The organism is Hungatella sp. L36 (assembly GCF_014288035.1).
Window position 1 is genome coordinate 230,686 of sequence record NZ_JACOPC010000007.1, and the last position, 91,750, is coordinate 322,435.

The following is a 91,750-nucleotide window of genomic DNA, read 5'->3' on the forward strand; positions in this document are numbered from 1 at the left end:
CCGTTCCGGATCTTGGATACGGGAAAATCAAATGTTCCTTCAAACTTCAGTCTTCCGGACATATTATAAACCCTGCAAGAATCTTCATTATACAAAATTACATGCTCTCCGTCAATATCGGCCTGGGTGTACTGATAATGAAACGCCTCCGAAAATACGAGGGTCCCGTCGGGATTGTAGACGTTCATCCGGTCCGGGTTCTCGCCATCCGTGTTATTTACAATGATCCCCACATACTTGTCCGAGTAAAAGACGGATCTGATCTCCTCCTCCACCACAACCTGCTTAAGCAGCTCCGGCGACAGCGCGTTCTTTGTCGAATAGAAGGATACGCTGTTATCTGCAAATGCACAGGAATACGTGTCGTCGAGGAAATGTACCCGCGCCACAAGGGACGACTCATAGGGCTCGTCAAATCCGCCCACCACCCGGTCTGGTACGCTCTTTCCGATTTCCGCAAAATTGTGGAATGCGACACGGCCATTAAGCGCCCCGTTCTTCAAGTAAGCATACGCGCCTATCAGCTGTGTTCCGTCAGGGGAAAGGCTGATATCCACCGGGTATCCGGTTTCGCCGTTTAACAGCGCCTTAATCTTTACGTCCAGGACATTGCCGTCGTTCTTATAAAAATAGATATAGTTCGAGGTGGAATCTTCCAGAACCGCGGCGACAACGCCGTGGGCCGAGATTGTGGCTTTGATGATCGGAAGCAGTGTGGTTGCCGTCCCTGTAGGACCCGACTTGTCAAATATATAGATGCTGTTGCCCTGCTGGTCCGCCACTGCCGCGTAATTGCCGTTCACACAGGCCGTGGGGGACTTCATCTCAAAGCTCTGCACCCAGATTTCTTTTCCCTGATTATCGATGTAGGAAGCGCCATCCTTGCTGTATTTCAAGACGTTTCCGCCAAAATCCATATAGCCGACGAAGCTGCCTTCCTTCATCTCTTTTTCCCACACGACGTCATAGCTCGTATACTGGTAATACCGGAAATACTGAAACAGGCCAATACCGGCCGCAATTAAGATCACACCAATAATCAGGAAAATCCTGAGCCGTTTCAGTTTGACACGTTTTCGGGCCTTCCGGACGATTTCCTCACTGTCTTCTTCCTGAGGGGCAGGTGATGGAACGATCTGCCGTCTCAGCTGTCTTTTTTTAATTTCTCTGTTCATAGAGTCTAAATCACTCATTATGTTTTCTCCTAAAAAATGCCGTAAGTGGTTTGATTGTAGTATACATCATTTCCAGGAGAAACGCATTATTTTTTTCTTTCCGCGAGACCGCAAATTTTAAGGAAGCAGAAGCTGCTGGCCGGATACGATCTTATTTTCGTCCTCCAGTCCGTTTAACTCGCAGATTTCCTTTAATTTATTTACATCGTGATATTCTGAAATACAGATCCCATACAGTGTCTCTCCATCCTGAACTACGTGCACTCTCTGGGTACCTCCGGCCGCCGCCTGGGAGGTGCCGCCATTCTCCGCCGGCTTGCTTCCCGTATCGCTTCCGCTCTTTTGGCCGTCCCCGGTCTGCCCGCTTGCCGTGTTTCCGGCTGAACTCTGGCCGTCAGAACTGTTCTCCTGAGACGCGCCCTTATTTCCACCCGGCGTCTGTGCATTCTCCTGGCCGCCGTTGCCAGCCGCGTTTCCGGATGCATTTTCTGCGGCGCCGTTCTGGCTGTCGCCAGCATTTTGGCCGCTTCCGCCCGCTTGATTATCGCCGCCGTTCTGTCCATTTCCGGCCGCCTGGCCATCGCCGCCGTTCTGGCTGACCGGCTGCGTCTCCGACATGGTTTCCTTTGTCACGGCAGCCGTCGTCGGATAGACTCCGCCCTCCGCTTCTTCCACCACCACATGGGACTCTGGCTTATCCTTCCCCGCCGCATTATCCTTCCCCATCAGGGCAGACTCCACCCGTTCCGGTATGGCCGACGCAATGACGCTCTCCATCTCCTGCATCCGCTCATAATTATTAAACATGACGATTCCGCCTGCCAGAATCACGATGGACATTGCCATGCACATACCACGTAAAAGCCCAAGAGTCTGGTGCCTGTCCGTCACCTCGTCCTTGTGCTCATCCATCCGCTTTCTGAATTCCTGAATAACCTTCTCATCCGATCCGGACTCAATTCTCTTTACATCCTTCCGGAGAACCATATAGTCCTGCATCATCTGGTTTCTTTCATAGTAAATACTGTAGCCGCAAAGCTTATAGAATCCGTCCTCTGACGTTATGTAAACCGATTCATCTCCTTCCGCACCACTGCTCAAATACATCAGCTTATTGGGTCCCTGAAAATACTGGACATGCTGCTTCCAGTAATTGAGAGGACTTAAATCATTTCCGGGCGCTCCGCACAGAAACCAGCCCTGGATGGACCGTTTCGGAAACAGCTGCTCCACACTCTGATACGCCTTTTTCCACGCGAGCTCTGAAAAGACCACTTTCTGGCCCTGTTCCGTCACATCTTCCATTTCCATGGCGCCGTCGATAAAGATATACGGCGTCCCATCATTCATTTCCACGCTTCCGAGCAGTAGGCCGACCCGTAGGTCCTGTCCACCCGCCGGATACAGACGTCTCAAATACGTATTCACGTAGTCTTCCACATACAATTTTACGATCTGGTCACGCTCCCCGATCTGCCGTATATTCTTCGGCAGCTTCGGGAACGGATTGTACAATTCTCCCATAGGCTCACCCCGCTATTCATTTTAATCCAATGAATCATAGCACAGGATGAGCGCAAAACCTGTCAAAGGAGGGAAGCGTTTTCCCATAACTTTTCGACAAGATAAATGCTTCTGCTGATACAGTCCGCCATCCGCATGACGACAGACAGCCGGATGCTCTGAAGCATTAAAGGATCGAAGCTGCCGCAGCTTCCGACAATACCCGTAATAAAAATGTCGCCTACCGCCTTCAGCTCCTTGCTGACTCCAAGCCCGGGCTTCAGCGATCCCTTCCCAAGGGTCACATAACCGATGTGCTCGATGTTCCCCACCGAGGCATCCACCGCCACTACCACATGATCCGGATACTGAAATTTCAAAATAGCCTGGTAGGTCTCTAAATTCATGGCATGGACGGGGCGTTCCAGCGTTCCCAGAATCTCCACCCGCTCAAGTCGCTTTTCCTTCAGCTTGTACCCAATTAACGGTCCCAGACTGTCTCCCGTGGAGCGGTCGGTGCCGATACAAAGGAACACAACCCCCGCCGTCTTTCCGTTTTCCTGTTCCGTACATATCAAATCATAAAGCCTCGAAGCAAACTCTTCCGCCTCGAAGGACTGTTTTGTATCATAATAATAAACTTCCCGATTGCCGCGGATTGCGATGCGTTCCCATAATCTCATAATATCCTGCCTTGCTGTCCTTCTTGTTCTCTGTTCTATTATAAGCCGCGATTTCAGGAATTATTCACGATACGAAAGAAGCGTTCACACCCTTTTTATTCAGGGCGTGAACGCTTCCTCCTTGAAATGCACACTGCGCGCCAGTTTCAGCGCATCTTCTTTTTTATACAGGTCTCCATTTAAATAAATGGCGTACATTACATCGCTGTCCGGGCGGGCAAAAAATACATACCACATGCGGGAGGTCTGATTTTCCTCCGGAATCGGTCCATACCGTTTTTCTGCTTCTTCAAGGGATGAGGGCGTATAAAGATCATGACACAGGGGTTCCAGCAGCGCTGGCACCTCACAGTCTTCCACGGAAACCAGCTCTCCCCAGTAGGTTGTGTGATTCCACGGAATTGCCGTCTCCATCAGGCTTCCGGTATCGAAGCGCCTATACAGGTAATCGGCATTCCACCGGATTATTCCGCCGGCAGCCAGCCACGCATCGGGCACCGAATCCCGGTCCACGTACCGTCCCAGTTCTTCCAGACGCGCCTTCTGGTCCTCGTCCTCCGTCAGGAACAGGCTGCCGCCGCCCCCATCTCCCAGATCCGCTTGGTAGCCGCTGTCCGTCAGTCCCTCCTGGAGCCGGTACGTCACATAATCGGCCATGGAGGCATGTGTTTCGAAAAATACTTTCGTTTCTTCTCCCCCGGCAAGAACCATGCCATAGTGCTCCACCGCCTCCGGCGTCTGATAAATGTTCAGCCATTCCCCGGTAGGTTCCCGTATGACAGAGGCGTAATCCAGGCTGCCATCCTCCTTTAAGACACTCACCAGAAGCCGGTACGTCTCACCACGATACGAAAATGTATATTGGTTGACATAATTCAATTCCGCCTCAGTTTCATTCTCCTTATCCTCAGAAGGGATTTCCGGCCACCATTTGCGGATCGCCTCCAACAGATTCTGATCCTTTGGCAGCTCAGACAGCGCCACAATTTCGGCCATACCCGGAACAGAGTCCACGGTCGCCTCTGTACGTTCTTCCCGGATCCCATCCTTTCGAACCTCATCCGGAACCCAGATTCCGTCCGCGCCATACGGCTGAACCATGGTGAGTTCCACGCTGTCTCCCTTTTCGAAGGTATAGGTCACTACCGTCTCTCCATCAGCTGCAGCCGCCGTTCCCATGCCGGAATGCAGATTCAGGAGTATTTCCGCCGCCGTCTCCGGTTTCAATAAGCCCTCATAAAATGGATCGCCCTGCGCGTTTCTGTTCAGGCCTTCCCCCAGGCCATTAGTCCTGTAGTCCATGCCTCCGCCGGTCAATGCCTCCCCGTATGCCTCACGGAATTCCTGAGCCGTAGTAACCTGATCGTACGTGTGGAATTCCTGCTGGTCTGCGTACCAGCTATCGCCATTCTTCACCCATGTAAGCTTCTCTTTCCAGACCCAGCGGTGGGGATCGGAGGTCATGGCGTAATAGGTGACTTCCGCATTTCTGCCGTCCACCTCTATATCGTAGACGCTGTCCATAGGCCAGGGGCTGGACATACCAAAGCTGATAACAGCATCGTCTTTCTCTGACTGCACCATCTCCATGTCGTAGAAATCGTCACGGTGGTCTGGATTGTACATGGCATACAGCTCTTTTCCGTTCCGTCCGCAAAATGCTTCCGCCCACAGAACCGTCTGTTCCCGAATCTCAGGGTTCTCAGCGCCCTTCGCACCGCCGCCATTCCCCATTTTCCCGGTAAAAGTACAGACGATCAGAACTATGGCCGCCGCCGCGATCACCAAAGCGGTGACCGGCCCCGTCTTCGGATGGTGAGCCAGCGTCCAGATCCGCTCCTTCATGGACTTCTTGCCATTTCCGATATCGGAGGCTGTGCTCAGAAAATTCCACGGCGTCCTTCTGCCTGCTGCCATGGCGATCAGCGTCCTCCCATAGGCGAACCGCTCTGCCTCTCCCAGCCGCCGGACAGCCGCCTCGTCGCAGGAAAGCTCACAGTCCCGCTTCGATAAATAGCCTGCCAGCCAGACGAAGGGATTGATCCAGTAACAGCACAGCAGGACACAGCGGAGCCACCCCCAAATATGGTCGCGGTGGCCGGCATGACACGCCTCATGAACCACCACATGACGGGCGGCCTCCGGATCATTCTGAAGCCGTTCCGGCAGATAGATCCCCTTCTTCCCAAAATACACAAAATAACAGGGTGTCGGAATGTCCCCAGCCCAGTATACCGGCACGGCCGACCACGCCGGAACCGGGCCTTCGTACGGCGTCCTCTGCTTCATGAGACGCTTCCCCATATGGATATGTACGACGGAAAGCCATAGAAACAGCAGGATGCTTCCTGCAATCCAGATACCGAGAAAGAGAACAATCCATCCGGACAGCCCCGCCTGCTCCGCCCCGGATATGAGAGATGTACCGGGATTGGCCGCGGCATTCTCCAGTCCGGCGTGCACGGCGCCTAACTGACCGGGATTAACCGGAACCGCGCCGGAAGGCACTGTGACAGCGTGAGCCCGGACCGCCAGACGGTCGGCCAGCGGCGCCGCCGCATTCATGATACTCCACGGACTCTGCAGGCTTCCAAACCACCGGATCACCGGGTAGAAACACGGCAGAGCCAGACGCGCCGCTGCGATTCCCCAAAGGCCGTACTGCACGGTCGGCCTGATTCTCCCTTTGAACAGGATGCGGATCGCGCACAGCATGAGGATGATGACAGATGAGGTAATCAGAGTCTCAGCCATTCGTCTCCTCCTCCGCCTTCTGTAATATATCATAGAGCTCCTCAATATCCGACTTCGAGAGGGAACCGGAATTCACCATGGCGTCCACCATCATGGTCACACTCCCCTCGTAAACGCGTTCCAGAAACCCTTTCGTCTCCTCCAGCACCGTATCTTCCCGGTCGACTGCCGGATAAAACTGCTTCGCACGTCCTCCAGCCTCATGGATCACGGCTCCCTTTGCCTCCAATCGGTTCAACATGGTGATAATTACGTTTTTTCCCCAGTCCGTTTCCTCCTTCAGTTCCTTTGTAAGCTGCATGATGGTCTTGGGCGGCTGCTTCCACAGCGCATTCATGACCTTCCATTCTCCGTCTGACAGAGCGATTCTTCCCATATCCGTTCCTTCTTTCCGTTGCCATGTATTGGTATACATTTGTATACCTTTATTGTATACTGGAAGGGCGCCATACGTCAAGAGGATACTTCTTAACAATTCTTACATTTCTAAATCTTATCAAAAAAGAAAGAGCCCGGCAGAAACCGGACTCCCATACTCTCTTATTCTATTTTCCCCACGCTTCCACGCGTCACCAGCGTCACCTGGTATTCCACCTTTTTAATCAGCTTCCGCTTTCCTTCGATCCGTTCCTCCAGAATCTCCACCGCTTCCCGCCCCATGGCATCCGTATGGACATCGACCGTGGTCAGGGCCGGGAACGAAAATTCGCCGGAGCTGTCCCCGTTTATGGAAATCACCGATACGCTGTCCGGCACGGAGATTCCTTCCTCATTCAGCGCCTTGATCACTCCGATGGCAATCGGATCATTGGATACGAAAAATGCATCCGGAACCGCCTTCTTCTCGCGGAGCCAGCGTTTCATCATCTGGTAACCGCTCTCCACGCCGTGTTCCCCGACCATGGAACCGGCAAAATGAAGCTGCTTCTGCTCGGCCATGAACTTCTTAAAATAAGAAAACTTGCTGAACTCCTCCGGTGTATCCTCGCTGTCATACCCGCCGAGATAGGCAATATCCTTAAGTCCCATGGCAGCCAGATGCCCCATGGCCTTATAAACACAGTCCTTAATGCTGTAAGAGATCCAGTCCATGCGGTCCGGGTAGTAATTCACCTTGCCCACAAACACCATACAGCCGGTCCTCACCGCGGTACAGATTGTATCCACCTCTTTCCGGTCGAAATTCCCCACGACCAGCGCTCCGTCGATCTGTCGGTCAAACGAATCCAGGAAGGAATAAGGGACAAATGTGAACCCGATATTCTTCTGATAGCACGTTTCCTCGACGGCACTCCTGATCGAGAAATAGAACGCGTTATCAATCTGGTTCATGAAATGTGTGTCCTTATGAACGATCGCAATGTTCCGGCATCGTTTTAATTTCTTCTCCTGTTTCATCTTATACTGGAGTTCTTCCGCTACGGAAAAGATCTTTTCCTTCGTCTCCTCTGTAATAGAAAGCGTCGGATCTTCCCTCAGCGCTCTGGAAACCGTAGACTTGGCCACGCCGGCCTTCTCCGCAATATCCAATAATGTTGCCACACACATCACCCCTTCCTTCACCTGTTTTTACTATTTTTTATCATATCAGAATCATCACTATACGTCAATCACGCGGTCTCCTGTGGTTTGCTGTTTTATGCGTATTTTTGTTACAGCTCACAGCCTTCGCTGTTCCGTCCGCTCTGTCGTCCTGCACTTCCCAGTCTGCGCGCCATTTCCGGATAATCGGCTTCAAACATGGTTACGCCGCATGCGTATGCCCGTTCCATCCATTTTTCTTCCCTTAATATAGCGCCGCTCACATAATATCCGTGTGCCTTGAGTCCGTCTATCATGTCCGGTGTTATATTATAGATATACGTTAAATAGACCATCGCATCCATGGACTTCATAAGCTCCACAGGGTCCTCCGGGATAAAGGGAACGATCAGGCCGATCTCCACCTCCGGATCCAGCTGCTTCATCCGTTTAAGGACCTGATAATCCGGACCGAATACGAATACACGCTTCTTCATGCCTGTTTTCTCCAGAACAGGAACCATGGCCTCCAGCAGACGGAAGTTTACTTCCTGCATATCCAGGGGAACTGTCTTAATCTCCAGCGCGAACCACGCTTCTCTTTCGCTGCCCCATCTCATGGCCTCCTCAAAGGTGCAGAGGCCCGGACAGTTCTCCCGCAGCCTGTCCAGCGTATGCTCGTGAACGTATCCGTGCAAAGCGGTCCGTTTCTCCAGAGCGGTATCGTGATAGACCACGGGCACACCGTCCCTCGTCAGCTGAATATCAATTTCCAGGTAATCCGCGCCCGACAGCAGGCCGTGCTCCATGGCTTCTATGGAATTTTCCGGGTAACGGCAGGCACTGCCTCTGTGCCCGCCAATCAGCACCCGGTCCGCATGTTCTAATAATTCTCTCATAATACAAGGTTCACCTTCGTCTCAGAGTCAAACACATTTATAAAATCCGCAAACCGCAGATATACACATTTTTCACCGTCGCCCACCAGCGCCTTCATTCGCCCGAAGGCAGACGTATCATCCACGGATACCCGCACGTGACAGCCGTGGACATCCCCGCTTAAGAGCAGTTCCTTGCCTAAGTTCTCCACCATCTGGACCTCCATCGGCAAGGTATTGGCTGCCGGCTCCGCCCCTACCCTGATCTGATGGGAGCGAACTCCCAGCTTAACCGGCCTGCCGGTGTGGGGTCTCAGCTTTTCGAGAAGCTGCCCGGATACCTCCACGGAAGACTCCCCAATGGTAAACATAAGCTTCTCCCCGGCCATCTCCAGCTTGGCATCGATAAAATTCATGGGCGGATTCCCCATAAAATTAGCCACAAATAAGTTGGCGGGATACTGATAAAGCATCTCAGGAGTATCGTACTGCTGGATTCTTCCGTTGTCAAGAATGGCAATCTTGTCCGCAATCGCCATGGCCTCTTCCTGATCATGGGTCACGATGATTGATGTAACCTTTAACTCCTGCTGAATCTTCTTAATTACTTCGCGGATCTCGATCTTTAATCGGGCATCCAGGTTAGACATCGGCTCGTCCAGGAGCAGGATCTTCGGTTCCTTCACGAGGGCGCGGCACATGGCCACTCTCTGCTGCTGGCCGCCGGAGAGCTGGGTCGGCTTCCGGTCCAGAAGATGCTCAATCTGAAGCTTTACCGCCATTTCCCTCGCCTTTTTATGGCGTTCTTCCTTCGATACACCCTTTTGCTTTAAGGGGAACGCAATGTTATCAATTACCTTTAAATGGGGATACAGGGCGTAAGACTGGAATACCATACCGATATTCCGGTCCTTTGGCGCCTTGTTCGTCACATCCGCATCATCAAACATCACCTGTCCGCTGGTCACATCCAAAAGGCCGGCGATGCAGTTTAAGGTTGTGGATTTCCCGCAGCCCGACGGCCCCAGCAGTGCGACAAATTCCGTGTCCCGGATCTCCAGATCGATACTGTCCAGCGCCACGACGCCCTGGTCAAATTCCTTACGCAGTTTATTGATTGAAATCATAATTATACTCCCTTTCCGCCTCCGATATTGCCTTCCATCAACTGTTTCTGAGATATAACGAAAAATACGAATACCGGCAGCATGTATACGATTGCCATTGCCGCAAATACACCGTAATCCGCGATCATCTGCTCACTCCGCGACAGGGAATGGAGGTACGTGGCGATAACCGGCGTCTTGGAATTGAAAATCAGCGTGTTAAACAAGATATAGTTGGACCATGCGCTGAGGAATGAGAAAATCGAGATCGAGGCGATGCCTGGCTTAACCAGATAGATAATAACCTGGAAGAAACCGCTCAGCCTGCTGCATCCGTCCACCAGCGTGGAATTCTCGATATCCCTCGGTATCCCATCAAAAAAGTTTTTAATAATAAAGGTGGACCCCGGAATCCGGAATGCGATGGCGACCAGAATGACGCCCACCATGGTATTGACGATATTCAGTGCAATCAGAACATAGAGCACGGCAATGAGTAAGAGCAGGTTTGGGAACATCCTCAGAATCAGAAGTGAATACTGAATCGTCTTCCTTCCCCGGAACTGAAGTCTCGACAGCGCATACCCGGCCAGACAGCTGATGACCACTTCACTCAGAGTGACTATGATTGTAAAATAAACCGTATTTACAAATGATTTTCCAATGGGCTGAATCGTTGTCTGCTTCAGCTTCATGGGCTTATACAGGAAATCGAAATTGCTTAATGTAAACGCGCCATCCGCGCCAAAAAAAGCAAGGCTGAAAAAGCTGATATACAGATACAGGATCGGTGCGCAGAGCAGAACCAGTACCGCGATCGCGATATTCTGTTTCTTTTTCTCCGTCTTGCTTAACGTAACCTTTGCCATTTGTTCTCCCCCCTATCTTTCATTCTGCTTCTGCATGACTTTGTTCATCAGGATCATAAGAACCAGTACCACCAGGATCAGCATCAGGGAAATAGCCGCGCCGTATCCGTACTGCTGGTCGTTAAATGCCTTATGGTAGGCTGACAGCGACCAGACCTCGGTCTGTATTCCCGGTCCGCCGTTGGTGATGAGGAGAATCGTCACGTAGTTCGTGAGAAGCCCCAGCGCCTCCCACAGGGCGATAAACTGGATGTGGTAGCGGATATTGGGGATGATAATGCTTTTGATAATCTCCCATTCTCCCGCCCCATCCACATGGGCCGCCTTAAACTGGTTTTCCGGAATGCTCTTGATCGCGCTGGAAAATATAATGGTTCCATACGCAATATTGACGAGAATCGTCGCGCAGAGGACGATCTGCATCGGGTACTTAGCAATCCAGTTAATCGGCTGGGAGTCCACAAAGGATAAATAGACCCGGTTGACCATTCCTCCCTCGCCGGCTTCCAACAGCCAGATCCAGAGTACGGAATACACAACCGCCGGTGTGATCATGGGGATCATCAGAATCGCCTTAAATATGCTGGAGTACCGCTCTGTCTTAACGAAATATGTAGTGAGCACGGCAAACAGGAGATTTAAGAAAACCGTCGTCACAATCGCCACCCCGACAAAGATCAGGGTATTTCTTACAATGACCAGCGTATTGGGATCTTTAAATATCTTAATAAAATTTTTGAAATGGTTAAATTCCCACACAAACGAGGAATCGAGATTCGTAAATGACATCACCACAGTCAGTACGGCCGGGATTACATAGAAAATCGTCACCAAAATCAAAAAAGGCGTTAAAAACATATATGCCTGTCCATTTTTATTTTTCATGAGGAACCGCCTTCCTAAATGCTGCTGCGCCGGGATCTTTCACACCCCCTGGCGCAGCAGCGGCAAACCTTACTGTTTTTATTTGAAAATTACATTGTCAACATTCAGTTCGATCTGAGTCTTCAAGTCGGCAACCGCCTGTTCCGGAGTCGTCTGTCCCAGTTCGAGGGAGACAATCTGTGTGAACATCTCGCTCTTTAAGGAAGATAAATTGTTGATTGCCGGAACGGACCTTGCGTAATCTGCCATGTAAGTTACATTCTTAAGGATCGGATTCTCCGTCACTTCCGGGTTCTTATTGGCTTCTTTGATACAGGACAGCGTGTAGATGGTGCCTGCATGTTTTGCTAACAGAGAGTTGGAATCGCCGGCCAGTTCGCGGAAAATATCCTTACAGACATCCGGATACTTTGTATCGGCGCTGATCGCCATCATCTGAGGCGCTACCGTTGCAAATGGGGCATCCGTATATTCGGATTTCGGGAATAACACAAACGTCTCATTCTTCGCAAACTCTTCTGTCTCCAGTCCTGCCGCCTGCGCCACATACGTCGCGGAGAACATCGGACCGTAGTAGGCGAAGGCTTCTCCCGTACCTACCATCTTATTGATTGTATCCCAACCCAGCTGGTTTAAGTTAGGAGGTGTGATCTTCGTCGTGTTGGCATTTTCGTAGATGCTCTCAAAAAATCTCGTTATTCCGGCCTCGTCAAACACCAGGCTGCCGTTTTCATCGTAATACTGACCGCCAAACGCGTTTAACATATCGAAAAAGTCATTGCCGGCTCCTGGTCTGTGAACCAGACCGTACTTCGCTCCGCCTTTTTCTACCACTTCACTGCAGAGATCCATAAACTGTTCCAGAGTAAATTCCCCGTCCCGGATCTTTTCCGGCAACGCGTCGATCTCGTCCTGGCTCCATCCGATATCCGCCAGGTCCTTGTTGGAGTAATAGATTACACGAAGCGGCAGGTCGAAAGGCATGGCGTAGGCTTTTCCATCCACCATAGTCGGTGTGAATACGCCGTCTACGAATGCATCACTCATCACATCCGTGATATCCAGAACACATCCGGCCTTTACGAATCCGGCCACATCGGCGTCACAGATGAAGATATCCGGTGCGTCCCCACTCTTATGTGCAAACACGATGTTGTTATGGTATTCACTGTTGTCGATGGTCTGATAATCCGTCTCAAACTCGATCCGGATATTCTTTCCTTCCTGCTCGTACTTCTTATTTAAATTCTCCGCGGCTCCCAGTACCGCTTCCGGCATTGTGAGGAAATCTCCGTTAAAGCCCAGCTTTAAGGTAATTGTCTCCATCTCCGCAGACGTGCTCTTTTCTCCCGTACTTTCCTCCGTCTTAGCCGCCTCGCTGCCCGCCGCTGCCGTATCGGCTGTGCTCTCCTTCTTCTGACCGCATCCAGCCAGGCTCATAACCATGGTCAGTCCCAGTAATACTGCCGTCAATGCTCTGCCTTTTTTCTTCATAATGTCTTCCCTCCATAATTTTTCTGATTGGTTTTATCGTGCTCTATTAACCGCTTCATGGCCTCCACGGCCAGTTCTGCCACTTTTCCGGTGTCATGGCACTGGATATCCTCAAGTCCCATCTCCCGCCTCGTCTGGTTTCCTATGACAAGGAGCACCGTACCCATGCGAAGCCTGCGGACCTGTCCGACCGTAAACAGCGCCGCGGACTCCATCTCGCTTGCCAGCGCGCCGCACCGGACCCAGGCCTTCCATTTTGAATTTAATGCATCTGCTACCGGCATGGTATCCGGATCATGCTGACCGTAAAAGGAATCCTTACACTGCACGACGCCCAGATGGCAGCGCTGTCCGGCCGCGTCTGCCGCTTCCTTGAGAGCCATAACCACCTGATAATCCGCAACTGCCGGATATTCGATGGGGGCGTACTCCCTGCTCGTGCCTTCCATGCGCACAGCTCCTGTGGCGATTACCGCATCTCCCCCCAGTACTTCCGGCTGCATACCTCCCGAGGTTCCAACGCGGATAAAGGTACTGGCCCCGCAGTGCGCCAGCTCCTCCAGGGCTATGGCCGCCGACGGCCCGCCGATTCCGGTGGACACCACGCTGACCTTCTCCCCATTTAAATATCCGGTACAGGTAACATACTCCCGGTTTGCCGCCCTTTTCTCCGGACGGTCAAGCAGCCCTGCAATGGTCTCACATCTTCCCGGATCACCGGTCAGAATTACATACCGGCCGACATCTCCCTCCTTAATCTGCAGGTGATACTCCTGCCCTTCTGCATATACGCTTCCCATTGTTTCCTCCTTTTGTCTTTTACCTTTGTCTTTGCTTTTGCTTTTGTCTTTTGCTTTTGTCTTTTGTCTTTTGCCTTTTGCCTTTTGCCTTTTGCCTTTTGCCTTTTGCCTTTTGCCTTTTGCCTTTTGCCTTTTGCCTTTTGCCTTTTGCCTTTTACCTTTTGCCTTTTGCCTTTTGCCTTTTACCTTTCGCTTCCGTTTAGTAAACTTTTCCTCTTCCCGTTTCTATTAGTTTCCTAGTCCCAGTTTGTGCTAAATCACTTTTTTCATCGTATTTATTGATGTTTTATAGTTAGATTATAGCATGTTGACTAATTTTGTCAATAAAATTATAAGTAAATGTTTTGTAAAGTTTATATTATTTTTTAGTTTTTTCGTATTTTTTTCAGATTGTATTGATTTTTTGTTTACTAAACATTATAATAAGTTTATCTTACTACAAAATTATATAAGAAGAAAAGAGGGGTGTGTTTGAAAACAATCGCGGATTTACATATGCATACCAGCGTCAGCCAGCACGCTTACAGCACTCTGGATGAGATGGCAATGGCCGCAAAGTTTAAAGGTTTTAAAGCCTTTGGCATTACCAATCACGGTCCCGGGATGTTGGACGGCGCCATGGAGCTTCACTTCCTGTGTTTACGAAACCTTCCGGACGAGCTCTACGGTATTCGTTTTTACAAGGGCGCCGAAGTGAATATTAAGTCGTATGACGGTCAGCTGGATCTGCCTGAATCCATTTTAAAAAACCTGGATATTGTCATTGCTTCCTATCACGCGGAGGCCATTGCCCCGGCCTCACCGGCGGATCACACGCGGGGGCTTATCGAGGTCTTGAAAAATCCCGATGTGGACTGTCTGGGGCACATTGGGAATCCGGTTTTTCAATGCGACTATGAGGCCGTCATCAAGGCATGCGCCCAGGAGGAAAAGTTAATCGAGATCAACTCCAACTCCTTTATAGTCCGCCCCGGAAGCGATAAGAACTGCAAAACCGTCGCCCGGCTCTGCATGGAATATGGTGTCTCCGTACTGGTCAGCTCCGACGCCCACTCCAAGTACGCGGTCGGCAGCCACGACGCGGCCTTAAAGATGTTAAAAAGCATCTCCTTTCCGGAGAAACTGATCGTAAACTCGGACTGGGATCTGCTTCAGAGGCGTCTGCCGTAGCCGGAAGTGAAAAAACAGCAATAAGAAAGACGCAGTGCAGAACTTCTATCTGCTGCAATAGAAGTTCTGCACTGCGTCTTTCTCTTATTATATATTCGTTATCCCTTTACACTCTTATAAAGTGCTTCCGCCTCACTGATCGTAGCAGCTTTCCCCAGCCGTATAAAATCAGCCAGCTCATCCAGCTTCTCAGGCACCATGAATTCCGTTCCGAGATAGGATTCATAATTATCCGTGATAAAGAGCGTCTGCTCCTTCACTTTCACCTCGGCTTCCTTGGCCTCATCCGAGGCACGGCGCAGATCAGCCTCCAGCCGTTCGATCTTCTCCCTGCTTCCACCGGCAATCTCATCAGAAATGATGGTCTTCGTCACCTTCTCAAATGTATTTAACGCCTCTTTCTTCTTGCTGGTGATATCCGCCAGGTCCTGCTCGATCTGAGCGATCTCATCGTCATACTTTTCCAGATCATACACAGCCTCGTCCCGGTCGCGCCGGATCGCGCTGGTAATGACACGGATCTTCTTATCGTTCGTCCTCATTAAATCGCGGATTTTCCGTCCCTGCTTTAGCGTCTCCTGATGACGCACCTTTGTCTTATTATTAATCAGAATATAGAGTCCTCCGAAGACAACGACAGCCACGAAATAGATCCCCGCCAGATAGTAGTTGGACTTCTGCGGAAGCAGCATGTAGATTCCCCACGGAACCGCAAGAAAGCAAATCAGAATCGTCACCAGTAAAATCAGAAATTCTGAGAATCCTCTGGTAAAATACAGGGAGTAGTACCATGTGGATTTACAGAAACGCGGCACACGGTCCTGCTGGAACGCCGTCTTCATCTGCAGCTTCAGTTCCCGGTTGTCATCCCGCAGTTCCTTCGTCTCTTCCTCAATCCGTTCCTTCACGCCCTGGCTCTTCGCCTTCTCCCGTTTGCTCCGAACCCGCTTTAACCGGTCCTGTCCTTTTGCTATCTCCTTGTCGTAGGAACCGTTAATTTCTTCCATACGCTTCTTCACAGTCAGACTGATCGCATCCGTCACTGCCTTCTTTTCCGCCTCCAGTTCTTTCTCCAGACGCTTCTCATCCAGGCGTATTTTATCCAGTGAATTTTTGCTCGCAGACAGCTCCTGTACGGCTCTGCATGCCTCTGACAGGAATCCGACCTGGTCTGTTATCGGTTGTGCCATTCGTCGTCGTCCTCCTTCGGTTTTATCCGATTTTATTCCACAAAAAACGCTAACTTGATTCTATCATATTCTATTCATTTTTACAAATTTTTAATCTCAAGTTTTTTCCCTTGCACTGCTTCCCGCCAGGATGATATAATCAACTGCATACACTTTTTATAAAAACCACAGATATACGGGAGGAGGAAGATTCTATGTTTCGCATGTGGGGAAAGATTATAAAAGACACGAGACTCGTCCGGGATACCGTTATCTGCATCTCCGATTACTCGATGTCCAGAACCGCCATGGTATTCCAGGCTCTTGATGATATCTGCTATGAATTTGATTTGGGTAAGCCGATCTGGCTGGACGCCACCATTCACGAGTTTAAGGTTCATGACAAGGCGCGTTTTTATCAGGACAACTTTATCGAACACATTGATTTCGATTTTCTGGAAATCCAGGTCATCGAAGAATAAAGAGGGATTACGATGTTACGGAAAAGTAAATGGCTTTTGGTTCCGGCCGCCGCTCTGGCCGCCGCTTCCCTGATGGTCTCCGGCTGTTTCGGGAAAACCGGGGAACACGAACTGCAGGAAGCGGCAGACGCCATCAATGCCGCGATTGAACACGATCTGGCCCTGGACCGCTATGAATTTACGGTCTCCAGAGGTGCATTTTTCGATGAGAAAAGCTATGAAGGCCAGAAGACCACGTATATCTGCGTCTCCGGGGACGGAGGCCGTGACTACTATATTACCACCACCTCCAGTGACAAAAGCTCCACTCTGACCGTAGAGCATGAGCTTCTTGGCAATGATCATTATTACCGGATATTTGACAAGGAGAAAGACGAGTACCATATCCCCTCCGATGCCGGCAGTGATACGGGCAGTCATCCCGGGCTGCTGGAGAAAGGCTGGGTTTACGACACCACCGACAGCCCCTCCGGAAACGAAGACTATAAAAAGCGCCTGTGGATCTACGGGCACCGCATCGCTCCGGAAGACTTTGCAGAAGCTTCCATCGATAAGGATGGCGACTGGACCACGATTTCGCTCAGCCGCAGCCCCGAACAGCTTAAGGAATCTTCCCTTCCCTCTAAGGTCATGTACGACGAAGCGATGGACTGGTATCAGCGGGAACTGGCAAAAGGTGATCTGAAGCAGTATGAAAGAAGCTCTCTGGAGGCAAAGCAGAAGGAACTGGAGGAGACCGGCGCCGAGGCCATCGACCGGAATTATACCGCCGAGACACTGAAAGCCGTCATCGATTCATCGGGACGCCTGCTGACGATCGAATACCGCCTCTCTTACGATTATGGACAGGAAATCGACGGCGAGACAGTCAAGACCATCACGCAGTACAGCAATGCGACACTCGAACGCTCCAATGACGATTCCATCGTTCTTCCAGAATAAAGCATGACTAGATAAAACAGCGCTGCACATTCTCCTCATAAGAATGTGCAGCGCTGTCTGCTTACTGCTGGGTTCCCAGAGCCGCAGGATCGATTTCCTGATAGCCCTCCAGGTCTGGCGCAGTCAATGTGACCGCCTGGCCCGGATTATGATAAATGGCGTCGGTATCCATCTCCACTCCAACTGTTTCTCCCTGGACCGTCATATCCATGCTCATCTTGATATTCATGCTTGAGAAATAGCCGTCTTTATTCACAACCGCTTCTCCGCTGGCCGATTTGATCTTATAAGCAACGTCTTCCGCTCCGGCGATCGCTCCGCTCATACTGCCCATGATATCCTGTACATAGGAATCCATCTTTTCCGCGTCAGCCGTAAATGTGAGGATCTGGTTATCTCCGTCCTTCTTCGCCTTGATTTCCTTCATATAAGAAGATTCCATGTTGGCGCCTTCCGTGCTCTGCTTAACCTGCTCCATGAGCTGGTTTAAATCCATGGCGTACTTGATCTTCTGTCCCATGGTCTCCATGTAGTAATAGCCGCCCTCATAGTACATCGTCACATCGATGTCCTGACCCGCCATCGTGGTCTTTCCGGCTGCCAGATACTTCATATCATCCGTATTCGCGCCGGTCATCTGAATATCCATGGTTGTCGATAAGTCGATGGTCTGATCCCCCTGAGTCATCGTCATGGCAGCCGTCGTCTCGATATCCATTTCCTGCAGTTCAGAAGTCTTCTTGGAAGCTTCATCATAAATCGTCCTGGCGTCTTTTCCGCCGCCGCATCCTGCCAGGGATAATACCATGGCCGCGCTCAAAAGAAGTGCTAAATATTTTTTCATAGTTTCCTCCTTGTAATAAGAAATGTAATACAATACAGTATACTATATACACCTTACCAATACCAGAACTATATTCTTAAATAAAGCTGACAATAAGTGGAAGAAAGGGCTTTCACCGGCATGGTCCCCATAGGATTCTTACTTTTTATATATCTTGCTCCTGTAATAATAAAAAGCTTTCTTTTCATGGCCAAATCACCTATAATAGACAGTATAAAAGGACTTTATTTGGTGTTTTTACGTATGAGTAACAGCTTATTTATTATCATTTTGCGATTTCATAGCAAGATAATTAAAAAGCCTGTAAAATTTAAAGAGGTAGCCCTATGAGTAACGAACGATTAAATTTTGATAAAAATCTTGAAACACTCCAAAAACTGAATTTCCAGCTCCTGTACGCCTCCACCTCCAAATACGAAGGCGACTGGCAGAGTCTTCCCCATACCCATCATTTTACCGAGCTGTTCTATGTCATCAGCGGCCTGGGAAAATTCCTGGTGGAAGACCGGCTGATCACGGTTAAGGAAAATGATATGGTCATCGTCAATCCCAATGTGGAACACACGGAGAAGTCTATGGATTCCAAACCATTAGAGTATATTGTATTCGGTGTTGAGGGCCTGACCTTCTCTTTCGGCACTCCGGATGTCCCGGAAAACTATGGTTACTATAACTATTCCGCCGAAAAAAAGAACCTGCTGAACTTCTCCCAGCTGATGCTTCGTGAGATCAAGGAAAAAAAGAACGGTTACGAGCAGGTATGTCACGACCTTCTGGAAGTTATTCTCATCTATATTACGAGAAATGACCAGTTCGGCATCATCTCCACGGATGCCTCCCGGATGCCAAAGGAGTGCGCCAGCGCCAAACGGTATCTGGATGCAAACTACGCACAGCCGATCACCCTGGATTCTCTGGCGGATGCCACCCATATCAACAAGTTTTACTTATCGCACACCTTTTCCAAGTATCTGGGAATGTCGCCCATCACCTATCTGATCCAGCGCCGTCTTCAGATAAGTAAGGATCTGCTCACGCAGACGGATTATTCGATTGCCGAGATTGCAGCCAGTACGGGATTTGCCTCGCAGTCGTATTTTTCGCAGATATTTAAGAAGTTTACGGGGATAAGTCCGAATCAGTACAGGAAGCAGAATGCGGTGCATCAATAGATGGAAACACAGCAAGACTAATCTCAGAAAACCTAAGCTAAATCTTGAAAAAAGCCCATGCCTGCAATCCTCATCCGATTACAGCCATGGGCCTCTTACTTCAAGATTTATCTATGTTCTTCATCTGTTTCTTCATCTCATACATATTATGATCCGCGCGGGACAACAGATCACCGAATGCCTCCGCACTGTCCGGAGCGGATATCGCATATCCCCAGGCGATCCCCGCTTCAAACCCATTCTCTTTACCATACGCCTTTACCCGGCCGGCTGACAGGCGGCAGCATTCCTCAATCGAGTTCTCAGGCATTCCCTCAAGCACTGCTGCGAATTCATCCCCGCCGATGCGGTAGATCCACGCATCCTTTAAGGCTCCGGAGATCGCTCTGGCAGCAAAGCGTATGTACTTATCGCCCGTCTCGTGTCCAAACTGGTCATTTACCCCCTTGAGACAGTTCAAATCGAACATCAGGACCGCCAGCGGCTTTCCGAGCCGCAGCATTCCATCCCATTTCTGCTGCCGGCGCTCGAAGGCCTTTCTGTTCAGCACCCGGGTGAGGCCGTCCAGATCATTTTCCGCTCTGAGTGACTGCGTCTTGAGCGTCTCCTCTGTCACATCTTCCACGACTCCGCTCTTCTTCCCGTCGTCCTCACGAAAGGTCAGACGGATCCAGCGTTTTCCCTCCGGCCGTTCCAGACAGAATACATTTTCATCCTCTGTCGGCTTCTCGCAGATCTTCTTTAAGAATGCCTGAAATTCATCCTGGCTCCTGCAAAAAGCCCGTTCCTGCTCTTTCGATAATCCCAGCAGCCGGGGAACCTGGTTCGTCATGTAGACCTTATTCCCCTTAGAGCCCATCTCATAGACTCCCACCGGAACCTCCGAGAGCTCCAGAAGCCTTGAATAACGGGTAAACCACCGGCTGATCAGCACCGCAATCCCTGCGCCTGCGCAGAGTGAAATGAGAAATGAATAGACCAGAATCTCCTGGATTCGGTGCGGATACCGCAGCAGTACATCTTCATCCATCAGGCCGATCAGATACCACTCTTCTCCCGAAAAAGGAGTATTGTTATAATACATGCCCATCTGTTTCAGACACGCATAGATTACCTCATTTCCATTGTGGTTTTCCAATTGGAAAATACCGTTCTCTGCATCTTTTGCCTTAAACTCCATAGGACTGGCGCTCTGCAGAATACGCTTCTGGAGAGCTCCGTGGGTGACGAGAGGGCGGATCTCACCGTTCTCTCCGGTATGTATTCCGACCACATAGCCGTAGGAGTCCACAGCCATCAGATCGGATGGCGGCAGATATTTATACAGGTAATTCAGCGAGATCTCAACACCAAATACACCGACTGTCCTTCCCCGCTGGTCCACCAGAGGAATCGAATACGTTACCACCTCTTCCCCTCCGTCATAGAGCCGGAACGGCGGACACCAATAGCCCAGCAGTTTCTCATCGCCTGCCAGCCCTATACTGCTGAATGGTTTTTCATAAAACGCACGGTTCGCATCTGTCAGCTCCAGCTGGTACTTCCATGCGGCATCTGTCACCACCTGCGTCTCCTGTGCCACATCCCAGGGGCCGGCCAGAAGATAGGTATTGGAATTGCGCTCATCGACCCGGTTCGGATTGGCATTCCTGAAATAAAGCGCCGGGTAGCTGCCGTTTCCATCGTCTCCCCTGTCTAATATTAAAAATGCCCCCGTGGTTTTCGTGTAGTACAGCGCATTCAGCACAGTCGGGGCGGCCGCCTTAAGCAGCTCTTCCTTTTCCAGCAGTTCCCCGTTCTCATCTCTCTCTGCATCCGCGAAATACCGGCTCAGCTCATCGGTATAGAGTTCAAAATTCGTCCAGACATTCTTCATCTCCCCTTCGATTGTCACCGCGCGGTTCTTCACTTTCTCTGAAAAAATCTGGTACGCATTCTCCCGGGACTGCCCGATCACACCGCCCAGACTCAGAAGGGCCGTCATCAACAGACTCTGAATCACAACCGACACCACAAACGTAAGCGCCAGTTTAAAGGCGATCGAATCACTTCTCACCTTTTTATTCATTTACCTCTCCAACCATTTCTCCCATTAAATCCTGATACCATTTATCAAAGTTCTCATCTTCCATAAAACCGGAAATCACTGTCTGCCTGTCTTCGCCGTTCTCCACCCTGTTATGAAGCTCATTCAGATCAAGCTCCACCTTCCGCTCCAGGGAACGGGAAAACCGTTCATTTGCTTCATACGAATTCTCAAACGGCCTTCTGACGAAGAACTTCCCTTCCTGCATCGCCTCAAGGGCCGCTGTCACGCTCTTTTTTACCGCATCCGTATTATCGCTCATCTGTATGAAATTTTCCAGCGCCTCGATAGACGACAGCGCCTCATTTTCCACCGGTATATATCCGATCGACGCAGTAAATTCAATGTTCCGCTCAGGATCCGTAAACCATTTCAGAAATTCCGCGGCGGCGTACTCGGAAGTTTCGCTGGAACGGAATATTCCCATGTCCGCTCCTCTCTGAGCCATATAGCCGCGCCCTCCCTCAAAGGTCGGATAGGGCCTCACCCTGCATTCGATGGGATACTGGTTCTTCCCATCCACGATCACCTCTTTAGGAAAGTATCCGGCGCCGGCCGACGAACCGATGTAGGCCAGCAGACTGCCGCTCTTCAGCCCATCCTGATTATACACACTGCTCTTATACCAGCCGTTTATATGAGGGACGTAATAGGCATTCCACGCCTTTCTCGCGGTCTCCCTGGAATAGACAAATGAGTGATTTTCCCCATCGGCGGGAAATGGATCCGCTCCATCCTGGACCGCTGTCAGCACCGCAAAGTCGTTAAAGCTGTTCATTCCCAGTAATGGCTGCCCGCCGGACCATCTATAATATTCCTCTGCCGCCGAGACAAGTCCTTCCCATGTGTTAAGTACATCATCAGAAAGACCTGTAGCCGAGCGAAACTGCTTCCAGCCCGTCTCGTTCACAAATAAAAGCTCTGTCGATTTCGCCACAGGAATCAGTTTATGACGGCCATCTTTTCCCCAGACACCCTCGCTGAGAAACTCTGCGCGGTACCGCCCCAGCTCCTCAGCACTGTAATACTCTTCCATTTCCACCAGGGGCGCCAGTTGATCCAGGCGGTATGCGCTGTCCGGATACGCCGTAAACACATTGGGAAGCGGGTCAGATCCGATAATCTCATTGGCGGAGTTAAACAAAGCGTCATCCAGTTCCCCGCTCGAACCAAAGCCGTAGGCATCCACGACGATTCCCAGCTCCAGCCCTTTCGTCTCATTAAATTCTGTCACCTTTTCATCAAATATCGTCTTTGCAAAAGCATTATATGCATGCCAGACCGTAATAACAGTCGGTTTTTTCGGATCCAGCACACGCCTGCTTTCCCGGGCGCAGCCAGATACTGCGCAAACCAGCGACAGGGACAGCACCGCTATCTTCCATGTTCTTTTCCCTTTCATAGTGTCCGTCTCTCCATTTCTATTCACTTATGCCCGGAAACGCCAGCCAACCCCTGTGAATCCATCGATTCAGCAGGCTGCACCGGATTCATAGGGTTCGATGGTCTGCAGTTACCCTAACGGTTTTGATGTATGTTTATATTATATCATACACTTATTTATTGAACATATTAATTTTTTTGTATAGTCTGGGAAATTTATGGATTGGAACCTATTACCACCTTAACAATCAAACGGGATATTGCGAAAATGGATAAAAAAACAGCCCGCACCCCACAACTGCTCACCCAGTCATGGAATACGGGCCTTTTATTCTATTTTACAATCTCTTTAACAGCTCTTCTCTTTCTTTCTCATATCCAGGCTTACCCAGAAGCGCAAACATATTCTTCTTATAGCTCTCCACACCTGGCTGGTTGAACGGATTGACACCCAGAATATAACCGCTGACACCGCATGCATACTCGAAGAAATAGAATAACTGTCCTAAGCAGTATTCGTCCTGTTCCGGGATCTTTACCATCAGGTTCGGTACATCGCCGTCTGTATGGGCTAAGATCGTGCCGTTCATGGCACTCTTGTTGACGAAATCCACATTTTTGCCTGCTAAGTAGTTCATACCGTCCGTATCCACTTCTTCCTTCTGAAGCAGGATCTCGGCCGGGGATTCTTCGACATTCAGCACGGTCTCAAACATCACACGGGAACCGTCCTGGATGAACTGGCCCATGGAATGTAAATCCGTGGTTAAATCCACAGCTGCCGGGAAAATACCTCTGCGGTCTTTTCCTTCGCTCTCACCAAATAACTGTTTCCACCACTCGGAAACGTAATGAAGGCTTGGCTCATAGTTGGCCACAATCTCAACGGCCTTGCCTTTTCTATGTAAGATGTTGCGCACGGCTGCATACTGTAATGCGGAGTTGGACTCATATGGAGTCTCAAGAGCCGCCTTTCTTCCTGCCGCAGCACCTTCCATTAATTTATCGATATCAGCGCCTGATACTGCAATCGGAAGCAGGCCGACCGCTGTCAGGACTGAGAAACGTCCACCTACGTCATCCGGCACGACAAAGGACTCATAACCCTCTTCCGTCGCCAGATTCTTAAGTGCACCCCTTGACTTGTCCGTCGTAGCGTAAATTCTCTTGTTCGCCTCTTCACGGCCATACTTTTGGATCAGCATCTCCTTGAAGACACGGAATGCAATCGCCGGTTCTGTCGTTGTACCGGACTTGGATATGATATTAACGGAGAAATCCTTTCCTTCCAGCACATCCTTTAAGTCATGGATGTATTTGCTGCTGATGCTGTTGCCTAAGAAATAAATCTCCGGAGTTTTGCGTTTTCCCTTCGGCAATACATTATAGAAACTGTGGGATAAGAACTCAATGGCCGCTCTGGCGCCTAAATAGGAACCGCCAATACCAACTACAAGAAGTACATCAGAATCGTTCTGAATCTTGGCCGCCGCTTTTTTTATTCTCTCAAATTCTTCCTTATCATAGTCTACCGGAAGATCAATCCAACCTAAAAAATCATTCCCTGCGCCGGACTTGTCCATCAGCACATCTCTTGCACACAACGTTGTGGCTTTCATATTTTCCATCTCTTCTGCTGAGACGAAGCCTGCTGCTCTGGAATAATCAAATACTACTTCTTTTCCCATTTCTATCATTCTCCTTTTCCTTTTGTTTCAGGTTATAGAATGCCTGTTCAGGAACAGTATATCATAAATCCCCTCCAATTGCGATACAATTTTCCTTTCTCTCCCAAATGTTCAAGTCAGATATTCATGCAGAATTTCCCCAATAAGCTTCAATTCATCGGGGTTCAAATCCTTCAGCCAGTCCTCCTGCTGTTTTACGGTTCTTCCTCGTTCGCGGCTCGCCGCTATCTGTTCCAGACTCTTCTTTAAATAGTCCACATCCCGGATGGATCCTTCCATTTCTGACGGCCCGCTGCCGCTTCGCGCCATTTCCTGCGCCATATTCTGATTACCGGCAATTCCTGACGCCTCGTCAGATGCCATTCCCATACCGGTTTCTGCCATAATATTTTCCTGTATAATACCGCCCTGCCTTCCATCTCTCTGTCTTCCGTCGGACCGGCCGCTGTTCTGTCTGCGAGCCTGCGATTCCGCCTTCAGCTGATTTTTCATGCGCTCCGTCCTGTTTCTCTGCTTTCCCCGCACGTTTTCCTGTTTCTCCGGCTCTTCTGCCTGTCCTGCCGCAGTACCTGCTGCCGCGGGATAGATCGACCGGATATTTTCACGGGTTTCCATATGAGGCCCCGATATTGCCTGTGTTTCATCTCGTTCCTGATCCAATCGGTAGATCAGCGTATTTTCCAGATAATTATCGAGCGCGGTGAACAGCTGTTGTTTCTTATCCCCGACGCCTGCTCCGTGGTCTACAAGGATCGTAAAGAGCCCTGCCAGAATTCCCATGGAGCCGTACAGCACTATGTAATAAGGATCGGTACGATACCAGTATGCGCCAAACGCCGCCGCACCTCCTGCGAGGAAACAAAGAAGCGTCATCTGATTGGAAAATGTGTTCCACCCGTTAAGCGTCATGCCCATAAATCTGAAATCATACATTTGCCTCTCTAAATAAGGCTTTATTTTCGGAATCCCCTGATTCATCTGATAGTTGTTTTCTGTCTTCTGCTTAAATGTGCGAAGATTCTTGTTCTTCGTCAGTGACATGTTGTCCGTTTCTTTAATTAATCTTTTGTAGAGGTTACGTGTCAGCCATCTGGTCACGACCCCAAGGCCGCATACGGCTGCAAGCACGTACAGCGCTTTGCCTGTCTGTAAAAATTCCAGCATAATAATAGCTCCCCTTTCTTCCCGGTTGTTCCGGTGATAGGATTATTATAACCACCGAAACTTCCTTTGGGAAGATGAGAGAGCCTAGAATCGTTCGTCAAATCCCGTCAGGATTCGATTCTTAACTTAACATGAATACCTTTCTGCAATGGCTAAAATCAGGTTTACGGAATGGCGCACCGCCTTTACCTCAAACTCGCTGTAGTCCATGGTTGCGCTGTTATCAGCCTTATCTGAGATCGCCCTGATAATCAAAAATGGGACGTGGTTTAAGTATGCCGCCTGAGCGATCGCCGCCCCCTCCATTTCCGTGCAGAAGCCTCCAAAATTTTTCGCAATCCAGTCTTTTTTAACCCGGTCGGAAATAAACTGATCCCCAGAAACGATCCTTCCGGTAAAAACTCCAATGTCAGGATTCACTTCCTTACAGCACTTCAGAGCCAGATTCCGAAGCGTTTCATCGGCCGGAAATGAGAATTCCTCCATCTGCGGAATCTGCCCCACCGGGTATCCAAACCCCGTCGCATCCATATCATGCTGCGCCGTATCGGTGGAAAGCACCACGTCTCCGATCTCGATCTCATTTCTCAAAGAACCGGCGATTCCCGTGTTGATGACCGCATCCACTCCGTAATGGTCCACCAGAATCTGTGTGCACACCGCCGCGTTCACCTTGCCGATTCCGGAACGGACCACCACTGCCTCTTTTCCCCTCAGCGTTCCTTTATAAAAATCCATGCCGGCCATGGTCTTTACTTCCACATCCTGCATTGCCTCTTTTACTTCCGCCACTTCCACATCCATGGCTCCGATAATTCCTAACATACAGCGCCTCCTTTTCGGGTTCCCTTCCGGGTTAATTTGCATATATTGATTATTATAACTGTTTTCGTCCTGTTTGCAAGAGGGTTTCAGTAACCGCCGCTATTGACAATTCCTTCCCTTGTTCGGTATAATTGTAAAAATGCAGGGTCAAAAATAAGGCAGAAAACAAATAAAGCATAGAAGAAATATGGAGGAATGATTCATGATTTATAAAACACACGGCGTATGTTCACAGGAAATTAATTTTGACGTACAGGACAACAAACTCACCAATGTCCGCTTCATCGGCGGATGTTCCGGTAATACACAGGGCCTTGGCCGTCTGATCGAGGGGATGGACGTAGACGAAGCGATCAAACGTCTCGACGGAATTCACTGCGGTCCCAGACCTACCTCCTGCCCGGACCAGCTGGCAAAAGCACTGAAGCAGTATAAGGAATCCCTTTCCTGATGCGAATCCGGATCTGACGCCGTATACAGTTTTACATACGCAACCAGAAATACCAAAAAAACAGAGAAATCACACAGAGAATCAGCACTGTATGCAGCAGGCCGCGGCTTCCGTCATCCGTATAATGGATGACCGCCGCGGCCTGCTTCTTTTCCATCATTATCCAGATCTTCATAAATATTTAAGAAATGGGACGTTCTTGCACTGCCGTTTTTTCTGTGCTACGATATACTTTCGAAAGAAAGGAGTTTTATCTATGGCAATACCCCAAAAAAGTTCCATCCTGCCGGCGGCTCAGGAGAGTATACGCAAAAATCTGAAATTCGCCACTCTGTCATTTCTGTTTATTATTGCTTACGTCAACGTGTTCCAGAAAGTATTCGGAGCAGAAAATTCCATTGTCGGAGTTATCTTCACCATTATGATGTCGGCCTCTATGGCCCGCGACTTAACCTCCACACCATTTAAGCATCTGCTTGCGCAGTCCGCGGTCCTGGTGCTGATGGCAGCTGCCGCCTGTCTGGTTGTCACTTTAAATCCATGGATCGCTCTTCCGATCAACTTTATCATGATTTTTTTAATCCTGTATCTCTATACCTATGAATACTCCGGACATCTGTATTTTCCTTATATTCTGTCCTACCTGTTCCTGATTTTCATATCCCCCTCCAGCCCGGAACAGCTTCCAAGGCGGATTATGGCCATGGTGACGGGAGCCGTCTGCATCATCCTCTATCAGCTGGTCATGGGACGGAACCGGGCCGCGGAGACGGTTTCCGACGTACTTCTTACGCTGATCGGGGAGGCAAAGCAGTACATATTCTGTCTCTTATCCGGCAGCGGAACACCGGAAAGTCTGGAAGATGTCCGAAAGAATATCCGCCGTCTCAGCCGCATGGTCTATGACAGGAGGCGTAAGGAGCTGTGTATATCCGATGCCAACTTCGCCGTGGTCGATTCCGGGCGCGGCCTGGAACACCTGCTTATTCTGCTGTCTCAGACCGAACATCCGGAAAAATACCAGGATATGCTGGAAAAGACGCTGGTCCAGCTGGACCACTTTGAGGCCTATGTAAATATGAAGACCACGGCTCCTCACCTCATTGCGCGGGATGATTTTATTACGGATGTGAAAGACCTGCATCAGACAGAATTTTACAACAGCCTGGAGTACATCAGAAATCACCTGGTCCATATGGCGGATCCCGAAAAGAAATCCAATTTCCGTCCGACCCTGCTCTCCCTTTCCATCCGGATTCAGGCCGCATTAAAAATCAGTAAAGTGCGCGTCGTCTACGCCCTGCGGGTTGCTCTTCTGCTGTCACTCGCAACACTGCTGGTTGAAAGCCTGAATCTTCCTCACGGAAAATGGCTTCTGTTTACCCTTGCCTCAGTCTCTCTCCCTTATGCCGATGATGTGGGGCAGAAGGCCGGGAAACGTTTCTTCGCTACTGTGGCAGGAGGCGTATTCAGTGTGATTCTCTATTCCCTGGTTCCGTCTCCAGCCGGCAGGACTGTTATTATGATGCTGTCCGGCTATTTAAGTTTTTATTTCTCAGATTACACGGGAACATTTACCTGTTCCACCATCGGAGCGCTGGGCGGCGCGGTGTTTATGAACGCATTTGGCTGGGCGCCTGTGGGGCAGATGCTGCTCATCCGTCTGGCCTACGTACTGGCCGGAATCGTGATCGCCTACGCCGCTAACTGCCTCGTCTTCCCCTACCACCGCAGCACGGCCACTGAGACACTGCTGAAAAAATACGATTTCGCCTCCAAGCTGCTGTCAAAGATCTGCCGCCAGGGCGTAACCGACACGCAGTTTTACTACCATCTGGTTATCCAGTCCCAGCTGATCGAGGAAAAACTGTACCAGAATACCTCCGGCGAGGAACGGGAGCTGCTGCATGACAAAATCTCGGAATGCCGGGCGCTGGTGCGGGCGGCTCACCGGAGTTATCCGCAGAGAGAAGGCTTGATTTCACAATAAATCAAAAAAGTATTTGACTAAGTCAACTATTAAGAATATAATTTGACTTAGTCAAATACTTTTTATTTGCTTATTTTTAAATTAAAATTGAAAGGAGCGCTTCCCATGCCAGATTCTCTCGCTTATTATATTACTGCCCTAAGAAAAGATCTGAATGCCTATTCCGATGCCAGACTCAAGCAGTACGGTCTTACGGATGGCCTGTTTTATTATATTATTTACATTGGTAAAAATCCCGGTTGTTCACTCAGTGATGCCGCCCATTTTCTCAGGGCAGACAACGGGCATGTGACCCGGTGCATTGGCAAACTGGAACAGTTAGGCTACGCGGTCCGCACCCGCGATACCGTAGATCACCGGCATTACCATTTAACGCTTACAGCGCAGGGGGAAGCCATTTTCAAGGAACTTCATACTCTTCTTCATGACTGGGATGAGATCGTCTGCCGGAACTTGAACGACGGGCAGAGAGAACAGCTTTTGGAATTGCTCCGGCGCGTCTGCACCCGGGAAGGCGGTAAAGGGGGGCAGAGCCATGTATGAGACTATTAACAGCCCATTCAAGCTGGGTCATGTAACCCTGAAAAATAGAATTATCTTTGCCCCTACCTCCATGGGCCTTAAGGAAGAGGAGTACTTGGAAAAACTGGGCGCCATCGCCCGGGGCGGAACAGCCATGATCATCATCGGGGATGTTCCTGTACTGAAGAGTCCATTTCTGTCCCTGTACAGCAGGAAAGGATTTCTCCGTTACCGCCGGATCACGGAAACGATTCACGAAAACGGCGCCCTGGCGGCCGCCCAGCTGCACATGTCAGACTCGCAGTTCCGTAGTCTGATTAAATATCTTCCGGGCATGATCACCGGAAAGATCAAACCGGATGAGATGAGAGTCCTTTTAAACGATACGGTATCCGGCTATATAACCGGCCTGACCGACAAGAGAATCACAGAGATCACACAGGGCTTCGGCAAAGCGGCCGTTTTAGCAAAGGAAGCCGGATTTGATGTCATTCAAATCCATGGCGACCGGATGTGCGGAAGTTTTTCTTCCTCCATTTACAATCAGCGCACAGACCGGTATGGAGGGAGTGCGGAGAACCGGGCTCGTTTTGCCTGTGAAGCAGTCGCCGCCGTCCGGAAATCACTTCCCGATATGACCATCGATTATAAGCTGGCAGTCCGTCAGGAAGATCCCCATTATGGGAATGCCGGGGTGCTGAAGGAAGAGCTTCCGGTCTTTGTTCCGCTCTTAGAGCAGGCTGGCGTGAACAGCTTTCACGTCACCCTGGCCAACCATTCCGACTTAAGCGATACCATACCGCCGGCCTCACATCCCTATTTTCACGGGCAGGGCTGCTTTTTACCCTTCTGTGATGAGGTCAGCCGTCTGACCGATTTACCGGTCTGCGGAGTAGGACGGCTCTGTTCTCCTGATTTCGTGGAAGAACAGTTGAAATCAGGACGAATCCAACTGGCCGCCATGAGCCGTCAGCTGATCGCAGATCCCGTATGGGTTAAAAAAACCGCCTCCGGCGCCGGTTCCCAGATTTTCACCTGCACAGGATGCAACCGGGAATGCCTGGGAGGTATGCAGGCCCATAAAGGAGTGCATTGTATTCGGGATCGTATAAAAACTACTAATTGAATCACTCAGCCATGAAAGGAAGGTCTTACCATGAAACATTCAAAACTCTATGCCTGTCTCTCTTACTTAAGTATTTTAATCATCATCCCCGCGCTTGTCCCCGGGAAAGACTCATTCGTGCGCTTCCATTTAAACCAGGGGCTGCTTCTCCTGATTGCCAACATTCTGTTCGGATGCATCTCTTTTATTCCGCACATGACTTTGGCCGGCGATCTTTTAAACTGTATCGTGCTGATTCTGGCTGTTATGGGGATCGTATCCGCCATTCAGGGACAGAAGAAAAAGCTGCCTGTTATTGGCAGGATTCAGTTGATTCGGTGATGGCAAGTATAAAATAAAAAAAGGCCGGTACCCATATGGATACCGGCCCCATGCCTACAGATTCTCCGCAAACGTCCTGACCTGTGCAAGCGCCGCGGACTGATAGATACTTCCCTTCTCCACCATACCAGGCGCCGTAAAAGCTCCTTTATTCTCCCACTTTAAGTAATCGCAGATGTCCTTTAACTGGGCCTGGGCCGCGTTATAGACTCCCGGCGAGCCGGAATCCAGCAGCATGGCCGCCGAAGTGATGTGAAATCCCGTTTTGGCGCACGCATACATCCGGTCGATAAAACACTTGATCTGCGCCGAAATATCGAACCAGTAGATGGGCGATGCCAGCACAAGCATATCCGCCTTATGTACATCCAGCAAAATCTCGTTCATATCATCATTCTGCACACAGACGCCGTCATGGGTAAAACAGTACTCGCAGGCCAGACAGGGGCCTACCTTCAGCCGGCTTAACTTCCGCACGGTCACCTCGTGGCCGCTCTCCTTCGCGGCCTGAGCAAATGCATCCGCCAGTATCTCTGTGTTACCGCCTTTTCTCGGGCTTCCCGTTACTACTAAAATGTTCATATTAAAGCCTCCTTCTCCGCTGACCTGCCATGATGCTTCTATGATTAGTATAGGTGGATTGGGGCTGTTTTTCAAGTGTTTTCGGGTGTCTTATTTATTCATTTCCCGACACAGCCTAAAGCGTCTTATGCCGTCAAAATCTCCACCAGCGCCCCCTTAATCTCCCCATCAATCTCCATCGCCTGCAGCTCCGAAAGAAAGACCTTCAAACTCTTCCCTTCCCGGATCCGCCTAAACAACATTTCCTTTGTCTCAAACGTGGTCTCCGCCTGATTCAGAAACTCAAAGGCAAGTTTCTCCACCGGGTTTTCAGAAAGCTTCATGTTTGTCTCAAAGCTTACAACCAGCGTTTCTGCAGTACTAACCTGATCCATCTCCAGGGTCAGTGTTCTGCGGTCCTCATCATAAGACTTTCTGCATGCGGTTTCCCCGCCATTCAGTCTCACACGGCACTCCGCATCCGTCACCGCGGCAAACTCCAGAACGTAATTTCTCTTCTCAGGTATCAGTTCCAGCGCTCCCCTGGCCGAATCAATGGTAAAGGTCTGTTTCTCCCCCTCCCAGTCAAGCTTCATCTCCGTCGTCACGCATACGCCCTGTTCGTAATCACACGTCTCATTGTCATCCTCATACAGCGTAAATGCGCCATCCGCGCCTCCGAAGATCCGGATTCGCAGAGTCTCCGGGTTTTTCGTCACATCGGCGGCCCCGGTGCTGTCCGTCATGGGAATCACACCTCCGGCCTTCACCAGTACCGGAATCGTCTCCAGAGGCCGGTAGAGTTCCATGACTCTTCCGCCTTCATACACCATATGGCTGAAGAAATCGATATAAGTCCCTTCCGGAATCCATGCGCACACCTTTGCCTCGTTGATCTTCCGAATCCTCGGCGCAGAGATGGGAGCCACGATCATCTCGCTTCCGAAATAATACTGATTGGCCGCCTCGTAGGCCTCCGCCGATTCCGGATGCTTATAATACATCGGCATGATCATCGGCTCAGCCGACTCACTCGCCCGGTAGTTCATGGTATAAAGGTAAGGCATCAGACGGTGGCGCAGGCGCAGGAACTCACCCATCACAGCCTCCGACTCCTTCTTAAAGCGCCACGGTTCTTTTCCATTAAACTCGCTGCAGGAACTGTGAAGCCGCATAATCGGAGAAAATACGCCGAACTGCGCCCACCGCGCCTCCATCTCGTCGTCCTTATAGCCCCTCATGTGGCCTCCGATATCATGACTCCACCAGCCATAGCCGATATTGGAAGCGTTCGCCGTAAAATACGGCTGGAAATCGAGGGATTCCCATGTGGTGATGGTATCGCCGGAAAATCCTACCGGATACCTGTGGCTTCCCGGACCCGCATACCGGGAAAATGTCATCGGGCGTTTTCCATCCCTCTTACTGTCCAGAAAATGGTAGTGATTCAGCATCCAAAGCGGATCCAGTCCCGGAATTTTGCTGTTATTCCCCTGCTGCCAGTCCACCCACCAGAAATCCACGCCCATTTCCTCATAAGGATGGTGCGCATACTCAAGATAAGCCTCCAGAAAAGCCGGATCCGCAATATCAAAGTTAATCGGATCTTCCTTCTCCCAGTCAACGCCCAGCGCTCTTGCCATATCCGGATACATTTCCTCAAAGCCCCGGACGCCTTCCGCCGGATGGACATTCAGAGTCGTCCGCATCCCGCGTTTATGAAGCGTCTGAAGAAAACGCTTCGGATCGGGAAACAAGCTGCGATTCCACGTATACCCGGTCCATCCGCTGCCGTATTTCGGATCGATATCCACCAGATGCCAGTCCATATCGATGACAGCCACCGTAAATGGGATATCTTCACGCTCGAACCGGTCCATTAAAGCCAGATACGATTCCTCCGTATACTTGTAGTACCTGCTCCACCAGTTCCCGAGGGCAAAACGAGGAAGCATGGGGGATCGGCCGCTGAGATAGTAAAAGTCCTTCAGGCATTCCAGATAGTCATGGCCGTAACCGAAGAAATAGATGTCCTCGCCCCCGCCGCATCTCGGCTCAACCCAGCCTTCCTCTGTCAGTAGCATGCTTTTTCCATCATCAAGAACAGAATATCCAAACCGGGAAAGGACTCCGTGCTCCAGCTCCGTAGAGCCATCCACCTCGTCAAGCGTTCTTGCGGTTCCCTTCAGATCATGAATTTCCTCAGAGTAATGCCAGATGCTGTGGTATGCGCTTAAGTTCCCGATCACCTGGATGCTCAATCCGTTTTTAGAGAATTTCTTCTCATCATAGATCAGATGAATCCGTTTTGTCAGAATCTCAATCCCGTCTTCCGTCTTAATGACCCGGTACTGGGTTGGTTTAAAATCACGGTTCCACGCCATCTGTGAGGGACGGTCTTCAAAATGGCCGTTTTCCTGATATTCCAGCCGGATCAGTCCGTCCGTCAGCACGCTGATGCGGTAGCAATCGCCCAGCACTATATTTTCCCCGCAGGCTGCAGGGTTTGTCCTTACCTTAAATATCTCTCTCATCACCGTATTCTCCTTCTGTCTTTAACCCTTCACTGCCGATGCGGCGATTCCTGCGATAAACTGTTTCTGGAAGAATAGATAAACCGCCAGAACCGGTATGATCGAAATCGTAGTAGCTGCAAACAGTGCGCCGTAATCTGTGGAATACTGCCCGTTAAACATCTTAAGACCCACGGACAGAAGCTGTTTCCTGCTGTCATCAATAACCAGATAAGGCCAGAGGAAATCTTCCCACGCCCATAAAAACTGGAATATCGCAATACTGGAAATCCCGTTCTTTGACATGGGGATCACAATCTTATGGAAAATATAAAACTCATTTGCCCCGTCAATTCTGGCGGCCTCCAGTATTTCATTGGGCACGGATGCAATATGCTGTTTCATCATAAAGATACCGAAGCCGGAAAATGACGCAGGCACGATCAGCGCGGCATAGGAGTTCATCCAGCCAAAGGCCTTAATCATGGAGTATCTTGGAATGATGGTAACACACCATGGAATCATCATGGTCGCCAGCACAAGGCCGAAGAGCGCGTCTCTTCCTTTAAATTTATATTTGCTGAGTACGAATCCGCACAGGGTGCTGGTATAGATCACGATCACCGTGATAGCCAGCGTAATAAAAATACTGTTTGCAAAAAATCTCATGAAGTTAAAATGAGCATTCATGGACACGTAATTTCCCGCCGTAAACAGCTTTGGCAGGAAGGTCTGATGCAGGGCCACAATTTCACTGTTTTTCTTAAAAGAGGAGGCCAGCATCCATAAAAATGGATACACGGTCACGACTCCCAGTACCAGTAAAACAAGATTCAGTACGATACTGCTTACCTTCTTTTTCATGACATTTCCTCCTTATTCCGAATCCCCGGATACCCGGAATGACAGCCAGGTAAATACCGCGGTGATGACAAACAGTACAAAGGACATCGCGGACGCATATCCGAAATTGTATTTCACGAATGCCTCATTATAAATAATATAAGAGGAGAGGTAGGTGGCTGTTCCCGGACCGCCTTCCGTCAGGATCAGCACCTGTACATACGCCTGGATATAGGAAATGATGGACGTAATCACCACAAACAGCGTCATGGGCTTCAGCAGCGGAAGTGTTAAATACTTGAAGGTCTGCCAGGAAGACGCGCCATCCACTCTCGCCGCCTCCATGGCATCGCTGGGAAGGGAGTAGAGGCCTGCCATAAACATAACGACCGCATAGCCGAAATCCTTCCAGATCGTCATAATCATAATGGCAAGCAGCGCCGTCTTCGGATTCATCAGCCAGTTGATATCAAGTCCCAGGATCTGATTGATCGCACCAATCTGCGGATTATACAGGAATTTCCACACAAATGCCACCGCCACCATCGGCGTAACCACCGGCATGTAATAAATTGCGCGGAAAAAGCTTTTATGCTTAATCAGGTTTGAGTAGATCGCTATAGCAATAGCAAGGCCCAGCCCTACCCGGAAGAAGATAACTACAACTGAAAATATCAGGGTATTGAGCATGGATTTGCCAAAAAGCGCGCTGGTAAATACACTAACATAATTTTCAATACCATTGAACCGGTAAATGCCGCTCAGCGGATTCCATTCGTGAAAGCTGCCTGCAAATGCGATCCCAATCGGCACCAGCAAAAATACCGTGTAGAACAGAATCATTCCGGTTACTGTGATATTGCGGAGCAGGATCTCACTTTTGCTCTGCAGGGGACTTGTTTTTCGGAACATGATTTTTCCTCCTCTACTCCGCGTATTTATAAAGGCTTTCTACTGATTCAAAACTGCTGTTCTTCATATCGTTATGTATGGTCTCTTCAGCCTCGGCCAGCGCATCGTCAATGGACATTCCGTTAAAGAATACATTTTCACCGGCGGTCTTTAAAGATGTCTCCATGGTCGCCGGCATCGGGCCCGGCCAGATGTAACGGTCGATATGATCCGCCAGAACCGCCATGGACGGATTGGCCAGAATCTCCGCATCCTCAGCCAGTGATTTCTTCGCCGGGAAGGTGCTCATGGCAATGTTGAATTTCTTCTGAATGTCATTGTTTGCCAGGAAATACTTCACAATATCCTGTGCAACGGCCTGCTGATCCGCCGGAGCATTCTTATTGATACCAAATGTAGACTCGCCGTTATACCGGTTATAAGCATATGGATTTTCCTCAAATACCGGGATCTCAAAGACGCCAAAGTTGATATCCGGGAAGTTTGTCTTTAACGTATTGTTAAAATGGCCCCACTGGATTGTCATGGCTGACTGTCCCTGTCCAAAGCTGTCCGCGCCCTCTGCTCCGAAATCCTTGGAACCGACTCCGTCAACCTCATATAAATCCACCAGAAGCTGCATAACCGCCTTCATGGCGTCATTATTGACAGTAGCTGTCTTTTTGTCATCTTCGAATAAATCCTGGCCCAGCTGGTAATTCAAGCCCAGTAGGTAATTCTGATGGAAGGTTCCATTAAAGTTTAACCCGGCCTGTACAAAGCTGTTTCCCTCTTTGATTGTCAGCTTCCTCGCCACTTCCCGCATCTCATCCCAGGTCTTTGGATAATCCGCGTCTGTGAGCCCCGCGGCCTCCCACATGTCCTTGTTATAGTAAACAGAGCCCGTCATAATGCCGTAGTCAATATAGTAAACCTTGCCGTCAATGACATGGGCGCTTACGCCGTTAAAATCCGCATCCAAATCGTCTGATGATACCTCATACGGGGCCATATAGTTAATCAGGTTTTCATGCTGGCTGTTATGTACGTTAAAAATTGCAGGTCCGTTTGCACCGCCAAGCGAAAGAGGAAGTTTAGTCCAGTAGTCGTCCCATGGATTGTTGACCAGTTTGATGGAAACATTGGGGTGAATCGCTGTATAACCGTCGATCAGCTCCTGAAACAGATTGTCACTGCCCCATTCCCAGAATTCAACGGAAATGTCTTTTCCATCGTTAATTGGCTGCGACGGATCATACTTTACCGTATCGCCAAACGGTTCTGTCGGCACGTTTACCGCTGCGCTCTCCACAGCCTTTTTCCCGTCCGAGCTGCCGCATCCCGTAAGACTTGTCACCATCATCGCCGCAGCCAGGCCGGCTGCTATCCAGCATTTCTTCATTTTAAACTCCTCCTTGTTCTTTTCGCGTGGTCACCGTTACAGTCTCTGTTTTCTGAAAACGGTAATCGCTGCAATTGGTTTCGTTAAGGTTTAGCGTTAAATCTAACATGAGAATACCACTCGAACGAGACACTGTCAATATCATTTTTATATTTTGTCATTTTTAAATAGTTTAAACCCATTTAAACTATGCACTTATACCAAAGCTTATTAAAATGCAATTGCGTTTTTCAACTTCATAGTGTATAATATATTTAGCGCTAAATATGATTTAAGAAAAGGGGGATAAAAACATGACATTAAAAGATATTGCAGAAAAAGCCGGCGTCAGCATGATGACCGTGTCCAACGTAATCAATGGAAAGCACAGCCGCGTTTCTGCCGCAACCATAGAAAAAGTAAATTCCATTATAAAAGAGTACAATTACGTTCCGAACCTGTCTGCAAGGAGCCTGACGGTCAAATCCTCTCATATTATAGGAGTTATCGTCCCCCTGGATGACAAGGAGAACAACGGAACTTCGGTTAGCTACTTTGACAATCCGTACGTCAGTTCCATGATCGGCGTGATTGAAAGAGAGCTGCGTGACAACGGATACTTCGTCATGATACGCGCAGTCCGGTCTCAGGATGATTTATCTATATTGATGCGCAACTGGAACGTTGACGGCGCAATCTTTCTCTATCCCCGCCTGGGAGACCGTTTTGAGGATTCCATTAACGCGATTGTTGCAGAGACTCATCTTCCCGTAGTCCTTTTCGACGCGAGAACAGACAATCCGGAGGTCATCAATGTCTGTTCCGACGACCGAAAGGGCTGTTACCTCTCGACTCGCTATCTCATTAACCGCGGACATAAAAAAATTGCCTTCGTGGCAAATTACGAAGGCAATCCTCTTTTAACAGACCGATTTGAGGGCTACCGGGCCGCCATGGAAGAAAGCGGACTCGGATGTGATCCCGACTGCATCTTTTCCTATTCCCCCTCATACGAGGAAGGGATCGCCGCCGGCAAGGCCATCGCCGCCAGCGCCCTTAAGATCACCGGGCTTGTCACCACGGCCGATATCTGCGCCATCGGCATCATGGAGGGCGCCAGACTGGGGGGCTTACGGATTCCCACGGATCTCTCCGTCATCGGCTACGATAACCTGGCAGTCTCCACCTACACGACGCCGAAGCTGACGACAATCTCACAGAATGTCATCAAGAAGGCAGAAACAGCCATGGAACTGCTGCTGGAGAAACTCCGCACCGGACATGTGGAACAGCCGCACATTCAGCTGGATGTGGAGCTGGTGGAGCGGCAGTCTACGCTGTCGCTGCTGTAATGCCTGAGGACAGCGGGCCATCAGCCGGGCCTAAAAAAACGGAGAGCCTTATGCTCCCCGTTTTCTGTCCATTACTTTACAATATACAACTGCCACGATCGTACTGGCCAGCGTAGCCACAATTGCCGGTCCTACCACTGCCGCCGGATTCGTGCTCCCATACTGACTCCGGTACGCAATCATGTTGACCGGAATCAGCTGAAGGGATGAGATATTAATAATTAAAAACGTACACATTTCATTGCTGGCTGTTCCCAGTGGTACGGCGCGCGGTGACTTCTGCATCTGGCGCTTCTTAGAGCTATCCAGGCTATTTTTCCCTGATTCTGTCTGCTCTTCCTCCCGCCGCTCCTCCTCCAGCTCCTGGAGGGATTCCATGGCCTTTAACCCGGCCGGCGTAGCGGCCCAGCCCAGGCCCAGGATGTTGGCAATGATATTCGTGGCGATGTGATCCATGGCGGGATGATCCTTCGGTATTCTGGGAAAAAGGAAACGAAGCACCGGCCCCATCCTCCGGGACAACCGTTCTATCAGGCCGGACTTCTGCCCGATCTCCATGATCCCGGTCCAGAAGGACATCACTCCCAACATTGTGATACACAGCATGACGGCTTCCTTTGCCGACGAGAGCGCCCCGTCGGTAACCGCGCTTAAATTTCCATGGAACGCCGCCCATAAAACGCCTACCACCATCATAAACGCCCAGAGATAATTTAACATACTAATTCAACCGCCGTGATGATTTTATTACTATTTTATGATCTCTCAGACGATTTATAACTAATTCTCACGGTTTTCACTTCAAAGGCTTTGAAATCCAGTATTATTTCATTGCCGTTTACCATGATTTCCTCTTCTTCATTCTCCAGCATATTACACAGGTAGGCCCTGCGCCCTTCCAGTAAAGGCATTGCTATGGCTGCCTTGACTGCTGCCTTTTTGGACTCATACAGACGTAAGATCCAGTCGCCGCTGCCATCCTCGGCAAGTTTGACCGTCTCCAGCATGATATTATCCTGATCTGTTCTGAAATTTCCGGCCATTTCCGACAAACCGTCACACAGAACCGGCTCCACATTCAGTTCATAGGCCTGTTTTACCACATCACAGTCCATAAAATCGCCTTCCCAGGCAGTGAATGCATAGGTAAACTGGTGTATGCCATTGTCTGCACGCATTTCCGGAGAACATGCCGCTTTCAGGAGAGAGAGCTCCAGCCTGTTTTCATTCATGCTGATACCATATTTGGAATCGTTGAGCACGGCGGCGCCATGAGCACCATCGCACAGTGCACTGTAACGGTGATTGCAGACTTCAAACCGGTCCTTATCATAAGCCTTTGAACGATGGGTCGGACGCTTCACATAACCAAACTGTATTTCATTGATTCCCTCTTCCGCATACACGGACACAGGAAATGCTGTTTTTAAAAGACGGTGCTGCTCTTTCCAGTCAATCGTCATGGAAATCTCCACTCTCCTGCTTTCCGCAGTCATGCTGATCACCTGGCTGTAGGATGAGCTGCCGATTTTTCCAGTTACCTTCAGCGCGGCTTTCAGACCGCTTTCACAGAGCACCTCTATCGACACGTCAAATGCCCCATCTGTCTCCTGTTTGATATAATTGGAGTCAATATCCCAGGCATCAAACAACCTTGCAACATCTTTATACATCTGTAAATGGTTCATAGGGCCTGCCGCAAACTCCCGCCCGGAGGATTTTAACAGGAATGACGGTATTTCACCATTTTCACTTATGAAGGCCTGCACCTGACCGTTCTCCAGACAGTATCCGCCGGCTGTCTTTGTAATGCGGGCTGCGGCCGCATGGGTCAAATCCTTTCCAGCAAGATTCGCGCCAGCGTGCAGAACCGTAACCGCACCATACGCCGGCAGCGTTACGAGCGCCTGTACCTCATCCCCGCTTACCGCTGTAGATACTTCTTTTCCGTCCGCCGTGACGGCGCCGCCTTTAAAGCTTTCCGGCAGTGTAATCAGCGCTTTTCTTTCAAATCCCAGGGAGTTGAACACAGATATGCCGTCCCCTTCTTTTGCCAGCGCCTTCTGCGCCCGTTCAACGTACTTCTCACAGCCTGCCAGCGTCTCCTCAAAAACAGGTTCCGCCTCCTTATAAACTCTTCCAATGCAGGAGCCTGGTAGAATATCATGGAACTGAAGCAGCAAGAGCTTCTTCCACAGCTCCTCCAGCTCTTCCTTCGGATATGCCGCGCCCTTTTCGACGGCCAGTGCACTCCACATCTCAGCTTCCCGCAGTGCCAGCTCACATCTTCTATTGTTTTTCTTCACCATGGCCTGTGAGGTGTAGGTGCCTCTGTGAGCCGAAAAGTAAAGTTCTCCCACGTAGGTGTGCTTCGGTCCCCCGAGCGCCTCCATATCTTCAAAAAACTCCGCCGGCCCCGCCATCTTCACCTTGGCGCCGCCCTCCAGATCCTTTTGACGCAGTGCGTACTCCACATGATCTCTCGTGGGACCGCCGCCGCCATCCCCATAACCGTAGGGAAGCAGAAATGCCTCCAGATCCCTGGTCTGTGTTCTGTTCTTCCAGGTATTGTTGATCGTCACCGGGTCTGTGTCGTAGGTATAGCTTGTAGGCAGAAATGAGACGATTCTCGTTCCGTCCATTCCTTCCCAGTTAAAATAATGGTAGGGGAACTGCTCTCCCTCATTATAGCTCCAGAATATTTTCTGGGTCACCAGATATTTGACATTACAGCCCTTTAAGATCTGAGGCAGCGCAGCGGAATATCCAAAGGTATCCGGCAGCCACAGCGTCTGGCTGTCCACGTCAAAATATTCCTTGTAGTAGCGTTTTCCGTAGAGAAGCTGCCGGATCAGCGCTTCACCGCCGGCCATATTCGTATCCGGCTCCACCCACATGGCGCCGTCCGCGATCCACTGTCCCTCTTTCACCGCTTCCTGAATCCTTTTAAACAAATCCGGATAATGCTCACGGCACATCTCATAGGCCGCAGGCTGGCTCTGTATGTATTTGTATTCCGGGTATTCTTCAATCAGCCTGAGCTGCGCTGCAAAGGTTCTCTCCGTCTTCCTCCGGGTTTCCGCCATCGGCCACAGCCATGCCAGGTCCAGATGTGAATTACCGACCGCATAGAACGTCGGTGCTGTACTTCCATTTACCGCAGTCAGCGCCGGTTTCACCACTTCTCTCGCTCTTTTATAGTCCGCAGTCCGTTCTCTTCTATCCTGTTCAAAATCCACAGTCAGGGTAAACTGTTCCAGTATGTCGGCAATATGTGCGGCCCGGAGAGAGGACTCATCCAGAACCTCCAGAAGTCCGGATAAAGTATTTACATCCATAAACAGCTGATATGCCGCCTCATTCCAGATGCCATAGGTGCAGCTGCCAAGCCTGCGCCGCTCTCCCTCTGCTGCCGGGTCTTCATACGTCCCCGGCAGTACCGGTCCGGTTGCGCATCCGCCTATATCCGGGAAAAAATGGCCCGCATACGTCTCCATAAGTATGTCAAAGTGCTCATTCCCCTTTGCTTCCCTTACCAGTGTATTATCTTCAAAATAATGGTGAGGCTGCTTCACCCAGTCTGCACGGTACGTGCCGAAGGCCTCGCCATTTACAAACAGACAGGATTCCCCGCCAGGAGCCAGATTAAGCACAATCCGTTCCCCTTTTGCCTCTTCAGGCAATGTAAAATCTCCCGAAAACCAGCAGTACTCGTACTCCTTCCCCCAGATAAATCCGGGTTCTACCGGAACGAACGCTTCCCGCAGCACCTCTTTCCTGTCCATCTGCTCCATGGTACGATACGCGGTCCACCGGATCTCTCCCAGCGGCTGATAAAAATCAGCCTTCAGTGTGCGCATCCAATGCTGCAGTCTGTCTCTCCATTCCGAATGCATGACGCCCATTGCATGTTCTCCCTTCTCTAACAGAAAAATATTATTTTGGCATTTCAATCGTATAAGGAATATTTTCCCGGCCTGTAACGGCGTCTCCCCTGAGTCTGTGTGTCAGAAGCCGGACCGCCTCGACGCCCATCTGATACTGATCCTGCATCACATGAGGGAAGATTGGCAGCGGATCGATATTTTCTTCGAATCCGTCAAAATAAGCGATGGTTTTTTCCTTATCTACACCGAGGTTTTTCGTAATCTGGTAAATAAGCATGCCAAGTTCATGATCAACGGCATAATAAGCCGTTATATCCGTATTCTTTTGTATGTATTCCATAAGTTTAAAATTGTTTCTGCCGTCTTCCCGATCGTCTTCTTCTCCATTTGGAAGATATATATCAATATCCGTAATACACGCACTCTCATCTGCAGGCAGTTGATTACTTAACATGGTATCACGATATCCATTAAAGCGTTCCTTTACCGTAGTTGTGCTTAGTGATGAATGTGAAACAAAGCATATTTTTTTGTGGCCTGATTCAATAAGCTTTGTTACCAGTTCACAACTTGCTTTATAATTATCTGTTGTCACTACCGGCAGTGATATGCCAGCCATCCCCCTGTCTAATAAAATTAACGGATATTTGTTCATATAGAGTTCAAGAACAGTCTCATTATAAACTTCACCTTGGGAACACATTAATATAAGTCCTTTGGCGCCATTTTGAATCATGTCCCGTATCGCACAGTTTTCAGCTTCTTTAGAACCGTATGTACAGCGGAAAAGCATCAAAAGACCTCTTTTTCTGCATTCATATTCTACTCCTCTGATTAATTCACAGCCAAAAGATACACTGAAAGAATCTAATATTACGCCAATAATCCTGTCCGTAGAATTACCTGCTTCTCCATCTTCGGCTATCTCCTCATCCTTCAATACATCCTCACTTTGCAAAGCCTTTTCAAGATTACTTTCAAATACTACAAATGAGCCTTTTCCCGGTTTACGCAGGATACACCCCCGATATGCCAGAATTTCCAATGCCTTTTTTACGGTTATCCGGCTGACGTTATAGATATCAATCAGTTCTTTTTCAGAAGGCAATCTGCACCCTGGCGGGTACTTTCCTTCCTTAATACCATTCAACAAATCATCGTATATTTTTTTATACATTGGTTCACTAGCCATAATCTTCTGTCCCTGCTTTCCTTTCAGTCTCCTATACTATATTTTACTACATTTTTCCAAAAGCAGGGCGAAAAATTATCGTTACTTTTGGTACTTTAACGATGATACATTTTTGTTATAACTGATCCGCTCTCAAAGTATTTAAACTCAAGACCTGGATACTTATCCTCACAGAGATCTTTCATATACATCATTCCTGCCCGTTCAGAGGTCTCGTGTCCCAACGCAAGAATAGCCTTATGTAAACCAATTGCAGCAGCGTCTCTGGCCATTTCAGCATCCCGCCATTCACTGACTTCTCCCGCAATAATAAAATCATGGTCTTCGTATAATTCAAACAGATCACCCGGAGAGCCAAAGCAACAGGCAATACTGTTTCCTTTTTTATTTATACTGCCCGACACACGAATTTGATCTAAGTTCAAATTTCTAATTAGTTTTTCCGCCAGTTCTTCTGCCGTCAGCGGTTCTTTCAATATAAAAGTGGTTACGCCGAATTTTTTTCTTTCTTTTATAACTCCTTCCAGACACGCATATTTTATCTCTCCTGCACAAATCATATCAGGATTCATTGCATGTGCGTAATCATGGAATCGAAAAATTGTTAAACCACTGTCATAAATAATTCGCTGTTTTTCTTTAACAATAGCTAAATCATGTATATCATCCATATGGTCATAAAAAAGTGGTTCATGGACGATCAGAAAATCCGCCCCCCAGTCAACCACCTGTTTTATCACCTCAATAGTGCCAAACATTGCAATTGCTACCTTATGAACCTCTTTGTCAACACTTCCAGATTTTACAGTATCACAAGTATTGTCCTCATCCACAGGTATATCATTCCATGTCTTCAAATCATTTATTAAACTGCTTATTTTCATAGACCTGCTCCATAAATTCTATTTAGTAGTATATGCATACCCGACAACAAGCTGATCTCTTAACAGGAAAAATAATATAATCGCTGGTAAAGATACAAAAATGCATGCAAGAAACATAAGCGGAACATTTGCATTTCCAAGAAGTGACAAACTCGCCATAACCGGTCTGATATTTGCCGATTTTACAAAGGTCAGGCCAAACAGCAAATTATTCCAACATGCCGTAAATTGCTGAAGCAGAACAATTGCCAGCGGGGCTTTCGCCATAGGCAGCATAATTTTCATTAAGGTCTGCCAGCTGTTCGCTCCATCTATTTTTGCAGCTTCACATATTTCATTATCCACTCCAAGAAAAAAATTACGAAAAACAAACATCGCGAACGGGATACACAAAGCCATAAAGAATAAAGTCATACCTGTTCTGGTATTATAAAGTCCTGTATTATAGTAAGCCTTATAAACAGGTATTAAATATGATTCAAACGGAAATACTGTTCCACTGTAAATAAGCATAAACCAGAAATTTTTATGTTTTACACTTGTATGTGTCAATCCATATCCTGCCAGCAGAGCTATAAAGACACCCGCTGCTGCTCCAACGCCACAATATAAAAAAGTAGATCCAAAAGATAAAAACAGTTTATTCGCTATTAGACTTTTAAAATTGCTGAAAATGATTCCAGCATTAAAGCTTACAGGCAGCTCCCATAATGAACCCAGATTGTATTCCTGCTTTGTTTTAAAAAGGTTTAAAATCACAAATAGCAGCGGCATAACCCATAATATTCCAAACACTGTAAGAATGATATTTATAACCGTTTGTATTTTTTTACTTGTCTTAATCATACGCGCCCTCAAATATCTTTGTAGGAATTTTTTATATTAAAGTAAGATATTACAAGAATTATAAGCGATAATACAACGGCAACTGCAGATCCTCTTCCATATTTGCCATGGCCAAAGGACTCCTGATACATGGTAAACGCCAGTGTTTCAGACGTACGGTAGGGGCCTCCCTTTGTCGTAACCCATATAATATCAAATACTTTAAAACTGTTTACAATTGTCATAAGCATGACCACAAGAATCGTAGGTTTAATGATTGGAATCACAACGTTCGTATAGAGTTTTAATCCTTTGGCTCCATCAATCATTGCCGATTCTATAGGTGATGCATCCATATTTCTGATTCCGGCTATAAAAAGCAGCATGTTCAGTCCAACTCCCTGCCATACTCCTGCACAAATCATTAGAAACGTATTAAAGTATGGAGTATTAAGCCAGTTAGACCTTGCAGTGTTTCCTGTTAACTCTCCCAAAAGAGCAGGAAGGCCATAGGTTGAAAGCAGCGAGGATATGATAAGGCCTCCTACCGTACCGGAAAGTGTAGCCGGGAAATAGAATACGCTGCGAAACAGCTTTGTTCCCGAACTCCTGGTAATTAGAGCGGCTAACGTAAACGGTATGATCAAAGAGGTAACCATAGAAGCCGCTACCCAGATTACTGTATTAAGTAATGAAATAAGAAAATTACTATCTTTAAATAAAGAGATATAGTTTTGAAATCCAACAAATATTTTACTTCCAATTCCATTCCAGTCAAAGAAGCTTATATAAGTTGTATAGATGATGGATGAAATAAAAAAAGTTACTACTAAAATTACAGCAGGTAATATATAAAGATAATCCAACCAATTACTTTTAATTCTTATTTTTACTTTACCGGTTTTGCTCATTTTATCCCTCATTTATTTTTACCGGAAGAGTGTAAAACACTCTCCCGGTTGTCTTATGTCAATCGGCATATCCCTCTCCTAATACCTCATCCGCTTTTGCCTGAATCGTATTAAGAGCTTCCTCAACAGTAGCATCACCCAGCTCAAATTTCAGAAGCTGATCAATAGCCACATCACGTATTTCCGTATTTGCTACGTTCTCATAATATCTGAGCATCAAATTATAGTTATCCGCATCCATAGCGAAATCTGTCATTTCCTTAGCACAGTTATTACTGATTTCTACATTAGAAGAGCAGTTAAATTTTGTGACTTCATTGAAAACTGTCTGGTTGTCTTTTTCATACCACGCCTTGAGAACTTCCATAGCGGATCCTTTATCAGCACTGTTCTTTGCTACACAAACAGGAGCTATTTCAAAAAAGACCGTTCTCTTAATATCTGAACTGACCGTCGGCATCACAAATGTACCATAGTTACCTGCTCCAAAATTATCATTGAGATTAACTGCTTCATAATCAGCTGCCTCCTGCATGGCAATCTCACCTGTCGCCTCTGCCTTATGAAGATCCGTTGGGTCCATTGGAATAGAAAAGAATCCTTTATCGTACATTTCTTTCCACTTATTCATTACCTCGACAACGCGTTCATCTGTATATTTTATCTTATTTTCACAAATATCCAGATAAAGCTGCGGATCATATGCGGCCAGAAGGCATTCGAACCACTTAAAGCCCCATAAACCATTGCCTGCGTCCACCCCCATTGGTGTAACCCCATTGTCCACCAATGTCTGACACACCTTTTCAAACTCCTCAAAAGTCTCCGGTTCCTTCAAGTTATACTTGTCAAAAACATCTTTATTGTACACAAGTGCACTATAGATAATGCTGTATGGAGCAGCATAGATTTTTCCGTTGAATGTAAGGGAATCCGTTACATTTTCCGGAACACCGTTTGGTATAATATATTGATTCCACACATCAGTCAGATCTTCAATTACTCCAGCCTCTGCAAGAGTTTTTAAATCAACTCCGCTCCACCATGTAAAAAGCCCTGGTGCATCCTCTGAATTAATCGACTGTTCCACCGCCGTCCTCATGGATGCAACGTCCGTATACGAAATAAATTCAATGTCAATTCCACTGGCTGCGGAAGCACTCTGCGCCAGTTTATCCAAATCAGTCTGCTCCGTTCCGGAAAGCTTATCATTCCAAAATTCTACTTTACCAGTACTGGCCGGATCTCCCTCTCCTTCTGTCTCATCGTCTTTTACTGCCTGTGTAACTGCTTTTTCTGTTGAACCCGTCTCTTTCTCAGGCGCTGTATGATTGCCGGAACAGCCCATAAGATTACCTGCAGCTAATGCAACGGTTAATAATACTGCTAAAACTCTTCTTCTCATACCCATTCTCCTTTTTTGTAACTTACCAGTTTCTCAGTTATCTTAGTATATTATTATGTCGATATATCGACCTATGTATAATAACATATCATTTTAATTAGGCAAAGTCAATATAAAATTTAGCATATTATGCATTTTTTTATCCGAAATGTAAAAAAGACATGCAACCCAAGTCAGGTTACATGTCTTTTTACAAACTCTTCGCTTTTATTCCCCCATCAAATCCCTCATTACCTCATCCACCGTTTCAATCCGCTCCGCTCGGAATGCATTGCTTCCGCAGAACACAAGCCCTTCATCCGTATTCCCTTCCGCGGAATTCACTAGTGCCTTGGTGATACAGTAGGGAATCGTCTTCTTATCGCATTTCTCGAGACACTGGTAGCAATGTTCCAGCTTAAACGGAGTCTGCCCGACACCGCTTAAGAATGCGTTATTGATCGCCCGTCCGGGCATGCCTACGGGACTCTTTGTGATTACGATATTTTCCTTTGACGCGTGAAGATACGCCTGCTTAAATTCGTCCGGAGCGTCACATTCCTCTGTGGTCACAAAACGCGTCGCCACCTGGACGCCGTCGGCCCCCAGCTCCATCTGATGCATCACATCCTCATGGCTGTAGATTCCTCCCGCCGTCACGACAGGAATCTCTGTCTGGTACTTCTCGGCATACTCTCCTACCAGGCGGATAATTCCTCTGACCTCTTCGTCGTAGGCAGCCTGATCATACGTGTGTTCCACATCCGCAGTATCCACGCCCAGTGTCTCCAGGGATTCACGTGAAAAGCCCAGGTGTCCTCCCGCAAGCGGCCCCTCTACCACGACCAGATCGGGAACGCGGTGAAACTTGCGGTCCCACATCTTTAGGATTACCATGGCAGACTTGACAGAGGATACGATCGGGGCGATCTTCGTCTTTACCTTTTCCCCGGCCGCGCCCATCTCTGCCGCAGCCTCGGCCAGATATGCCGGAAGGCTGGCGGGAAGACCGGCTCCGGAGATAATAATGTCCGCTCCTGCCTTAACCGCTTCCTTCACATACAGTGCGTAGCTTTTCGTCGCCACCATAATATTAAATCCAATCACGCCTTCCGGGGATATCTCCCTGGCCTTCTTAAATTCTTTTCCGATCGCCCGGAGATTCGCCTCCAGCGGATGGTCTGCAAAATCCGGTTCCCGGAAACCGATCTGCGCGGTAGAAATGATCCCCATACCGCCAGCCCTGGCCACAGCGCCCGCCAGGGAAGAAAGGCTGATTCCAACTCCCATTCCGCCCTGTATAACCGGCTTCGGAACCACGAGTTCTCCTATTACCAATGGTCTTAAATTTCCCATCACATTCTCCTAAATCTGTCATATCGCCCGGAGGCAATTTCTTCTTTCGGCACAGCGGCATATTTTATGAAAAATGCCTCCATGGCGCTGTCCATTTCCTTCGCCAGTTCCGCTAAATTCTCCGCTGCAGCCGGTTCTTCCTCAGCTATGATTCTTTCGATCAGGCCCAGTTCCATCAGATCCCTGGCGGTGATCTTCATGACTCGTGCCGCGTCGCTGGCCTTCTTGCTGTCCTTGTAAAGGATTGAGGCAAAGCCCTCCGGCGACAGAATCGAATAGATTGCATTTTCCAGCATCCAGACCTCATTGGCGACTGCCATCGCCAGCGCGCCGCCGCTTCCGCCTTCTCCAATGACGATGGAGAGAATCGGAACGGTTATGTCTGCCATTTCAAATAAGTTTCTGGCAATCGCCTCGCCCTGTCCCCGCTCTTCCGCTTCCAGCCCGCAGAACGCGCCCGGCGTATCCACGAAACAGATAATGGGACGGCCGAAGGTTTCCGCCTGCTTCATCAGACGAAGCGCCTTCCTATAGCCCTCCGGAGAAGGCATGCCAAAGTTGCGTTTGATATTGTCCTTCGTATTCTTTCCCTTTTCCTGGCCGATCACTGTCACTGGCATACCGTGGAAAGAGGCGATACCGCCCACAATTGCGCCGTCGTCGCCAAAGTAACGGTCCCCATGGAGTTCCATGAAATCGTCAAATACCGCGTTTATATAATCGCTGGCCACGGGACGTTCGGAGCTTCTGGAAAGCTGAACGGTATCCCATGGGCTCTTTTTATTTCTGCGAAACTTCGTCTTTTTCTCTTTTCCACTGGCTGCTTCGGATTTTCCGCAGTTATCCACATGGAAAAATGAGTTTTCACCGTTCTGCTCCTGATTCTGTGAGCGGTGAAGCTTTAAGATCGCAGAAATGGCATCTTTCATCTCTTCCCGCTTCACGATCTTATCCACAAAGCCGTGATCCTGCAAAAATTCAGAACGCTGGAATCCCTCCGGCAGCTTCTGTCCGATGGTCTGCTCGATGACTCTGGGGCCTGCGAAGCCGATTAATGCGCCCGGTTCTGCCAGAATGATATCTCCCAGCATGGCAAAGCTGGCCGTCACGCCTCCGGTAGTCGGATCGGTCAGAACGCTGACAAACAGCTGTCCTGCCTTGTGATGGCGCTTTAAAGCCGCGGAGGTCTTTGCCATCTGCATCAGGGATACGATTCCCTCCTGCATTCTGGCGCCTCCGGAACAGGCGAAAATGACAACAGGGAGCTGCTCCTTAGTGGCTCTCTCCACTGCTCTCGCTATCTTTTCACCCACCACATGGCCCATGCTGCTCATGATAAATCTGGCGTCACAGACACCGATTACCGCAGGCTCTCCGCCTATGGTGCATTTTCCGGTTACGATCGCTTCGTTTAACTTTGTCTTCTCCCTGGCCGCCTCGATTTTCTTTTCATATCCCGGAAAATCCAGCGGGTTCGCAAATTCCATCTCCTTATCCCATTCCTCAAAGCTTCCTGCATCCGCAGTCATCTCGATTCTGCGATAAGCGTGGACCCGGAAATAGCCTTTGCATTTGGGACAGATATAGAAATTACTTCTCACATCTTCCGCGTAAATGGGCTGACCGCATTTGTTGCACTTTCTCCACAGACCAGCCGGGATATTCGGTTCGTCTGCTTTGTCTGGCGTCTTGTATTTGCTGTCGATCAGTGTGTATGTTTTTTTAAACATGTCTCTTAACATGGGTTTTGCTCCTTATGAAAATAAAATGAGGACTGGTGGGATGATTCAGCTGCTTCAGCCGCAGTGGACAGACATGGAACACCTTTGGCGTCCCATGTCTGTCGGGCATTCGCCCCATACCCAGATGAAACTCCGCATTTCCAGATACAAGCGAGCTTGCATCTGAAAACACGAAATTTCATCTGGGTGCACTGCTCATTGCTTACGCAAAGTACTTTGGTATGAAATCTGTGTCAATGTCTCCGGACTGATACGCTTCATGACTTAAAATATCAAACTGGAAGTCCACGTTTGTCTCGATTCCCTCTATAATCAATTCGCCCAGCGCACTCCGCATCTTGGCAATCGCCTCGGTGCGGTCTTTTCCATGGACGATCAGTTTCATCAGCATGGAATCGTAGTTTGCCGGTACTTTGTAGTCGTTGTAAATATGTGTGTCCACACGGACGCCGTTGCCGCCTGGGACGTGGACATTGGTGATCAGTCCTGGACATGGCATGAAATTCTTTTCCGGATTTTCCGCGTTGATTCTGCACTCAATGGCGTGGCCCGTGATCTTTACGTCTTTCTGGGTTACGCTTAAGGGTTCTCCCGCGGCCACACGAATCTGTTCCTTGATTAAATCCAGCCCGGATACCAGCTCTGTTACCGGATGCTCTACCTGAATTCTGGTGTTCATCTCCATGAAATAGAAATTTTTATGCTTATCTAAAAGGAATTCTATGGTTCCGGCGTTTTCGTAGCCGACGGATTTCGCCGCCAGTACCGCGGTCTCCCCCATCTTCCTCCGAAGCTCTTCTGATATAGCCGCAGAGGGGGATTCCTCCAGTACCTTCTGGTGGCGCCTCTGAATAGAACAGTCACGCTCACCTAAATGCACCACATTGCCAAACTTATCCGCCATGATCTGGAACTCGATGTGCCTCGGCTTCTCAATGTATTTCTCAATATACATGGTGTCATCGGAAAATCCCTTGATGGACTCCATCTGTGCATTCTGGAAATTAGCATTGAAATCTTCCGATCCACGGGAGATACGCATGCCCTTTCCGCCGCCGCCCGACGATGCCTTAATCATCACCGGATATCCGATCTTTTCCGCTACGAGGCGAGCTTCTTCCACTTCGTGGACTGCCTCCTTGCCGCCCGGTACCACCGGCACGCCGGCGTCCATCATGGTCTTTCTGGCTTCGGATTTATTCCCCATCCGGTTGATAATATCCGCGGATGGGCCGATAAATGTGATGTTGCATTTCTCACATAATTCTGCAAATCTGGCGTTCTCCGAGAGAAAACCAAAGCCCGGATGGATCGCATCCGCCTTCATGGCCACTGTGGCCGTCAGGATCCGTTCCATGTTTAAGTAACTCTGGGTGGAAGGAGCCGGTCCGATGCAGATGGCCTCGTCTGCCAGAAGTGTATGCAGACAGTCGCGATCCGCCTCAGAATAGACCGCCACGGTCTTGATTCCCATTTCCCGGCACGCCCGGATTATACGCACCGCGATCTCGCCGCGGTTTGCAATCAATATTTTATCAAACATATGACGACCACCTATCCAATCATAAATGTCAGTTCCGCGGAAGCGGCGATTTTTCCGTCAACCGTTGCTACAGCCCTGCCGATGCCTACCGGACCCTTGCGCTTGATGATTTCACATTCCAGACGCATACGGTCGCCGGGAACTACCTTATATTTGAACTTTGCCTTGTCGATTCCGCCAAAGAATACCAGCTTTCCCTTATTGGCCTCTTCGCTTAAGATCGCAACGGCTCCGACCTGTGCCAGCGCCTCAATTCTCAGCACGCCCGGCATAACCGGTTCCTGCGGGAAATGTCCCTGGAAATACGGCTCATTAAACGTAACGCATTTATATCCTACGGCGCGGACGCCCGGTTCCAGCTCTTCAATGCAGTCTACCAGCAGAAACGGATGCCTGTGCGGAATAATTTCTTCAATTTCCTTAATACCTAACATGACTCTATCTCCTCTTTATGAAAAAAGAGCCTCAACCAATTTAAAACCCTGTCATTCCTTAAAAATCGGCTGAACCTCTTTTCAACTTTTTCTTTCCTGTCAATCACAGCCCTGTATCGCTTCTTACCGGATTCTGAACAGGGGCTGGCCATACTCCACCACGTTTTCGTTGCCGACGAGAACGGCTTCCACGATGCCGTCAAACTCGCTCTCAATCTCATTCATCAGCTTCATGGCTTCGATGATTCCAAGGGTCTGGCCCTTCTTTACCGCATCCCCCACCTTGACGAACGGTTCGGCATCCGGTGAAGAGGAATTATAGAAGGTTCCCACTAACGGTGACGCCACGATCTTATCGGAGTCAATGGCTGCGGCCGTGTTTTCCGCGGTCTGCGCGCCTTCGCCGCTGCCGGCCGGCGCGGTATATTCCGCTGCCGGAAGCGCTGCCATCTCTGCCGCCACGCCTGCCGCCGGTATCATCTGCTGCACCGCGCTGTTTCCCGCTACGGTTATAATCTGTTCTTTTTCCTTTTTGATGGAAAGCTTCAAGTTGCCTTCCTCTATCTTAAAGCTGGTCAGGCCATTCTCTGAAACCGCCTGCATCAGTCTGATGATATCATTGATCTCCATATCCGGCCTCCTACTGTTCGAACTTTTTCACTAAAATACTGGCATTATGACCGCCGAAGCCAAGAGAGTTGCTGATTGCCACATTGACATCACAGGAAACGCCCTCACCCTTCGTGTAGTCTAAATCGCATCCTTCTCCCTCAGTCTCAAGACCCGCTGTCGCATGCACAAATCCTTCCTGGATTGATTTCACACAGGTGATGAATTCCACGCCGCCTGCGGCCCCCAGAAGATGGCCGATCATGGACTTGGTAGAATTGATCTTAACCTCCCCCGCATGGTCGCCGAGCGCTGATTTGATCGCCATGGTCTCGAATAAATCGTTGTGATGCGTGCTGGTTCCGTGTGCGTTGACGTAATCCACGTCTTTCGGTCTGATACCGCCGTCCTGGATGGCATTCGTCATCGCTCTGGCCGCACCGCTTCCGTCCTCGGCCGGAGATGTGATATGGTACGCGTCACAGGTTGAGCCGTATCCGATCACCTCGGCGTATATCGTCGCATTTCTTGCGACTGCATGCTCCAGGGACTCCAGAACCACAACACCGGCGCCTTCGCCCATCACGAAACCGCTTCTGTCCTGATCGAACGGGATAGACGCGCGCATCGGATCCGTCACAGTGGTAAGCGCTGTCAGGGATGTAAATCCGGCCACACCGATCGGCGCTATGCTGGCTTCCGTTCCACCGGCAACCATTACGTCCGCCTCACCGTACTGGATGGAACGGAACGCTTCACCGATCGAATGAGTACCTGTCGCACAGGCAGTTACCACGTTAAAGCATTTTCCCTTTAATCCGAACTGGATCGCCACATTTCCGGCAGCCATGTTGCAGATCATCATCGGTACCAGCAGCGGATTTACGCGGCCCGGTCCCTTTTCCAGGAGCTTACTGTGTTCCCGCTCCATAGCCTGAAGGCTTCCGATTCCGGATCCCAGACATACGCCTACACGGTACGGGTCCTCCTGTTCCATATCAATGCCGGAATTCTCCAGTGCTTCCTTCGAAGCGGCTACGGCGAACTGGGAGAAACGCTCCATACGCTTAGCAGCCTTCGGATCCATATAATTCTTAGGATCAAAATCCTTTACCTCGGCCGCAAGCTTTGCCTTATATTCGGTTGTATCAAACTGGGTAATCGGTCCGATTCCCACCTTTTTCTCTTTCAGTCCGTTCCAGAAACTCTCTACGTCATTTCCGATCGGTGTAATTGCTCCCATACCTGTTACTACAACTCTTGTCTTCATGTCGCTCTCTCCTTATTACATTATAACTCTTGCCCAACCGTGCATCTGCTGAATAGTTACGTTACATCGCCATTCCGCCGTCCACGCAGATCACCTGGCCAGTTATGTAGCCTGCCGCGCCGGAGGCCAGAAATGTCACTGCACCAGCAATATCTTCGGTGGTTCCAAAATGTTTCATCGGGATCTGTTCTGTCGCTCCCGCCTTTACGGCATCGGACAGCACCTCCGTCATCTCCGTCTCAATAAATCCAGGCGCTACCGCGTTCACGGTGACTCCCCTGCTGGCCACTTCTCTGGCAAAGGATTTTGTCAGTCCGATCACACCAGCCTTGGCCGCGCAGTAATTGGCCTGCCCCGCATTGCCGAGCACACCGGAAACGGAAGAAATATTGATGATTCTGCCGCCTCTCTGTTTGATCATCTGGCGGGCTACATGCTTCATGCAGTTAAATACGCCCTTTAAGTTGGTATCGATAACTGCGTCGAAATCGCCCTCGGACATCTTCATCAGCAGATTATCCTTCGTGATTCCGGCGTTATTTACCAGAATATCGATAGAGCCATACTTCTTTATGACGCCGTCCATCATAGCCGCAACGCTCTCAAAATCAGACACGCTGCACTGGATGGCCTCCGCATGGCCTCCGCCTGCCGTAATCTCATTTACCACTTCTTCCGCACGTTTCGCGGAACCATTATAATTGACAATGACGGTCGCGCCTTCCGCGGCCAGACGGAGCGCGATCGCCCGCCCGATTCCTCTTCCGGCTCCGGTCACAACAGCTGTTTTTCCTTCTAACATTCCGGCATCCTCCTCGCTATAGCTTTTCAATATCTTCCAGTTTTTCTATATTAATGACTTTTACATCTCTTGTTATCTTTCTCATGAATCCGGCCAGAGTCTTTCCCGGCCCGATTTCTATAAATGTATCCACTCCATCCTGCAGCATGGTTTCCACACTCTGCTGCCATCTGACGGAAGAAGACACCTGTCTCTCTAAAAGCGGTCTCACATCCTCTGCTTTCGTCACATACTGAGCCGTGACATTAGCCACATACGGGATAACCGGGGTGTTGATGCGGGCATCGGCCAGAACCTCGCCCAGCTTCCGTCCGGCTTCCGCAAGCATGGCAGAATGGAACGGTCCGCTGACATTTAACAGAACGGCACGCTTTGCACCAGCTTCCAGGAGCTTCTCATTGGCCGCTTCCACGGCTTCCTTCCGTCCGGAGATCACGATCTGGCCCGGGCAGTTGTAGTTGGCGATGGAAACGCCGTCGATCGCGCTTATCACTTCTTCAATCTTAGACGCGTCGAGGGCCAGGATGGCGGCCATGGCTCCGAGTCCAACCGGAACCGCCTCCTGCATGAGGATTCCCCTCTGTCTTACGGTACGGATCGCATCCGCGTCGCTCATCACGCCCGCGGCGGCAAGTGCAGGGTATTCTCCCAGGCTCAGTCCGGCAGCCACATCGGGCTTCACGCCTTTTGCCTCTTCCAGGACACGCATCATGGCGATGCTGGTGGTTACCATGGCAGCCTGTGTGTATTCCGTGATATCCAGTCTGTCGTTCTTCTCAAAACACAGCTCCGGCACGGAAAAGCCAAGCAGCTCTGACGCCATGTCAAAGAGCTCTTTTCCGGTCTTTGTATTCTCATAAAAATCCTGGCCCATTCCACAGTACTGTGCGCCCTGTCCCGGGAAAATAAATGCAGTCTTGCTCATAATCCGTAACTCCTTTTTCAATTATCGGTTCAGCAGTTTCTCCGCCTGTTCCATCATCTCATCAATCATTTCCTTACAGGTCTGTGTCTTATAAATCATACCTGCGATCTGGCCTGCCATGACGGTACCGTTCGTGATATCGCCTTCCTGTACGGCCTCTCTCAGCTTTCCGAGAGTTAAGTATTCCAGTTCCTCGAAGCTCTTGCCTTCCTGCTCCAGCTTTACGTATTCCCTGGTCATCTGATTCCTTAAGCATCTGACCGGATGGCCGTGGGAACGTCCCGTAACCGCCGAATCGATGTCCTTTGCCTTGATAATGCGCTGCTTGTAGTTCTCGTGCACAATGGATTCATCCGAAACCACAAATCTCGTACCGATCTGTACCGCCTCTGCTCCGAGCATAAATGCCGCGGCGATTCCGCGTCCGTCACCGATACCGCCGGCCGCAATAACCGGTATGGATACAGCGTCCACGACCTGAGGAACCAGTGTCATCGTTGTCTGCTCGCCGATATGGCCGCCGGATTCGCATCCTTCCGCCACAACCGCATCCGCGCCGTAGCGCTCCATTCTCTTAGCCAGTGCTACAGAAGCCACAACCGGTATAATTTTGACCCCGGCGGCCTTCCACATCTCAATATATTTCTCCGGGTTTCCGGCTCCGGTGGTTACCACACCGATTCCTTCCTCCACGACTACCTTTGCTATCTCATCGGCATGAGGGCTCAGCAGCATGACATTGACTCCGATTGGTTTCTTTGTCAGCGCTTTTGCCTTGCGGATCTCCTCTCTGACCACCTCGGCCGGTGCGTTTGCACCGCCGATCAGTCCCAGCCCGCCAGCTTCCGATACAGCCGCCGCCAGATGATGTTCCGCAACCCAGGCCATTCCACCCTGAATAATCGGGTGTTTAATTCCTAAAAGTTCCGTTATTCTGGTATTCATCAGCCTTCCACGCCCTTTGCTTTTAAGTAGTCCATAACCGCGTTTACGGTCGTCAGCTTCTCTAAATCCTCAGAAGGAATCTCGACTGAATACTCATCCTCCAGAGCCATAACAAGTTCGAATAAATCCAGGGAATCCGCTCCTAAATCCTCTTTAAAGGAAGACTCTGCCAATACGGCCTCTGCGTCTACATTTAACTGCTCTGCGATAATTTCTTTCATCTTCTCTAACATGGTTTCATTCTCCTCTTCATTTTCCATCTTTTATTCCATTGATTTTTTAATATTTATCTAATTACTTTGATTTTCAAAGTATTAGTCTTTTTAATTACCACTCCAGAAGAGTGGTTCCCCAGGTCAACCCTGCACCAAAACCGGCTAAAAGCAATTTGTCGCCCGGTTTCAATTTTCCTTCGCGGTTCAGCTCATCTAAAAGGATGGGCACCGACGCTCCGGAAGTATTACCATACCGCTCTAAATTCGCTGGAAACTTTTCCATCGGTAATTTAAGTCTTTTCGCTATGGATTCGGAAATCCGGTAATTGGACTGATGCAGAATAAAATATTTAATTTCTTCTAATTCGGTTCCGCTCCCGGCAATCGTCTTCTTAATTGCCTCCGGCACGGTCTTAACCGCAAATTTAAAAACTTCCTGGCCATCCATGGTCATATAGCCTAATTCCGGTTTCTTTCCTGTCAGGAAATTTCCCGTAGTGCGTCCGCCGCATTTCAGAACGTCGCCTTTCGTTCCGTCCGCACCCATGGTCAGCCCCATGATTCCGGTGTCCTCTGCCCTCACGACAGCCGCTCCCGCACCGTCTCCGAAGAGAACGCAGGTGCCCCGGTCGTTCCAGTCCACCAGCTTGCTGAGTGTATCCGCTCCGATCACAAGCCCCGTCCGGTAGATTCCCGCCGTCAAAAAGCTATGTACCGTGTTTAAAGCGAAGACAAATCCCGAACACGCGGCGCTTAAGTCAAACGCCACCGCATTGACCGCGCCGACCGCGGCCTGTACCTCGCAGGCACCATTTGGAAAACAGCAGTCTCCCGAGGAAGTGGCAAGGACGATAATGTCCAGTTCTTCCGGTTTTATTCCGGATTGTTCAATCGCCAGCTTCGCCGCCTCCGCCGCCAGATCGGAGGTTCCTGATTCTGCTGCCGCAATCCTTCTTTCCCGGATTCCGGTTCTCGGTCTGATCCATTCGTCGCTGGTATCCACGATCTTTGCCAGATCATCATTGGTTACCACCTGTTTCGGTACAGCCGAACCTGTTCCTATAATTCTAGTCGTCATAATTTCCCCCATTCGTGCTGTGATTCACACATCCAGGTAAATGGGAAAACCCGTGGTTTTCACCTGTCTCTGATATTTTTCGTTTCAAATATTTTGATATTCAAACCAATTCTATACAATCCCGATTCGTTTGTCAAGAAAAATTTTTAAAATAACAGCCGCCTGTGATATGCCACATCGTTCAAGAAATTTTTTCGGACAAATGGTAAAATAGAACAACAAACAGAAAAGGAAGTAAGACAAATGGATTTACAGAACGAAAAATGTGTCATGGTCATCGACGAGACACTCCCCACCGGCCTGATTGCCAACACCGCCGGAATTATGGGAATCACGCTTGGCAAAGAGATGCCGGATACCGTGGGGCCTGACGTCACGGACAAGACAGGCTGCTCCCACCGGGGCATCATCCAGTTCCCTGTCCCCATACTAAAGGCTGACGGAGCCAAAATACGGGAGCTCCGGAAACAGCTTTACCGGCCAGAATATGCGGAACTGACTGTGGTGGATTTCTCCGACACGGCACAGAGCTGCAAGACCTACGATGAATTTATCGATAAGGCTGCCGCCACCGAGGAAGATACCTTCTCCTATCTCGGTATTGCCATCTGCGGACCTAAAAAAGCGGTGAATAAGCTGACAGGGAATCTCCCATTGCTTCGATAAATGAACATGTATTCCAGGTATTACCCCAACACCAGGATGCAAAGAGGCCGGATCTTTGGAATCCAGCCTCTTTGCATCTTTAACTGTTAATTCGTATCTCTTCCGATATCCCGTACAGACGGTATGAGAGGTAATCTCATGTCTGCTGTTTAATATCGTGCCGTCAATATCGAGGCATATCATGTTACACACCATATCCGGATCCTCTTACTTCATCAGCTGCTGGTAGACATCCCGTTTACTGATTCCCCGGTCCTTCGCCACCATACGCATGGCCTCTTTTCGTTCAATTCCCTGCTTCTCATACAGATCCATATGCTCTTCCAGAGACATCTCCTCAAACGATTTCATCCGTTCTTCCTTTATTTCACCGATACTCTTCCCTTCGATAACAATGACGCACTCGCCTCTCGGATCCTCCGTCTCATAGGCCGCCAGCGCATCTTCAAACGTAGTCTGAAACGCCGTCTCATACCGTTTCGTCAGTTCCCTGCATATGGTGATTCTCCGGTTTCCCAGGGCCACTCTCAGTTCCTCCAGCGTCCTGACAAGCCGGTGGGGCGCTTCATATATAATGATCGTTCTCGTCTCCCGCTTCAGCTCCTCTAAAATCCACTGTTTTTCCTTCTTATCAGAAGGGAGAAATGCCTCAAAGCAGAAACGCCTCGTTGCCAGTCCCGATATGGTCAGAGCCGTAATGCATGCCGCAGGCCCGGGCAGAGATGTAAGCGGTACTCCCGCCTTATGGCACTGCCTCACCAATTCTTCGCCCGGATCAGAGATTCCCGGTGTTCCCGCATCTGTAATTAATGCGATGGAAACTCCATTTTTCATCTGCTCCACCAGATATCTGGCCTTGTCCACCTTGTTGTATTCATGATAGCTGGTCATGGGCGTCTTAATATTAAAGTGGTTTAACAGCTTAATGCTGTGCCGGGTGTCCTCCGCCGCAATCAAGTCCACTTCCTTTAATGTATTCAAAACCCGCAGGGTAATATCATCCAGATTCCCAATAGGCGTCGCACATAGATACAGCTTTCCTGTTTTCTGATCCTTTACCTGTTCTTCCATCTTCTTTTCCAACTTTTCTGCTATTTTTCGGGCCGTTTGACCGGCCTGTTTCTTCTATCATTAGTAGATATACTTTAACACAGAGGGCGGGACTTTTCAAGGAAAGGCGAAAATATGGCAGGGCGGAAAACACCAATCCCCTGGTTCTCCGCCCTGCCATATTCACCTAATTCTCCAAATCCTCCCCATTGCTGGCAATAACTTTCTTATACCAGTAAAATGACTTCTTCGGCTTCCTGCTCAAATCTCCGCTTCCGTCATTGTGTTTATCTACATATATGAATCCGTAGCGTTTATCCATTTCCCCGGTTCCTGCGCTTACCAGATCGATACAGCCCCATGGAGTATAGCCCATCAGCCGTACACCGTCCTGATCTATCGCCTTCCTCATCTCTTCAATATGGCGTTTTAAATAGTCAATTCTGTAGTCATCGCAAATCTTCCCGTCTGCATCCTCCTGGTCGTATGCCCCCAGCCCGTTTTCAACGATAAATAAAGGGACATCATAACGGTCCGTAAGCCAGTTAAGTGCATACCGAAGCCCCACAGGATCGATCTGCCAGCCCCAGTCCGACTGTTCTACATATGGGTTCGTTATCAGATCATCCCGTTCGCAAAATGCATATTCCGGCGAATGCTCCCGATATTCTGTGGTATAGGACATATAATAGCTGAACCCCACATAATCCACACAGCCGCCGCGCAAAATCTCCAGATCCTCTTCAGTGCAATCAATGGAAAATCCCTTCTGTTTCCAATACGCCGGTATTCCCGGAGGGTACGCTCCCTTTACATGCACATCTCCAAAGTAGTACTTTCTCTGCATGGCTTTCTCGGCCATCATGATATCTTCAGGCCGGCACGTCTTAGGATAAACCGGAGTCACACTCAGCATACAGCCGATCAGAAAATCCGGGTTTATCTCATGTCCCTTTAAAACTGCAAGCGCACTGGCTACCAGTTCATAGTGTGCCGCCTGGTACATGACCTCTTCCCGTTCTTCACCCTCGCTGTACTGTATTCCGGAATCCGAATACACCAGAAAATCACTCCAGTAGTTTGCCTGGTTATTAATTTCATTAAATGTCATCCAGTATTTTACTTTATTTTTATATCGTTCAAAACATACAACTGCAAAATGTACAAAAAAGTCAATCAGCTTCCGGTTCCGCCATCCCCCGTAATGCTCTGCCAGATGGAGCGGCATCTCAAAATGGCTCAGTGTAATCACCGGCTGTATTCCATATTTCAGACATTCGTCAAAGAGGTCATCATAGAAACGCAGTCCATCCTCATTCGGCTCTTCCTCATCGCCCAGAGGGAAAATCCTGGTCCACGCAATGCTGGTCCGAAAACACTTAAATCCCATCTCTGCAAACAGGCGGATGTCCTCCCGATACCTGTGGTAAAAATCTATTGCCTCATGGTTTGGATAATTTTCGCCCGGAAGGACCTTATGGGTAAAGCGTCTTAAGGTGTGCACATCTCCGCCAGTGGTCACATCCATAATACTTAACCCTTTTCCTCCCTCCAGGTAACCGCCTTCCAGCTGATGCGCAGCCACCGCGCCGCCCCACAGGAAATCTTCTGCGAAGACTCCCTTTTTTTTCTCTGTCATCTCATCCATTATGAATCTCCTTTTTTCTGATAATACGCTACAAATGCACTCGGCAGGATTCCCGTATACTTTTTAAATACATTGATAAAGTACTTATACTCCTTAAATCCACACTCCACAGCTACATTATAAATCTTACAGTCATCCTCCTTCAGTTTTTGAATCGCCATCTGAATTCGGTAACGGTTTAAAAAATCATTAAACGGGAATCCCGTTTCCTTCTTAAAAAGCTGGTTTAAATAGGTGGCGCTGGTCTGAAGCGGCTCAATCAAATCATTGATACTGATTTTCTTCTGGTAGTTATCCCTGATATAGGTAACCATCACCCTTGTTCTGGGAGAATAAGACTGCTCCGGCAATACAATTTTAAAATCAAACACATCGCGCTCCAGCGCTTCCCTGGTCTTAGTCTCCGCATCGCTGAAATGCTGTTTCATCCGGCATTGTGCCTTGGCTTTCTCCAGCGCTTTTTTTAGCTGCTCATACTCCAGCGGTTTAATTAAATATTCCGCCACCCCTAAATGCATAGCCGCCTTGGCGTAATGAAACTCATCATAAACAGACAGAATAATTGCCTCATACCCGTAAGCTTCCATGGTCTCTTCCAGCATCTGGATTCCATTTTTAATAGGCATCCCCACATCGGTCACAACAATATCCGGGTTAAGGCTGCGAATCATCTCCACGCCCTCCTCGCCATTGCCCGCTTCCCCTACGATTGTGCAGTCACAGCCAATCCAGTCAAAATTATAGGCAAGGCCCTTTCGAATCATTTTCTCATCTTCAACCAACAATACCTTGTACATGTCCGTCCCCCCATTCAGGATTTCTGCGCCGGTATCTCAATAAAAACAGTTAAGCCGTCACCACTCCGGTTTTCCAGCCTGATTCCATACTTCTCCCCATAGGTCAGCTGTAACGTCCGGTTTACATTATACAGTCCCACATGGTCATCGGGATATTCCCTGCTGGCCAGATGTTCCATAACCTGAAGATAACGTTCCTCCGTCATTCCTCCTCCATTATCTTCAATTTTCATAATCAGCCTGTCCTCCACGATTGCCGCATGGACCGCAATATGAAACTGATCGCGGTGTTGAAAGCCATATTTTACGGAATTCTCTGCCAGCGGCTGTGAAAAGAACTTCGGTACAAATATCTGTCCGGCTTCCTCTTCCACAGAGATTTCATAGGTCAGGCGCTCCTGGAACCTGGCTTTATGAAGCATCAGATAATCCTCTAAATGCTCGATATCTTCTTTGAGAGGCACGAATTTATCCTGATTATATAAATTATAGCGCAGAAATTTTGACAGGCTCAGTATCATTTTTTCCGCCTCGGCAGGGCTGACAAAGACGGTATACCTCAAGGTTTCAAGAACATTAAATATAAAGTGGGGATTAAACTGGTTTCTTATCATTTTAAACTCTGCCTGACGCTGCAGCTCCGCCATACTCTTGTTGGATTCTATCAGCGCATCCACCTTTTTTACCATAGAGCTGTATTCCTTTGCCAGAGTATCGAATTCATCCCCGGTTCCCAGCTCCAGGCTGATATCAAACTTTCCGTCACTCGTCTCCCTGATGGCATCCAGCATGGCGCCAATCGGTTCTGTCACCTTCCTGCTCATGGTCCTTGACAGCTTCAGAAGCAGGACAGTGATTAAGATCAGGACGAGAAGGCTGAAGCATATAAGGGTGCCAATATAGCCCTCATATCCCTTTTGATTTAAAGCATAGATGTTAAGCCCCTCCTGCTCCATCGATTTGCAGCCCATCTGAAATAAATCGCCCTGTATTGATACCTGTCCATGGGAATTTGCTTTATACGCCAGCTTATTTAAACTGGTCCTGGCATTCTCACTGGTAGTTACGAGTACCGTGTCGAACTGATTAGTCACGACTACTTCCTCTGCCCCCTGCTTCAGCAGCAGTTCCCGCAGTTCTTTATTATCCGCATAATAGACCAGATATCCCAGAAGTTCTCCCTCTTCATAGATTACGGTCCCATACCCATAATACCCCGTCTGTGCGACGGTATCATGGTTCTCCTGATAATAAATCCTCACCACCTTGTTATCTTCTTCCGATGCAATACGAAAGAGAGGAAGAAAGGAATAATTCACTTCAAAATTATCCTTACTTCCGGATTTTAATATTACATTCTGTTCAGAATCAAGAACGCAGATCTGGAACTTACTTTCCGACTGGTTGATAATCCTGTAGTAGTCCTCAAATACGCGGTTGCTTCCCGCTCCTGACCGCAAAAAACCTTTTAATCCCTCATCCTGCGCCTGATTCTCACACACAGAGCGGTAAAAGTGATCCATCTGCTGAATTTTCTGCCGGACATTCTCCGCCGCCCTTTCCGTCCTTCCACGGATAGAGATCTCATTGAAAAATCCAATAAACAGAATAAAAAGAGCCAGTAAAACGGCAAGTGGTATAATAGCCGTTATCAGAAAATTCTTTCGTATATTATACTCAAACCCTTTACCAGCTCCTGATCCAGTCATCTGCGTTCTCCCGTTGTTGTATTCCTGTTACATCGATATCTCTCTTGTGCCGGTTACCTTAAATAATATAAAGATAGAACATATTGTAATTACTGTCAAGATGGTGGACAACGCCGCCGCAATACCGTAATTTCCGCGAATAACCTCCGAATATATGGCAATCGTCATCGTCTTTGTCTTGCCTGTATACAGCAGGATAGAAGAACTTAATTCTGTGATAATCGTTATCCAGCTCATAATGGCTCCCGATATGACACCGGCTCCCATCATCGGCAGCGTTACCCGGAAAAATGTTTTTATTTTGGAAGCGCCCAGACTGAGCGACGCCTCTTCCACGCTGATTCCCGTCTGCCTCAGGATTGCAGCGCTGGAACGGATGGTATATGGCATTCGCTTAATTGTAAACGCCACCACTATAATGGCCGCCGTTCCTGCGATCATCAGAGGCTTTTGATTAAACGCGGTAATCAGGGAAATACCGAGTACAGAACCCGGAACAATGTACGGAAACATGGTTGCTATATCCAGCCCCCCGGTCAGAATCCCCGGCCTTCTGACCGTCACATATGCGATCAGAACGGAAAGAAAAACAATAAATACCAGAGCAATCAGTCCCAGCGTCAGAGAATTCCGTATGGCAAGCCCCATTTTCGAAAAAGCCGAGACATAGCTTCCCAGCGAATGGCCTGCTTTAAAGACGATGCCTTCCGTATTGCGGAAAGATGTCTCTATGATGCAGAATTGCGGAAGAAGGGCGATCAGCAGATACGCATACACAAATATGTGAGCTGCTGCATTTTTAATTCCTGCCGCTTTTTCTGCCTGAATCGGATTTAATGCGCCCTGGCTGTATGACAGTTTCTTGGAAACCACCTTCTGAAGCAGAAATGCCGCTGTGGTAAAAAGGATTGTCATAATGCTGATTGCGGATGCGAAGCCGACATCGCCGCCATTTTCCCCCATAAACTCATTGTAGACTAATACAGGAATCGTCTTATACCCCTCGCCAATCAGCATAGGCGTACCAAAGTCCGCAAGCGCCCGCATGAATACCAGAATTGCTGCTGCCAGTATAGTCGGAAGAATCAGCGGAATCGTAACTTTGCACATCTTTCTTATGCCGGTACAATTCATGCTCTCGGCCGCCTCCAAAAGGGAGTTATCCATGTTCTTAAGCGCTCCGGACACGTAAGTAAAGACCAGCGGTATCAATTGTAAGGTCAGCACCACCACAATTCCCTTAAACCCATAAATATCCGGCACCTGAATCCCAAATACATGTTTAAACAGATTGGTGAAGCTTCCGTTTCTTCCGAACATTAAAATCCAGGAATAAGCACCGATAAAGGGCGCAGACATCGAAGAAATAAGAATCAGAACCCGGATCCACTCGGCCCCCTTAATTTTTATCGTCGTTATAACATAAGCAAGAGGCGTGGCTATGACCACAGCCAGAACCGTCACACATAAGGTTACCTTAAAGCTGTTTCCAATCGTATTCATATAATACTTTTTACTGAAGAACCGTTGAAAGTAGGCCATGGTAAATGTCCCCGTCTGAGGATCTACCACACTGGATTTAAACAGATTAAACAGAGGAAAGAACATGAACAGAATATAGAGACACCATACCAGAAGCGTGACTACGGTCCAAATATCCAGATTTTTTCTTCTACTCAAGATCGCTCACGACTCCTTTCGAATAATTGACATTTCCTTCCCTGTCATAGACATTGATTTTTTCAGTTTTTACCTTTAAGTACACTTTGCTGTCAGGAATCAGATGATCCGTCTCCGTGGACTCCTCCATCAGCATCACGACATCCCCTGTTTCCAGTTCAATATCATACCTTGTGGAGTTCCCTAAAAATACGCTGGATATCACACGCCCTTTCAGCCCGCTCTGATCTTTGCTGATTACGAAATCTTCCGGTCTGATGGAAACTAAAACCGCCTCGTCCTTAACCTTCTGCTCCTCGATTCCCTCTATAGGATTTACATATTCTCCAATTTGTATCCGATATCCAAAATCCCCCCGCAAAAGACGGCCATGAATTATATTGGAGCTTCCAATAAAGGTCGCAACAAAAATGTTGGCTGGCCGGTGATAGATGCTGCGCGGTCTGCCTACCTGCTGGATCACCCCGTCCTTCATAACGGCGATCCTGTCAGAGACAGCCATGGCTTCTTCCTGGTCATGGGTTACATAGATTGTTGTTATACCTACCTTATGCTGCAGTTCCTTAATGACATCCCGCATCTCCACCCGCAGCTTTGCATCCAGATTGGAAAGGGGCTCATCCATTAACAGAACATCCGGCTCGATTACAATTGCGCGTGCCAGTGCAATTCTCTGCTGCTGGCCACCGGACATATTCTGTGGAAGCCGGTCTTTCAAATTATCAATTTTTACAACCTTAAGTACTTCCTCTACCCGCTTCTGTGCCTCCGCCTTTGAAACTTTACGATTATCCAGGCCAAACCGGACATTTCCAGCTACCGTCAGATGGGGAAAGACCGCATAATTCTGAAATACCATGCCTATATTACGCTTGCCGGCGTCTAGATCATTAATTACCCGGTCATTAAAGGAAATTGTGCCGCCTTCAATACTGTTAAATCCGGCTACCATACGCAGAAGCGTTGTTTTTCCGCATCCTGATGGGCCCAGAAGGGTGAAAAATTCACCCTTTCTGATTTTCAGATCCAGTTTGGGAATCACGGTATTCTGCCCATACTTTTTTACTAATTCATGAAATGTAATCTCTACGCTCATCTATTACTGCACCTCTGCGAAAATCTCATTAAACGTATCAATAACATTAGCCTTATGTTCCGCAATCTCGTTTGGATCACGCTCAATATAGGTAATGCTGTCAGCGTCAGGAATAAAATCAGCCACTTTTGCGCCCTCTCTTACAGGACGGCTCATAAACTCCGTACCAAATAAATCCTGAACCTCCGCGCTCGTCACAAAATCAATAAATATCTTGGCATTCTCCTGATTTTTGCAGTCCTTTATGATTGCAGAAACCGCCTGCCCCGGAATCACTCCCTCCGAAGGATAGGAGATTGCTACATCGGCGCCATCCTTCAAATAAGCAAAAGCAGCGCCTTCATAAGTAACCGTCACCGTATTCTCTCCGTCTGCCACACTCTTGTGAGCATTGCCCGAGCTGGCTGCCACCTTGCCATCCAGCTGCTTAATGAAATCTGTCACAAAGTTCCAGCCTGCCTCGCCTTCCCATTCATGGTCATTGTAGATCCATGCCATGTCTGCAATCGTGCTGACTCCATTTCCGGAGCTGGCCGGATCCGGAAGAGCGATTTTCCCTTTAAGCTCCGGATTTAAAAAATCCTTGTAGCTGTTTACCTGGATATCTCCGATCAGATTCTTATTCCACATAATTACCGCAGAATCCATATTGATAGGAGTCAGTTTTCCCTGTACACAGTGGTGCCCATCCAGCATGAACTCATCGTTTACCGAGGTGTAATCCTCAAAATAATCCATAAAATCATAGAACATGGATTCTGTTCCGCCGAGCATCACGTCGCAGTATGGATTAACCGATTCTGACTGGATTCTCTTTAACATTTCGCTGGTACCGCCAGCCAGAAGCTCTACTTTGATGCCTGTCTCCTCTTCAAATAACGGGATCAGCGTGTTAAGGATCTGATCATTACAAGCAGAATAGACCACTAAATTACCGCCTGACTGCTTCTCCTTGCTTTCCTTACTCTCCTGTGAGTTTTCTGCCGTCGTATCCGCGGAACCTGCCTCGCTGCTCTTTGCCGTACCCCCTGTACTTCCACACCCACTTAATGTCCCCAATACCATTGCCGCTGCCATTACCAGAGATGCACACTTTTTTAATTTCATAATCCTATCAACCTCCTGAATTGTTATGGCTTAATTATAAGCATTCATTATTCTTACTCCAATCCCAAAATTCATAATCTTTATCCAAAATTGGAAACTAAAAATACTATTTACAGATAATAACGGCAAAAAAATAAACAGGACTGCCTTTGTAGGAATCAGTCCTGTCCGTCTAACAACCATAATCAGATACCATAATGAGCATTTTCTCAATACCCGTAAATATCATAAATCTCCTGCGTATACACCCCCGGCTCCCGATATACCACAATCGGCGCCTCCACCTTAATCATGGATTTACCGCCGCGCACGGCTTCTATCAGGACCATATTGGCCTCTTTGTCCACAAATGGATGGACCATCTTCATCCGCTTCGGCTCCAGCTTATACTTCGTCAGCGCCGTAATAATTTCTATCAGACGGTGAGGCCGGTGCACCATGTAGAAGCGCCCGCCCGGCCGCAGAAGCTTAGCCGCCTCCCTCGCCACATCGTCCAGCGTACAGAGCACCTCATGGCGGGCGATCGCCTTGGGCAGATCGGGATTTTTAAGTCCATGGGCATCGTTCATATAGGGCGGATTCGAGGTCACCACGTCAAAGGAAGCCGCGCCAAACAGCCGGCTGGCTTCCTTGATATCGCCCTTTACGATCGAGACCTTCTCTTCCAGGTGATTGAGCGCCACGCTGCGCGCGGCCATCTCCGCCACCTCATCCTGAATCTCCAGCCCCGTATAATGTTCGCCTTCATATTTCGCTTCCAGAAGAATCGGGATAATTCCCGTCCCGGTTCCCAGATCGATGGCCTTTTCCCCCGGCTTCACCGCCGCGAAACCGGATAAAAGCACCGCGTCCATACCGAAGCAGAACCCGTCCTTCTTCTGTATGATCTGATAGCCGTTTCTCTGTAAATCATCAAGCCGTTCCTCATCCTTAAGCTCAATTATCATCTAACTTGGATTTCCCTTCCTTCTTCTCAAGGGCTTCCAGAGCCTTCAGCTCTGCATCCGCTACAGAGCCTTTATCCTTGCGCCGCCTCGGTTTAAACTTCAGCTGATCCACACGGTATTCTCTGATTTCCTTCTCATCCTTCGTGATGACGATGACCTTCACCAGCTGACGAAGCACGCTGACCGAGTGAACCTCACCCTTCAGTCCGTCGTCCGTGGTCACATAATCCCCCACATTCGGAAGCTTGCTGTTTAAGTCCTCGTACGTCTCTTCCTCATTCTTCAGACAGCACATGAGCCTTCCGCAGACACCGGAGATCTTCGTCGGATTCAGCGACAGGTTCTGCTCCTTCGCCATCTTGATTGAAACAGGGATAAACTCCGATAAGTAAGAGTGGCAGCACAGCGGTCTGCCGCAGATACCGATTCCTCCCACAATCTTCGTCTCGTCTCTGACGCCGACCTGACGAAGCTCGATTCTCGTTTTAAATACCGATGCCAGATCCTTCACCAGTTCGCGGAAATCGATTCTTCCATCCGCGGTAAAGTAAAACAGCACCTTGTTGTTGTCGAAGGTATATTCCGCATCGATCAGCTTCATCTGAAGCCCGTGTTTCCTGATCTTTTCCTTACAGATCCGGAACGCTTCCCTTTCCTTGTCGTGGTTTTTTAACTCCACATCCTCGTCTTCTCTCGTCGCCATCCGGATCACAGACTTAAGCGGCTGGACGACCTTGTCATCCGGCACCTCTCTGCTTCCCAGCACTACATAACCGTATTCAATCCCTCTCGCCGTCTCCACAATCACGTGGTCACCCGTATGAATCTCCCTGCCGGCCGGATCGAAATAATAGATCTTCCCCGCATTGCGGAATCTTACACCAATCACTTTTATCATCAATCAGTTCTCCTTCATTACCAGTAACATGAGCTCCATGGCCAGTTCCATATTCACATTGGCATTCAGCCTGATCCCCGCCTTATCAATGGACTGGAGAATCTTTTCAATCCCATCGTAGGCGCTGGAGGCGCTCATTTCCTTAATTGTATTATACTCTTCCTTAAACACCAGAAGATTAATATCCTGTGTCACCTTATACATCAGCACATCCCGGTACCATAGCTGCATAAAATCGAGGCAGTCATAGATGTCCAGACTCTCATCCTTCAGCTTCTTGATATAGTCCAGAAGCTCCGTAATATCCATATCCTTCAAATGCTTCAGCATATGCAGAAGCTCGGTATACATCAGCTGAAAATCCTCCGAAGAGGCCAGATGGATCGCCTTTCCCAGATTTCCTCTCGCAAACGCGGCGTAAATCTCCGCCTTCACCTCGGGAATCCCCAGAGATTCCATCAGATACGTCCTGACTACGCTGTCCTGAAGCGGCTTCAGCTTTAACTGCACGCATCTGGAAAGAATCGTCGGCAGAAATGCCTCCTGATTCGTAGTCAGCAGCATGATAATCGCATAGGACGGCGGTTCCTCGATGGTCTTAAGCAGGGCATTCTGCGCCTGTGCCGTCATCTTTTCCGCTTCATCTACGATGTAGATCTTATAATAGCTGCTGTAGGGCCGTACCATGATTGTATCATTAATTTGTTCCCTGATATCGTCAACGCCGATGCTGTTCGGCTTTTCATGATTTACAAAAATCAAGTCCGGATGGTTGCCGCTCATCACCTGCTTGCAGGCGTGGCACTGCATACACGGTTCCTTCTTCCCCTTTTCACAGAGAAGCGTCATGGCAAATGCATTCGCCAGCGACTTACGTCCCATTCCTGCCTCACCTGTCAGAATATACGCATGAGATACATGATTTGTCTCTATAGCCTTCTTAAAATGTTCCTTTATCATCTCATGACCGATTATATCGTTAAATCCTGGCATTGGGGCACCTCCGTCTCAAAATATACGGATTTATTATAGCATATAAAATTCATACTCACAAGAAATAAGTGCTGGTAATTCCCATAAGAGGGCGTCTCCTGTCATTTCCCGCACAAAAAGAAACAGACGGCCCCATACGGCAGCCGTCTTAAGCATTTAATTCAGTTCCATCCTCTCACCAGCCTTCACCCGGTAAGAAATCCCGTCCTTCTCAAAATATACGTCCACTGCGGCAGGATTCCACACCATAGACCCATCCGCGCTGAACAGCAGCCGGTCGTACGCCGTCATGTAATCATACAGCTCCAGGTTTGTCGCATACCAGATCTCATCCCGGTTTCCGGTATACGCAGCAAATCTCTCAATCACATCCCAGTTCCCATCAGCCTCAAACTCATAGCTGTGTCCCCAGAGATAGAACAGCCAGGAGCCGTACTTTGGCGTCTCCTCCACAAATTTTCCCGCCAGCTCCATCAGACGCTCATCCCGGTGATGGCACGTGGCCGTCAGACGGAGCCAGTCGGACGGAAGCCGGAAATCCCATGTCGAAACCGTTGTTCTCGCATAGGCGATTCCCGCCTGCACAAGCGTATCGACCACCCTGTCACTGGTAGTACCGAAGGGATAAGCCATACCCCTGACAATTGTATGAAACTGCCGCTCCAGATTCTCCCGGTCCTTCATCACCTCCGCCGTACAGAGATTCACCGGAAGCTGCTCCAGAAACGGATGTGTCAGCCCGTGAACCGCCACCTCCATACCGCTGCCGCCGTAGACCTCCGTCACCGCCTTTTCCGTCATCCTTCTGTGCACCGTACCCGGCGGGTATACCGTACCCTCTTCCGCATAAAGCCCGCTGTTTAAGTTAAATGTGCCCTTTAATCCATGCTGCTTCATGATTTCGATCAGACGGATATCCTGTTCCACTCCGTCGTCATAGCTTAACGTCAGCGCCTTCTTTTTTCCCTTTGGAAACTGAATAAAGATACTTCCCATGATTTTCGTCCCTTACCTCCTGATCCGTATAATAATTACCTTAATACTACACGCAATCCCCTGATCTGTCCAGAACCACATTCCCATTTCCGTCTGTTTTTTAACAGTCAGACATCCCCGCCTGAACTGTTACGTTTACTTCCCCATATCTCTCCGCTCCATGACGCTTCCGTCCATTGCATTGATTGTCATAAGTGAAAGATCCGGCTGACTGTAAGTCTCCTTCCCTACCGATTTCCCCTCCTTTAGATACTCAACAGACACACTTCCCAGGAAATCCCACACGGGTATCATCTTCCCTTCCTTCTCCCGTTCCCCGTTTCTCACGTCGTGAATCCCCATATATCCAAGTCGTGCCTCTTTCACCCGAAGCGTCACCTTCCGCTCATCGGCAAACGTGCCGCCGTACAGAAAATAGTCCTCATAGCTGCTCTTTTCCACCGATTCAAAGATCGACGCCACCTCAGAGAACGGCAGCAAAAATACGCGCTCCTTCGAATCGCCGATGATCCGCTCCTTGTTCTCCAGACCAATTCCGTTTAAGCTTCCATCCTGGGTATAGGCAAGTGTCGCATACTGCTGATACCCAGCGTAGCCGTCCTGCCTTTTTACCTGATGGTAGGCCGGTGCGCCGATTCCATCCGGCGCCAGGGAGAAACCAAACACACGCATATACGTCGGTTCTTCCCAGGAGTCATCCGGTTTTGACCGCGTCCCTTCGATCCATTTCTCAGAAACCAGCTTCATCTTTCCATATCCCAGATTCCCCATCAGAGTTTCCGCCTCATTCCGCATCTTCGCCCACTCCTCCTCAGACTGAAGTTCCTCCGGAATGGTCTCATAGTCGTAGACTTCTCTGAATGCAGCGCCTACCCCCTCTGATATACTGTTGCTGTAGGCATAGTCCTCATTTTTTCCATCACCGTTCCAATAATAGGAGATGAAATACTCCTTGCCCTCAACGAGAGCCCTGCTGCCTGAAGCCTTCAGCCCTTTGACCGCAGAATGGTCCGTCTCTTCCCCCCATGCGATTTTTTCCTTGTCCCGAAAATACTCCTTGATCCGCTCATACTCCTCCATCGAGTAATAATCCGCTTCCGTCTTCTTCACCGAGATTGAAGTCACATCAGGAATTGATATTTCCGCATCCGCAAAAAAGCTTAAACCGCCCTCTTCAAAAGACGCCTGATACCGTTCCGGCAAATGAAGCTGTTCCCTCATTGTTGTGTTCTCCTGATTTTCCTGTCCCGCAGAGAGAGCAGACTGGCTCTCCGCCTCATCCTTTGGAACAATCACCACCGGCTCTGCCGCCCTGCCGCATCCGGCAAGAAAAAGCGCCGCTGTCATTACCAGTATGATCTGTCGTTTCATCCGAATCCTCCTTTTTTATCTGATGCTTCGCACCGTTTCCTCCTCTTCTCCTATCATAAACAATTCTCAATTCAAAGTATTCATCGGCCTGTAAACGTTTTGTAATCATCCTCAAAATGGATCCGGACGACAGTCCCCTCCCCCTCGCGGCTCCTAATCTCAAGCCTGGCATGATGCAGCTTAGCAATCTGTCCGCAGATGGCAAGCCCCAGTCCCGCGCCGCCTTCCTTTCTGCTTCTCGATTTATCCACCATGTAAAATGCCTTCGTAATATTGGCGATTTCGCTCTCCGGGATTCCTCTTCCAAAATCCTGAACCTCCATCCCGTCTTCCGTATCCCGCATAATAACCGTGTCACCAGGCTCGGAGGCCCGAATCCCATTCTGAACCAGATTCCCGATCAGACTCTCCATCAGAACCGGATCCACGAGGTAGTTCCATTTTCCCCGGCACTCCGTCTTAAGAGTGACGCCGTGCGCCTTAGCACACGTTTTTTCCATCTCTTCAACACACTGGAACAGCGCTTCGGCCGGAATCCATGTAAATTCATACGCCCCCTCCTCATACAGCCCCAGAAGGCTCATCATCTTTCCAGAGAGACTCTCCAGCCGCTTCCCCTCCTGATAAATGTAGTTAAGCGCGGTCCGGCGCTGTTCCTCCGGAAGCTTTACATGAATCAGACTCTCCGAATATCCGATAATAGAGGTCATCGGTGTCTTAATTTCATGGTTCAGCGCGCCCAGAAGAAGCTTTAAATCATCCACCTGATGTTCAATTTCAGAAGCCATCCGGTTAAATGCAGCCCCCAGCTCCCCTACCTCATCACCGCTCCTGACCTCCACACGTTCCTTTAAATTTCCGCCGCTGAGCTGTCCTGCCGCCTGTTCCAGCTCCTTAAGGGGCTTAAGAAGCCGCTTCACCATCATTGCGACACAGACCGCTGCCGCCGCCGAAACAGCCAAATAGATGAGCAGATACAATCCAAGCTGCCTCTCAGTCTCCCTGTACGTGTCCGTAATATCCTGAATCGAGACAATCTCATATCCTTCGATCTCCTGCAGAACCTTTTTGAGAATCAGGATTTTCTTTTTCTCAACGCTTTGAACCATGCCGTTCTCATCCAGTTCATCCGGATTCACAATGTCATAATCCGTTAGATTAATAACCGTGCCGCCATCCTTCAAAAGCGCATATCCCGCACCGCAGCACTTCTTAAACTCAAACTGAAGATAGGCATTCCGGACAGTTTCACTCATTTCCTCAAACTCCTGTCTGGCTCCAAACTGGTCAAACGTATAGGAGACCGCCTCCAGCTGCCGTTTATAATTGGAAACCGTCCTGTCGATATTAATTTTTCTGGTATGGTAAAGGGTAATGGTGCCGCATACGGCCAGAGAAGAAATGAGAAATAAAAGAAACAGGACCGTGAGTTTTTTCCACAGTTTCATGTATTGTCCTCCAGCCGGTATCCCAGTTTCGGTATTGTCCTGATCGTCTGTTCCAGGTTCAGTTTCTTCCTCAGCTGAGCAATATGGACATCCACCGTCCTCGTCTCCCCGAAGAAATCACTTCCCCATATTCTGTCCAGCAGCTGATCCCTGCTGAACGCCACATTTTTATTCTGTGCCAGGAACAGCAGCAGATCATACTCCATAGGCTTTAATCCCACAATTGTTTCCCCGGCATACACTTTATGCCCCGCCAGATCGATCGTCACATCACCAATTGTGATTTCCTTACAGCGCTTTCCGCTGCGCTCCAGAACCTTCTCCACGCGCACCAGAAGTTCCATAATCTCAAACGGTTTTACCATATAATCCTCGGCCCCCATCCGGAGTCCATAGACCTTTGAGGTGATATCCGACCTGGCTGTCAGATAAATCACCGGGATTTCCCTCCGTTTCATGAAATCCATCAGCGTAAATCCGTCCTTTCCAGGCAGCATAACATCCACCAGCGCAAGATCAAACGGCGGCTCCTCATTTACGTATCTCTCCACGGAGTCCCCATTGTAGACCGCTCCGGTCAGATATCCTGCTGCCTGTAAATTCATGCAGATCAAATCCGAAATTGCCCGTTCATCTTCCACCACTAAAATCCTGTTCTTCATCTGCCGTCTCATCCCTTTTTTCTTTTATTCACCATTCTACCATATCGCACTGCAAAAAACTTTATCAAAATGTAAACGCCGGCTCAAGCGCCGCTGCATCTCCATAATTTATCCGAAAAAAAGAGAAGAAAAACCCATCCGTTTTCCCTCTCTCCAATCTCCAAACTCCAAACTCCAATATCCAAACAAACATCCGAACATCGGCAAACATCAGTAAATATCGGCAAACATCAGCAAATGCGGGCAGCTTACTCCCTGCTGCCCGCCCCCTGTTCCATAACCGCCTTCAGATCCCTGCAGATCTCCTCCAGGCATACTCTCAGATCATCATTCCTGTATCTCCTGTCAATTCCGCATCTTACCAGGTTTTCTTCCTTAAAATCCTCTTCATCCGCCAGAAATCTCCGGCAGAGTTCCTTATACTTCGGTTCCTTCTGTCCCTTTTCCCGCTCCAGCGCACGCTCCAGCCTCACGCCGTCATCCACCTCGATGTAGACAGGAACCAGCCCATTTTCACCGAAATACTCTCTCATCTTCTCATAAGACTCCAGCGTTCCGATCATCAGATAAGAATCCCTGTCATCCAGACAGATCTGCCCGTCATCCACGGTAAAATAACTCCACGGTCCATACACTGTCTGATACGTCCGTTCCTCGATCAGCCTTTTCTCCCTGCGGAAGTCATCCAGCCGTTCCACCGTCGTAAAATGGTATTCCACCCCTTCCGTCTCCCCATCCCGGATCGGCCTCGTCGTATAAAGGACCACCGTCTTTAATTCCGGTATCCGTTCCCGCAGTTCTTTATAAATCGTATCCTTCCCGGATGCGCTTTTTCCCATCACATAAAAAATCTTTCCCATGTTTCATTCCTCAGTTTTTTCTAATAATAATAGTATCTAATTCTCCGCTCCCTTTTATCCGTGCTTTCAGTCCGCTCCTGCTGCCGTCAAAACCTCCTCCACCTCCGGATCCGCTGTTCCCTGGACCGGAAGGCCCTTGCTCTTATACTGCCGGATCATCTCCACCAATTCCGGTTTTAATACTTCTCCCGGCGCCACAATCGGAATTCCCGGCGGATAGATGTAGATAAACTCCCCAGATACCATTCCCTCACACGCATCGAGAGGAACAGACCGCCCCGGAGAGTCCATCGCCTGTGCGATCGTCATAGCAATCTCCGGCCATCCACAACCGCGTTCCTTTTCCATCCCGTTATCCACAATTCCACGGTCTCTTTCCCCTGTGTTATCCCCGTTTATCCCCGAAAAGCCTGATGCGGCAGTTCCGCAGTCTCCCGCATCCCTCCTCCGCTCATGATCGATCTCCAGGAAAGCCCGGCATAACCGGTCCAGACCTTCATCCGTATCAGCCACCGTAGTAATCGCCGTCACATAATCCGGTCCGCACATTTCCATTTCCAGATGGTATCTGTTTCGAAGCAGCTCCGTAAGCGCCGGCCCGGTCAGACCGCTGCTTCCCACTGAAACCACAATTTTAGACTTATCCACATCAAAGACCTGGCACCGCCCTTTCACTCCGCCAAGAAGAGCCAGACACTCCATCTCCCCCATCCGCCGCCGGATACGGTCCAGCCTGCCGCTAAAAGCCTTCATCTCATCTCTTCCCGCTTCATCCATCCATCGGATACAATTTTCAATAGCGGCCATCAACACATACGACGGGCTGCTGCTCTGGAACATGTGTACATACCGGTCAATCCTGCTGACATCCGAAAATCCCGCTTTCACATGCATGACCGCGGTCTGAGTCAGAGAAGGCAGCGTCTTATGGAGACTCTGTATCACCACATCCGCTCCCAGTTCCAGCGCAGAAACCGGGAATCCCGCCTCCCCTCCAAAGGGGAAATGCGCCCCGTGAGCCTCATCCACAATCAGTGGAATCCCCCACTCATGGACGATTTTCGCAATTGCACCGATATCCGAGACAATACCGTCATACGTGGGAGATACCACCAGCACAGCCTCCGTCTCCGGATGGGTTATCAACAGCCGCCGCACATCCTCCGGTGATAATCCACCCTGAATCCCAAATTCCGGGATCGTCTGTGGATAAATATATTCCGCCCTCAAATGGCCCAAATACACGCCATGATACGCCGATTTATGGCAGTTCCGGCTCATGAGAATAGTGCCTCCATGGGAGACAGAGCCGCATACCGCGCTCAAAATACCGCAGCTGCTTCCATTCACAAGATAATACGTCCGGTCCGCCCCATATACATTTCCTGCCCACTCCATAGATTCCTTCAGAATCCCTTCCGGGTGGTGGAGATTATCAAATCCCTCAATCTCGGTAATATCCACAGAAAACGGATTTGGAAAATCCCCTGCAAATCCGGCCCCCGCCTGCCTCTTATGCCCCGGCATATGAAACGGATAGGCGTCAGATTCCCCATATTCCATTAATCGGTCCAGCAGATACTTCTCCATCTCCATCCTCCAGATAGTTTTCTGTAACAGTTCAGACGGCGGGAAAATTGGCGCAGGAAGCAGCGTCAAGCTTGCTTGTAAGCGGCTTTATGCACCAATTTTCACATCGGATGAATATCTGATGCTTCTTGACCGGATTTTTCAGTCAAGAAGATGAGCCGCCTGAACTGTTACAGTTTTCTTTCAGATTAGCAGATCAATGGTGAAATGTCAAATCCTCACTCTGTTACAGGTATTGCTTTGCAATCCGGTCCTCCGGCTTTCTGTCCGTCAGATAGAGAACCAGAAGAAAGATCCATTCCAGGGGCTTCATCACCAGATATGTAATATCCGCCGCCAGAGGCGTCCTGATATGCTTTGCCACCGGATACCCATACGTATCATACACATGGCGCACGAAGCGGTGAAAACGCGGTGTACGCTCCTCAAGCACCTGCTCAAATGCATTTGCCACACACAGCTGCCGGTTCACCACGATCCGATGCCCGTGCCGGACTCCCATCCGTTTAGGTTTCACCAGTTTCTCATGTCCCCCGGCCGCCACCGTACAGAGATAATGGCCATCGCTGTAAACTGTCGGCGGTGATATCCGCTGTGACAGCATCCAGTCGCTTGTCTCTGTAAATGCCTTCACCGCGGCGGATGGTTCCTGCCCAAACAGCACGAGAACCGCAATACAGATTCCCAGCACCGGCCATACCATAAGAAACGCCAGCGCCGGCCAGCAGCTGCTCTTTACCAACAGGCGCCGCAATCCCGTAAACTTTTCGAAATCTTTTCCCTCATCCTCTTCCTTCTGTTCCTTTAACAGGGTCTTCACCACAGAAGCTGACAACAGAATCACATTCAGAGGAAATACAGCGAGATAAACAGATAATTCATCCGCCCGCCCCAGCACCTGGATAATCCACATCACACAGACCGCGCATCCAATATACAAAAATGATATACTCAGAATCTTAACCAGCGGCGGCAGCCTTTTAGACGCCAGCTTTAGCAGAAAATATCCCAGAAGCCCCAGCGAAACCAGAACAAGAACTGTAACCACATAGTGCTCCGACACAGGAGTATGGATTGCAGAGTCACTGGCAAACAGCTGCTCCTGCCACTCGCCTCCGATTCCCATATAATCATACAGTATAGCGGAAAACAGCGGTCCCAGAATCCATGTAAGCACCTCCGCCGCATTTTTAAATTTCCCCGGTTCTGCAAGAATAAAATATAAATTCATGAAAGTCAAAATAATTGGAACTATAAAAAACAGAAACAGCAGCCCCAACAGTATGATACTTCCAAAAAGTTGCCCTGCCAAATCAGCCATTATTCTATCCCCCCATTTCTGAACGATTGTTTTGCCTTTTCAAACGAAAGATTCCATGTCCTGAAATCCGCAGCCCCCACCTGATAGTTCTTAGAAATAACCCACCTGTAATACTCCGTTAAAAATTCCGTTCTCCCGCCGGAATAAAACCGTCCGAGAACCGCATTATCTTCAAGCGCCTCAAGCACTACAGGGACTGCGTCCGCCGAAAGCGCCTGCGTCATATACGTAAAATCGCTGTCAGACCATTCACCCACATGAGCTGCATTATAGTCCGCAATCACCCGGTTCGGTCTCATATACGAAAATCCCACAAAAAATACAGATACCATCACAAGGCACCATCCAAACAGCGGAAATCGGTTCCTATAGATCAGAATAACCACACCAGCCATCATACACGCCAGCAACAGCAGGAACCACAGCACCAGAACCCGCAGATACGTCAGGTGATACTCTCCGACATACAAAGCCATCCGGTATGCCGCGGATGCAATCATCACATACGTACATCCGCAGATGACAGTCAGAACGCCATTTAAGAAACGGCTTCTCTTAAAAAACTTCAGGTTCATAAGCACCATAACCAGATTCATCACAGCCACAAACAGAAGCTGAAAGAATCCCTGCCGCGCGTAGGAGGAGTACGTCACCCCCTCCGGCAGACTGCCTTTTCCGAGAAAAAGGTAAATGACCTGTATCCCGCTAAAAAACAGATACAGCAGAGCAACGGCGCTCATGCACGTAATAGCGGTAACCGGTTCGTGGGTTCTCATCGTCTTTTCTTCCCCGGAAATCTGGTCCATACAGGCTCCGCAGATCAGGCAATAGACTCCAAATGCCCCAAAAGCAGTCATGGAGACCATAATGAGAATAGTCCATACATTCAGAACCGTCTCCATCCAGTGAACCACCATGGAGCCAAACACTACATCCGCCCGCCCCAGAAGAAATCCGGCCACCAGCAGGATCGGCAGTGCTGCCGCCAGCCCCATAAGCACCCGTGATGCCGTTCTGTACTTTTTCAAATTTACCTTCTTAAAAAATTCGTTCCCCTGAAAAAACGGATAGACAACTGCCGCAATCACACAACAGAGATAGACTGCCATAGAAGATAAATACTTACCGATACTCCACTCCCTGTCTTCATAAAACTGGTGAATCACAAAAATAACCACCAGCAAAAATTCAGCCGTCTTGATCAGCAGAATGAGCAGCGGATCCGCAGTCCTGCAGACCGCGATACCCAGCAAAACAGCAGTAACAATCAAAAACCATGATCCCCGTTTCCACTCTACCGAAAGCCTCCTGAGCATCCAGGCCAGCACACCGTAAATCCCCCCAACCATAATTGGATACGTAATTCCACTGGGATTCTTATACATACAAAATGTATACAGTATTCCAAAAGCCAGAGCCACACCCATAAATATTGGAAAGTTCTGTGTGATAACCTCCTGCTTTCCCCTACGCCAAGCCGGAACAGGCGCTTCTTTTATCTCCTTTTTCATATCTTTTTTTATATTTTCTTTTTCCTGTATTATCTGGCTGCTATCTCCGTTTTGCTTCTCAGGTTTTGCCTGGTGTTCAGGTATCTTCTGATTACCAGCTCCCTCCTGATTTTCAATTATCACCATTTTACTCTCTTCCTCCAGAATCTTCCCACTCATCAAACTTCCTCCTTCTTATTATCGCAATTCTTCATCCATTACTTCTCTTTCCTGTAACATACCATAGTATATATTAAATTTCAATATTTATTTATTGATATTCAATATTTTAATATTGTATTATAATAAAACGTAAGATTTTCTTTCGTTTTTCCTTTCTTTACGTTTTTTCATATCAGTCTTATAATAGATATCGAAGTCAGAGCCTTTGTATCAAACTGCGGGATATTTGGCTCTCGCGGCCGTCGCCAGATAGCCAGCCATACATAATACCCAGAACTTCACCCGCAGAAATAAAATAAGCTAATCCACGAAGCCCGTGAAGTACCTTGCTAAGCGGATTAACCAGGAGGTGATTCATTGTGAGAACAATCGAATTTAAGATGGAGCGCCCCGGACTCGTCAAGGCGGGTGATGAAGTATCCATTATCGAGAGGGAAGGAACCAGCAGCTACAGCTATATCATCGATCCGGCCGTTGCCATGTCCGGCTGCTATACCGGCCGTGACCGCATCAAATCCGACCACGGAATCGTAAAAGAAGTCAAGCACAACGACAGAGGCTACTATGTGATTGTAGAATTTGACGAATAAAGAAAAGGATCCGGGACGCAGCGTCTCCAGATCCTTTTTACTTTATCAATTATTTATTCTCCTCAATCCCGTTTTCCCTCATAAGCCAGTAAACTCCATAAGCAGGTATCTCCACCCCTTTCGCCTCCATCGCTCTCCCCGAGATCAGATCCGTATACATCCCATCCTCCTCGTTGATCCACGCGACTTTATCGAATTCACTGAAATTAAAGAGGGCAATCACCTTCTCCTCCCCGTACTCTCTCACCAGACCCAGGATGGAATCATCCCACGTGTCAATGGTCCACACCTGCGCATCCGTGCAGAAAACCGGATACTGTGCCCGGATCGTCTCCAGCTTCTTAATGCCGTCGAAAATCTTTTCCTGAAGACTGGCCCTTCACACTGCGTTTCTTCTCCCGATCCCAACGGAAATCGCCTCTGTGCAGATAACGGGAGTCATCCCATTTTCTGGGATTCTCGTGGTAGGTATAATCATTCTCCTGACCGATCTCATCGCCGCTGTAGATCACCGGAATCCCTGACTGCGACAACATATACGCATGAAGCATCAGATCCAGCCTTACAGCCTTTTCAAGGGCTTCTGCGTCCTTCTCAAACGCGGCCTTTTCAATACCGCATAACGATGCCGTCGTTCCGCATAATCTTGCATCCCCGGACTCAGGGTCTGAATTGTACAACTCTCCCCGTCCAAACGATCCCGGATACTGGCCGGTCAGAAAATCATTCAAATACTTTTTATGACTGACCTCATCGATCCCGAATTGTCTCAGCCACGGATAATCCAGTCCCCATCCGATATCGTCGTGACAGCGCAGATAATTTAAGAAAACGTAATCCTTCGGCAGACTGCTCACCACATTCATCTGCTGGCGAAGCAGCCGGATATCCTTTGTCGCCACGCTGTTCCAGGTAGCCGCCATGGTCGTCACATTATAAAGCATGTGACACTCCGGCTTCTCCACGCTGCCGAAATACGGAACCACCTTATCCGGTTCCATTACCACCTCTCCGAGCAGAAGGACCCCCGGACACACAATCTCACAGATAATTCTCATAATCCGCACAATGGTGTGGACCTGCGGCAGATTCCTGCAGTTCGTCCCCAGCTGTTTCCATATGTAAGGAACCGCATCAATACGGATTACATCAATCCCCTGGTTCACCAGGTTCAGCATATTTTGGGCCATCTCGTTCAGCACAACCGGATTCCAGTAATTCAAATCCCACTGATAGGGATAAAATGTGGTCATCACATATTTTCCCGCCTCCTGCACCCAGGTAAAATTCCCCGGTGCCGTAGTTGGAAATACCTCCGGCACTGTCCGTTCAAACTGTGCCGGCAGATCGTAATTGTCGTAGAAGAAGTATCGGCTCTGATACTCCGGATCGCCTGCCTTCGCCTTTCTGGCCCATTCGTGGTCCTCCGAGGTATGGTTCATCACAAAGTCCAGGCAGATGCTCACCCCCCGTTTATGGCACTCCTTTGCCAGACACTCTAAGTCCTCCATGGTACCCAGATCAGGCCTCACCTTCCGGAAATCAGATACCGCGTATCCGCCGTCGCTCCTGCCCTCCGGCGTATTGAGAAGCGGCATCAGATGCAGATAATTGACCCCGCATTCCTCAATATAGTCCAGATGCTTTAAAACCCCGTTTAAATCCCCGGCAAATGCATCCACATACATCATCATACCGACCATCCGGTTTCCTTTATACCACTGCGGATCCTTCGCCCGCTCCCGGTCCATCGTCTTAAGAGCCGCCTTCCTCTCCGTATAAAACTGGTACATCTGTCCGCACAGCTGCTTAAACGCCTCATCCTGATTCTTATATAGTTCGCAGTAGAGCCATTTCAGCTCGTCATAGTACCTGTCAAACCGTTTTTCATATTCCTTACAGTAATCCATCTCACCATATCTCCTCGCCAAACACGCGCTATAATCTCTAAATATTTACAGACTTTTCATAATCACTGTACTATTTGTATTATTCTACCGTAAACAGCTTCACCTTTCGATCCGACACGATCTCATTACCAATCCCATATACCGCATTTGAGATAACGTACTCGCCGTCATTCACAAAAACCTCAATCAAATTAGAATCCACCAGAATCTCCACATGGCCGCCCATCTTCATCTCCGGCGTCTCAAACTGCATTCTGCACTCCCTGTCATTTCCCGCAGTCAGGCTCCGGTCCGTACAGATTCGATTCCCTTTCCGGTAAATCCGGTATCCGCCGACATCGATACCATCACCCTCCTCTAAATCTGCCTCTGCCCGATATCCCGCTTCCGCAGCCTCCTTTGGCGTATCAATCGCTCTGCTGTAGGCCTTCCTGACCGCCGGATGCATCCGGAAATAAATATGGCCGTCCTCCACTTCCACCACTCTGGGACTGCACATCATCCCGATCCATTCACCGCCGACCGTCTCCGGCATACGGACCCATGCGGCCATCACTCTCCGGCCATCCTGATCCACCGTGCTCTGCGCCGCATAGAGATCCAGACCATAATCGAGAAACTGGTATTGATCCGGCATCGTCATGGTACAGCGCTCTTCCTCAAAGTCCACAACCATGCAGATATTCTGATTCTCTTCTTTATACCCATCCTTTAAAAATCCCATAGGTGAAAATGACAGAACCTTTCCCCCCTTCGTCTCATAGTAATCCGGGCACTCCCACATCCATCCAAAACCGCTTTTCGACACGGCATTCACATACGACCAGTTTTCCAGATCAGCGCTGCGGTAAAAGAGCAGTCTGCCATTTCCGTCGTTTCCATGGGTCCCCAGCACCATATACCAGGCATCCTCTCCGCGCCACACCTTAGGGTCCCTCGTATGAGCTGCATCGCCCATTTCCCGTTCCCCGATCGGCGCAATAATCTCTCTTTTATCCTTTATATTATCAAAATGAATTCCATCCTCCGATGTAATCATCATCTGTGCCGAGACAAACTGATCATCCAGACAGAGATTCGTGTCCTCGGGATCCTCTAAAAGATAACTGACACCGGTATAGTACAGATATAATTTCCCGTCCTGTTCCACCGCACTTCCGGAAAAACACCCATCCCGGTCCCCGCGCTTACTTGGAAATAAGGCAATTCCTTTATGTTCCCAGTGCACCAGGTCCTCACTCACCGCGTGCCCCCAGTGCATCCTCCCCCACCTCGGTCCATAGGGAAAGCACTGGTAAAACATATGGTACTTTCCCTTGTAATAAATAAATCCATTCGGATCATTCATCCAGCATCCCGGAGCCTTTATATGTATTGTATTTGTCGTCATCGTATGCAGCCTCTCCTTTTGTCTGTTTTCGTGACAGTCCTCTGTCCGCCGGGACCATCTATTTTACTGCTCCAGCCACCACGCCGCTGATAATCTGCTTCTGAAGCGTAATATACAGAATTAACACCGGTATTACGCACAACAGCAGTCCCGCCATAATCGTGCCGTAATCCGCCGAATACGTGCCGTAGAAGCTGTAAGTGGAAAGAGGCAGCGTCAGCAGCTTCTTATCCGACAGCACCAGAGACGGCAACAGGAAATCATTCCAGAACGCCAGTGAATTCAGGATTACCATCGTGGAAATAATCGGCTTCAGCAGTGGAAAAACAATTCTGAAAAATGTCTGGGCGTGGGTACATCCGTCGATATTCGCGGCCTCCTCCAGCGCCACCGGAACATTTCCCTTAATAAACCCATGAAACATAAACACGGACATCGCCATGGAAAATCCCGTATGCATAAATACCAGCGTGCTCCTGTGATTCAGCTTACCTCCATAAATACTCACCAGCGGAATCATAATCGCCTGGAACGGAATAATCATGGAAGCCACCATCAAAACAAAGGCAATCCTGGAAATCGCATTGTTATTCCGCACGATATAGTAGGCCAGCATAGCCGCCAGCAGCGTAACGAGCGCCGTTGCAAGCACCGTAACAATCAGGGAATTCTTAAATGCGTTCAAAAAATCCATCTGAACAAACGCCTTCACGAAGTTATCAAACGACAGTCCCTTAATTGTATACAGCCAGGAAAATGGACTCTTGATAATATCCCGTTTCTGTTTCAGGGAATTAATCACCACCATGTAGAATGGGAACATGTAAAGAATAAATATCACGATCAGCCCTGCTGTAGCCACAAGCTCCGATTTCTTTCTCTTCTTACCGCTTCCTGCTTTCTCTCCCGCCATTATGCTTCCACCTCCTTCTTCTTGGTCAAATAAACCTGAATGCCGCTGATGCAGGCCACGATCACGAACAGGATCAGCGCCTCCGCCTGGCCCACACCAAACCGTCTCGATGTAAATGCCTTTTCATACACGTGCATGGCCGCCATCTCCGTCGTCCCGTAAGGCGCACCCGCCGTTAAGGAAAGGTTCACATCGTATACCATAAATGCCCTGGACAGCGTCAGGAACAGGCATATGGTAATGGAGGACATCATAAGAGGCATAATAATGCTCTTCATTTTCGTCCATCCCGAAGCACCGTCAATCGTAGCTGCTTCCATCACATCATCACTCAGTCCCATAAAACCGGCCACATAGATAAGAATCATATATCCGGACAGCTGCCACACCGTAACAATCACCAGTGCGATAAACGCCTTTGTCGGTTCCGAAAGCCAGGATGCCTCAAACAGTCCCCATCCCGTAGCATCACCGATTCCCACAAATACTCTTGAAAATACGAACTGCCAGATATACCCGAGAACGATGCCCCCGATCAGGTTCGGTGTAAAAAATCCGGCCCTGAAAAAGTTCTGTCCCTTAATCCCTCTTGTCAGCAGATAGGCGATCATAAACGCCAGCACATTTACAAATACCACCACCACGATCACATACTTAAAGGTCAGAAGCAGAGACGACCAGAACTGTCCGTCCTTCATAACCCCGGCAAAATTCTGCAGACCGATAAAATTCTTCACATCCGAAACGCCGTTCCAGTCCGTCATCGTCAAATAGACGCCGTAGATAAACGGAACAATCACAACTGCAAAAAAGCAGAATAACCCGGGCAATGCAAAAATACAGAAATCTTTCCCTTTGCTCTTTGATTTCATCCTGGACACCTCTCTCCTATCTCTGTTCTTCCCAATAGTTCTCAATCGACTGAATCAGTTCCTCCCGGCTGCTTCTGCCCGCCAGATACTTCTGCATGGATGCTCCCAGAACCGCCCAGTGGTCATTTGGAACGATAGCAGACGCGTTAAACGCCCTCTCTTCATGAACCCGGTTGTAAATATCGCGGCTCAGCGGATCAGCCGGTTCATAAGGATTATTCTGAAATGGCGGAATCAGATTACACGTCTTCACGATCATCTGCTGTCCGATTTCACTGAATACAATCCAGTTCAAGAACTCCCTGGCCGCCGTCCTCTCCTGATCCGATACGACGCGCCCATCTATCATAATCTGTTTAGACGGAGACGCCTGGATCTCCCGATTGGCAAAATCCTCAGGATCGTTATTCAAAAAGTATGGAAGAAAGCCATACGCATCCGAATTCTCCGCACCGGCCTCCGAAAGATTCGGCCATGCCCAGTTGCCGTTAAACCAGAAAGCGGTCTTTCCATCCACCAGGTCGATGGCCATCTCGTCATAATCGGCCCCCAGCGGATCCTTTCTAGCCACGTTATACTCCCTTAAGATATCAAACATATTTAAAAACTGATTCATACGGTCATAAGAATTTAAATCCAGTGTCCCTTCCTTGATCGCCTCGATAACCTCCTGGGCGCCCTCAGAAGTCCCGTCATACGTCTCATAGATATACTGGAGCTGGTGCGCTCCCAGAGACCAGTCTTCCTTTGCCACAGAAACAGGCCGCTTCATGCCAGCCTCCGTCAGCTGATCCAGAAGTGCCGCAAACTCATCCATGGTCGTAACAGACAGAGGATCGAATTCCCTTCCCAGCGTTTCTTCAATCACCGACCGATTATAAATCAGCCCGCGGCCTTCAATACAGAGCGGGAAGCTATATATCTTTCCATTCACCTCTGTCAGATAACCTTCCGCCTCCGCAGTCCAGGGCTCTCCCGTCAGATCAACCGCTTTTTCCTCAGCCAGCGCGATCACATCGGTAGTATCCAGAATTGCCATAGTAGGCGGCGTCCCCGAGTTATACATGCTGACAACCTTGGTATAAGGAGAATCCCCATCCGTAACCGGCATAACCTCCACGTGGACTCCCGATTTCTTCTCATATTCCTCCGCCATCTTCGTCAAAGCCACCTGTATCTCCGCCTTGGAATTCAAAAGCGTGATTTTCGTACCCGACAGAGACGCATCATATTCAAACGTATCCACCGACGTGTCAATCGGCTCTTCCTGTACCACCTCATTCGGATCATCCGGATCACTGGCAAATCCAAATCTGCACCCCGTCAGCATCAGGACCGCCGTCACCATCATAACTCCGATTTTAATGGCCTTCGTACCAATACCTTTCATCATCCTCATTCCTCCTTTAACGCTGCAATTTTTATCGGACTTATTTTGTGTAACCGGTAAAGTAACCGGTTACTTTATGTTTTTATCATAACACCCTTTTGGTCAATTTGTCAATGTGCAAACTACTTTTCGTAAAACTGCCCTAATACGGCGTACACAATTTGTTCGATCTTCACAAAACCGGTTACTTAACCGATTACTCTTGAACCACTCATCTATTTTTGTTATACTGAATAAAGAGGATGGAGCGAAATTCCAGACAGTCACAGGAATCTTCACTGGCAAGAAAACTCCTTTTCATAAAAACACCCTACATTTTGAAAAGAGGCATCAAGGATGACACAAAAAAAGAATATAACCTTTGACGATATTGCACAATACACTCATTTTTCCAAGACAACGATATCCAGATACTTTAATAATCCGGATTCCCTCACGCTTGAGAACCAGCAGATCATTTCCGACGCTCTGGTAAAGCTCAACTATAAAGAAAACAAGGTAGCCCGCATCCTGGCCAACGGCAAGACAGAATTTGTCGGTATCCTGATTCCAAACCTTTATCTGCACTATTATTCAGAAATGCTGAATCAGATCCTTGCCACCTATGAGACGTACGGATACAAGTTTCTGGTATTCATCGGCCACGAGAACGCGGAGACGGAGCGCCAGTACATTCAGGAGCTTCTGGCCTATAAGATTGAGGGCCTCATTGTCCTGAGCCACACACTTTCCTCCAGGGAACTGGCAGACCTTCAGATCCCCATTGTCACCATAGAACGGGAGGACCAGTATGTCTCCAGCATCAACACCGATAATTACATAGGCGCCATACAGGCCACCAGCCTCCTGGCCAGACATAACTGTGACATACTGATCCATATCAATACACCGACAGCCGAGAACATCCCTGCCTACGGACGAATCCAGGGCTTCATGGATTTCTGCAAAGAAAATAATATAAAAAACCGTATATACTGCCACAAAACAGAGAACACCTACGATTCCTCCCTTCAGTACTTAAGAGATATCCTGGAGGAACTGGAGACCTCTTATACCGGCATGCGAAAAGGCATCTTCGTATCCAACGACACCCATGCCAATATCCTGTTAAACTTAATCGTCCGTAAATACGGCAGGCTGCCTGACGACTATTATATCATAGGCTTTGACGACTCCCCGGTTGCCAGGGAAGCGGTTATTCCAATCAGCACAATAGGACAGCAGATAGACCGCATAGCCAATGAGGCGGTAAGTCTCCTTGTCAGCCAGATGAATGAACGCAAAAAAAGAAAACCAGCTCCCTTAAAGGAACCGGTCCATAAAACTATTACTCCCATTCTGATCCGAAGAGAGACCACAGAAAAAGAAAATCTGCCAGAAAACCGTTAATCCGGTTTCCTAGCAGATCTTTTTATGGCAGTACCTCAACTCTGTTTCTTCCATTCTTCTTCGCCTGATACAACGCCTTATCCGATAGACAGACCAGATCATCCATCTGCACCTTACCTTCCCCATGCCAGGTATAGACACCAATACTGATGGTAACCGCACCTTCTTCCTCACCATTGATTTTAAAGCGGCATTCAGCGATCCTCTCCCGTATTGTCTCCGCCATTTCCACCGCTTCATCCCGATCCCACCGGAACAGGCAGATAAAAAATTCCTCCCCGCCAAAACGAATAGCCGCCACATCATTATCCTGACAGCATCCCCGGATAATCTCCGCGATCTTCTTCAGACAGACATCGCCTGCAATATGACCATACCGGTCGTTAAACTGCTTAAAATAATCGATATCCAGCATCATACACGAGATCGTACCGGATTCCTCTTCCAGTTTCTTGATTTTCTCCCCGATAAACCATTCCATATACCGCCGGTTATTCATATCTGTCAGCTCATCAACCATGGCCTGATGGCTCAGAATCTCATTTACCCTGGTAATCTCCTCATACTGTTTTCGGATCGTCACCTCCTGCTTTGTGACAATCACTTTATTCCGGTAAAGCGAATACGAGATAGCCGTAGAAATACCCGCGATCGAAAAACTGTTTATAATATTGCTGAAAATATTATTCTCAATCGTCTGGATTCCCGGCAGACAAATATTTAAAAAGACAAATGCCGCCATAAAAATAACTCCAGCCTTTACCGGCTCCAAAAAACCAAGTGCTGCCACGGACAGCATCATATATGTAAATACGCTTAAATCATTTCCTCCCAGCTGATCGTTCAAAGTAATACAACAGCCCCAGAAGCAGATAAATGCCGCGTAAACCAGCTCAGCATGAAGATACAGATGGTAATTTTTCTTTTCCCTCCTCCAGAAATTACGATTCAGGATCATGGCAATTCCCGTAACCAGGAAAAGAGTCAGATACAAGATACAGTAAATAGCTCTCCTCTGTGTCTTAAACGGGCCCCCCGGTTTCGCAGCCATCAGTATCAGCATTAAAAGTTGAAATACCACAACGAATACGCTGATGATCTTCCAGGCGCGATTGACACTCTCGGCCCGTTTCTTTTCAATTTCAGCCCGGTACTTTTCCTCCATCGGCAGTCCCCCCTATCGCATTACTTCATCATACATTATAATAGAGTTTTCGAAAAAATAAAACAAAGATAAAAAAAGCCTTGAAACAGAAATTGTTTCAAGGCTTCATTTCGATGAGACACCGGGGACTCGAACCCCGGACAACTTGATTAAAAGTCAAGTGCTCTACCACCTGAGCTAGTATCCCATAATGCCCAAAGTCGGAATCGAACCAACGACACGAGGATTTTCAGTCCTCTGCTCTACCAACTGAGCTATCTGGGCATGTACATCTGTAAGCATACTTAAAGTTCTCACAAAAAATTGCGGGGGCAGGATTTGAACCTGCGACCTTCGGGTTATGAGCCCGACGAGCTTCCAGACTGCTCCACCCCGCGTTATTAAATTATATTCGATACGCCCTCTTTTTAGAAGTGTATCAAGTGGATGGTGGTGGATTCGAACCACCGAAGCAATTTGCAGCAGATTTACAGTCTGTCCCCTTTGGCCACTCGGGAAACCATCCATATTATATACTATTTAGTTTTTATTGTTTTATGCAAGCCGATGATCGGACTCGAACCGATAACCTGCTGATTACAAATCAGCTGCTCTGCCAATTGAGCCACATCGGCGAATTACTCATTCGGACTTTACATACTGAATGGGACCTACAGGGCTCGAACCTGTGACCCTCTGCTTGTAAGGCAGATGCTCTCCCAGCTGAGCTAAGATCCCACATACGAAATTATTCTGTTAAAACGACCCGGATGGGATTCGAACCCACGACCTCCGCCGTGACAGGGCGGCGCTCTAACCAGCTGAGCCACCAGGCCAAACCTGTTTTGAAGGTTTTACATATACCCTCAAAACCACACATTGTACATATCTTTCATCCGTTCTTATTTCCTCTGCCATTTCTGACAACCTAAACCAACTTGGTTAAGCCCTCGACCTATTAGTGACAGTCAGCTGCACATGTTGCCATGCTTCCACCTCTGCCCTATCTACCTCGTCGTCTTCAAGGGGTCTTACTCTTGCGATGGGATATCTCATCTTGAGGGGGGCTTCACGCTTAGATGCCTTCAGCGTTT

The 91,750-nt window shown here is 48.8% G+C and carries 79 protein-coding genes, 7 tRNA genes, 1 rRNA gene and 1 pseudogene (1 of these 88 cut by a window edge); 13 read left to right on the forward strand and 75 right to left on the reverse strand.

Annotation, left to right across the window (positions count from 1 at the left end; translation table 11 throughout):
* The 12 genes from H8S80_RS18110 to udp form a co-directional block, all read right to left on the reverse strand.
* On the reverse strand, positions 1-1,193 hold the 5' portion of the coding sequence (locus H8S80_RS18110) for a DUF5711 family protein (RefSeq protein ID WP_002605509.1). The gene continues 64 nt to the left of window position 1, outside the view; only the first 1,193 of its 1,257 coding nucleotides appear in the window; the start codon lies at positions 1,191-1,193; its stop codon lies off the left edge, out of view.
* 99 nt (positions 1,194-1,292) lie between these two features.
* A complete protein-coding gene (locus H8S80_RS18115; RefSeq protein WP_117633173.1) occupies positions 1,293-2,699 on the reverse strand; it encodes a LysM peptidoglycan-binding domain-containing protein in 1,407 nt (468 codons plus the stop codon).
* A gap of 62 nt (positions 2,700-2,761) precedes the next feature.
* Complete coding sequence (gene yyaC / locus H8S80_RS18120; protein WP_002605507.1) at positions 2,762-3,361, reverse strand: spore protease YyaC; 600 nt, start codon at positions 3,359-3,361, stop codon at positions 2,762-2,764.
* Between the two features lie 99 nt (positions 3,362-3,460).
* Positions 3,461-6,115: a M56 family metallopeptidase gene (locus H8S80_RS18125; RefSeq protein ID WP_181988034.1), complete on the reverse strand. Its 2,655-nt coding sequence runs from the start codon at positions 6,113-6,115 to the stop codon at positions 3,461-3,463.
* Positions 6,108-6,491 carry a BlaI/MecI/CopY family transcriptional regulator gene (locus H8S80_RS18130; RefSeq protein ID WP_055658415.1) on the reverse strand — a complete coding sequence of 128 codons (384 nt, stop codon included), beginning with the start codon at positions 6,489-6,491 and terminating at the stop codon, positions 6,108-6,110. Before H8S80_RS18130 ends, H8S80_RS18125 begins: the two co-directional genes overlap by 8 nt.
* 164 nt (positions 6,492-6,655) lie before the next feature.
* Positions 6,656-7,663 (reverse strand): LacI family DNA-binding transcriptional regulator, encoded by a 1,008-nt coding sequence (locus H8S80_RS18135; protein WP_117633175.1) that lies wholly within the window; start codon positions 7,661-7,663, stop codon positions 6,656-6,658.
* Between the two features lie 104 nt (positions 7,664-7,767).
* The gene (locus H8S80_RS18140) at positions 7,768-8,535 is read right to left on the reverse strand and encodes a glycerophosphodiester phosphodiesterase (protein WP_117633176.1); all 768 of its coding nucleotides are present in this window, start codon (positions 8,533-8,535) and stop codon (positions 7,768-7,770) included.
* Positions 8,532-9,641 carry an ABC transporter ATP-binding protein gene (locus tag H8S80_RS18145; RefSeq protein ID WP_117633177.1) on the reverse strand — a complete coding sequence of 370 codons (1,110 nt, stop codon included), beginning with the start codon at positions 9,639-9,641 and terminating at the stop codon, positions 8,532-8,534. The genes H8S80_RS18140 and H8S80_RS18145 overlap by 4 nt, the downstream gene beginning before the upstream one ends.
* 2 nt (positions 9,642-9,643) lie before the next feature.
* Complete coding sequence (locus tag H8S80_RS18150) at positions 9,644-10,489, reverse strand: carbohydrate ABC transporter permease (protein ID WP_002605501.1); 846 nt, start codon at positions 10,487-10,489, stop codon at positions 9,644-9,646.
* A 12-nt stretch (positions 10,490-10,501) separates the two neighbouring features.
* Positions 10,502-11,374, reverse strand: a complete 873-nt coding sequence (locus H8S80_RS18155) for a carbohydrate ABC transporter permease (RefSeq protein WP_117633178.1) — start codon at positions 11,372-11,374, stop codon at positions 10,502-10,504.
* Between the two features lie 78 nt (positions 11,375-11,452).
* Positions 11,453-12,868 (reverse strand): ABC transporter substrate-binding protein, encoded by a 1,416-nt coding sequence (locus H8S80_RS18160; protein ID WP_002605499.1) that lies wholly within the window; start codon positions 12,866-12,868, stop codon positions 11,453-11,455.
* Positions 12,865-13,668, reverse strand: coding sequence for a uridine phosphorylase (gene udp, locus H8S80_RS18165; RefSeq protein WP_029467581.1), 804 nt, complete (start codon positions 13,666-13,668; stop codon positions 12,865-12,867). Before udp ends, H8S80_RS18160 begins: the two co-directional genes overlap by 4 nt.
* 465 nt (positions 13,669-14,133) lie before the next feature.
* On the opposite strand from udp, the gene H8S80_RS18170 reads away from it, so the two are divergent.
* A complete protein-coding gene (locus H8S80_RS18170) occupies positions 14,134-14,838 on the forward strand; it encodes a phosphatase (protein WP_243006234.1) in 705 nt (234 codons plus the stop codon).
* Positions 14,839-14,936: 98 nt separating this feature from the next.
* Here H8S80_RS18170 and H8S80_RS18175 read toward each other — a convergent pair whose 3' ends face one another.
* Positions 14,937-16,028: a hypothetical protein gene (locus tag H8S80_RS18175; RefSeq protein ID WP_002605496.1), complete on the reverse strand. Its 1,092-nt coding sequence runs from the start codon at positions 16,026-16,028 to the stop codon at positions 14,937-14,939.
* Between the two features lie 194 nt (positions 16,029-16,222).
* On the opposite strand from H8S80_RS18175, the gene H8S80_RS18180 reads away from it, so the two are divergent.
* Positions 16,223-16,489, forward strand: coding sequence for a hypothetical protein (locus H8S80_RS18180; RefSeq protein ID WP_002605495.1), 267 nt, complete (start codon positions 16,223-16,225; stop codon positions 16,487-16,489).
* 12 nt (positions 16,490-16,501) lie between these two features.
* Positions 16,502-17,431, forward strand: a complete 930-nt coding sequence (locus H8S80_RS18185; protein WP_117633179.1) for a hypothetical protein — start codon at positions 16,502-16,504, stop codon at positions 17,429-17,431.
* A gap of 61 nt (positions 17,432-17,492) precedes the next feature.
* Here H8S80_RS18185 and H8S80_RS18190 read toward each other — a convergent pair whose 3' ends face one another.
* On the reverse strand, positions 17,493-18,275 hold the full coding sequence (locus H8S80_RS18190; RefSeq protein WP_025529628.1) for a DUF6612 family protein: 783 nt from the start codon (positions 18,273-18,275) through the stop codon (positions 17,493-17,495).
* A 326-nt stretch (positions 18,276-18,601) separates the two neighbouring features.
* Between H8S80_RS18190 and H8S80_RS18195 the strand changes: the two genes are divergently transcribed.
* Positions 18,602-19,447 carry an AraC family transcriptional regulator gene (locus tag H8S80_RS18195; protein ID WP_002605491.1) on the forward strand — a complete coding sequence of 282 codons (846 nt, stop codon included), beginning with the start codon at positions 18,602-18,604 and terminating at the stop codon, positions 19,445-19,447.
* 100 nt (positions 19,448-19,547) lie between these two features.
* Here H8S80_RS18195 and H8S80_RS18200 read toward each other — a convergent pair whose 3' ends face one another.
* The 5 genes from H8S80_RS18200 to H8S80_RS18220 form a co-directional block, all read right to left on the reverse strand.
* Positions 19,548-21,515, reverse strand: a complete 1,968-nt coding sequence (locus H8S80_RS18200) for a sensor domain-containing diguanylate cyclase (protein WP_117633181.1) — start codon at positions 21,513-21,515, stop codon at positions 19,548-19,550.
* On the reverse strand, positions 21,508-22,935 hold the full coding sequence (locus H8S80_RS18205; protein ID WP_117633182.1) for an extracellular solute-binding protein: 1,428 nt from the start codon (positions 22,933-22,935) through the stop codon (positions 21,508-21,510). The genes H8S80_RS18200 and H8S80_RS18205 overlap by 8 nt, the downstream gene beginning before the upstream one ends.
* A gap of 319 nt (positions 22,936-23,254) precedes the next feature.
* Complete coding sequence (locus H8S80_RS18210; RefSeq protein WP_025529623.1) at positions 23,255-24,604, reverse strand: glucose-6-phosphate isomerase; 1,350 nt, start codon at positions 24,602-24,604, stop codon at positions 23,255-23,257.
* Positions 24,605-24,715: 111 nt separating this feature from the next.
* Positions 24,716-25,768: a hypothetical protein gene (locus H8S80_RS18215; protein ID WP_002605487.1), complete on the reverse strand. Its 1,053-nt coding sequence runs from the start codon at positions 25,766-25,768 to the stop codon at positions 24,716-24,718.
* Positions 25,769-25,894: 126 nt separating this feature from the next.
* Positions 25,895-26,593 (reverse strand): 5'-methylthioadenosine/adenosylhomocysteine nucleosidase, encoded by a 699-nt coding sequence (locus tag H8S80_RS18220; RefSeq protein ID WP_002605486.1) that lies wholly within the window; start codon positions 26,591-26,593, stop codon positions 25,895-25,897.
* A 202-nt stretch (positions 26,594-26,795) separates the two neighbouring features.
* On the opposite strand from H8S80_RS18220, the gene H8S80_RS18225 reads away from it, so the two are divergent.
* A complete protein-coding gene (locus H8S80_RS18225; RefSeq protein ID WP_002605485.1) occupies positions 26,796-27,044 on the forward strand; it encodes a TIGR03905 family TSCPD domain-containing protein in 249 nt (82 codons plus the stop codon).
* A gap of 31 nt (positions 27,045-27,075) precedes the next feature.
* Here the strand turns inward: H8S80_RS18225 and H8S80_RS34645 are convergent, their stop codons facing one another.
* Positions 27,076-27,204, reverse strand: coding sequence for a hypothetical protein (locus H8S80_RS34645; RefSeq protein ID WP_278321724.1), 129 nt, complete (start codon positions 27,202-27,204; stop codon positions 27,076-27,078).
* A 96-nt stretch (positions 27,205-27,300) separates the two neighbouring features.
* Here H8S80_RS34645 and H8S80_RS18230 point away from each other — a divergent pair, with 96 nt between their 5' ends.
* The 4 genes from H8S80_RS18230 (at position 27,301) to H8S80_RS18245 (ending at position 31,003) form a co-directional block, all read left to right on the forward strand.
* Entirely contained in the window at positions 27,301-29,034 is a 1,734-nt protein-coding gene (locus H8S80_RS18230; protein ID WP_117633183.1) for an FUSC family protein, read from the forward strand.
* 105 nt (positions 29,035-29,139) lie between these two features.
* Positions 29,140-29,577 carry a bilirubin utilization transcriptional regulator BilQ gene (bilQ, locus tag H8S80_RS18235; protein ID WP_117633184.1) on the forward strand — a complete coding sequence of 146 codons (438 nt, stop codon included), beginning with the start codon at positions 29,140-29,142 and terminating at the stop codon, positions 29,575-29,577.
* On the forward strand, positions 29,570-30,682 hold the full coding sequence (bilR, locus tag H8S80_RS18240; protein ID WP_117633185.1) for a bilirubin reductase: 1,113 nt from the start codon (positions 29,570-29,572) through the stop codon (positions 30,680-30,682). Before bilQ ends, bilR begins: the two co-directional genes overlap by 8 nt.
* 30 nt (positions 30,683-30,712) lie before the next feature.
* Entirely contained in the window at positions 30,713-31,003 is a 291-nt protein-coding gene (locus H8S80_RS18245) for a magnetosome magnetite crystal formation protein family (protein ID WP_002605481.1), read from the forward strand.
* Positions 31,004-31,057: 54 nt separating this feature from the next.
* On the opposite strand, the gene H8S80_RS18250 is transcribed toward H8S80_RS18245, so the two are convergent.
* From H8S80_RS18250 to H8S80_RS18270, 5 genes are all read right to left on the reverse strand, one after another.
* Positions 31,058-31,585 carry a flavodoxin family protein gene (locus H8S80_RS18250; protein ID WP_002605480.1) on the reverse strand — a complete coding sequence of 176 codons (528 nt, stop codon included), beginning with the start codon at positions 31,583-31,585 and terminating at the stop codon, positions 31,058-31,060.
* 125 nt (positions 31,586-31,710) lie between these two features.
* Positions 31,711-34,098 carry a glycoside hydrolase family 31 protein gene (locus tag H8S80_RS18255; protein WP_117633186.1) on the reverse strand — a complete coding sequence of 796 codons (2,388 nt, stop codon included), beginning with the start codon at positions 34,096-34,098 and terminating at the stop codon, positions 31,711-31,713.
* 21 nt (positions 34,099-34,119) lie between these two features.
* Positions 34,120-34,941, reverse strand: coding sequence for a carbohydrate ABC transporter permease (locus H8S80_RS18260; protein ID WP_002605471.1), 822 nt, complete (start codon positions 34,939-34,941; stop codon positions 34,120-34,122).
* Positions 34,942-34,953: 12 nt separating this feature from the next.
* Positions 34,954-35,832, reverse strand: a complete 879-nt coding sequence (locus tag H8S80_RS18265; RefSeq protein WP_002605470.1) for a carbohydrate ABC transporter permease — start codon at positions 35,830-35,832, stop codon at positions 34,954-34,956.
* 13 nt (positions 35,833-35,845) lie between these two features.
* Positions 35,846-37,213, reverse strand: a complete 1,368-nt coding sequence (locus H8S80_RS18270; RefSeq protein WP_117633187.1) for an extracellular solute-binding protein — start codon at positions 37,211-37,213, stop codon at positions 35,846-35,848.
* Positions 37,214-37,506: 293 nt separating this feature from the next.
* Between H8S80_RS18270 and H8S80_RS18275 the strand changes: the two genes are divergently transcribed.
* Positions 37,507-38,544, forward strand: coding sequence for a LacI family DNA-binding transcriptional regulator (locus tag H8S80_RS18275; RefSeq protein WP_117633188.1), 1,038 nt, complete (start codon positions 37,507-37,509; stop codon positions 38,542-38,544).
* A 48-nt stretch (positions 38,545-38,592) separates the two neighbouring features.
* Here the strand turns inward: H8S80_RS18275 and H8S80_RS18280 are convergent, their stop codons facing one another.
* From H8S80_RS18280 to H8S80_RS18365, 18 genes are all read right to left on the reverse strand, one after another.
* A complete protein-coding gene (locus H8S80_RS18280) occupies positions 38,593-39,264 on the reverse strand; it encodes a nucleoside recognition domain-containing protein (protein WP_002605467.1) in 672 nt (223 codons plus the stop codon).
* Positions 39,265-39,299: 35 nt separating this feature from the next.
* Positions 39,300-42,449: an alpha-mannosidase gene (locus tag H8S80_RS18285; RefSeq protein ID WP_117633189.1), complete on the reverse strand. Its 3,150-nt coding sequence runs from the start codon at positions 42,447-42,449 to the stop codon at positions 39,300-39,302.
* Positions 42,450-42,480: 31 nt separating this feature from the next.
* A complete protein-coding gene (locus tag H8S80_RS18290; RefSeq protein ID WP_117633190.1) occupies positions 42,481-43,623 on the reverse strand; it encodes a GntR family transcriptional regulator in 1,143 nt (380 codons plus the stop codon).
* A 95-nt stretch (positions 43,624-43,718) separates the two neighbouring features.
* Positions 43,719-44,507 carry a Nif3-like dinuclear metal center hexameric protein gene (locus tag H8S80_RS18295; RefSeq protein WP_117633191.1) on the reverse strand — a complete coding sequence of 263 codons (789 nt, stop codon included), beginning with the start codon at positions 44,505-44,507 and terminating at the stop codon, positions 43,719-43,721.
* An 18-nt stretch (positions 44,508-44,525) separates the two neighbouring features.
* Entirely contained in the window at positions 44,526-45,353 is an 828-nt protein-coding gene (locus H8S80_RS18300) for a carbohydrate ABC transporter permease (RefSeq protein ID WP_117633192.1), read from the reverse strand.
* An 8-nt stretch (positions 45,354-45,361) separates the two neighbouring features.
* Positions 45,362-46,243, reverse strand: coding sequence for a carbohydrate ABC transporter permease (locus H8S80_RS18305; protein ID WP_117633193.1), 882 nt, complete (start codon positions 46,241-46,243; stop codon positions 45,362-45,364).
* Between the two features lie 58 nt (positions 46,244-46,301).
* Positions 46,302-47,648, reverse strand: a complete 1,347-nt coding sequence (locus tag H8S80_RS18310) for an ABC transporter substrate-binding protein (protein ID WP_181988035.1) — start codon at positions 47,646-47,648, stop codon at positions 46,302-46,304.
* 207 nt (positions 47,649-47,855) lie between these two features.
* On the reverse strand, positions 47,856-48,983 hold the full coding sequence (locus H8S80_RS18315; protein WP_117633195.1) for an NAD(P)H-dependent flavin oxidoreductase: 1,128 nt from the start codon (positions 48,981-48,983) through the stop codon (positions 47,856-47,858).
* Positions 48,983-50,725: an acetyl-CoA carboxylase carboxyltransferase subunit alpha gene (locus H8S80_RS18320; protein ID WP_117633196.1), complete on the reverse strand. Its 1,743-nt coding sequence runs from the start codon at positions 50,723-50,725 to the stop codon at positions 48,983-48,985. Before H8S80_RS18320 ends, H8S80_RS18315 begins: the two co-directional genes overlap by 1 nt.
* Positions 50,726-50,927: 202 nt before the next feature.
* Positions 50,928-52,268, reverse strand: a complete 1,341-nt coding sequence (locus H8S80_RS18325; RefSeq protein ID WP_117633197.1) for an acetyl-CoA carboxylase biotin carboxylase subunit — start codon at positions 52,266-52,268, stop codon at positions 50,928-50,930.
* Between the two features lie 11 nt (positions 52,269-52,279).
* Positions 52,280-52,702, reverse strand: coding sequence for a 3-hydroxyacyl-ACP dehydratase FabZ (gene fabZ, locus H8S80_RS18330; RefSeq protein WP_002605463.1), 423 nt, complete (start codon positions 52,700-52,702; stop codon positions 52,280-52,282).
* A 123-nt stretch (positions 52,703-52,825) separates the two neighbouring features.
* A complete protein-coding gene (accB, locus tag H8S80_RS18335; protein WP_025529605.1) occupies positions 52,826-53,332 on the reverse strand; it encodes an acetyl-CoA carboxylase biotin carboxyl carrier protein in 507 nt (168 codons plus the stop codon).
* 10 nt (positions 53,333-53,342) lie between these two features.
* Positions 53,343-54,581: a beta-ketoacyl-ACP synthase II gene (fabF, locus tag H8S80_RS18340; RefSeq protein WP_117633198.1), complete on the reverse strand. Its 1,239-nt coding sequence runs from the start codon at positions 54,579-54,581 to the stop codon at positions 53,343-53,345.
* Positions 54,582-54,642: 61 nt separating this feature from the next.
* The gene (fabG, locus tag H8S80_RS18345) at positions 54,643-55,383 is read right to left on the reverse strand and encodes a 3-oxoacyl-[acyl-carrier-protein] reductase (protein ID WP_117633199.1); all 741 of its coding nucleotides are present in this window, start codon (positions 55,381-55,383) and stop codon (positions 54,643-54,645) included.
* A 16-nt stretch (positions 55,384-55,399) separates the two neighbouring features.
* The gene (gene fabD / locus H8S80_RS18350; protein ID WP_025529602.1) at positions 55,400-56,308 is read right to left on the reverse strand and encodes an ACP S-malonyltransferase; all 909 of its coding nucleotides are present in this window, start codon (positions 56,306-56,308) and stop codon (positions 55,400-55,402) included.
* A 21-nt stretch (positions 56,309-56,329) separates the two neighbouring features.
* Positions 56,330-57,253: an enoyl-[acyl-carrier-protein] reductase FabK gene (fabK, locus tag H8S80_RS18355; protein WP_002605458.1), complete on the reverse strand. Its 924-nt coding sequence runs from the start codon at positions 57,251-57,253 to the stop codon at positions 56,330-56,332.
* On the reverse strand, positions 57,253-57,486 hold the full coding sequence (gene acpP / locus H8S80_RS18360; protein ID WP_038259132.1) for an acyl carrier protein: 234 nt from the start codon (positions 57,484-57,486) through the stop codon (positions 57,253-57,255). Before acpP ends, fabK begins: the two co-directional genes overlap by 1 nt.
* A 94-nt stretch (positions 57,487-57,580) precedes the next feature.
* Entirely contained in the window at positions 57,581-58,546 is a 966-nt protein-coding gene (locus H8S80_RS18365) for a beta-ketoacyl-ACP synthase III (protein WP_055658336.1), read from the reverse strand.
* Between the two features lie 243 nt (positions 58,547-58,789).
* Between H8S80_RS18365 and H8S80_RS18370 the strand changes: the two genes are divergently transcribed.
* The gene (locus H8S80_RS18370; protein ID WP_002605455.1) at positions 58,790-59,212 is read left to right on the forward strand and encodes a DUF2000 domain-containing protein; all 423 of its coding nucleotides are present in this window, start codon (positions 58,790-58,792) and stop codon (positions 59,210-59,212) included.
* Between the two features lie 207 nt (positions 59,213-59,419).
* Here the strand turns inward: H8S80_RS18370 and rsmI are convergent, their stop codons facing one another.
* From rsmI to H8S80_RS18460, 18 genes are all read right to left on the reverse strand, one after another.
* A complete protein-coding gene (rsmI, locus tag H8S80_RS18375) occupies positions 59,420-60,283 on the reverse strand; it encodes a 16S rRNA (cytidine(1402)-2'-O)-methyltransferase (RefSeq protein WP_117633212.1) in 864 nt (287 codons plus the stop codon).
* Positions 60,284-60,449: 166 nt separating this feature from the next.
* Positions 60,450-61,910: a 6-phospho-beta-glucosidase gene (locus tag H8S80_RS18380; protein WP_117633200.1), complete on the reverse strand. Its 1,461-nt coding sequence runs from the start codon at positions 61,908-61,910 to the stop codon at positions 60,450-60,452.
* Positions 61,910-62,707, reverse strand: coding sequence for a response regulator transcription factor (locus H8S80_RS18385; protein ID WP_002605452.1), 798 nt, complete (start codon positions 62,705-62,707; stop codon positions 61,910-61,912). The genes H8S80_RS18380 and H8S80_RS18385 overlap by 1 nt, the downstream gene beginning before the upstream one ends.
* A 14-nt stretch (positions 62,708-62,721) precedes the next feature.
* Positions 62,722-64,416 carry a sensor histidine kinase gene (locus H8S80_RS18390; protein WP_117633201.1) on the reverse strand — a complete coding sequence of 565 codons (1,695 nt, stop codon included), beginning with the start codon at positions 64,414-64,416 and terminating at the stop codon, positions 62,722-62,724.
* Positions 64,417-64,443: 27 nt separating this feature from the next.
* Positions 64,444-66,096, reverse strand: a complete 1,653-nt coding sequence (locus H8S80_RS18395; protein WP_207662657.1) for an ABC transporter permease — start codon at positions 66,094-66,096, stop codon at positions 64,444-64,446.
* Complete coding sequence (locus tag H8S80_RS18400) at positions 66,089-67,192, reverse strand: ABC transporter ATP-binding protein (protein ID WP_002605449.1); 1,104 nt, start codon at positions 67,190-67,192, stop codon at positions 66,089-66,091. Before H8S80_RS18400 ends, H8S80_RS18395 begins: the two co-directional genes overlap by 8 nt.
* Positions 67,193-67,195: 3 nt before the next feature.
* Positions 67,196-68,299, reverse strand: coding sequence for an extracellular solute-binding protein (locus tag H8S80_RS18405; RefSeq protein WP_002605448.1), 1,104 nt, complete (start codon positions 68,297-68,299; stop codon positions 67,196-67,198).
* A 209-nt stretch (positions 68,300-68,508) separates the two neighbouring features.
* Positions 68,509-69,246, reverse strand: coding sequence for a tRNA1(Val) (adenine(37)-N6)-methyltransferase (locus H8S80_RS18410; protein ID WP_002605447.1), 738 nt, complete (start codon positions 69,244-69,246; stop codon positions 68,509-68,511).
* Positions 69,236-70,144: a PSP1 domain-containing protein gene (locus H8S80_RS18415; protein WP_002605446.1), complete on the reverse strand. Its 909-nt coding sequence runs from the start codon at positions 70,142-70,144 to the stop codon at positions 69,236-69,238. Before H8S80_RS18415 ends, H8S80_RS18410 begins: the two co-directional genes overlap by 11 nt.
* Positions 70,145-70,147: 3 nt before the next feature.
* The gene (holB, locus tag H8S80_RS18420; protein ID WP_025529599.1) at positions 70,148-71,137 is read right to left on the reverse strand and encodes a DNA polymerase III subunit delta'; all 990 of its coding nucleotides are present in this window, start codon (positions 71,135-71,137) and stop codon (positions 70,148-70,150) included.
* A gap of 156 nt (positions 71,138-71,293) precedes the next feature.
* Entirely contained in the window at positions 71,294-72,133 is an 840-nt protein-coding gene (locus tag H8S80_RS18425) for a polysaccharide deacetylase family protein (protein WP_002605444.1), read from the reverse strand.
* A gap of 135 nt (positions 72,134-72,268) precedes the next feature.
* Entirely contained in the window at positions 72,269-73,504 is a 1,236-nt protein-coding gene (locus H8S80_RS18430) for a DUF6034 family protein (protein ID WP_029467573.1), read from the reverse strand.
* A gap of 80 nt (positions 73,505-73,584) precedes the next feature.
* Entirely contained in the window at positions 73,585-74,952 is a 1,368-nt protein-coding gene (locus tag H8S80_RS18435; RefSeq protein ID WP_117633203.1) for a sensor histidine kinase, read from the reverse strand.
* The gene (locus tag H8S80_RS18440; RefSeq protein ID WP_002605440.1) at positions 74,949-75,614 is read right to left on the reverse strand and encodes a winged helix-turn-helix domain-containing protein; all 666 of its coding nucleotides are present in this window, start codon (positions 75,612-75,614) and stop codon (positions 74,949-74,951) included. Before H8S80_RS18440 ends, H8S80_RS18435 begins: the two co-directional genes overlap by 4 nt.
* Before the next feature lie 248 nt (positions 75,615-75,862).
* On the reverse strand, positions 75,863-76,474 hold the full coding sequence (locus tag H8S80_RS18445) for a nucleoside/nucleotide kinase family protein (protein ID WP_117633204.1): 612 nt from the start codon (positions 76,472-76,474) through the stop codon (positions 75,863-75,865).
* A gap of 66 nt (positions 76,475-76,540) precedes the next feature.
* Positions 76,541-78,070 (reverse strand): aminotransferase class I/II-fold pyridoxal phosphate-dependent enzyme, encoded by a 1,530-nt coding sequence (locus H8S80_RS18450; RefSeq protein ID WP_117633205.1) that lies wholly within the window; start codon positions 78,068-78,070, stop codon positions 76,541-76,543.
* A gap of 220 nt (positions 78,071-78,290) precedes the next feature.
* Positions 78,291-79,385, reverse strand: a complete 1,095-nt coding sequence (locus H8S80_RS18455) for a DUF6688 domain-containing protein (RefSeq protein WP_117633206.1) — start codon at positions 79,383-79,385, stop codon at positions 78,291-78,293.
* Entirely contained in the window at positions 79,385-81,055 is a 1,671-nt protein-coding gene (locus tag H8S80_RS18460) for a DUF4153 domain-containing protein (RefSeq protein ID WP_117633207.1), read from the reverse strand. Before H8S80_RS18460 ends, H8S80_RS18455 begins: the two co-directional genes overlap by 1 nt.
* Before the next feature lie 362 nt (positions 81,056-81,417).
* Here H8S80_RS18460 and H8S80_RS18465 point away from each other — a divergent pair, with 362 nt between their 5' ends.
* Positions 81,418-81,648: a hypothetical protein gene (locus H8S80_RS18465; RefSeq protein ID WP_002605435.1), complete on the forward strand. Its 231-nt coding sequence runs from the start codon at positions 81,418-81,420 to the stop codon at positions 81,646-81,648.
* 49 nt (positions 81,649-81,697) lie between these two features.
* Here H8S80_RS18465 and H8S80_RS18470 read toward each other — a convergent pair.
* The 5 genes and pseudogenes from H8S80_RS18470 to H8S80_RS18490 all read right to left on the reverse strand — a co-directional run bounded on the left by H8S80_RS18470 (position 81,698) and on the right by H8S80_RS18490 (position 88,123).
* Positions 81,698-83,558 (reverse strand): annotated as a pseudogene (locus tag H8S80_RS18470) (amylosucrase).
* A gap of 79 nt (positions 83,559-83,637) precedes the next feature.
* Positions 83,638-84,948: a glycoside hydrolase family 32 protein gene (locus tag H8S80_RS18475; RefSeq protein WP_117633209.1), complete on the reverse strand. Its 1,311-nt coding sequence runs from the start codon at positions 84,946-84,948 to the stop codon at positions 83,638-83,640.
* Between the two features lie 58 nt (positions 84,949-85,006).
* The gene (locus H8S80_RS18480; protein WP_117633210.1) at positions 85,007-85,861 is read right to left on the reverse strand and encodes a carbohydrate ABC transporter permease; all 855 of its coding nucleotides are present in this window, start codon (positions 85,859-85,861) and stop codon (positions 85,007-85,009) included.
* Positions 85,861-86,733 (reverse strand): carbohydrate ABC transporter permease, encoded by an 873-nt coding sequence (locus H8S80_RS18485; RefSeq protein ID WP_034533408.1) that lies wholly within the window; start codon positions 86,731-86,733, stop codon positions 85,861-85,863. Before H8S80_RS18485 ends, H8S80_RS18480 begins: the two co-directional genes overlap by 1 nt.
* A gap of 16 nt (positions 86,734-86,749) precedes the next feature.
* The gene (locus tag H8S80_RS18490) at positions 86,750-88,123 is read right to left on the reverse strand and encodes an ABC transporter substrate-binding protein (RefSeq protein WP_002605429.1); all 1,374 of its coding nucleotides are present in this window, start codon (positions 88,121-88,123) and stop codon (positions 86,750-86,752) included.
* A gap of 336 nt (positions 88,124-88,459) precedes the next feature.
* Here H8S80_RS18490 and H8S80_RS18495 point away from each other — a divergent pair, with 336 nt between their 5' ends.
* Positions 88,460-89,512: a LacI family DNA-binding transcriptional regulator gene (locus H8S80_RS18495; RefSeq protein ID WP_187049065.1), complete on the forward strand. Its 1,053-nt coding sequence runs from the start codon at positions 88,460-88,462 to the stop codon at positions 89,510-89,512.
* 22 nt (positions 89,513-89,534) lie between these two features.
* On the opposite strand, the gene H8S80_RS18500 is transcribed toward H8S80_RS18495, so the two are convergent.
* From H8S80_RS18500 to H8S80_RS18540, 9 genes are all read right to left on the reverse strand, one after another.
* The gene (locus H8S80_RS18500) at positions 89,535-90,677 is read right to left on the reverse strand and encodes a GGDEF domain-containing protein (protein WP_117633211.1); all 1,143 of its coding nucleotides are present in this window, start codon (positions 90,675-90,677) and stop codon (positions 89,535-89,537) included.
* 114 nt (positions 90,678-90,791) lie between these two features.
* Positions 90,792-90,864, reverse strand: a tRNA-Lys gene (locus H8S80_RS18505).
* A gap of 4 nt (positions 90,865-90,868) precedes the next feature.
* Positions 90,869-90,941, reverse strand: a tRNA-Phe gene (locus H8S80_RS18510).
* 39 nt (positions 90,942-90,980) lie between these two features.
* Positions 90,981-91,054 (reverse strand) — tRNA-Met (locus H8S80_RS18515).
* Positions 91,055-91,100: 46 nt separating this feature from the next.
* Positions 91,101-91,182, reverse strand: a tRNA-Tyr gene (locus tag H8S80_RS18520).
* A 36-nt stretch (positions 91,183-91,218) separates the two neighbouring features.
* Positions 91,219-91,291: transfer RNA gene (locus tag H8S80_RS18525), tRNA-Thr, on the reverse strand.
* 30 nt (positions 91,292-91,321) lie between these two features.
* Positions 91,322-91,394: transfer RNA gene (locus tag H8S80_RS18530), tRNA-Val, on the reverse strand.
* Positions 91,395-91,418: 24 nt separating this feature from the next.
* A tRNA-Asp gene (locus tag H8S80_RS18535) sits at positions 91,419-91,492 on the reverse strand.
* Between the two features lie 102 nt (positions 91,493-91,594).
* Positions 91,595-91,750, reverse strand: a 23S ribosomal RNA gene (locus H8S80_RS18540); the annotation flags it as partial.

Coding starts and splice junctions, on each gene's coding strand:
- H8S80_RS18115 (WP_117633173.1), bottom strand. CDS start 2,699: ATGGGAGAATTGTACAATCCGTTCCCGAAGCTGCCGAAGAATATACGG.
- H8S80_RS18295 (WP_117633191.1), bottom strand. CDS start 44,507: ATGAAAATAAGCAGTTTAATAAATGATTTGAAGACATGGAATGATATA.
- H8S80_RS18380 (WP_117633200.1), bottom strand. CDS start 61,910: ATGGATGAGATGACAGAGAAAAAAAAGGGAGTCTTCGCAGAAGATTTC.
- H8S80_RS18435 (WP_117633203.1), bottom strand. CDS start 74,952: ATGAAACTGTGGAAAAAACTCACGGTCCTGTTTCTTTTATTTCTCATT.
- fabK (WP_002605458.1), bottom strand. CDS start 57,253: ATGAATACCAGAATAACGGAACTTTTAGGAATTAAACACCCGATTATT.
- H8S80_RS18425 (WP_002605444.1), bottom strand. CDS start 72,133: ATGGGAAGTATCTTTATTCAGTTTCCAAAGGGAAAAAAGAAGGCGCTG.
- H8S80_RS18145 (WP_117633177.1), bottom strand. CDS start 9,641: ATGATTTCAATCAATAAACTGCGTAAGGAATTTGACCAGGGCGTCGTG.
- H8S80_RS18155 (WP_117633178.1), bottom strand. CDS start 11,374: ATGAAAAATAAAAATGGACAGGCATATATGTTTTTAACGCCTTTTTTG.
- H8S80_RS18290 (WP_117633190.1), bottom strand. CDS start 43,623: ATGGCTAGTGAACCAATGTATAAAAAAATATACGATGATTTGTTGAAT.
- H8S80_RS18285 (WP_117633189.1), bottom strand. CDS start 42,449: ATGGGCGTCATGCATTCGGAATGGAGAGACAGACTGCAGCATTGGATG.
- H8S80_RS18400 (WP_002605449.1), bottom strand. CDS start 67,192: ATGAGCGTAGAGATTACATTTCATGAATTAGTAAAAAAGTATGGGCAG.
- H8S80_RS18485 (WP_034533408.1), bottom strand. CDS start 86,733: ATGAAATCAAAGAGCAAAGGGAAAGATTTCTGTATTTTTGCATTGCCC.
- H8S80_RS18455 (WP_117633206.1), bottom strand. CDS start 79,385: ATGGCTGATTTGGCAGGGCAACTTTTTGGAAGTATCATACTGTTGGGG.
- H8S80_RS18205 (WP_117633182.1), bottom strand. CDS start 22,935: ATGAAAGGGAAAAGAACATGGAAGATAGCGGTGCTGTCCCTGTCGCTG.
- accB (WP_025529605.1), bottom strand. CDS start 53,332: ATGGAGATCAATGATATCATCAGACTGATGCAGGCGGTTTCAGAGAAT.
- H8S80_RS18215 (WP_002605487.1), bottom strand. CDS start 25,768: ATGCTGGAATTTTTACAGACAGGCAAAGCGCTGTACGTGCTTGCAGCC.
- H8S80_RS18255 (WP_117633186.1), bottom strand. CDS start 34,098: ATGAGAGAGATATTTAAGGTAAGGACAAACCCTGCAGCCTGCGGGGAA.
- H8S80_RS18430 (WP_029467573.1), bottom strand. CDS start 73,504: ATGAAACGACAGATCATACTGGTAATGACAGCGGCGCTTTTTCTTGCC.
- H8S80_RS18445 (WP_117633204.1), bottom strand. CDS start 76,474: ATGGGAAAGATTTTTTATGTGATGGGAAAAAGCGCATCCGGGAAGGAT.
- H8S80_RS18390 (WP_117633201.1), bottom strand. CDS start 64,416: ATGACTGGATCAGGAGCTGGTAAAGGGTTTGAGTATAATATACGAAAG.
- H8S80_RS18195 (WP_002605491.1), top strand. CDS start 18,602: ATGAGTAACGAACGATTAAATTTTGATAAAAATCTTGAAACACTCCAA.
- H8S80_RS18260 (WP_002605471.1), bottom strand. CDS start 34,941: ATGAAAAAGAAGGTAAGCAGTATCGTACTGAATCTTGTTTTACTGGTA.
- H8S80_RS18410 (WP_002605447.1), bottom strand. CDS start 69,246: ATGATAATTGAGCTTAAGGATGAGGAACGGCTTGATGATTTACAGAGA.
- H8S80_RS18490 (WP_002605429.1), bottom strand. CDS start 88,123: ATGAAAGGTATTGGTACGAAGGCCATTAAAATCGGAGTTATGATGGTG.
- H8S80_RS18265 (WP_002605470.1), bottom strand. CDS start 35,832: ATGTTCCGAAAAACAAGTCCCCTGCAGAGCAAAAGTGAGATCCTGCTC.
- rsmI (WP_117633212.1), bottom strand. CDS start 60,283: ATGGAAGAACAGGTAAAGGATCAGAAAACAGGAAAGCTGTATCTATGT.
- H8S80_RS18140 (WP_117633176.1), bottom strand. CDS start 8,535: ATGAGAGAATTATTAGAACATGCGGACCGGGTGCTGATTGGCGGGCAC.
- H8S80_RS18270 (WP_117633187.1), bottom strand. CDS start 37,213: ATGAAGAAATGCTGGATAGCAGCCGGCCTGGCTGCGGCGATGATGGTG.
- H8S80_RS18175 (WP_002605496.1), bottom strand. CDS start 16,028: ATGGCACAACCGATAACAGACCAGGTCGGATTCCTGTCAGAGGCATGC.
- H8S80_RS18320 (WP_117633196.1), bottom strand. CDS start 50,725: ATGTTAAGAGACATGTTTAAAAAAACATACACACTGATCGACAGCAAA.
- H8S80_RS18460 (WP_117633207.1), bottom strand. CDS start 81,055: ATGAGTGGGAAGATTCTGGAGGAAGAGAGTAAAATGGTGATAATTGAA.
- H8S80_RS18450 (WP_117633205.1), bottom strand. CDS start 78,070: ATGGAGATGGAGAAGTATCTGCTGGACCGATTAATGGAATATGGGGAA.
- bilR (WP_117633185.1), top strand. CDS start 29,570: ATGTATGAGACTATTAACAGCCCATTCAAGCTGGGTCATGTAACCCTG.
- H8S80_RS18150 (WP_002605501.1), bottom strand. CDS start 10,489: ATGGCAAAGGTTACGTTAAGCAAGACGGAGAAAAAGAAACAGAATATC.
- H8S80_RS18275 (WP_117633188.1), top strand. CDS start 37,507: ATGACATTAAAAGATATTGCAGAAAAAGCCGGCGTCAGCATGATGACC.
- fabZ (WP_002605463.1), bottom strand. CDS start 52,702: ATGTTAGGTATTAAGGAAATTGAAGAAATTATTCCGCACAGGCATCCG.
- H8S80_RS18310 (WP_181988035.1), bottom strand. CDS start 47,648: ATGAGAAGAAGAGTTTTAGCAGTATTATTAACCGTTGCATTAGCTGCA.
- H8S80_RS18210 (WP_025529623.1), bottom strand. CDS start 24,604: ATGGGAAAAGAAGTAGTATTTGATTATTCCAGAGCAGCAGGCTTCGTC.
- fabD (WP_025529602.1), bottom strand. CDS start 56,308: ATGAGCAAGACTGCATTTATTTTCCCGGGACAGGGCGCACAGTACTGT.
- H8S80_RS18200 (WP_117633181.1), bottom strand. CDS start 21,515: ATGAATAAAAAGGTGAGAAGTGATTCGATCGCCTTTAAACTGGCGCTT.
- H8S80_RS18180 (WP_002605495.1), top strand. CDS start 16,223: ATGTTTCGCATGTGGGGAAAGATTATAAAAGACACGAGACTCGTCCGG.
- H8S80_RS18315 (WP_117633195.1), bottom strand. CDS start 48,983: ATGGGAAATTTAAGACCATTGGTAATAGGAGAACTCGTGGTTCCGAAG.
- H8S80_RS18245 (WP_002605481.1), top strand. CDS start 30,713: ATGAAACATTCAAAACTCTATGCCTGTCTCTCTTACTTAAGTATTTTA.
- H8S80_RS18495 (WP_187049065.1), top strand. CDS start 88,460: ATGACACAAAAAAAGAATATAACCTTTGACGATATTGCACAATACACT.
- H8S80_RS18160 (WP_002605499.1), bottom strand. CDS start 12,868: ATGAAGAAAAAAGGCAGAGCATTGACGGCAGTATTACTGGGACTGACC.
- fabF (WP_117633198.1), bottom strand. CDS start 54,581: ATGAAGACAAGAGTTGTAGTAACAGGTATGGGAGCAATTACACCGATC.
- acpP (WP_038259132.1), bottom strand. CDS start 57,486: ATGTTAGAGAAGATGAAAGAAATTATCGCAGAGCAGTTAAATGTAGAC.
- H8S80_RS18130 (WP_055658415.1), bottom strand. CDS start 6,491: ATGGGAAGAATCGCTCTGTCAGACGGAGAATGGAAGGTCATGAATGCG.
- H8S80_RS18220 (WP_002605486.1), bottom strand. CDS start 26,593: ATGTTAGGAATTATCGGAGCCATGGATGTGGAAGTGGCGGAAGTAAAA.
- yyaC (WP_002605507.1), bottom strand. CDS start 3,361: ATGAGATTATGGGAACGCATCGCAATCCGCGGCAATCGGGAAGTTTAT.
- H8S80_RS18305 (WP_117633193.1), bottom strand. CDS start 46,243: ATGAGCAAAACCGGTAAAGTAAAAATAAGAATTAAAAGTAATTGGTTG.
- H8S80_RS18300 (WP_117633192.1), bottom strand. CDS start 45,353: ATGATTAAGACAAGTAAAAAAATACAAACGGTTATAAATATCATTCTT.
- fabG (WP_117633199.1), bottom strand. CDS start 55,383: ATGTTAGAAGGAAAAACAGCTGTTGTGACCGGAGCCGGAAGAGGAATC.
- H8S80_RS18225 (WP_002605485.1), top strand. CDS start 26,796: ATGATTTATAAAACACACGGCGTATGTTCACAGGAAATTAATTTTGAC.
- H8S80_RS18125 (WP_181988034.1), bottom strand. CDS start 6,115: ATGGCTGAGACTCTGATTACCTCATCTGTCATCATCCTCATGCTGTGC.
- udp (WP_029467581.1), bottom strand. CDS start 13,668: ATGGGAAGCGTATATGCAGAAGGGCAGGAGTATCACCTGCAGATTAAG.
- H8S80_RS18135 (WP_117633175.1), bottom strand. CDS start 7,663: ATGTGTGTGGCAACATTATTGGATATTGCGGAGAAGGCCGGCGTGGCC.
- H8S80_RS18280 (WP_002605467.1), bottom strand. CDS start 39,264: ATGTTAAATTATCTCTGGGCGTTTATGATGGTGGTAGGCGTTTTATGG.
- H8S80_RS18440 (WP_002605440.1), bottom strand. CDS start 75,614: ATGAAGAACAGGATTTTAGTGGTGGAAGATGAACGGGCAATTTCGGAT.
- H8S80_RS18185 (WP_117633179.1), top strand. CDS start 16,502: ATGTTACGGAAAAGTAAATGGCTTTTGGTTCCGGCCGCCGCTCTGGCC.
- H8S80_RS18385 (WP_002605452.1), bottom strand. CDS start 62,707: ATGTACAAGGTATTGTTGGTTGAAGATGAGAAAATGATTCGAAAGGGC.
- H8S80_RS18500 (WP_117633211.1), bottom strand. CDS start 90,677: ATGGAGGAAAAGTACCGGGCTGAAATTGAAAAGAAACGGGCCGAGAGT.
- H8S80_RS18415 (WP_002605446.1), bottom strand. CDS start 70,144: ATGATAAAAGTGATTGGTGTAAGATTCCGCAATGCGGGGAAGATCTAT.
- H8S80_RS18325 (WP_117633197.1), bottom strand. CDS start 52,268: ATGTTTGATAAAATATTGATTGCAAACCGCGGCGAGATCGCGGTGCGT.
- H8S80_RS18190 (WP_025529628.1), bottom strand. CDS start 18,275: ATGAAAAAATATTTAGCACTTCTTTTGAGCGCGGCCATGGTATTATCC.
- bilQ (WP_117633184.1), top strand. CDS start 29,140: ATGCCAGATTCTCTCGCTTATTATATTACTGCCCTAAGAAAAGATCTG.
- holB (WP_025529599.1), bottom strand. CDS start 71,137: ATGCCAGGATTTAACGATATAATCGGTCATGAGATGATAAAGGAACAT.
- H8S80_RS18370 (WP_002605455.1), top strand. CDS start 58,790: ATGGATTTACAGAACGAAAAATGTGTCATGGTCATCGACGAGACACTC.
- H8S80_RS18405 (WP_002605448.1), bottom strand. CDS start 68,299: ATGAAATTAAAAAAGTGTGCATCTCTGGTAATGGCAGCGGCAATGGTA.
- H8S80_RS34645 (WP_278321724.1), bottom strand. CDS start 27,204: ATGATGGAAAAGAAGCAGGCCGCGGCGGTCATCCATTATACGGATGAC.
- H8S80_RS18230 (WP_117633183.1), top strand. CDS start 27,301: ATGGCAATACCCCAAAAAAGTTCCATCCTGCCGGCGGCTCAGGAGAGT.
- H8S80_RS18250 (WP_002605480.1), bottom strand. CDS start 31,585: ATGAACATTTTAGTAGTAACGGGAAGCCCGAGAAAAGGCGGTAACACA.
- H8S80_RS18365 (WP_055658336.1), bottom strand. CDS start 58,546: ATGACGACTAGAATTATAGGAACAGGTTCGGCTGTACCGAAACAGGTG.
- H8S80_RS18480 (WP_117633210.1), bottom strand. CDS start 85,861: ATGGCGGGAGAGAAAGCAGGAAGCGGTAAGAAGAGAAAGAAATCGGAG.
- H8S80_RS18475 (WP_117633209.1), bottom strand. CDS start 84,948: ATGACGACAAATACAATACATATAAAGGCTCCGGGATGCTGGATGAAT.